Here is a 112,994-nt window from a genome sequence, read left to right on the forward strand (position 1 = left end):
CCCATCCCTGATGGACGGGGCGCTTGCAAGCGCAGTCTGATTTCCGCGCTTGCACCATGTGAGATCAGTAGGATGCAGAGGCGACCTGATCGCCACGGCCAATCTTCCCCGGGAACGTCGGCATGGATCGGGATTGACTGTACCCCCAAGACCTACACTGTCACTGCCCGAACTCAGAAAACACAAAACCCAACCGTATAAGCTGGACTAAGTGTCTGAATCCATTGATCGGGGGCGAGTGACTCGAACCGCCTACGGATTAAGAGTCCGCATTGCGGCGCCGTGCTGATGTGCCGACAACGTGTAGGGCAGTCGCAACAAATTCGTCACCCAGTCGCAAAACTGTGGCGCCAGTCGCACGTACTCTGGCGCCCTACGTTTGGCGTACTACACGACATCAGACTACGTCAAACGTCAATATTCCCCGCCCGCAACGCATTGCTCTCAATAAACGCCCGCCGCGGCTCAACATCATCCCCCATGAGGGTAGTAAAGATCCCATCCGCAGCAATCGCGTCTTCGATCTGCACACGCAGCAGACGCCGCACTGCCGGATCCATCGTCGTTTCCCACAGCTGCTCGGGGTTCATCTCCCCCAGCCCCTTATAGCGTTGTTTCGAGACGTTGCGTTCAGCATCCGCCAGCAGCCACTTCATCGCGCTCTTGAAGTCCGCCACGGCCATGCTGCGCTCACCGCGCTTGATGACTGCACCTTCCCCAATAAGCCCCTTGAACGTATTCGCCGTCGTCACGAGCTGCTGATAATCCGCCGTGTGCTGGAATTCCTGATCGATGACCGAAACCCGCACATTGCCGTGATGCGTCCGCTCGACATGCAGCGCTCGCTGTTCGCGAACCGCGTCATACGAAGGCACGACCCGCACTTCGTTCTTCAGCGCTTCATCATGCAAAGCAGCGTGCAGCGCCTTAGCCGAAGCCTCCGTTGATTCCTCATTGGAAAGATCGATCACCACGCCATCCATGACCGCTTCCAGCGCGGCCGGGTCATACAGCCGGCTCAACCGCTCGATCACGCTCTGCGACAGCAGATACGACCGCGCCAGCTCCCCAAGCGCATCACCCGAAATCGCCGCCGCATTCTCACCCGGCACCAGTTCCGACCCTTGCAGCGCCAACCGCAGCATATGCGCGTTGAGCTCCACGTCATCCTTCAGATACCGCTCGTCCTTGCCCGCCTTGATCTTGTAAAGCGGCGGCTGCGCGATATACACGTACCCGCGCTCGATCATGTCCGGCATCTGGCGATACAGGAACGTGAGCAGCAGCGTCCGGATGTGCGCACCGTCGACGTCCGCGTCGGTCATGATGATGATGCGGTGATAGCGGAGCTTCTCGAGGTTGTAGTCTTCCTTGCCGATGCCGCACCCAAGCGCGGTCACGAGCGTGACGATCTGCTCCGACGACAGCAGCTTGTCGTAGCGCGCCTTCTCGACGTTCAGCACCTTGCCGCGCAGCGGCAGGATCGCCTGGAACTTCCGATCACGCCCTTGCTTCGCCGACCCACCTGCCGAGTCACCCTCGACGATGTAGATTTCGCACTTCGCCGGGTCTTTCTCCTGGCAGTCCGCGAGCTTGCCCGGCAGGCCGACGCCGTCGAGCACGCCCTTGCGGCGCGTCATTTCACGCGCCTTCCGGGCCGCATCACGCGCCCGAGCAGCTTCGACGATCTTCCCGCAGATGATCTTCGCGTCGATCGGCGTTTCGAGCAGGAACTCTTCCAGCGCCTTCGCCACAACTTCCTCAACCGGCGCACGAACCTCGGAAGAAACCAGCTTGTCCTTCGTCTGCGAGCTGAACTTCGGCTCCGGCACCTTCACGGAAAGCACGCACGACAGCCCTTCGCGCATGTCGTCGCCGGTCGTCTCGACCTTCGCCTTCTTCGCGATTTCGTTGTCGGTGATGTACTTGTTGATGACGCGCGTCATCGCGGCCCGCAGGCCGGTCAGGTGCGTGCCGCCGTCGCGCTGCGGAATGTTGTTCGTGAAGCACAGCACGTTCTCGTTGTAGCTGTCGTTCCACTGCATCGCGACTTCGACGCCCACGCCGTCCTTCTCGCCGTTGGCGAAGAACACGGTCGGGTGCAGGTTGGTTTTCGTCTTGTTGATGTACTCGACGAAGCCCTTCACACCGCCGGCGAACGCGAAATCGTCTTCCTTGCCCGAACGCAGGTCGGTCAGACGAATCCGCACGCCGTTGTTCAGGAACGAAAGCTCGCGCATCCGCTTCGCGAGGATGTCGTAGTGATACTCGACCGTGCCGAAAATGGTCGGATCGGCCATGAAATGCACTTCGGTGCCGCGGTTCTCGGTGTCGCCGGTCACGAGCATCGGCGACACTTCCACGCCGTCCACCACTTCGAGCACGCGATCCTGCGCGACGCCGCGGTGGAATTCCATGAACCGCTTCTTGCCGTCACGGCGCACGGTGAGGCGCAGCCAGCTCGACAGCGCGTTCACGCACGACACGCCCACGCCGTGCAGGCCGCCCGACACCTTGTAGCTGTTCTGGTCGAACTTGCCGCCGGCGTGCAGCTCGGTCATCACGATCTCGGCGGCGCTGCGCTTCGGCTCGTGCTTGTCGTTCATCTTCACGTCGGTCGGAATCCCGCGGCCGTTGTCGGTCACGGAAATCGAGTTGTCGGCGTGAATCGTCACGTGGATGTCGTTGCAGTACCCGGCCAACGCTTCGTCGATCGAGTTGTCGAGCACCTCGAACACGAGGTGGTGCAGACCGGTGCCGTCCGACGTGTCGCCGATGTACATCCCGGGGCGCTTGCGCACCGCTTCCAGACCTTCGAGGATCTGGATCGACGAGGCGCCGTAGCTGCTGTTATCGGGTTGCGAATTGTGCTGTTCACTCATGGATATCTTCCGGTTCTGCGAGGCCACTCAAGCGGCGGCGCGGTGCGTTTCCTTGCGAAAACGCCGGGCCGCTCCAGTTTTCCTGGCCCGTCCTAGGCGCCGTCAGGGCACCAAAGGGACGGGTTGTCGGTTCGCCATAAAAACGCCAAAGGGGCTTGCCGCCCCCTGGTGTGTGTCTTGATGTCGTGCGCGTCAGATGCGCATCGGCATCACGACATACTTGAACTCGTCGTTCTCGGGCACGGTAATCAGCGCGCTCGAGCTGGCGTCGCCGAGGCTCACCTGCACGGTGTCGACCTTCAGGTTCGCGAGCACGTCGAGCAGATACGTGACGTTGAAGCCGATGTCGACGGTATCGCCCTGGTAGGCGATTTCGAGTTCTTCCTGCGCCTCTTCCTGATCGGCGTTGGTCGACATGATCTTCAACTGGCCCGGCGCGATGATGCAGCGCACGCCTTTGAACTTGTCCGAGGTCAGGATCGCCGCGCGCTGCAGCGAACGCTGCAGTTCTTCGCGGCCGATCTCGAACGTGTTCTTGTGCGCCTTCGGGATCACGCGCTGGAAGTCGGGGAACTTGCCCTCGACGAGTTTCGACACGAGCTCGACCTGGCCGAACGTGAACTTGGCCTGGGTTTGCGCGATGTCGATGGTGACGGTGTCGTCGATGTCTTCGAGCAGGCGCTGCAGCTCGAGAATCGTCTTGCGCGGCACGATGACTTCCTGGCGGCCGAACGTGCCGCCTTCGAGCTTCATCGACGAGAACGCGAGGCGGTGGCCGTCGGTGGCCACGGCCATCAGCTGGTCGCCGTCGACGACGAGCAGCATGCCGTTCAGGTAGTAGCGGATGTCCTGCTGCGCCATCGCGAAGTGCACCATGCCGAGCAACTGGCGGAACGACTTCTGCGGGACGGTGAGCGTGGCGCCGAAATCCTTCGCCTGCGCGACGGTCGGGAACTCGTCGGCCGCCAGCGTCTGGAGTGCGAAGCGGCTCTTGCCCGATTGAACGGTGAGGCGCTTGTCGGCGAGCGACAGCGTGACCTGGCCGTCAGGCATCGCGCGCAGGATGTCAAGCAGCTTGCGGGCCGCGACGGTGGTCGCGACCTGGTCGCCGCCGACGCCGAAATCGGCGCGCGTGGTGATCTGCAGCTCCAGGTCGGTCGACAGGAATGAAACGTCCGGGCCGTTCTTGGTGATCAGCAGGTTGGCGAGGATCGGCAACGTATGGCGGCGTTCGACGATGCCGCTGACCGTTTGCAGCGGCCTGAGGAGGGTGTCTCGTTCGGTCTTGACCAGTTGCATAGAGTTCCTTCGTTGAGTAACGGCCTGCAGCGCAGCAGCCTCGCAGCGCCCCGCCAGCCGGGCTCTTGGCCCGCCACCACCGGGGCGGTCAAACCAGTATTGTGCCTCAAAACCGAACCGCCCCCCTTAAATTGGGGCGGAGGCCGAATTATCAAGCGCGGTGCGCGCGCTCAACCCTTCAGCGTCTGTTCCAGCACGTGCAGCTCGTGGTTGAGCTGCGCGTCCTTGCTGCGTTCGTCGGCGATCTTGCGCACCGCGTGCAGCACGGTGGTGTGATCGCGCCCGCCGAACAGCTCGCCGATCTCCGGCAGGCTCTTCTGCGTGAGTTCCTTCGCCAGGTACATCGCAATCTGCCGCGGCCGCGCGATGTTCGCGGGGCGCTTCTTCGAGTACATATCCGCGACCTTGATGTTGTAGAAGTCGGCGACGGTCTTCTGGATGTTCTCGACCGAAATCTGCCGGTTCTGCACGGTCAGCAGGTCCTTCAGCGCTTCCTTGGTTAGCTCGATCGAGATCTCGCGGCCGTGGAACTTCGAATACGCGAGGATCTTGCGCAGCGCGCCTTCGAGTTCGCGCACGTTGGAGCGCAGGTGCTTCGCGACGAAGAACGCGACGTCCTCCGACAGGTTCACGCCTTCCGACTGCGCCTTGCGCATCAGGATCGCGACGCGCATCTCGAGCTCGGGCGGCTCGATCGCGACGGTGAGGCCCGAGTCGAAGCGCGAGATCAGGCGATCGTCGATGCCCGAGATTTCCTTCGGATACGTGTCGCTGGTGATGATCACCTGCGCCTTGTTCGCGACCAGCGCCTCGAACGCGTAGAAGAATTCCTCTTGCGTGCGCGACTTGCCGGAGAAGAACTGGATATCGTCGATCAGCAGCAGGTCGAGCGAATGGTAGTAGCGCTTGAAGTCGTCGAACGCCTTGCGCTGGTACGCCTTCACCACGTCCGACACGTATTGCTCGGCGTGGATGTAGCGGATTCGCGCGCCGGCCTTGTCGAGCAGCAGCTGGTTGCCGATCGCGTGGATCAGGTGGGTCTTGCCGAGGCCGACGCCGCCGTACAGGAACAGCGGGTTGTACGAGATGCCGGGGTTGTCCGCGACCTGGATCGCGGCGGCGCGCGCGAGCTGGTTCGCCTTACCGGTCACGAAGTTGTCGAACGTGAGCACGGGGTTCAGTTTCGAACGTTCGTACATCGAATCGGCTTCGCCGCCGTTCGCGGGCGCGGCGCCCGGGCCCGGACGCCACGTGCGACGGCCGGCCGCCGCTTCGTGCGCGGGCAGGCTCGGCAGATCGATGTCGGCGTCGTCGGCGTTCAGGTGATGCGCGGCGGCTGCCGACGGCGTCATCGGCACGTCGGCCGGCGCGCTGGGCGCAGCTGCGGCATTCGCGGCGAGGTTGGCGGCGATCGCGGCGACCGTCGCGGCCGGGCCGCTCGGGGCCAGCGGCGCGCGCGGGACAGCCGGCGCGGCGCCGGTCGCGGGCGCTGCGCTGCGCATGCCGGCCTTGGGATCGAGGACGAACTGGACTTCGATCGGCGTGTTCCAGAATTCACGGGCCAGATCGGAGATCCGGCCCGAAAACTGGCTCTTGACCCAGTCCAGCTTGAAGCGGTTCGGCGCGGCGATGGACAGCGTGTTCGCCGACGCATCGAAGGCCACCGGGGCCAAGGGTTTGATCCACGTCACGTACTGCTGGGGCGTCAGCTCGCGCTCCAGCAGTGCGGAACAGTGTTGCCAGAAATCGTTCATCAAGTAACTGTCGTTTTTTGCGTGCACAGCGCGGCTCGCCGGCGCCCTTGTCGCGGTTGCGCAACAAGGCCCGAAGCGGTCGTGCGAGCGTGCCTCGGACGCCTGCGTCACAGTCGTGGAGAGGCAGGCGCGAGCCGAAGCGGCGTGCGGGATTCTTGGAGATAAGGCGAGATTCTAACGCCAAAAGCGGCCACAGCGGGACTTATCCACAGGCTGTGATTGTGGGGTGCGGGGCCGGATCGCGCGGGGCGCGCACAGGCGATCGACTCCTAAAGTATTGACCGTCAACGGAAAAACGGTTTAAATAGCGGGTTCCGCGAAAACCAATCCTGTATTCCCGGCGATTGCGTTCGCCCGAATGCCTCCGGTAGGGCACGCGGTCCCCTGAATTTCGACATTCTCGAACAAGTGAGAACATCATGAAACGTACTTACCAACCGTCCGTGACGCGCCGCAAGCGCACCCATGGCTTCCGTGTCCGCATGAAGACGGCAGGTGGCCGCAAGGTCATCAACGCTCGCCGCGCGAAGGGCCGCAAGCGCCTCGCCATCTAAGGCAGGTTGCGCGCTGTGTCCGCCGTCCGCAGTCCTGCGGAAGGTACCGTCGAGCCGGGTGTGAATCCGTCGCAGACGAAAGCCGCCTTCCCGAAAGCTGCGCGACTTCTGAAAACGGATGAATTTTCATCCGTTTTTCGTTTGCGTCCCTGGCGGCGCTCCGCGCACTTCGTGATTTACGGCAAGCCGACCGGTCAGCCCGCGCGCCTGGGGCTCGTCGTCGGCAAGAAGTATGCGCCGCGTGCAGTAACACGTAACCTCGTGAAGCGGCTGGCGCGCGATCAGTTTCGCCTGCGCCGGGCCGAATTCGCCGGTTACGACCTGCTGCTGCGGCAGCACACGCGCTTCGACAAGAAAGTGCTGCCGAGCGCGGCTTCCGCCCCGCTCGCGGCGATGTGCGCGGCCGAGATCCGCGAACTGCTCGACAGGGCAGTCCGGGAAATCGCCCGCCGTGCGTCGAAGCCCGCGTCCGAGTGACGCATCCGTGCCCGGTGCGGCGTTCGCGCCTGCCCGGCCGGTTTTGACGCGGCGTCGTACGGCGCCGCCCAAGGTATGGAAACGGTATTGATCGCCTTGCTGCGCTTCTACAAGGTTGCCGTGAGCCCGATGCTCGGCAACCGTTGCCGTTTTTATCCTTCCTGTTCGGATTACGCGCGCGAGGCAATCCAGTATCATGGCGCCGCGCGCGGCACGTATCTCGCCGTCAGGCGCGTGTGCCGATGCCATCCGTTTTCCGCGGGCGGCATCGACCTCGTCCCGCCGCCCAACTCCGACACTCGCGCTAGCGGCGAAGCCGACGCGCGGTCCCATCGACTCTGAGACAACGCATGGATATCAAACGCACCGTCCTATGGGTGATCTTCTTCATGTCAGCTGTCATGCTGTACGACAACTGGCAGCGGTCCCATGGACGCCCGTCGATGTTCTTCCCGAGCGCCACGCAGACGGCCCCCGCGGCCGCTGCCGGCGGTGCATCGGGCACGGGCGCGACGACGACCGCAGGTGAAGTGCCTGCCGCCGCAGCCGGCGCCGCACCGTCGACCACTGCACCGGCCGCCCAGGCGCAGCTCGTGAAGTTCTCGACCGACGTCTATGACGGCGAAATCGACACGCGCGGCGGCACGCTTGCGAAGCTGACGCTGAAGAAGCAGGGCGACGGCAAGCAGCCCGACCTGTACATCACGCTGTTCGACCACACGGCCGGCCACACGTATCTCGCACGCACGGGCCTGCTCGGCGGCGATTTCCCGAACCACAACGACGTCTACACGCAGCTGAACCCCGGCTCGACGTCGCTGACGGGTGACCAGAACGCGCTGAAGCTGTCGTTCGAATCGCCGGTGAAGGGCGGCGTGAAGGTCGTGAAGACCTACACGTTCACGCGCGGCAGCTACGTGATCGGCGTCGACACCAAGATCGACAACGTCGGCACGGCACCGGTCACGCCGACGGTCTACATGGAACTCGTCCGCGACAACACGGCCGTCGAAACGCCGATGTTCTCGCATACGTTCCTCGGGCCGGCGGTCTATACGGACGCGAAGCACTTCCAGAAGATCAACTTCAGCGACCTCGACAAGAACAAGGCCGACTTCGTGAACTCCGCCGACAACGGCTGGGTTGCGATGGTGCAGCACTACTTCGCGTCGGCCTGGATTCCGAAGCAGGGCGTGAAGCGCGACATCTACGCTGAAAAGATCGATCCGACGCTGTACCGCGTCGGCGTGAAGCAGCCGGTCGCCGCGATTGCGCCGGGCCAGTCGGCCGACGTGCAGGCTAGCCTGTTCGCCGGTCCGGAAGAAGAGCGCATGCTCGAAGGCATCGCGCCGGGCCTGGAGCTCGTGAAGGACTACGGCTGGGTGACGATCATCGCGAAGCCGCTGTTCTGGCTGCTCGAGAAGATCCACGGCTATGTCGGCAACTGGGGCTGGGCGATCGTGCTGCTGACGGTGCTGATCAAGGCCGTGTTCTTCCCGCTGTCGGCTGCGAGCTACAAGTCGATGGCGCGCATGAAGGAAATCACGCCGCGCATGCAGGCGCTGCGCGAACGCTTCAAGAGCGATCCGCAGAAGATGAACGCCGCGTTGATGGAGCTGTACAAGACCGAGAAGGTCAATCCGTTCGGCGGCTGCCTGCCGGTCGTGATCCAGATCCCGGTGTTCATCTCGCTGTACTGGGTGCTGCTCGCGTCGGTCGAAATGCGCGGCGCGCCGTGGATTCTGTGGATTCACGACCTGTCGCAGCGCGATCCGTTCTTCATCCTGCCGGTGCTGATGGCCGTGTCGATGTTCGTGCAGACGAGCCTGAACCCGACGCCGCCGGACCCCGTCCAGGCGAAGATGATGAAGTTCATGCCGATCGCGTTCTCGGTGATGTTCTTCTTCTTCCCGGCCGGCCTCGTGCTGTACTACGTCGTGAACAACGTGCTGTCGATCGCGCAGCAGTACTACATCACGCGCAAGCTCGGCGGCGTCAAGAAGAAGCCTGCCTGACGCCCGTTGCACGCGCGGGCGGCCAGCCGCCCGCGATGCACGCAAAAAAAGCCGCATGGTTCACGACCATGCGGCTTTTTCATTTCCCGGCGGTTATTTCCAGGCTGCGACGGCGGCGCGTGCCGTTCCTGATCAGGCTTTCTTCGCTTCGAGCTTCAGATCGCCGTAGAACTGCTCGACCAGCTCCTGCACGAGGTAGCGTTGATGCGGGGACAGCGCCTCGATCTTCGACGCGAGTTCGATCGTCTCGGGCGTCGGCGGATAGCGCTCGTCACGCGGCAGCGGTTGCGGCGTCGGGTGTTCGATCACGCTCGGCGACGGCCCGTAATGCAGCCAGTGCACTTCGACGCGCAACCACTCGGCGAGCGTTTCGAGTTTGTCCGATGTCGGAATCGTGCGGCCCGTCAGCCATTTGTGCGCGGTTTGCGGCGAAACAGGGTGCGTTCCGCGGTGGCGCAGATTGAATCGGTTCGCCAGCTCGGTCGCACCGGTGACCTTCTCCGGGCTGCGCCGCAGGGCGAATTTCAGGCGTTCCGAGAACGCGGCTTTTTCTTCGGATGTCGGCATGGGGGAGATTGTGCAATTCCCTCGACGCGTTTCAGACAACCATATGCGCTAAACATATCTCGTTCGGACGAATCCCGACCTCGACCGGATTGGGGATGGGAATTTGGGGGCAAATCGTTGGGCCGCTCCGGCAGGCATACTCGTCCGAAGCGATGGCGGTGTTATCCCGATGGACTGATACTTGCCTTATCCCCGGCGGGATAAATTCGGGCGAGTCCGAATCCGGCGGGGCGGCCGGTGGCGTGTGAGCCGGCACGCTACAATGCCGGCGTTCCGATGCCCGAACTGTTGCGCGGGCGCACCATTTTCATCCTGATTTCCCGATTCCCATGCTCGCTACCGATTCCGATCCGATCGTCGCCATTGCCACTGCTGCCGGCCGAGGCGGCATCGGGGTCGTCCGCGTATCGTTCGGGCGCGGCGGCGAGGCGGCCGCGCTGCCGCTGATCGACGCGTTGTGCGGGCAGAAGCTCGCGCCGCGTCATGCGAGCTATGTGCCGTTCCTCGACGAGCATGGCGCCCCGCTCGACCGCGGGATCGCGCTGTATTTCCCGGCGCCGCATTCGTACACCGGCGAGCACGTGCTCGAGTTGCAGGGGCACGGCGGGCCGATCGTGATGCAGTTGCTGCTGCAGCGCTGCCTGGATGCGGGGCGCGGTTTCGGGCTGCGGCTCGCGGAACCGGGCGAGTTCACGCGGCGCGCGTTCCTGAACGACAAGCTCGACCTCGCGCAGGCCGAGGCCGTCGCCGACCTGATCGAGGCGAGCACGGAGGCGGCGGCGCGCTCGGCCGGGCGCTCGCTCGATGGTGCGTTCTCGCGGCAGATCCATGTGCTCGTCGACGACGTGATCACGCTGCGGATGCTGGTCGAGGCGACGCTCGATTTCCCGGAAGAGGAGATCGACTTCCTCGAAGCGGCCGACGCGCGCGGCAAGCTCGCGAAGATCCGTGCGCAGCTCGCGCACGTGCTCGGCGATGCGCGGCAGGGCGCGCTGCTGCGCGAAGGGCTGTCGGTCGTGCTCGCGGGGCAGCCGAACGTCGGCAAGTCGTCGCTGCTGAACGCGCTGGCCGGCGCGGAGCTGGCGATCGTCACGCCGATCGCCGGAACGACGCGCGACAAGGTCGCGCAGACGATCCAGGTCGAGGGGATTCCGCTGCACATCATCGATACGGCCGGGCTGCGCGAGACGGAGGATGAAGTCGAGCGGATCGGCATTGCGCGCACATGGAGCGAGATCGAGCGCGCGGACGTCGTGCTGCACCTGCTGGATTCGCGCACGGGAATGACGCCCGACGATGAAGTGATCGCGGCGCGGTTTCCGGGCGGCGTGCCGGTGGTGCGCGTGCTGAACAAGACGGACCTGACGGGCGTGCCGGCGTGCGTCGAGCATCCGGCGGCCGAGGGCGACCTGACGGAGGTGCATCTGTCGGCGAAGCGCGGCGACGGGATCGACATGCTGCGTGCGGAGCTGCTGCGGATTGCAGGGTGGCAGGCGGGGGCGGAAGGCGTGTACCTCGCGCGCGAACGACACCTGATCGCGTTGCGGGCCGCGCAGGAACACCTCGCGCAGGCGGCGGATCATGCGGAGCAGCGCGCTCAGTCGCTCGATCTGTTTGCGGAGGAGCTGCGGCTCGCGCAGGAGCAGCTGAATTCGATTACCGGGGAGTTCACTTCGGATGATCTGCTGGGGGTGATTTTCAGCAGGTTTTGTATCGGCAAATGACCGGTCCCCCACAGTTGCCAAACATCGCCAAGTAGATCGTTGTGCGACAAGGGTTTTAGGGCGAATCTTTCGCAAAGTTTGCCAACCTTCCCCCATTGACACCAAGGCTGCATTAGTACACATTTCAGTACACACGACACCCGTGTACTGAAAATCGTGTACTAACCATGCCCAGAATCGTCCAACCACTGACTGACACCCGGATCAAGGCCCTGCAGCCGAAGGTGTCCCGCTACTCCGTATCGGACGGTGGCGGCCTCGTGCTCGAGGTCATGCCGTCCGCGGCAAAGATCTGGCGGTTCCGGTATTCCCTCCATGGCAAGCAGCAGCCGACCGTGACGATCGGCGACTATCCGGCCGTGTCTCTCGCCATCGCTCGTGAGCGCGCGCGCCGGTACGCCGAGATCGTGGCTGGCGGCGTGTCACCGGTGGCGGACGCTCGCAAGGATCGTGGCACGATGAAGAGCCTCGACACGGTTCGGGAGTTCGGCGCGTACTGGATCGAGCAGCAGATGACCGACAAGTCGGAGGAGTATCGGCGCACCACGACGCGTGCGCTCGAGAAGGACGTCTATCCGGCTATCGGCGGCAAGCCAGTGTCCGAGGTGACGCCTGGCGACGTGCTGGCGATCTGCGATCGGGTGAAGCAGCGCGGCGCCCCGAAGATGGCGCTCTCGACGCGGAACGTGATCAAGCGGATGTACGAGTACGCGATCGCTCGCCAGCTCGTCACGACCAACCCGGCGCAGGCGATCGTCGCGCGCTTCGTCGCCACGCAGGAGAGTCGCGATCGTGTGCTGTCGCCGGATGAAATCGGGCATGTCCTTCGGGCGGTCTACGCGTCCAGCATTCGGCGGCCGCTGAAGCTCGCGATTCATCTTCTGGTGCTGACGATGGTCCGCAAGTCCGAGCTGATCGAGGCGCGTTGGGACGAGTTCGACCTCGACGCCGGAGTCTGGCGCATTCCCGCCGAGCGGATGAAGAAGGATCGCGAGCACTGGGTCTACCTTGCTCCGCAGGTCCAGTCGATGCTGCGTGAGCTGCACGAGAACCGCACCAGTCAGCAGTACGTGTTTCCGTCGTCGCGCGGCGCCGATCGTCCGATCGCGAAGAGCACGCTCAACCAGGCTGTTCGCGCGCTCGACATGGAGGTTCAGCACTTCGTGCTGCACGACTTCCGCCGTACCGCGTCGACGCACCTGCACGAAATGGGGCAGCCGTCCGACGCGATCGAGAAGGCGCTGGCACACTCGATCAAGGGCATCAAGGGCGTCTACAACCGGGCCGAGTACGCCGACGAGCGCCGCCGGATCCTGGCGCTGTGGGCAGACTTCGTCGACGCCCAGATTGACGAGGGGCGCAAGGTTGTCATCGGAAAGTTCGGCTCGTCAGCCGCGTGAGTACATATCGAGGACAGAACCGGACATGAAGAAGCACGTGATCACGATCGAGGACATGCCTGACGGTGGCGTGTCCGTGACGAGTTCGCCGGCCCTTGGAGAACTTGCTGAGCTGATCGACACGCCGGACCGGATGACGCGTGCAGATGTGTACGCGGCGCGAGCTCATGCGGCGTTGCTGCGTGAGGCCGAACATTGGGGGGAGCAACGTTGAAAGCGCTCACCACCATGCAAACAACGACATGGGCGAGGTTGGATTGACCGAACTGGAAATGCTAAATGTTGCCCGACGCGCGGTGCAGCTCTACGCAGAGATGCACCCGCGGCCCGCCCATGTCACACAGGCACAGGCGGCCGAAATGCTCTGCCTGACGCCGCGAACGGTGCATACGTTCGTGCGCACAGGAAAGCTGCGCCTCAACGGCTTGGGCCGCATCCCGATCTCGCAGATCGACGAACTGATCGCCACACGCAATGCATGAGTGACTCACGGCACCGCCTTGCCTGGGAAGGACACAAGCTATGAAAGTGCTCCGCATGAAAGACCTGATCGGGAAGGTTGGTCTCGGCCAGTCGACGATCTACCGAATGATGGCGGCCGGCACGTTCCCGAAGCCGTTCGAGCTCATGCCCAAGCGCAGCGGGTGGTTTGAAGACGTGATCGATGAGTGGCTCGCGGCGAGAGCAGGACGGCTTGCATCGGTGACCGCGCCGCCGCCGTCGCCCATCGCTGCCGCGCAGCAGCCATTGGCGGGGTCGGGTGCAGGCCATCGCGATGCAGCGGAGTGCGGACGCCTCGTTCCGCTCGATGAGCTTTCCATGGAGGCCGGCCGCTGGGAGGCTGTCGATCGGCGCCTGTGCTATCTCAGTCACATCGAGCAGACTGCACGTAAGCGCGGCGTGTCGGTGATGCGGGGCTCGCCTGTCGGTGATTGGCTTCATGCTGAGCGTCGCGTGTGCGCGGACCTCGATCCGACGAAAGAGCGGCTGCGCATACTGCTCGCGGTCGACGAGAGCCCCGACGACGGCGCCGCGGAACTGACGCCGACGCACTCACGAAAGATGGGCACTGGAATTCATCGCCACTGAAACCTCTTCGGCGACTATCGGAGCGCATGACCTCTGGTAGTTGATTGGGGGTGAGATAAAAGCAATCGCGTGAAGGGCGTCAATACAAAAAATTCAATGAAGCAAAGCCATTGGGCGAATTTGGGCGCAAAGAATCAAAACTAACCCAAAAATTCCAAAAATAAGCGGGCGGAGCGGTTGTGCAGTAGGCAATCTCGCGAATTCACGTTGAGCCGAGAATATCCCCAAGTTCAACAAAAGACCGCGAGGTTTCCCATATGGCTGAAGCTCACAAATCCGCGCATGTCGAAGGCGCGGCTCCAGTTAAGGCGATGGGTAACGGTTCGGAGCGCCCTTCGCTTCCGGTACCGGGGTTCTTACCTGATCCTGATGCATTCCCGACAACTGGCTACAGCCGATGGCGCGATCTGGTGCCGTTCGTGCGCTTCTCGCGCGAATGGGTACGTCTGCAGGAAGCTGCAGGCCGCTTTCCACGCGGCGTTCGCGCGTCAGCGAAACTCGTCGTGTGGCCCAATGCGGAGATCAAGCGCTGGCTGGCTGACCCGCTGAACTACCGGGCGGAGGGGCAATGATGGCCTCCATTCACGCTCACATCGAAGCGTCGACGACCCCTGGATTCGTCTTGCTGCGCACGAGCGCCGGCGCCGATCCCGAACTCAAGCCTGCGATGCTCGTTTCGCGCGTCGCCCTCCCCGGTGTTCTGCTGCTGTTGCTCGATGCTGCTGCGCACTTCGGCTCTAGCACGTCGGAGGCCGCGACATGCTGAACGTTGCCGGCAATTGCAAACCCCAAGGATCGGGCTATACTGCAACCGTGCTCGAGACAACGGGCACCGGGTTTGGCGACCCGATCATGATGGCGGACGACCGCCGCAGTGCGGTTTTTTTACGTCCGTACGCCTCTGCGCGCCTTTTCAATGGGTGGGCCTGGGTGGGGAGACCTTCGGGTCTGCCGGTGCCATCGTGCCGGTTCGCCAACCCCGTTCAGTGCCCGCCCACCCCGTTTGGCGACGGGACGCGGGCCTTCCTCAATCACGATGGAGGCCGCACCATGCTGCGCCGTATCCCCGCTCGTCCTGAGCAAACGCAATTCCAAGCCGAACTTGTGCGCGCTGCGCTCCGCGCTGCTGCGATGTCCGATCGTCCGAACGAGGCGATCGACATTCTGGCCGACGCGCTTCTTCGTCTTGCCGAAACCGCAGAGGTGAGCCATGGGTAAGCTCGAGTGGGTCGGCGACGACATCGGCTTGAATCCCGGCGAAGACATCACGGTGCAACTGCGCGATCCGCAGATGCCTGGCGGCGCGCGATACGTATCACTGGCCGAGGCGTTGGCGGTAGCGGACAGGCTCGACGATCGCGCCTACCAGCGTCTGGAACAGGCATTGCCCTTTTGTGCCGCGCACGGCTATCTGAGCGCGGGGGATCTTGCCGCGTGGCAGGCACATGCACGCCAGATATCGATGCTGCTAGTGCACGGGCGTCATGCCGGGTTTGACGGAGCCCGCCACACCGCATGAAGAACGGTTACGACGACATCGAGCGTGCCCGCTCAGCTTTGCGATCGCTCGATGCTACCTGCAGCCGTGAGGACTGGGTTCGCGCGGGCATGGCGGCGAAGGCGGCCGGGCTGTCTGAGGATGACTTCCTCGATTGGTCAGCGGGTGGTGCCAACTTCGGCGGCGAGCGTGACGTACGCAACGTGTGGCGCAGCATCAAGCCCGATGGTGGCATTAGCGCTGCGACGCTGTTCCACATGGCTGGCAGTATCGGCGGCGGCGACGCACGCCTGCGAGTTCGCGAAGAGCGGCCCGCGAGGCGTGTATCCGCCCAGACGCAGACTGCGCACGAGGCGGCGCGTAGTCTGCGGAGGCCGACGGCCGATCTCGATGCCTTGCTTGATAGCTTTCCGCAGGCACCTGGTGACCACACGTACATCATCGCGAAGCGCGGCAGCGTCGACGGGCTGCGCGTGGTGCCCGCCGACAGCGCGTTGACCATCCAGGGGCGCCCGGTCGCCGGTTGGCTGGCCGTACCTGTCCGCGCGCTCGACGGCGAGCTGCGGACGATCCAGTTCATCCCGCCGCCGGGCATCGGTAAGAAGCTCAACATGCCGGGCGCGCAGTTCAGCGATGGTTTCTTCGTGGTCGGCGAGCTCGTCGCCGACGGCACTGTGTACGTGTGCGAAGGCATCGGCCAAGCATGGGCGTGCGCGCGAGCCGACTACACCGCTGCCGCGGCTGTGACATTCGGCGCTGGCCGCTGCCGGACAGTCGCGATGCTGTTGCGTGAGCGCTACCCGGCGGCGCGCATCGTGATCGTGCCGGACCGCGGCAAAGAACCGGAGGCCGAGTCTATCGCGCGGGACGTCGTCGGCACATGGGCGGAGCTGCCCGCCGACAGGCCGGCGAACTACGACGCGAACGACTACGAGGCCGAGCACGGTACCGACGCGCTGGCGGATCTACTGCGCGCCGCCCGCGCGCCCGAGGTGCGACTCAGTCTGGAAGTCGCGTTTGCCGACGAACTGCCGGACGCCGTTGCCGCGCCGGACGAACTGGTGCAAGGGCTCCTGACCGCCGGTGGCGGCAGCGTGCTGTACGGCGATTCGAACAGCGGCAAGACGTTCTTCGTGATCGACATGGCGGCGGCGATCGCGCGAGGTGTGCCGTGGATGGGCAGGCAGACCGAGCCGGGACTCGTCGTGTATCTCGCCGCGGAGTCACCGACCTCGGTGCTGGTGCGGCTGCAGGCATACCAGCGGTATCACGGCGCACGGGTGCCCAACTTCGCGATCACGCGCAACCCGATCAACCTTTTCGATGGCGACGCCGACGCGGAGGCGATCATCGACACGGTGCGCCAGCTCGAGGCGCAGCGCGAGCAGAAGGTGCAACTCGTCGTAGGCGACACGCTGGCGCGCCTGAGCGCCGGCGCGAACGAGAACGCCGGCCAAGACATGGGGCGCGTGATCGAGCGTTTCGATCGAATTCGCACCGAGTGCGATGCGCATTTCCTCCTGATCCACCACGCGGGAAAGGCCGTTGCCGCCGGCGCGCGCGGTTGGAGCGGCATCCGTGCGGCGATCGACACCGAGATCGAGGTATCCGACTCGCCCAGCGGCCGGTGTGCCGAAATCACGAAGCAGCGCGACCTGGCCAGCAAGGGCGAGCGCATCGGCTTCCGGCTCGACGTCGTGCAACTCGGGTTGTCGAAGTGGGGCACGCCGGTCACTTCGTGTGTGGTGCTGCCGGAAGACGCTCCGGATAGGCCCGTGACGACACGGAAGCTGGGTCCGGTCGAAGGTGCTGTTCTTGAGTTCCTCAGGGCACGCCGGGTGGGCGCAAAGAAGGCAGAGGTCGCCAAGCACTTCGATGGGCAGTACCCGCGGACGTCGGTGTATCGCGCCTGCACCGCGCTCGCGGAAGCGGTCCTGATTCACGAAACGGCTGGTGTCGTCGCCTTTGCAGGGGACGTGCAATGAGCCCGCCGATTTTGTCTCGCGAAGTGGAAAAACGGCCGGTTTCGCAGTTGTCTCGTCTGAGGCGCGAGACACGCGAGACAAATGAGCGCATCAAGCTCGACGTAATTCCACTGGATGCCCGTCAGCATTGGATTGCAGCGATATGCGAGGTTGTCTCGTATGCCTGCGAGACAGACGAGACAAGACCCACTGCAGTTTTGTCTCGTTGTCTCTCTCTCCCTTTAGGGGAGAGACACGCGAGACAAGACAGGGCGTGCGGCGGTTTTCGGGAATATCAAAACGGAGGTGGAACGTGATTGACGGCCTGGTGAGCGGAAAGCTGTTCGGCACGGCGACGAGTCGGCAGGGGCGAGGTGGTGGGACGTTCGTGACGTGCAAGGTGCGTGCCGCGGTGGACGGCGGCGAGTCGCTGTTCGTGAATGTGATCGCGTTCAGCACGACGGCGGGTGATGCACTGCTGGCACTCGCGGATGGTGATTCCGTGGCGCTGGCCGGCACGCTGACGCCGAAGGTGTGGACGGACAAGCACGGCGATGCGAAGCCGGCGCTCGACATGGTGGCGCATGCGGTGCTGACGGCCTACCACGTGAAGCGGAAACGCGCCGCCGTACGCGGCGACGGAGCTGACGGTGAGGAAACTGGCGGCCGGCCGGCGGTGGGCGGGGCAGATCAGGCGCGTCAGATGTACGGCGGCGCGTCGACGGACGACATGAACGACGACTTGTGACCGGTATTAACGGTGGGAGAAACGGATATGGCAACGACAGCAGAGCGCCTGAAAGGGCATAGCAAGCGGATGCGGAGCGCGGGTTTCGTGCAGATCACGGCATGGGCATGCCCCGAGCTGGTTGCGCTGCTGAACAACGCGAAGCGGCCGGGCGAGTGTCGCGGCAGGACGCTGGAGCGGCTGATCTTGGGCGAGGCACGTGAGCGGCCGGCATTCTGGAGCGAGGCGGAGCGGGCTGAGATGACGGCCGGCAGCGGGCGGAAGGGCCGGATGCGAACGCGTCGCCGGCTCGCCGGATTGATGGAGCGGGCTGCAGCGGTTGGCGCGTCATCGACTGAATCTGTCGGCGAAAGTCTACAGGTGGGCGCGCATGAGTCTAGAAACGACGCCACCGAAGATTGTGCTCCGACGCGGCGGGATATCCGGTATGGAGGCAAGCAAAAATGAGCTTCACGAAAAAGAGGATCGACGTGACGATCACCCTTGGCGAGGGCGAGTTCGGCGACGACGGCTCGAACACGGTGACGCTGACCGGGCTGCGAGTGCAGGCCCTGATCGCCGTACTAGGCGGCGAAGCGATGGCGGAGGCGCAAGTCAGGGTGTCCGGTTTGCCGCTATCGATGATCAATCGGCTCACGACCATTGGGCCGATCAACACCGCATTTCGCAATAACAAGCTCCAACTGGCCGCCGGCGACGACGAGAACGGCATGCACGTCGTCTACTCGGGCACGATCGGGGAGGCACATGGCGATTTTCAGGGTATGCCCGATGTGGCCTTGAACATCCTCGGGTGGGCCGGGTTGTACGACTCAGTAAAGCCAGTCGGCGCGCTCAGCTATGTGGGAAGTGTCGACGCCGCGACGATCATGCAGGAGCTGGCCGATACGATGGGCCTCGCGTTCGAGAACAACGGCGTGCAGGTGCAACTGTCGAATCCGTACTTCCCAGGCACGGCGCTCGCACAGGTGCGAGCGTGCGCACGTGCGGCAGACATCAACTACCTGATTGACCGCGACACGCTCGCGATCTGGCCGCTCGCCGGCGCGCGCGCGACCGCCGGCGAGCTTCCGCTGATCTCGCCGCGGACTGGCATGCGCGGCTACCCGATGTTCTCGAGCAAGGGGATTTCTCTCGTCACTGAATTTAATCCAGACATCAAGTGCGGCAGTCAAGTGAAGGTCGAAAGTTCACTGGATGCAGCGAACGGAATCTGGAATGTCTTCGAGCTGTCGCATGCGCTCGAAAGTGAAACCCCGGACGGTCAGTGGTTCACGCAGCTATCTGCGTTCCCGCACAACGGCTATTGATGCATTCGGCGATTTATAGTGGCCGATACTATTCGACATTGATAGCCGTCGACGTATGAAATATGCAATGTCGAATTGCCCAATTGGGCCGATAGCGGCTACTCATGCGCTGACGTCAGATTTATCCCGCCAGCTTCATCTACCGATTTTCCGTTATTCTGATCGAGTCATTCATGAAAAAACCTCTTTCTCTCATTTCGAAAACATTCATTTCACTCGCGCTGCTCGGGACGCTCGTGGCACACGCGCAGACCCCGCAGTTCATCCCTGGCCAACTGCTGACCGCCGCCCAGTTGAATCAGGCGTTCTTGAATGTCCTCCATCTGTCCGGAGGAACGCTCACCGGGCCGCTGACGGCGCCGTCGATCACGAGTTCGAACATCGCCATGAACGGCGGCGCGATCAATGGCACGCCCATCGGTGCCAGCTCACCCAGCACGGGCGCATTCACGACGCTGACGACGTCGAGCTCGGCCGCGCTAAACAGTGCGAACGTGTCGGGTGTGCTGAACGCGGGATCGCTTGGCGTGTCGGGCGCGTCGACACTCGGGGCCGCTACCGCTTCTTCGATCACATCGCAATCAATCTCGATTCCGACGAGTAGTGGTGCGAATCCGATTACGCTGGTTAATAACAACAACAATCAGATCGCATGGCCATCCGGATCCTCGATCCAATTGAATGGATCTGGATCGATCCAGTTTGGCGGAAACGTCAATGGCGCGTTGTTGTCGAATGACGGAGCGCCGAACGATATCGCGATGGTTGGCCCTGCAAATGTGGCCGGCTTCGATACCAACTTCGTTTTATATCCCTCCCCGCAAGCAGGTGCTTTTTTGGTGGTAAATCGAGTCGGCGGCCCGAATCAAGAGCAGTTTATTTTCGGTGCTCCGAATCCGGCAACCAATACGAAGTACCTGTTTTCACAAGTGATCGATGGGAGCGGCCAGTATCGGCCGGTGCAGTTCAACGGCGGCGCGACCGATGCAATGACGCTTACGACTAGTGGGAACGTTCAGTTCGACAACCATGTTTCTGCAGCATCGTCGGCACTCGGGAACGTCACGATGTCAGGTTGCGGGACGGGTGCGTCCGCTGCATTCGCAAACGACGTGCGCGGCACCCTGGTGATGGGGACGGGCGGCGTGACCTCTTGCGCTGCGACGTTCAACCATGCCTACGCGTCGACGCCGAGCTGCGTGATCACAGGGCTAGGAACTGGCAGTGCGGTGCTCTCCCTGTCGGCTCTGTCGACGACGGGTTTCACAGTCGCATCGTCTGCCGACATCAGCGGGAAGTACGTGACGTTCATGTGCATGCAGTGACCGACATGGTCCTCGCTGGGCCAACAACCTTGCCCGCGAAGCGTCGATGACGTTCGCGGGCTTCGCGCGCTGCCGCTTCCTCGCGCCCGCGCTGTTCCTGCTCGGCGCGCGGCCCGCGCTTCCGCTTCCTGCCGCTGCTGCTCGGCCAGCGCGGCGCGCTCGCGCTCCAGTGCTTCGAACTCGACGACGAGCCGCACACCTGGCGCAGCAGGTTCAGCGCGACGAACTCCGCCGTATGCGGGCGGGCCCATGATGCCGACGGCCGCGCTTACATACGCGACCGCGACGACCGTTGCGGCGAGCCGCGTCGCATCCATGCGGACGCCGACCGCGGCCGCCGCGTCGTGGCCTAGCGCGAGCGGATCCAGCGGCCGGATCACGAACGGCCAGGCACCCAGCGGTACGCCGAGCCAGCGCGCGGCGAGCGCGAGGCTGGTCGTGCCCGGCTGGTACAGGCTGCTGTTGGTCCATAGCGCGGCACCCACGATGTTCTGCTCGAGAACGCGAGCACGAGCGGCGACAGCGTGGCGAACAGCAGCATGCACACGCTGCCCGCGAGCACGAGCCGCCACGGCGTCGCGCGCCAGCCACCGGCTGCGACGATCGCGCACGCGGCTGCAGCGAGCCCGCAGACGAACAACAGCGGCACCGACGCGACGCCCGCCAGCGCCGGTACGAGCATCGCCGCGAGCAGACCGAGCTGCGCGCCGCCCGTCACGCCGAGCAGGTCGGGCGATGCGAGCGGATTGCGCGTGAGCGACTGGAACAGCGCGCCCGCGACGAGCGCGGCCGCAACACGCGGCAGGTTGAGGTCGAACAGGAACACTGCGCGAGCGAAGCGGCATTGCTGCCGGGCACCGCCTCCCACCACACGCGCAGATCGGGTGCGACGTGCAGCGCATCGCTGGCGGCTCCACGTTGTATGCTGATATTCCCCCGGACGCGCGCATCACCCAACACCATGCTTCACGAGAAGGCCAACATTGGCGGCAAGGATGTCTACATCGTCACGTCGCACCACCACGTCTTGCAGTCATGGGCGGAGATTCGTCGGTCCCTTGCCGCGGCGCCGGTGCTGCTCACGCTCGACCATCACACGGACACTTTCGAGCCGTTCTACCGGCACCTGTTCCATGCCACGCGCGGGAAGATGGGCGGCGCTCAGACAGCGGCCATGGAGGCGATGTTGCCGGGGATGATTGCTAACCTGCGCTACGACGACGAGGCGTCGGTGATGGACGCCATTGGCAAGCTTCACAACGACGAACACATCCTGACCGCGATCGCGGCGGGGATCCTGTCCCGTGGCTTCGTCATCAACCTCTCCTACGAGACTTGCAGCAAGCCAGGCGTGCTCTACGAGGCGGGTTCGATATGCGCGATCGGCTGCGCGAAGGTGCCGCACGACGACGAGTGCACGCCGATCCGCTCGGCGCAGGTGCTGGAAGCGGTCTATCTTGACCATGAACTCAACGTACTCAACGCGATGGCAGCGCAGGACGGCGTGCCGGCGGCGGAGGCTGAACCCTACGTTCTCGACATCGACCTCGACTATTTCCACTCTGAAAAAGCGATCGAGCCGGACGATCCGGCGACCTTCTACCGCCTGGTGCGTAACTCGGTCGCCGTGACTATCGCGATAGAACCCGAGTACGTCGCGGACTGTCGTGACGAGGGCTCGAACATCACGGGTGAGACCCTGCTCGAACGCATGAAGCAACACATCGAAGCGTCGATGGCATGAGCATCATCGGCGCTGAGCGAGGACCCCTGTGGATAACTCGGGTCACCTTGGGTTTTTAGTACACGAGTTAGTACACAAAATCGATGCGTGTGTCCGTGACCCTTGATAATAAAGGCTCTTGATAAATTCGCTCGGTTCTGTATCGAACCAGTCACCCAAAGTTGTCTAAGGTCGTCTAGTCGCCCCTCTCAAATCCTTGAAAACACATTCAGAACACCCACTGCTCGACATTCTGCAACCAGATGAATTGCACGACGAGCGGATATTGAGCCGTAACCGGTGTCATTGGTGAACCACAAGAACATCAGGAAAACTTCTCGACATGGTTACTTTCAAGCGAAACGGATCTTGGCGCTGGCTTGTGGCTTCCATTGCTCTGATATTGGCTGCTTGCGGCGGGGACGTCACCTCAGAAGGTGCGGGCAGTGGAGGTGGTGGAAGTGGAGGAGGATCGCCGCCTCCTGCTCCTCTTCTCACGCTCGGGAGCGGTGGAAAGATGCTGGCTGCCGATGGCAATAGCCTGCTCTACGTCGCGGCGGACGGCTCGGCCCGCATGAGGAATTTCGGCAGTCAGACCGAAGTCGTGCTGAATGGCTTTGCGTCTTTGCAGAACGCCGGAAATTGGCAGCTTAGCGGCGGCTACGCATACGTGTCCGCGGTAGATGTCGACTGCCCACAGCCGTTGCCCTTTCATTGCATCTACCAGTGGGACCCGAATGGCGTGAAGACGAATATGTCGATACTCGCCGGGACAGCCGGTCACGCTGATGACCTTGCGCCATCCGCACATGACGGGTATCTGCTTTGGAACAGTTATGGAGGCGGGACCCTTTATAGCCAGTCCACAAAGACTTTCACGAGTCTTCCGCCAGGGCTGAGTGCTTCCGTCAACAGTTTCAGTGTTTCGAACGGGATCGTGAACTACTACTACTGGATCCAGTTGCCCGAGGCCTTCAATCCACAGCAGGTATACATGTGGTCATCACAGACGCAAGCGTCGGCAGCGTTGTGGCAAATGTACCCGGGTGGATCCGTTCAAACGGACGGACAGTCCGTCGCTTGGCTTAGCGGTATCTCCGCTCAGGGTGGGACGCACATCCAAAATTTGTCTTGGCAGGCTGCGACGGGCGGACCCGTTTCGATTTCGCCTGACGAGGTCGGCGGAGGCGCCTACTTTCTTTTATCGGAAGGGGTACTCGCCTGGGTGGAAACGCAGCAGACTTTTTCTCGCCTCGATCTACGGGCGGTGGTGGTGTCGACCGGGAAGATCAACACGCTGTCGACTGACATGACTGCTCGACTACTCGGCAATGCAGCCGGAAATGTGATCTACCAGGTATCGTCGGCGAACAAGGTTTATCGCTGGCAGGCCACAACAGGCGCGGTGACCCAACTGCTCGATTCGGTGCCGAACCAACTGATTCAGTCCGGGACGTACGTGTACTACACGCAGGGAAGTAATAACGACGTTTATCAGATTCGGTTGCAGTGAGGATCGGTGGCGAAAGTTGATGTGCTGACCATTGCGGCGCGGAACAGGGCAGCCGCGCCGGATGCGCATCGCGCCGTTTGTGGGCGTCTGCCGGGGGACATGGCGAAGCTCTGCCTGGCCGGACGGGCGCCTCAGCCGATTCAACTATCTCCGCGGTGCACGGTGTGGAAGAACAGCGAGGTCCACGCGTATCTGAGGGACCCGATTCACTACGGGGACTTCAGCGAGCTTTGATCGTTGCCGATGTATAGGCGACTGGTTCATGCACGTGAAAGAAGAGCGAGTAATCAATGGCGTATTTCAAACTGGCCTCATTGTCTGAGCTTCTCTCCAGGATGGAGGCTGAAGAGATCGATCGTTGTCATTTTCGCTTCCGGCTACACCGGGGAGAGTTCGACGCGTTCGTCTTCATCGATGTCGATCCCTATGTGCTTGCGTTTGGCGCTATCGGGCAGAATTTCTACTTCGAAGTGTCGGTCGACCCGAGAACGCTTGAGACACCGGGTGTGTTTCCAACTGACGTGTACTACAGGCTTTGCGAGATCCTTGGCCTGGGCCGTTCGGGACCTCGATTCACTCCAAGCGCTTTCCTTGCACACGTGAATGAAGCAATGAAAGGAGTGGGGTTCCGTCGGGCCGCCCCGCGCGACTTGGCTCAGTATCGAAGAAACGTCGAGGAATCTGAAAAGATCTGGTTCTGCGGATGGCGAGACAACACGGCGTCAGCTAAGCATGTGACCATGGAAAATCTTGAGAAGACGCGCAAGTGGCTAGGTGAGAAGGCCTATGTGCGGTGTAAAGAGAGGAACATCAGTAGCTGCTGGACGGATGACGCAACCAGAGCCAAGGAGATTGATCTGCCTTGATGGCAATCTCGGGCGATAGGCGTCAGGGCTCCAAGGAAGTACCCGATAGTAGAGCAGGATTTGAACCAGTTGTGGCTGGCGCAGCGCCGTCCTTTAAATCTGCTAGGATTTTCCAAACCGCAGCGCGATGACTGCGACAACACAATCACAATTGACGGGGAATGCGATGGCAGACAACAACTCAACCGGCCTTGCCGCCGAGATGCCGAAAGCGTGGTCCTATCTGGACTCGATGCTCGTTACCGGGGAGGCCGTTCAGGAGAGCACGGTGCAGCGCCGTTTATTTGCGCTTTTGCATCGGCGCGCACTTGTGGCGGCGACGTCTGGCCGGCTAATCGGCATGACGCGAGGTCTACTTGGAGGGTTTTCGCCGGTTGACCTCCGCTGGCAGGACATCAAGACGGCCCATATCAAGGCCGGTATCTTTGGCAGTACGCTGACCGTTACTGCACTGACTCAGCCAGACTTGGCAAGCGGTGGCGCACTCCGCGGATTTCAGTTCTCGGGCTTGCGTAAAGCTGAGGCGCAAGCAATCTATCGCATTTGCCAAGCTCAGGAGCAGGCCTGGCGTGAAAAGCGCCGGCAGAGGGAGCTTGAGGAGATGCGTGCCAAATCCGGTGGGTTTCAGGGAAGTTTTGGTGACTCTGTCGCAACGGCAAGCGAAAGTCCGACTGAGCGGTTGCAGAAAGCCAAGACCATGCTGGACCAAGGGCTCATCAGCGATTCGGAATACGAAACCATCAAGGCCAAGGTCATCAGCCAGCTTTGATGCGGTTGGACCTTGGTTCTTCAAAGGTCGGCAAGAAATCATCACTCGATCTAGAAACGAATTCGCCCACCCCGGCATCCTTCGAATTTCGCTTGGGTGAGGACGAAAAGTGGAAAGATGCGTACTTGTCGGTCAACTGGCTGGAATACCTGCTCTGTGGCAACACCGACATGGCTGAAAAGCTGTCGGCCCTCCACCAGTATCAGGTTGACAACCCTTTTGAGTTGGCTCCAATTAAGCCAACCAAGGGGATTGTCTACGTGGTTGTGCCGGTCGACGACGTGCCCGTCAATGCGGCGCGATGCCGACGCGAAGATTCGCGCAGGCATAGACGAGCGAGAGCGCCGCGAAGACGAAGAGACACGCGGCAACGATCCTGGCGCCCCGGCTCGTTCTCTCGATTTTCGTGAACAGGACGCTGCCGATCAGGACGAGGGAGACACCCGTGAAGAAGTCGTTGGCCACGCTGCCGAGGCTGCCATCGGCATGGCTGTCTACGAAGCTCATGTAGTCGTAAGTCAGAAGATGGTGCAACTGATCCAGGTTGCGCACATGAATGAGCGTACCAACGACAAAGGCGAGTCCCGCTACCGAGAGGACCGACGCGGCGACTGACAGGGCAACTTTGGCTCGTGCGCTCATACGTCATCCCATCGTGTAATAGGCTTGGGTCTGCGCACAGAGAAAGATGACGAAGAGCGTGATCGCGCAGCCAAGCGCGAAGATGAAGCTCTTTGTGTTTCGATCTGCTTTGAGCGCAGACATGGCCGAGAACGCGCCAAGGGCGGCGAGCAGCAGCACGTAAAAGCGGCTCGCGAGCAGTTCGGCTTCCGGGAGCGCCCGATCGAAGCGATCCGTCCAGTGGTAGGTAATCGCTTTCAGCGTCAGGCCATCGGAAATGACGGCGGGTTTGAGCAACAGGTGAGCGGCGGGCATGCCCGCACCGAGGTAGCAGAGGGCGAGCACGAGCAAGGTCACTGCGACGAATTTCAGTCTCATCGGCTTTTGAATTCAGCGAAGCTCCAGTGCACGGACATGTTCATCATTCCCCGGACTATATCGTCCCGGTTTCGACGGTTGTCATCGTGGTGCGAAACCATCCGACTGGCTGACAGTTTTGCCAGATGGTTTGCCGTCAGGCTGAATGCTACATTCCGCGAGCCGACCTGGCCCTCCCTTTCAGCAATCTCCCAGCCCATGTCCCTGTCCCGCCGACATTTCGTTGCCTCCCTCGCCGCACTCCCGATGCTTGCCGCACGCGCGGCGTCGGGCGCTCCCGTGTCGTCACGACCTGCCGACCGCAACGCGATCATCCGCGCCGTTTTCGCCGACGGCGCATCTCTTCCCGACCTGACCTCGCGCCACGTTGCGTTGATGAAGCAGTTGCGGGTGATGTGGGTGCCGGTCGAATCCGGCGCACCGGGCATCGATCCGATGCATCCGCTGATCGGCGAAGGGTCGACGATTATGTTGGCCAAGGCTGCACTCAAAACCAATGACGATGCGCTCGCCATTCGCACGCTCGCCGAACTCGGACACCTCGTCCCCGTGTTTGTCGCGACGGCGGGCACGCTGGCGCCCGGGCGATACACGATCCCGCCAGCGCTTCGCAAGCTGTTTGCCTTCAAGGGGAGTGGTGTCGATGCGTCGGGCCGGTTCGAATTTCGTGCCGCGCATCTTGCCGTGCTGAGGGGCGCCAACTGGCGGACGGTCGATGCGGACGCTATAGACGACGTGCTGAGCGAAGGGGATTTCTGGCCGATGGCCTACATCGACGGCAAGCGGCCATACGGGGATCGCACGTACTACCAGTTCGACATGGCCGAACTGCTGGGGGAGCCGTACAAGCGGGATATCAGGGGCGATCTGGTCAAGGACGGGAAAAAGGATGCGCGTCTGGAGCGGCTTCACGGCGAAACGCTCGCCGCACTACAGGTGTTCCTGATGCACGCCGATCTGACCAGGCCGGCCTGATCTGGTTTCAGTCCGGCGCATCGATCGCGTTGCGGACAACAAGGCAATCGACGCATCCGTACCCTTCGCGACAACAATGGTGCGTCGACCTTTACGCGACCGTAGCGCCGCAATCTTCACCCGCCTCAATCCCAATGACGATGATGGTGGTAATACCCGTCACCGTAATATCCACCGCCGTCAGGCACCACGATACAGCCGCTCAACAACACGGCGACACCGGCAATCAGCAAAAGGGTTTTCTTCATGGCACTCACCTGCTCGGGTTCGATATGAAACCCAGCATAGCGAGCGCCTCCCACCCCGGATGTAAGCGATCGTTTCCCTGTGGCGCAATCCGTAACGGCGGATTATTCCGGTCACAATGACCGTAACAATTAGCCAAACAGCAGACGTTTTCAGGCGACGACGACCCTGTTTCGCCCCGTATCCTTCGCACGATACAGCGCGGCATCGGCGGCTTCGATCAACGCATCGGGCGTCGACAGATCGTCGGCCGACACGGTCGCGCAGCCGACGCTGACGCTCACGCGCCCGGCCGGCGAATCCGGCATCTCGAGATCGAGCCGCAGCACCGCGTCGCGCACTTCGTCGGCCACCACGCGCGCGCCGCGCGCCCCCGTGTTCGGCAGCACGATCGCGAACTCCTCGCCGCCGTAGCGCGCGACGATATCCGCAGGCCGTCGCACCGCGCCGGCCAGCGCATTCGCAATCGCGATCAGGCACGCATCGCCCTTCACGTGGCCGAACGCATCGTTGTAGGCCTTGAAGTGATCGACGTCGACCATCAGCAGCGACAACGGTTCGCCCTGACGCCGCGCCTGCAGGAACAGCGTGTGGAAATGATCGTTGAAGTGGCTGCGGTTGAACGCGCCGGTCAACCCGTCGCGCGCGGACGAGCGGATCAGCGTCGCGTGCGCCTCGAACAGCTGCCGGTACAGCATCGTCACTTCCCACGCGAGCACGCACACGAGCACGCCGGGCGTGAACATGCTGAACACGCGCGCGACATACCAGCCGACCGTGAAGCGGTTCGTCGCCAGCAGGTTCAGCGTCGTATCGGTGAGGCACGCGAGCACGGCGATCGCGAGCCACAGGTCGAGTGTCGTGCGCAGCCGGCCGGTGACGACCACGGTGACGAGCGCGAGCACATTGAGGATCCACACGACGAGCGCGATGCCGTTGACGGGCAGCACGGCCGCGTCGCCGGGCGGATGGAACGCGGGCGGCAGCGACACGTTCAGCGCGAGCGCGCATAGCAGCGCCGCTGCGACGGCCGGCCCGCCGACGAGCGCGACCGTCCAGCGGCGCGTCTCTTTCTCGCCGACCGGTGCGCGCGTCAGCCGCTCGCGTGCGAACAGCGCGGCCATCACGAAGCACGGGAAGCCGGAATGCCAGAAGACCCACATCCACGCAGCGCTTTGCGGGCGCGCGCCGAGCAGGCCCTGCGGCGCGAATACGCCGGGAAAGGTGAGCAGTTGCAGCGCGACGGCGAGCGCGGTGAACGCATAGGCGCCGCCGAGCGCACCGAGCACGGGCTGGCGCGTGACGGTGAACTGCGCGCCGAGGAAAAATGCGGCGATGCTCGCGGTCGTGAACACGGTGAGCGCGCACATCGGCATGAACGGCTCGACGGCCGGCAGCGAGACGTTCGCGTGCGGCGCGGCGATCCCGAGTGCAAGCAGGATGACGAGCGCCGTCAGCGCGCCGAACCAGAGCTGACGGCGCGTCGTATGCTGGATCAGGATGCCTTCCATGGAGTCCCCCGGACACGCGTGCTCGAACGCCCGTTCTTGCGCCGGGCGGCACGCCTCCCGATCGCGGCGCGACCGGTGCGGCCCGATCCTATCGCGTTATTGCCGTCCGCTCAAATGCCGAGCCCCGGGCCGAAGTTGCCGGCGACCCATTGCGTGACGGCATTGACGTCCGCGTAGTCCTGTTCGGGCAGGCCGTCGAGCATCGACAGCACCTCGTTGCTGGCGCCGGCGTCGCGCGCGGCATCGACGATCGCATCCTTGTTCGCCGGGTAGCGGACGGCCGCCAGCACGTCGGCGATCTGCAGGTCGATCGTTTCGTGAGGGATATCGTGAGCAGGGGCAGCGGGCTTGTCGTTCACGGCGGCGTCTCGCGAGTTGGGCGGGAATCGGATCGAAGTGGAGGGGCGGCGCACTGCGCGTTACCGGGCCCGGGATGGCCCGGCCGTCGCATGCTGCGGATCGTGGATGAAGCGGCTCAATGACCGCGTCGCACGCGGCGCCACGGATGCTTCCAGTCGATATGCGGAGCGTTTTCGTCGCGCGGATGCTGGCGCCGGTGCTCCTGCCACAGTTCGTCGGAAAACAGCGCCGCGACGATGACGAGCGGCAGCACGAGGAATATTCCGAGTATGACTTGCTCGATCACGATAGCCTCCTTGCGGTGGCAGGAACCCTTGCTCCCATTCTAGGCTCTGAACCCGGCCCGCGTTCATTTTCTTACAGTGCGAAACGAGCCCGGACGCGGCCGTGCCGCGTGGGCATTCCGCACGTGCGCCGGCATCAAAAAGGACATGAACATGCAACTCCAGAACGATACCAACACGCTCGCGCTGCGGCCGCTGGAGCGCCAGGACCTGCGCTTCGTCCACGAGCTGAACAACGACGCGAAGATCATGCGCTACTGGTTCGAGGAACCGTACGAAACCTTCTCGGAGCTGTCGCAACTGTACGACCGCCACGTGCACGACCAGCGCGAACGCCGTTTCGTCGCGGTCGATGCGCAAGGCGAACTGGTCGGCCTCGTCGAACTGATCGAGCTGGACTACATCCATCGCCGCGGCGAGTTCCAGATCATCATCGCGCCGCACTGCCAGGGGCGCGGCTACGCGGGCCAGGCGACGCGCCTCGCGATCGAGTACGCATTCAAGGTGCTGAACATGCGCAAGCTGTACCTGATCGTCGATACGTCGAATGCGGCGGCGATTCACGTGTACGAGAAATGCGGATTCCAGCACGAGGCCGAATTGAAGGAGGAGTTTTTCGGCAACGGCGCGTATCACAACGCGTATCGCATGTGCATTTTCCAGCGCGATTATTTCGAGCATCAGCAAGCCAGCCCGAATAAGGCAGGGTAAACGCGCTGACGAAAGATGCTCGCGGCGGGATTCCGCGGGCACCGTAACCATTCGGGGAACTACGGATAAATACGGATTCGCTTATACCTGGCATTTTTCTTGTATCAGGTATTTGCGATTCCGCGCGGCAGTAAAGTTGAATCATTTCGGATGACTTTATGTGCGGCGCATCAAAATGATCCAGATGGCGAAATGGATTATCCAAACCGTTCAATTGTCGCAATGTAACTTTCCTGAAAGCCCTGCCTGGCAATGCTTTGCGCCTGGCGTCACGGGCCTGCCTGCTGCGCGCCGAGCGTTGCTGCTGGCGCGCGGCAAGCGAAAAACGGGCTGCGCACGGGGTGCGACAATCCGCCGCTATTGCGGTCGCACAACAAATGTGCTTGCTATCGTTTGCCGGTCTTCTAAAGTGAAAAACGCGGGTTCACGATCATCTTTAAACGCATAGCTAACCCAAGCCTGGTGCCCGCAGCCTGGAGACAGAACATGATGAAGCGTACCGGTATCCTTTTTGCCCTCGTCGGCGCATTTTGCGCAGTGTCGATTGCCCAGGCCGGCGGCGATTCGGCCGTCAAGCCGAAGCAGGAAATCCAGTTGACGAAGAATGCCTGGGGCTGCCTGTCGAAAGACAATCTGGATTCCGTACTGAATCACGAGCGTGACGGGAAGTCGCAGGCGAAGCAGCAATACTTCGACGACTTCCGCTGCCTGTCGGTGCCGGAAGGCCAGCGCTTCCGCGTGGTGTCGGTCGACCAGGGCGATGTGCAGTTCGTCAGCGCCGACAACAGCGACCAGCAAGGCCTCTGGACCGATTCGCGCTTCGTCAAGCAGTAACCGGTCGATCCCCGCGCAGTCGCACGACGCGCGAGCGCGCCGGCCCGATGGGCCGGCGGCGCGAACCGAACACGGCCCGGCGGATGCCGGGCCGTTGCGCTGTGGAGGACGCATGACACGCGCCGGGCGGCGCGCATTCGGTATCATCACGGCCCGACCGAACCGAATGCCCGCCCGGGCCGACTCCGCATGGCGCTGAAATCCACGATCTACAAAGCCGAACTGCAAATCGCCGACATGGATCGGCATTACTACGCCGATCATGCGCTGACGGTGGCGCGCCATCCGTCGGAAACCGACGACCGGATGATGGTGCGCATCGTCGCGTTCGCGCTGTTCGCGCACGAGCGGCTCGAATTCTGCAAGGGGCTGTCGGACGTCGACGAGCCCGATCTGTGGCAGAAGGACCTGACGGGCGCGATCGACGTATGGATCGAGGCCGGCCAGCCCGACGAACGTCGCATCTCGAAGGCGGCCGGCCGCGCCGGGCAGGTCACGGTGATCGCGTACGGCGGCAAGACGTCGGATATCTGGTGGCAGGGTGTGCGCAGCAAGGTCGAGCGGCTGCGCAACGTGCAGGTGCTGTCGCTTGCCGACGGCGTCGCGACCGCGCTCGGGCGGCTCGCGGAGCGCACGATGCGCCTGCAGTGCACGGTGCAGGACGGCGCCGCATGGATCTCGAGCGCCGACCACGATCCGGTCGCGGTCGAATGGACGGTGCTGAAGGCGCGCGCGGACGCGTAACGGCCCGCGCGCCGGCCGCGTTCAGCCGAGCGCGGCCGGCGGCCCCTTGACTTCGACCATGTTGCCTTCGGGATCGAACAGGTAGATCGACGGCCCGTAGCCGCCGGCGCCGTAGCGTTCGGCCGGCGCGTCCGGCCGCGCGCCGTGCGCGGTGAAATGGGCGATCAATGCGTCGGGATCGAACGGCTCGACGCGCAGGCACAGGTGATCGAGGTTGCGCCCGGTGCCGGGCGGGCCGCTGTCGGGACGGTCGATCGGGCCGCCGACCGTCAGCAGGTCGATCAGCGCATCGCCGGCGCGCAGCTGCACGAGGCCCAGATCGGGCTGCTCCTTCTCGACATGGCAGCCGACGGCGTCGCAGTAAAAGCGCGTCATCGCCGCCATGTCGGTCACGCGCAGCACGATGTGATCGATCCCGCGAATGGTGGGCTTCATGAACGGTTACTCCTTCGCTGTCGACGAGCATCGAGTGTAGGCGCATCGCGCCTGCGCCGCAGGCCGGAACGCGGCACAATCGACAGACGAAAAAAAGCCCGCTCACGCAGTGCGGAGCGGGCTTAATCCATATCAGGAGGAGACATGGAGGAGACAGTTCCAACTATACACACGGCGATGGTGCGACGCAATATTCCGATTGCAAAAAAACGTCAGGACGGCGATTTGTCGCATCCGCAGTGCAGCAAAAGAGTGACGGGACGATGACGAAAATCGCGCCGGAACGGCCGCCGCGCCCGTTTCGTCGGATTTATTGTCAACTGATGCGTCCCCGGTTCGTCGATCGAATCACAGAGCAAGATTCAGGGCGCGACGGCATGTGCCGATGTCTAGAGTAGGCACCATCTACACTAAAGCGTACGAGGTTCAGATGAAAACCGCCTATCCGACCGACGATGCCCGCTGGGGCGCCGTGACCGAGCGCGATCCGCATGCGGACGGCGCGTTCTTCTATGCCGTGAGCACGACCGGCGTGTTCTGCCGTCCGACCTGCGCATCGCGACAGCCGCGTCGCGAGAACGTGTCGTTCTTCACCGATGCGGCGGCCGCACGCGCGGCCGGCTTCCGGCCGTGCAAGCGCTGCCAGCCGGAAGGGCTGCCGCGCGAGCTCGAGATCGTCAACCGCGCATGCGCGGTGCTCGACGCGCATGCCGAGCGGCTCACGCTGCAGCAACTGAGCGACGCCGTGCACGTGAGCCCGTTCCACCTGCAGCGGCTCTTCAAGCGCGTGGTCGGCGTGTCGCCGCGGCAGTACCAGGCCGCGCAGCGCGGCGCCGCGCTGCGGCAGGCGCTGCAAAGCGGGCAGCCGGTCACGCAGGCGGCCGTCGACGCGGGTTTCAATTCGCCGTCGCGGCTCTATGCGTCGGTACCGCGCGAGCTCGGGATGGCGCCGTCCGCGTTCCGCCGCCAGGGCGCAGGCCTGCGGATCGAGTATGCGACCGCGTCGACGTCGCTCGGCACGGTGCTCGTCGCCGCGACCGATCAGGGCATCTGCCGGATCGCGTTCGGCGACGAACCGGCGGCGCTCGTCGGCGAACTGAAGGACGCATTTGCCCGCGCCGAACTGGTCGAAGCGCCCGCGCGGCTTGCGCCGTTCGTCGCGCAGATCCGCGCGTACCTGGACGGCACGCGGCACGCATTCGACCTGCCGCTCGACATCGCGCCGACTGCGTTCCAGCAACGTGTATGGGAAGCGCTGACGCATATTCCGTACGGCGAAACACGCAGCTACTCGGAGATTGCCGAGGCGCTCGGTTCGCCGCGCGCGGTGCGGGCCGTCGCGTCCGCGTGCGCGTCGAACCCGGTCGCGCTCGCGATTCCGTGCCACCGTGTCGTGCAGAAGGGCGGTGCGCTCGCCGGATATCGCTGGGGCGTGCGCCGCAAGGCGACGCTGCTCGCGTCCGAGGCGCGTCATGCCCACAACGATGAACCCGAAGCAGTGACGGAGGGCAGTGAGGTTTGAGCATCGAAACAGCAACGATCACGTCCATCGCGGACGGCGGCCATGTGCCGCCGTCCGCGCAGATGGAGCTGCGCTACAAGGCGCCGTACGACTGGGCGCGCGTGCTGCGCTTCTTCAGCGGGCGCGCAATCCCGGGCGTCGAGCAGGTCGCCGACGGCATGTATCGCCGCATCGTCGACCTGCACGGCGATGCCGGCCGGCTCACCGTCGCGAAACATCCGCGCAAGCATTGCCTGATCGCGACCGTCGAAGGGGCCGTTGCGCGCCATGTCGACGAGGCGTTCGCCGCGCGCGTCGCGACGATGTTCGACCTCGGCGCCGATCCGGCCGCGATCGGCGGCGGGCTCGCGCGCGATCCGTGGTTCGCGCCGCTCGTCGAGGCCGCGCCGGGGCTGCGCGTGCCGGGCGCATGGTCGGGGTTCGAACTGGCCGTGCGTGCGATCGTCGGCCAGCAGGTGAGCGTGAAGGCGGCGACGACGATCGTCGGCCGGCTCGTGGAAAGGGCAGGCGAGCGCGTGGTGCACGAGGACGACGGCGCGCCGGCGTGGCGTTTCCCGACGCCCGACGCGCTGGCCGCGTGCGATCTCGACAAGATCGGGATGCCCGGCAAGCGGGTGGCGGCACTGACGGGCGTGGCGCGCGCGGTAGCGGCCGGCGACGTGCCGGTCGATCACGCACATGCCGATCTCGCGACGCTGCGCAGCGCGTGGCTCGATCTGCCGGGCATCGGCCCGTGGACCGTCGAGTACATCGCGATGCGCGCGTGGCGCGACCCGGACGCGTGGCCGGCCTCCGATCTCGTGCTGATGCAGTCGATCGCCGCGCGCGATCCGGCGCTCGACCGGCTCACCAGCCAGAAGCGCCGCACCGAAGGCTGGCGGCCGTGGCGCGCGTATGCGGCGCTGCATCTGTGGAACGAAGTGGCCGACCGGGCGGGCGGCGCGCGCGGCGGGTGAGCGCGGCGGCATGCGGCCGGGTGCGACCAGGCCGGGCCGCGATGCAACCCGTTGCGCAGGCCGTGCAGGCCGCCCCAGGCTGCCCGCCGGATGCGGGCAGTCGCGGCCATTCCGCGAGTCCGGCGCCTGCCGGATTTCGCGCGTGCGATGCAGGCGCACGCATCATTTCCCGGTCGGTTTGGTAGCGCGGTTGCACCTGCCGCCACCTGTTTGCTGCCCACGTTCCGTCCGACGAATTCGGCTGACCGGCGTGACGATCGGCGCCGCCTGGAACCGGTCACGCTTGTTTCGAGAACCTCGGCCGGCCCGTCCGGCGGCCCGCTCAAGCCCGCGCACCCGGCCCGGAGCCACCTCAAGCGCGTGTTTCGGCGAGATGTTAAAGTGCCCGCTACCAACGAAGCGACCAACAATCCAGCCGGCCGCGCGCGGCACTCTGCGCGCGGCCGTCACGCACTTGCGTCTCCATGTCGAACACCATGACTCACCGCCAGTCCGAACTGCTGCTGAATCGTCTCGAAGCGCTGAGCTCGGGCCCGACGCGGCAGCATCTGCCCGACGGCCTGCGCGGCATCGAAAAGGAAAGCCTGCGCGTGACGCGCGACGGGATGATCGCGTTCACGCCGCATCCGCGCGCGCTCGGTTCGGCGCTCACGCATCCGGCGCTGACGACCGACTATTCCGAAGCGCTGATCGAACTGATCACGCCGGCCGAGCGCGACGCCACGATCACGCTCGAACGCCTCGACGATCTGCATCGCTACGTCTATGCGTCGCTCGGCGACGAGATGCTGTGGAACGACTCGATGCCGGGCCTGCTGCCGGCCGACGACCAGATTCCGATCGCCGACTACGGCTCGTCGAACATCGGCCGCCTGAAGACGGTGTACCGGCGCGGCCTCGCGTATCGCTACGGCCGCACGATGCAGTGCATCGCGGGCATCCACTACAACTACTCGCTTCACGAGGAAGTGTGGCGGCGCCTGCATGCGGACGAAGGCTCGACGGCCACGCTCGTCGACTACCAGTCGGAACGCTATCTCGCGCAGATCCGCAACTTCCGCCGCCGCAGCTGGCTGCTGATGTACCTGTTCGGCGCGTCGCCGTCGCTCGACACGAAGTTCCTGCGCGGCAAGCCGCACAAGCTCGACACGTTCGACGCCGATACGCTGTACCTGCCGTATGCGACGAGCCTGCGGATGAGCGATCTCGGCTATTCGAACACGACGGCCCAGGCCGCGCTGCACGTCGACTACAACACGCTGCCCGGCTATCTCGACGCGCTGTCGAAGGCCGTGAGCGAGCCGTATCCGGCGTACGAGGCGATCGGCACGCACCGCGACGGCGAGTGGATCCAGATCAACACGAACGTGCTGCAGATCGAGAACGAGTTCTACTCGACGATCCGGCCGAAGCGCGTCACGTATTCGGGCGAGCGGCCGCTGCATGCGCTTGCGTCGCGCGGCGTGCAGTACATCGAAGTGCGCTGCCTCGACATCGATCCGTTCGAGCCGACCGGCATCGCGCTGGAAACCGCGCGCTTCATCGACGCATTCCTGCTCGCGTGCGCGCTGGACGAAAGCGCGCCGCTCGACTGCGAGGCGTACAAGGAAGCGAACGCGAACTTCGGCAGCGTGACGATGGAAGGCCGCAAGCCGGGGCTCGCGCTCACGCGCGACGGCCAGTCGATCACGCTGCAGCAGTGGGCCGACGAGCTGATGGCCGATATCGAAACCATCGGCCGCCGTCTCGACGAAATTCGCGGCGGCGACGAGCATGCGCGCGCGATTGCCGCGCAGCGCGAGAAGCTCGCCGATCCGGAGCGCACGCCGTCCGCGCGCGTGCTGCGCACGATGCGCGAAAACGGCCAGTCGTTCCTCGCGTTCGCGCTCGCGCAGAGCGAAGCGCATGCCGCGCATTTCCGCGCGCGTCCGCCGTCGGCGGACACGCTGCGCACCGAGCAGGCGCTCGCCGCGAAGTCGCTGGCCGAGCAGGCCGAGCTCGAAGCGAAAGAGGCCGGATCGTTCGACGCGTTCGTGGCGGCCTACCGCGCGTATACGCTGAACCGCTTCAGCGTCTGACCAGCGCCTGACGATCGCGCAAGCGGCCGGCGCAGCCTGCGCCGCGCCGCTCTGCGGTGCGATCGGGCCGGTTCCGTCAATGATCAGTGGTGGGCGTACGTGTCGCGGTCGATCGCGCGCGGCAGCGCCGGCTTGCCTGATTCACCGTTCACCCGGCCGTCGTTGCCGTAACCGGCGTCCTCGCCGCGCGCCCGCGCGGCACGCTCCATGATCTCCCGCATGTTCTCCGGAAAGTCGGGACTGCTTGCGAGGCTCGTCCGGTAACCGGCGGCCTGCAGCTCCACGAGTTCCTGGCGGACCTGCGCGCGCGTCACCGTCGATGCCGCCTGAGCGTGGGCGGCGAAGGCCGCGCCCATCAGCAGGAGGGCGCATGCCGTGTGTTTCATCGTATTCATCGTGCTTGCTCCGTGAGGTTCCGGTGCCGCGCCGTTTCTGGCCCGGCCGGAATCGATGCAGCCAGTCTAGGCTTCGGATGCCGGACGAAACACCCGCGTTGCCGTCAGTCACCTTTGTCGCGCGTGCAACATTGCGCGGGCGACGGCGTGACCGGACTTCCTGTCGAACGTGACAGCCGCCCGCCATCCACCGGTCATCGTGCGGCGCCGCGGCCGTATCGGGTCGTCGCGCATCGGGCTTGTCCCCCTTGTACAAGCGCCACGCGCCTCCTAACCTCTTTTAAGCGACCGATCGGTTGGCCGTGCAACGTCGTTGCGTGCGCAAGCGCCTGATCGCGGTCGTGACCGCAGGACATCGCCTTGTACCGAACCCGGGGGCATCGGCATGCCAGCCCGGGTCGACAGCGCAAGGCATGGGACCCGAGTAAGCGCTAAAGCGCCAACTCGGGTCGACAGCGCAAGGCATGGGACCCGAGTAAGCGCTAAAGCGCCAACTCGGGTCGACATCTGGAGACACGATGAACCCTACCGACGCCCTACCGTCCGGCATCGTCTTCGCGCAGCCGTTGACACCTGTCGCCAACTCGCTGCTGCTGTCGTTTCTCGTCGCCGCGATCCCGATCGCCGTCGCGCTGATCGCGCTCGGCGTGCTGCGCCGCCCCGCGTGGCAGGCGTCGCTTGCCGGGCTCGTCGCCGGCCTCGCGGTCGCGATCGGCGCATGGGGGATGCCGGCCGGGCTCGCGTTCAATGCGGTCGGCGCCGGCATGGCGCTCGCGGTCGTGCCGGTGATGTGGATCGTCTTCAACGCGCTGCTGCTGTACAACATCGCGGTGAAGTCGGGCCGCTTCGACCAGTTCCGGCAGTGGATGCTCGACAACCTGCCCGACGACCGCCGCCTCGTGCTGCTCGTCGTCGCGTTCTCGTTCGGCTGCCTGCTCGAAGGGATCTCCGGATTCGGCACGCCGGTCGCGATCACGAGCGCGCTGCTGATCGCGCTCGGCTTCCCCGCGCTCGAAGCGCTCACCTATACGCTGCTGTTCAACACCGCGCCGGTCGCGTTCGGCGCGCTCGGCGTGCCGATCACCGTGCTCGGCGCGGTCACGTCGCTGCCGCCCGCGACGCTCGCGCAGATGGTCGGCCGCCAGCTGCCGTTCTTCGCGCTGCTGCTGCCGTTCTACGTGGTCGGCGCGTATGGCGGCCTGCGCTCGATCTCGAAGCTGTGGCCGGCGCTGCTCGTGTCGGGCGGCAGCTTCGCGCTCGCGCAGTTCGTCACGTCGAACTTCCTCGGCTACCAGCTCACCGACGTGCTGTCCTCGCTCACGTCGCTGATCGTGACGATCGGCTTCCTGCAGGTGTGGAAGCCGCAGCCCGATCCGCAGTACGCGCTCGCGCGCAGCGTGCCGGCGGCAGCCGGCGCCGCGCGCGCGGGCTTCGGCGGCTGGCTGCCGTGGCTCGTCGTGTCGGTGGTCGTGATCGTGTGGGTGCACGCGAACATCGCGGCGATCGGCGACGTGAAGATCAAGTGGCCGGGCCTGCACAACGCCGTGTTCGTGTCGCTGTATCACAAGCCGTACGCGGCGATCTGGGATTTCCAGCCGCTCGGCACGGGCACCGCGATCCTGCTGTCGGCGATCGTCACGGCCGCGCTGACGCGCACCGGCCCCGGCGCGTTCGTCGAATGCGTGGTGAAGACGTGGCGGCAGACGTGGATCGCGATCGTCACGGTGATGATGATCGTCGGGCTCGCGTACCTGCTGAACTACTCGGGGATCAGCTACACGCTCGGCACCGGCGTCGCGTCGACGGGTGCGCTGTTCCCGCTGGTGTCCGCGTCGCTCGGCTGGATTGCCGTGTTCCTGTCCGGCAGCGACACGTCGGGCAACGCACTGTTCGGCAACCTGCAGGTCGTGGCCGCCCGGCAGCTCGGCCTCGATCCGGTGCTGATGGCCGCGACCAACTCGTCCGGCGGCGTGATGGGCAAGATGATCTCGCCGCAGAACATCGCGACGGGCGTGTCGACGACGGACCTGAAAGGGCAGGAAGGTGTCGTGTTTGCGCGCACCTTCTGGCACAGCGTGATCCTCACGCTGCTGCTCGGCGTGCTGGTGTTCCTGCAGCAGCACGTGCTGACGTGGATGATTCCGGCACTGCCGAAATGAGGTGAGCGCAACGACGGAAGGAAGGCACGAGGAAACACGAGGGAAGGCGCGGGAAAAGCGCCAGTCGAGTGCGGAACCGGCGAGCGCGCGGCCGCTCAGCGCGCGTTCGCCCGCCGCCTGGGTTGTCCCTGGTCGGCTGCGCGGGCCGCCTCGGCACCGTCCGGCAAGATGCAGGCGAGGAACGCGTCGATCGCGGGGCTCTGGCGGCGTGCTTTCAGGTAGTACACGTATTCGTCGATCGTCGTGCCGACGCCGCGCAACGCGATCACGCGCAGGTCCGGATGGCGCTCGGCCTCGCCGAGCGGAAACAGGCTGCCGCCCACGCCGTGCAGGATCGCCTCGCGGATCGCTTCGCGGCTGCCGATCTCGGCAACCGATACGGCCGCGACACCGGCCGTCGCGAGGATCGTCTCCGTGCAGCGGCGCGTGACCGAGCCTTCTTCACGAATCAGCAGCCTCACGTCGGCGAGCTGCGCCGGATCGATCGCGTCGAACCGCGCGAGCGGATGGTTGCGGTGCACGACGAGCACGAGCGGATCGGTCGAGATCACCTTGCGTTCGAGGCCGTCGGCGTCGTTGCGCTGCGACGAGACGGCGAGGTCGATGCGGAACTCCTGCAGCGCCTGCAGGATTTCCTCGGAGTTGCCGATCCGGCACGTGAGCGCGATCGACGGATGCGCGCTCGAGAAGCGGCCGACCGCATCCATGATGTAGTAAGGGCCTGTCGCGCCGATCCGCAGGTGGCCTTCGAACAGGCCGCCGACGTTGCGCAGCATGATGTCGGCCTGTGCTTCGAGCGCGATCATCTTCTCGACGAGCGGCAGCAGCTCGATGCCCGTTTCGGTGACCTCGAGCTTGCGGCCGCTGCGGTAGAACAGCTCGACGCCGTACACCTGCTCGACCTGCCGGATCTGCGCGGCGATCGTCGGCTGGCTCACGCCCAGGTGGCGCGCGGCGCGCGTGATGCTGCCCTGCCGGACGGTCGCGTGGAACGCCTTCAGCTGATCGAACACGACTCGGCTTCTCCCCCTCTGTATCGCGCGTCAGCGTAGCGCACGCGTGTGTCGGCCGCATGAAAGGCGCGTCGTGCGCCGCTTCGAAAAATTCTTGTGGGTCACCCAAAGAAACCTGCGGTAACCGGTCACGGCCGGGACATGCCGGTGCGGGGTAATAACGGCAACGCACCACCGCCGGCCCCGCTCGACCGGCGCCCCACTCCTATCGACAACAGGGTTCTCTTCATGTCCTCGAACAATCGACGCGATTTCCTGCGCCTCGCCGCGCAGTCGGCTGGCGCGATGGCCGCCTACGCGGGCTTTCCGCCCGCGATCCGCAACGCGCTGGCGATGCCGGCCGCCTATCGCACGGGCACGATCCGCGACGTCGAACACGTCGTGATCTTCATGCAGGAAAACCGTTCGTTCGACCATTACTTCGGCGGGCTGCGCGGCGTGCGCGGCTTCAACGACCCGCGCCCGCACCTGCTGCCGAGCGGTGCGCCGGTGTGGCAACAGCCGCCGGCGTCGGTGTTCACGAAGAACTACCATTCGCGCGGCCTCGATCCGTCGGCGCCGTACGTGCTGCCGTTCTACCTCGACCCGAAGCAGACGACCGAATTCCAGCCGGGCACCAACCACGGCTGGAGCAGCGGCCACCTGTCCTGGAACAACGGCCAGTGGGACCAGTGGGTGAACCAGAAGCAGGACGTGCTGACGATGGGCTACCTGAAGCGCCAGGACCTCACGTACCACTACGCGCTGGCCGACGCGTTCACGATCTGCGATTCGTACTTCTGCTCCGCGCACGCCGACACGGCGCCGAACCGCATCTACCTGTGGACCGGCACGGTCGACCCGCGCAACATCTACGGCAACCCGCCGAACGGCCCGGGCATCGGCGAGCGCGACGACGTGAACGGCTACACGTGGACGACCTACGCCGAGCGCCTCGAGGACGCGAAGATCAGCTGGAAGGTGTACCAGGGCGGCACGGGCATCCCGGGCGACCCGACCGACAACTACACCGACAACTCGCTGATGTTCTTCAAGCGCTTCCAGGTGAAGGAGGGCGCGAGCGGCCCGCTGGTCGACAAGGGCGCATCGGACCATACGCTCGCCGAGCTGAAGGCCGACGTGCAGGCGAACCGGCTGCCGCAGGTGTCGTGGATCGTGTCGCCGTACAAGTACAGCGAGCACCCGCAGGCGTCGCCGACCGACGGCGCGTTCTACATCAACATGGTGCTCGAGGCGCTGACGTCGAACCCGGAGGTGTGGGCGAAGACGGTGTTCATCCTCAACTACGACGAGAACGACGGGCTGTTCGACCACGTCGTGCCGCCGGTGCCGCCGGTCACGAGCGGCGTGGGCGGCCAGGGCATCGTGTCGTCGAACCTGCTGTCGAACCTCGGCGACGAGCTGCTCGACCTGAACAAGTACCCGGGCGAAATGAGCCCGCTCGTGCCGGGCGCCGACCCGGGCGGCATCCAGCCGATCGGCCTCGGGCCGCGCGTGCCGCTGATCATCATCTCGCCGTGGACGAAGGGCGGCTGGGTCTGCTCGGAGACGTTCGACCACACGTCGGTGCTGCGTTTCCTCGAAGCGCGCTTCGGCGTGAAGGAGCCCAACATCAGCGCATGGCGCCGGTCGATCTGCGGCGACCTCACGTCGGCGTTCGACTTCTCCGCGCGCCCCGACACGCGCACGGTGAGCTTCACGGTGCCGCAGCACATCGCGACGGCCGGCCAGGCGTACCAGGTGCCCGCGCAGCAGTCGATGCCGGCGCAGGAGCCCGGCACGCGTCCGGCGCGTGCGCTGCCGTACGAGCTGTTCGTGCACGCCCACGTGCATGGCCGCGACGACAGCGTGTCGCTCGACTTCGCGAACTCCGGTGACGCGGGCGCCGCGTTCTACGTGTACGACCGCCGCAACCCGGCGACGCCGCCGCGCCGTTACGCGGTGTCCGCGCACGACCGCTTCGCCGATTCCTGGAGCACGTCGGCCGCGCGCGGCGAGTACCATCTCGCCGCCTATGGCCCGAACGGCTATCTGTGCGAGTTCCAGGGCAACACGCGGCTCGCCGCGGACGGCCGCCACGCGAACCCGGAAGCGAAGATCGGCTACGACGTGCGCAACCGCCACGTGTACCTGCAGCTGCGCAACAGCGGGCGCGCGACGTGCCGCATCACGGTCGACAACGCGTACAGCCATGCGCAGGCGCGCACCTACACGCTGGAGCCGGGCGAGCGTGTCGAGGATCACTTCGCGCTGTCGTCGAGTCACGGCTGGTACGATCTGACGATTACCGCGACGACGCTGCGCGGCGGTGACGACAAGGTCGTGCGCCGCTTCGCGGGCCACGTCGAGACGGGCCGGCCGAGCCAGAGCGATCCGGGGCCGGTGAAGCCCACGGCCTGACGGCCGCACGTCGCGCGAGGCGGGAAGTTCGCCCGCCGCGCGATCGCCGATCACCGCCTGCCGGGGCGCCAGGTACTTTCCGGCAGGCGGAATTGGCTTTTGGAAACTGAAAACTGTTGACAATGTGTCGAGCCGAGGGTATACAAGGATCATTCGCCGATATGGCGCCCTCGTTTTCACCCGCAGCGTCGCTGCCTGCCCGACCATGACTTCCCCGAACGCGCTCAGCGCCATCGAACTCCTGCAAAGCCAGTCGCTCGCGATGATCGTCCAGGACATGCTCGAGCGCGCGATCGTCTCCGGTGAATACGCACCAGGCGAGAAGCTCAACGAAGTCGATATCGCGACCAAGCTGAACGTGTCGCGCGGCCCCGTGCGCGAAGCTTTCCGCGCGCTGGAGCAGGCCGGCCTGCTGCGCAACGAGAAGAACCGCGGCGTGACGGTGCGCGTCGTGCCGCTGCGCGAGGCCGAGGAGATCTACGAAGTGCGCGCGATGCTCGACGAATCGGTCGCCCGCGCGCTCGCGAAGCGCATCTCGCCCGATACGCTGAAGGTGCTGAAGGGCATCATCCAGTCGATGAAGGATGCCGCGAAGACGCACGACGTCACGCGCTATACCGAGCTGAACGTGCAGTTCCACGACGCGATGGTCGTCGGCGTCGGCAATACGCACCTCACCGATACCTACCGACGCCTCGTGCGCCAGCTCGGGCTGCTGCGCCAGGCCGCGATCGAGGCCGAGGAGGATGCGATCTCGGTGTCCGCGGCCGAGCACGACAAGATCGTGCAGGCGCTCGCGGGCGGCGACGAGGAGAAGGCCGTCGCGCTCGTGCGCGAGCACGTCGCGCACGGTCTCGCGCGGATGCGTCGTACGCATGAGCAGGGGCTGCCAGCGGCGGGCAAGGCGGCGCGGGAGAAGACCGGCGCGTGAGTGGACGTGTTATCTGTCCCGCACGTTGACGACGAAAAGCCACGGAACGGTTGACTTACGGCCTTTCGTGGTCGACGCGGGCTCACGTACGGCTCGTTCGTGCAGCCGACTATGACGGCCGTCGCTTCACCCGACGTTAACGAGGTCGGACCGAATGCGGTGATCCCTCGCAGCTGATCATTTGCCGCGCCGTTTATCGAAGAAGTCGTCCAGTACCCAACCGGTTCCGGATTCACAGCGCACTTGCGTGTATGCATAGACCTTTGCAGCCCGATCCGCCACGGGGGCGCAGGACTCGCCTTTCCTGACCGTAAAGATCGGTTGGGTCCTATCGTCGTTTGGTTCGGCGAAGGCCGGCATTTCACGAAGCGCCGTCCATTTCTCATCTCTATATTTCGAGCACGCACCGACCATCACGGCGAGTGCGGCGAACAGCAGAAAGCGCATCATTTCTTCATATGTATTGGCGAGATCACGAATCGTATCGCGACGATCCTGGTTTGCAAATGCTCGAAATGAATCGACACGTCGTCTGCTCGATGCCGTCACGCCTTGTCCGCCTTCCCCGCCGCGCTCGCAAACTTCGCGAGCCAGGTATCGACCACCGAAGGCCGCCGGTTTTCGTCCTCCGCGCGCTCCTTGCGGCGGATCGCGTTGCGCACGACGTGCGCGCCGACATAGCGGATCGGCTCCGGCGGGAAGTGGCCGAGCGGGCCGCGCACGATCGGGCTGCGCGTCCACGCGTTGTCGAGGCCGAGCACGAGCGACGACAGGATCTGCCCGCCCATGTAGCTCGGCCCGACACCGTTGCCCGAATAGCCGAAGCCGTAGAACACGTTCGGCGCGTCGTCGAGGCGGCCGAAGAACGGGAAGCCCGTGACCGAGCGATCCGACGGTCCGTTCCAGCTCGCGGTGACCGGCACGCCGGCGAGCGACGGGAAGAATTCGCGCAGGCTGTGCGTGAGCTGCGCCTCGTACGGCGAGCGCCGGTCGAACACCGGCGCGATGCGGCTGCGCCACGAGAACGTGTTGCCGCCCTTGCCGAGCATCAGCCGGCCGTCGGCCGTCGTGCGGTAGTAGTAGACGAAGATTCGCGAATCGAGCACCGACACGCCGTCCACGAGCCCGGTTTTTTCGAGCAGCTCCGGGCATTTCTCGGTGATCACCATGTCGCTCGACACGACCGCGATCGTGCGCTCGAACTGCGGGAAGCGGCTCGCCATCCACGCGTTGATCGCGAACACGAGCTTGCCTGCGGTGACGCTGCCGGACGGCGTGCGCACGACGGACGGCTGCCCCGGCGTGAAGTCGAGCATCGGCGTGCGTTCGTAGAGGCGGATGCCCATCGCGAGCGCGACGCGGCGCAGCCCGCGCACGAGCTTGCCGGGATGCACGGTCGCGGCGATCGGCGAGTAGACGCCGTCGAGATTGCGCGCGGAACCCGAGCGGCGCGCGACTTCGGCGGGCGGCAGCGGTTCGTAGCTGTGGATGCCGCACGCGGCGAGCGCGTCGAGCACCGGCGCGAGCGTGCCGACCTGTGCGCGCGACGTCGCCGTGTACAGCGTGCCGTCGAGCCGCAGTTCGGCATCGATGGCGTGCGCGCGGCAGAAATCGGCGATGTGCTGCACGGCCGCTTCGGAGGCCTTCACGAGCCGGATCGCCTCGGCTTCGCCGAACAGGCGCCGCAGCGTCAGGAATTTCGCGGACCACGTGAGCAGGCAGCCGCCGTTGCGGCCGCTCGCGCCGGCGCCGCACAGGTCGGCCTCGACGATCGCGATGTCGAGCGCGGGGTGTTGCTGCTTCGCCTGGATCGCGGTCCAGAGCCCTGTGAAGCCGCCGCCGACGATGCACACGTCGGCCTGCGTCGCGCCCTGCAGCGCGGGGGCGAGATCGCCGTCGTTGAACAGCGCTTGTTCGATCCAGAAGGGTCGCATCGGGGTGTTCGTCTATAAGGGTCGGGGCACGTGCCGCGCACGGCCGGAAAACGGCCGGCCGCATGCGCGTAAGCACGCGGCCGGGTGCATCGTGTCACGTCGTCATGCTGCCGCTTCGGCCGACACGCGGCGCACGCCCATCGCGCGCAACGTGTCGGCGATCGCCGCGACGGCGCCCGGAATACCGGCTTCGCCGAAGTGGCCGATACAGCCGACGCGGAACGTCTCGACTTCGGTCAGCTTGCCCGGATACAGAATGTAGCCGCGCTTTTTGACCTCCTGATAAAACCGCTTGAAGTCGTAGTTCGGATCGTCCGGCGCATGGAACGTGACGATGATCGGCGCCTGGATCGCCGGATCGAGGAACGGCCGGAAGCCGAGCGCGAGCATCCCGTCGATCAGCGCGCGGTAGTTGCGCTGGTAGCGGCCGCCGCGCGCGGCGAGCCCGCCTTCGTCGACGTACTGCGCGACGGCCGCGTCGAGCGCCGCGACCACGTGCGTCGGCGGCGTGAAGCGCCACTGCGTCGTGCGCTGCATGTAGACCCACTGGTCGTACAGGTCCATCGCGAGCGAATGGCTGTTGCCTTCGCAGCGTTCGAGCGCGCTGCGCTTCGCGATCACGAAGCCGAGCCCCGGCACGCCCTCGAGGCATTTGCCGGACGCCGCGATCACCGCGTCGAACGGCGTCGTGCGCGCGTCGATGTCGATCGCGCCGAACGAGCTCATCGCATCGACGATCAGCGCGCGTCCGTGCTTCGCGACGACCTGCGCGATGTCGTGCAGCGGGTTCAGCACGCCGGCACCCGTCTCGCAGTGCACGAGCGCGACGTGCGTGATGGTCGGGTCGGCGGCGAGCGCGCGCTCGACGTCGGCCGGATCGACGCGGCGATCCTCGCGGTAGTCGATCGTCGTCAGCCGGCGGCGGAGCACGCGGCAGATCTTCGCGATGCGCTGGCAGTACGCGCCGTTGTTCGGCACGAGCACGTGACCGTCGCGCGGCACGAGCGTGCCGAGGGCCGCCTCGACCGAGAACGTGCCGCTGCCTTGCAGCGGCACGCATTCGTGCGTGCCTTCGCCGTGCACGATCTGCAGCAGGCGTTCGCGCAGTCGCGCGGTGATCGCGTTGAAGTCGCTGTCCCACGACCCCCAGTCGCGCAGCATCGCGTCGCGCGTGGTGTCGGAGGTCGTCAGGGGGCCGGGGGTGAGCAGGATGGGCTGGGCGGCGAGCGGCATGGTGTCTCCTTGATGAAGTCGGGACGTCACGTGAATGCGGCTAAAAAAATCAGTGGCGATGCGGGTTGCGCCAGGCCTGCGTACGGCGCAAAAGTCGATGCGAGATGCAGGCGAACAGCACGCACGCGAACGACGAGGTCGCGAGCACGAGCGTGGCCATCGCGGCGGCCGGGCCCATCTGGCCCGCGTCGTCGAGGTTCAGGATCGCGACCGATGCGGGCTGCGTGTCCGGCGAGTAGAGGAACGCGACGGCCGAGACCGTCGTCATCCCGTTGACGAACAAGTAGCGTGCGATCAGCAGGATCGCCGGCAGGCACACGGGCACCGTCACGCGCAGGAAGGTCTTGTAGAACGGCACCTTCAGCGAGGCGGACACGGCCTCGAACTCGCTGTCGATCTGCCTGAGCGCGGTCACGGCGGTGAGGTGGCTCGATGCGTAGTAGTGGACGACCGTGACGATCGCGAGCAGCCACAGCGACCCGTACAGCGCGTTCAGCGGATTGCCCGGCGCGTTGAACAGGAAGATGTAGCTGATGCCGAGCACGAGCCCCGGCACGCCCATCGGCAAAATCGCGCACAGGCTGATGAAGCCGCGCAGCCAGCGTGCGCCGCGCGTCTTCTCGATCAGGTAGGCGCCGCCGAACACGACGATCGTGCCGCCGGCCGCCACCGTCGCGGCCATCCGCAGGCTGTTCTTGTACGCGTCGAAGATGCCGGCGCCGATCAGCCCCATCTCGTAATGCTGCAGCCCGAGGGTCATCTGGTATGGCCAGAACTTCACGAACGACGCGAACACCGAGATGCCGACCACCGCGATGAAGAACGCGCACACGAGCGTGCAGTACGCGAGCATCGCGGCGTCGAAGCCGCGCGACGGCTTCGGCTGGTACGGCGTCGAGCGCGCGCCGAGCTGCGATTGCTGGCGGCGGCGGATGAAGAAGTCGACGCCGAACGCGACCAGCGCCGGACACAGCAGCATCAGGCTCACGACCGCGCTGCGGTTGAAATCCTGCAGCCCGATGATCAGCTTGTAGATGTCGGTCGACAGCACGTTGTACGAGCCGCCGATCACGACCGGCACGCCGAAGTCGTTGATGCACATCGTGAACGCGACCATCGTCGCGCTGATCAGCCCGTACTTCGCACCGGGCAGCGTGATCGTGAAGAACTTGCGGATGCGACTCGTGCCCATCGCGTCGGCGGCCTCGTAGAGCCGGCCGTCCGCGAGCGACAGCGCGGTGACGAGGATCATCAGCACGTGCGGGAACGACGCGTACACCATGCTCAGCACGATACCGGGCAGCCCGTAGATCGAATGGCCGTGCAGCAGCGGCTTCAGCAGCCCCGCGTTGCCGAACCAGTAGATGAACGACACGGCCGACAGCAGCGTCGGCGCGAGCAGCGGCAGCAGCGCGATCGTGCGCGCGGCGTTCTTCAGCGGCATGCACGAGCGCGTCAGCGCATACGCGAACGTGAACGCCATCGGCACGACGATCAGCGTGACGAGTGCGCCGACCGTCAGCGAATGCAGCATCGAGCGCAGCACGCCGCTGTCCTCGAGATACTCGACGAAGTTGTGCGCGCCGACGAAGCGCCCGTCCGCGTCGACGAAGCATTTCTGCACGACGAGCGCGAGCGGCAGCAGCAGGAACAGCGACATCAGCGCGGCCATCGCGACGAGCGCGAGCTGCGCGATGCGGTCGTGCCAGTGCGTGATCTGCCGCACGTCGGCGGGGGCGGAGGCGCGGCGGCGGCGCTCGGTGAGGACGGTGCTCATTGCAGTCGCTCCTTCGCGCACGGGAACACGCGGACATGCTCGCGATCGAGCGCGAGGTCGATGCGCGCGCCGGCCTGCACGCCGGTGCGGTCGACGTCGTGATACGACAGGTCGGCGACGATCTCCTGGCCGTCGAGCCCGTCGATCCGGAAGCTCACGCGGCAGAACGCGCCGAGGAACTCGAGCTTCTCGACGCGGCCGGCCAGCACGTTGTCGGCCGTTTCGCCCGGCACGCGGATGCGCAGGTCCTCGGGCCGCACGTAGACCGATACCGCCGCGCCTTGCGCGGGGCGGGCCGCGCCGTGGCGGCAGTCGAGGCCGACCGCGCCCGCGCGCAGCGTGCCGTCCTGCGCGACTTCGGCGGGAATCGTGTTGACGCGGCCGATGAAGTCCGCGACGAACGGCGAAGCCGGCTGCCGGTAGATTTCGAGCGGCGTGCCGATCTGCTCGATCACGCCGTGGTTCATCACGACGATGCGATCGGCCATCGACAGCGCTTCTTCCTGGTCGTGCGTGACCATGATGGTCGTCACGCCGAGCCGCTGCTGCAGCGCGCGGATCTCCTGGCGCAGCCGCACGCGCACGCGCGCATCGAGCGCCGACAGCGGCTCGTCGAGCAGCAGCAGGCCGGGGGACGTCGCGAGCGCACGCGCCAGTGCGATCCGCTGCTGCTGGCCGCCGGACAGCTGGCCGGGATGCTTGCGATGGCTGTCGGGCAGGCCGACCAGCGCGAGCAGCGTGTGCACGCGCTCGTGGATCGCGTCGCGCTTCATCCTGCGGTTCACGAGCCCGTACGCGACGTTGTCGTACACGGTGAGGTTCGGGAACAGCGCGTACGACTGGAACACGATGCCGTAGTCGCGCAGTTGCGGCGGCAGCCGCGAGATGTCGCGGCCGTCCTGCATGATCTGGCCGGCGTTCTGCGTCTCGAGCCCCGCGATGATCCGCAGCAGCGTGGTTTTTCCGCAGCCGGACGGCCCGAGGAAACAGATCATCTCGCCCTTCATCACGCTCAGGTTGATGTCGGTGAGGACCTGCGTGTCGTTGTACCGCTTCTCGATGCGTTCTACGCTCAGGTAAGGTGCCATGCGCGCCTCCATGCTGGGGCGGCCCGGAGGCCGGATTCGACGAGGGGAAGGGCGGGGCGGCGCGCTGCGCGGCCCCGCTACCGGTTGCCGCGTTATTGCTGCGCCTTCGCCCCGTAGCGCTTCTGCCACGTATCGAGGATCGACTGGCGGTTCTTCGCTGACCACACGAAGTCGTTCTTCACGAGCAGGTCCGAGTAGTTGTCGGGGATGCCGGCCAGCTTCCGCGCGACGCCCGGATACGCGACGATCGCCCACCAGCGCGCGGTGATCTGGTTCGCGTCCTTGCTCGCCATGAAGTCGGCGAGCTTCTTCGCCGCATCGGGCTGCTTCGTCGTCTTCATGATCGCCGTGCCTTCCATGTCCCAGCCGAGCCCTTCCTTCGGGAACACGAGATCGATCGGCGCGCCCTGCGCCTGCAGTTCGTGGCCGCGGAACTCGAACGAGATGCCGATCGGGAATTCGCCGGTGCCGGCGAGCGTGCACGGCTTCGAGCCCGAATGGACGTACTGCGCGACGTTCTTGTCGAGCGCGTCCATGAATTTCCAGCCCTTGTCATCGCCGAAGGTCTGCAGCCATGCGGTCACGTCGAGGTAGCCGGTGCCCGACGACACGGGGCTCGGCATCACGATCGCGCCTTTGTAGACCGGCTTCGTCAGGTCTTCCCACGACGTCGGTTTCGGAATGTTCTTCGCCTGCGCGGCAACGCGGTTGTAGCAGATCGTCGCGCCCCACACGTCCATGCCGACCCAGTGCGGCGGCGTATTCGCGTCGCTGTACTTGCGCGTGAGCTGGTCGAAGCCCTTCGGCGTGTACGGCATCAGCATGCCCTGCAGGTCGAGCAGCGTGAGGCTCGATGCGGCGAGGCCGAGCACGACGTCCGCGCGCGGGTTGTTCTTCTCCGCGAGCAGCTTCGCGGTGACCGAGCCGGTCGAGTCGCGCACCCAGCGGATCTCGATATCGGGGTTCGCTTTCTCGAATGCGTCCTTGTAGGGCTTCATCGCCTCGTCTTCCAGCGCGGTGTAGACGAGCAGCGACGTCTTCGCGTGCGCCGCCTGCGCGGCGCCGAGCGCGACCGCCGCGGCCAGCGCGAAACGGGCCGCGCCCGCCGCCCATGCATTCAAACGCTTGTTTACCGGCACTTCGTTCATCTTCAGACCCCTTGACTGTGGCGCCGCGGCACACGGCGGATGAGTGGAGACCAGCCCTCTTGCTGCTACGTTGTTTTGCTTTCTGTTCTCTGCATGTTGTTGACAATCTACAAATCATCAATTTTAATGTCAAGCATGGAAAACACCTCCCTTCGGCGCGGCGCGGGCGCCGACGGCTCACACCCTTCGACCTGAAAGGAATGAACGTCATGAGTGAAACGCCTGTATCCGTGGAAGTGAACGGCCGCCGCTACAACTGGATGAGCCGGCCCGTGGTGGTCGTCTGCGTCGATGGCTGCGCATACGAATATCTGGAAGAAGCCGCTCAGGCCGGCGTCGCGCCGTTCCTGCGCACGCTGCTGAAGCCGGGCACGGCGCTCAAGGGCGAGTGCGTGGTGCCGAGCTTCACGAACCCGAACAACCTGTCGATTGTGACCGGCGTGCCGCCGGCGATCCACGGGATAAGCGGCAACTACTTCTACGATCGCGACACCGGCGCCGAGGTGCTGATGAACGATCCGAAGTACCTGGTCGCGCCGACCGTGCTCGCGACCTTCGCCGATCAGGGCGCGCGCGTCGCGGTCGTCACCGCGAAGGACAAGCTGCGCCGCCTGCTCGGCAAGGGGCTGAAGGGCATCTGCTTCTCGTCGGAAAAGGCCGACGAGGCGAGCGTCGAGGAAAACGGCATCGACAACGTGCTCGAGCTGGTCGGCAAGCCGGTGCCGAGCGTGTACAGCGCGGACCTGTCGGAATTCGTGTTCGCGGCCGGCGTGCGCCTGCTCGAGACGCGCCCGATCGACCTGATGTACCTGTCGACCACCGACTACGTGCAGCACAAGTGCGCGCCCGGCACGGAAGGCGCAAACGCGTTCTACGCGATGATGGACACCTACCTGCGGCGTCTCGACGAACTCGGCGCGATCGTCGCGATCACGGCCGACCACGGGATGAACGCGAAGCACGACGGCGAGACCGGCGAGCCGAACGTGATCTACCTGCAGGAGCTGTTCGACGAGTGGCTCGGCCACGACGCCGCGCGCGTGATCCTGCCGATCACCGATCCGTACGTCGTGCACCACGGCGCGCTCGGCTCGTTCGCGACCGTCTACGTGCCGCCGACGGCCGATGCCGACGCGCTGCGCGCACGGCTTGCCGCGGTCGACGGCATCGAGGTCGTGCTGACGGGCGCCGAAGGCTGCGCGCGTTTCGAGCTGCCGCCCGCGCGGATGGGCGACCTGATCGTGATCTCGAAGCAGGACGTCGTGCTCGGCACGCGCCGCATCAAGCACGACCTGTCGGGCCTCGACGTGCCGCTGCGCTCGCACGGCGGCATCTCCGAGCAGATCGTGCCGCTGATCTTCAGCAAGCCGGTCGCGACCGACGTCACGGGCCGCGCGCGGCTGCGCAACTTCGACATCATCGACATCGCGCTCAACCACCTGCAGTGATACGCATGCATCCGTAAGGGGACACACTCATGAACGCCATTGCAGCATCGACGGACGTCCGCGGGATTCGACGCGAAGCACTGCGAATCAATGGAGAACGGATTCATCGGGACGCGGTCATCGACGTGCGCAATCCGTACGACGGCTCGCTGGTCGGCACCGTGCCGAAGGCGACGCTGGACGACGTGCGGCGCGCATTCGCGGTCGCGCGTGCATACCGGCCGACGCTCACGCGCCACGAGCGCGCGGCGATCCTGCGCCGCGCAGCCGAGATCGTGCGTGCGCGCACCGCGGAGATCGCGGCGCTGATCACGGCCGAGGCCGGGCTGTGCATCAAGGATTCGACGTACGAGGCGGGCCGCGTGGCCGACGTGCTGACGTTCGGCGCGGGCGAGGTGCTGAAGGACGACGGGCAGATCTTCTCGTGCGATCTGACGCCGCACGGCAAGAAGCGCCGCGTGTACACGCAGCGCGATCCGCTGCTCGGCGTGATTTCGGCGATCACGCCGTTCAACCATCCGATGAACCAGGTCGCGCACAAGATCGTGCCGTCGGTCGCGACCAACAACCGGATCGTCGTGAAGCCGTCGGAGAAGGTGCCGCTGTCGTGCTATCTCTTTGCGGACATCCTGTACGAAGCCGGCTTGCCGCCGCAGATGCTGCAGGTGATTACCGGCGACCCGAAGGAGATTGCCGACGAACTGATCACGAACCCGGCGATCGACCTGATCACGTTCACGGGCGGCGTGTCGATCGGCAAGTCGATCGCGTCGCGCATGGGCTACCGGCGCGCGGTGCTCGAGCTCGGCGGCAACGATCCGATCATCGTGATGGAGGATGCCGATCTCGACGAAGCGAGCACGCTCGCGGTGTCGGGGTCGTACAAGAACTCGGGGCAGCGCTGCACGGCGATCAAGCGGATGCTCGTGCATGAATCGGTGGCCGATCGCTTCACGGAACTCGTCGTCGAGAAGACGCGTGCGTGGTCGTACGGCAATCCGTCCGATCCGTCGGTCGACATGGGCACGGTGATCGACGAGGCGGCCGCGAAGTTCTGCGAGCAGCAGGTGAACGATGCGATTGCGCGCGGCGCGCGGCTGCTGGTCGGCAACGTGCGCAACGGCGCACTGTATTCGCCGACGGTGATCGATCGCGTGACGCCCGACATGCCGCTCGTGAAGTATGAAACCTTCGGCCCCGTGTCGCCGATCATGCGCTTTCGCGACATCGACGAAGCGATCCGGATGTCGAACAGCACCGACTATGCGCTGTCGTCGTCGGTATGCACGAACCGCTTCGACCACATCACGCGCTTCATCACCGAGCTGGAAGTCGGCAGCGTGAACGTGCGCGAGGTGCCGGGCTACCGGCTCGAACTGACGCCGTTCGGCGGCGTGAAGGATTCGGGGCTCGGGTACAAGGAAGGCGTGCAGGAGGCGATGAAGAGCTTCACGAATACGAAGACGTATTCGCTGCCGTGGTAAGCGGCGTGTGATGCGCGCGCGCCGGCTCGAAGGCCGGCGCGCGGAATTTCCCCGGGCGGGATGCGGCCGCGATGGCCGTCAGGCGACGGTCAATCGTCGTCGTCGCGGTGATGTCGCCAGCCGCGATGCCAGCCGTTGTCGTGCCGGTAGCGCCGGTAGCGATATTCGCCGTAGTACGGGCCGTAATAGGCCGGTGCCGGCTCGTACACGACGGGCGGCGGCGTGTAGTAGACAGGCGGTGGCGCCTCGATCACCGGCCCCGGCACGCCGAAGTACACGCCGACATCGGCGTGCGCGAATGCGCTTGCCGACAGGCAGGCGGCCGCGAGGCCGACGGCACTGGAGAACAGGATGCGTTTCATTTGCCGTTCACTCCGTTCGCGGGGGCGAGGCCCGCGAGCAACAGTTTTACCTGCCTTCATGGTACGTAGCGCATGCGGAACGGGTGATACCGTGGTGTCGCTTCTGTAACCACCGGTAACGAATCGTCGGACGATTGCCGCGCTGCATCGCGACGGATCTCATCGGCGGGATGACGGTGGCTGGCCGGCGCGTTATTCGTGGCGCTCATATCGTTAGCCGATTTGCGTTTTTGCCGCGCCCCAACGCGTCGGTAGAATTCGCGGACCTCTCGAACGGCGCATGCATGCCGGCGGGATGATTCTCTCCAATCATTCGGGGTCCGCACCATGAAATTCCTCCGTTCCATCCTGATCGTCGCACTGCTGCAGGCCACGGCGGCCACCAGTGCGCTGGCTGCCGACGACCTGTCGCAGATCAAATCGGCCGGCGTGTTCCGGGTCGGCACCGAAGGCACCTACGCGCCGTTCACGTACCACGACGAAACGGGCAAGCTGACGGGTTTCGACGTCGATATCGCCACGGCGATCGCGCAGCGCCTCGGCGTGAAGCCGCAGTTCGTCGAAGGCAAGTGGGACGGCCTGATCGCGGGCCTCGACGTGAACCGCTACGATGCGGTCGTCAATGAAGTGTCGATCACCGACGCGCGCAAGGCGAAATACGATTTCTCGTCACCGTACATCACGTCGCACGCGGTGCTGATCGTGCGCGCGGACAACACGACGATCCGCTCGTTCGACGACCTGAAGGGCAAGAAGTCCGCGAACACGCTGACGAGCAACTTCGGCAAGCTCGCGGCCGCGCACGGCGCCGACGTGGTGCCCGTACAGGGCTTCAACGAATCGATCGACCTGCTGACGTCCGGGCGTGTCGACGCGACGATCAACGATTCGCTGTCGTACCTCGATTTCCGCAAGCACAAGCCCGACGCGAAACTGAAGATCGCGGCGACCGACACGAGCGGCGCGGGCGACGCGTCCGGCGTGCTGCTGCGCAAGGGCAGCCCCGCGCTGGTGGCCGCGATCGACAAGGCGCTCGCGGACATCAAGGCGGACGGTACCTACGCGAAGATCTCGCAGAAGTACTTCGGCCGCGACGTGTCGCAGCCGTGACGCGAGGCTGAACGATGCCGGCCTGGCTGCACCTGATGGCGGAATCGCTGCGACCCCTGCTTTACGCAGGGCTCGTGTTCACGGTTCCGCTCACGCTCGCGTCGTTCGCGATCGGCCTGCTGCTCGCATTCGGCGCGGCGCTCACGCGGCTGTTCGGGCCGCGCTGGGCGCAGGCCGCCGTGCGCTTCTATATCTGGCTGTTCCGCGGCTCGCCGTTGCTCGTCCAGCTGTTCGTGATCTTCTACGGCTTGCCGAACGTCGGCATCGTGCTCGATCCGCTGACGGCCGCCGTGATCGGCTTCTCGCTGAACGTCGGTGCGTACAACGCCGAGGTGATCCGCGGCGTGATCGAGTCGATCCCGAAGGGGCAGTGGGAAGCCGCGTACTCGATGGCGATGACGCGCGCGCAGGCGCTGCGCCGCGCGATCCTGCCGCAGGCCGCGCGCGTCGCATTGCCCGCGCTGTCTAATTCATTCATTTCGCTCGTGAAGGACACGTCGCTCGCGGCCGTGCTGACCGTGCCCGAGATCTTCCAGGCCGCGCAACGCATCGCGGCCGTGACCTACGAACCGCTGATCCTCTATACCGAAGCCGCGCTGATCTATCTGCTGTTCAGCTCGGTGCTGTCGTCGCTGCAACGCCGACTGGAGCTTCGCTTCGGCCGCCACGCGCTGTTTCAGGCGGAGTTGCGATGATCCGACTCGAACGCGTCGACAAGTCGTTCGGCTCGCATCGCGTGCTGAGCGGGATCGACCTCGCGTTGCAGCCGGGTAGCGTGACCGCATTGATCGGCCCGTCCGGCAGCGGCAAGAGCACGCTGCTGCGCTGCGTGAACCTGCTCGAAGTGCCGGAGGCCGGTACGCTCGCGGTCGGCGATGCGCGCATCGAATTCGCGCCGGGGCGCCGGCCGTCGCGCGACGCGGTGTTCGCGGTGCGCAGGCAGACCGGCATGGTGTTCCAGAACTTCCAGTTGTTTCCGCACCTGAGTGTCGTGCAGAACGTGATGGAAGGGCTCGTGACCGTGCAGCGCTGGCCGCGCGAACGGGCGCGTGAGCGGGCGCTCGCGTTGCTCGACAAGGTCGGTATCGCGGACAAGGCCGACGCATGGCCGGCCACGCTGTCGGGCGGGCAGCAGCAGCGCGTCGCGATCGCACGGGCGCTCGCGCCGTCTCCGCAGGTGCTGTTGTGCGACGAGCCGACGTCGGCGCTCGATCCGGAGCTGTCCGTCGAAGTGGTCGAGGTGCTGCGCCAGCTCGCGCGCGAAGGCACGACGATGCTGATGGCCACGCACGACTTGCGCCTGGCCGCATCGATCGCGCACGACGCGATATTCCTCGCCAACGGCCGCATCGTCGAAGCCGGCGCATCGCGCGACCTGTTCGTCCGGCCGCGCGACCCGCGCACCGCGAAGTTCGTCGCGACGCTCGCGCAGGGCGTGCCGGCGTTTTGATGCGGCACGCGATGCCGATGGCGTTCAGCCCGGCGCGTGCCCATCCAGTACCGCGGCGACGATCGCCTCCGGTGCATCCTCCTGGACCAGGTGCCCGGCGCGCGGCACCCTGATCAGCGTGCCGTTCGCGATGCGATCGGCAAGCGCCTGCCCCTGCTCGAGCGGAATCCACGCGTCGTCCTCGCCCCACACGATGCGCACGGGGAAGTCCGGTGGCGCGTAGCGCGCCTCGGCTTCCTCGATGTAGCGCTGGCGCATCTGAGCGATCTGGCGATAGAACGCGGCCTGGCCGGCCGGCGTGAGCCACGGCGCGCGGTAGATCGACAGCGCTTCGTCGCCCAGCGGCCGCGCCACTGCATTGCCGAGATAGGCCGTCAGGAGAGCGTGATGCGCATACGCGGGCAAGCCGGTGAATGTGGCTTCGTGCTGCGCGACATGCCGCACGAACGGCGAGCCTTGCGGTGCGATCGCGACCGGGTTCACGAGCGTGAGATCCGCGTACTCGATGCCGTCGAGAAAGTGCGCGCGCAACACGGTGGCGCCGCCGTAGTCGTGCGCGAGCACGCGTGGCTGCGAAATTCCCCACTCGTTCAGCATTGCGCCGAACAACGCGTTCTGTCGGCCGAGCGACACGTCGGCGTCCGGCATGTCGGACTGGCCGTAGCCGAGCAGGTCGTAGAAATACACGCGATGCCGCCGCGCGAGCCACGGCGCGATCCGGCGCCATACCTGCGACGAAAACGGCGTGCCGTGCACGAGCACGAGCGGCGGGCCTTCTCCGAGCGTGCCCCATGCAATCCGGTGGCCTTCGAAATTGAAGCGATTCGCGAGTTCGAGCATCGGCTTCTCCGTGCTAACCTGTTTTGATTGTTAACAGGTTACGCCGGATTCTCCGGATGTGAAACCTATAGGTGAAATTAAATGGTTACTCGATCCGAGCCTGCGCGACACGCGCACGCATGGGGTGCGGCCGATTTCGTCGGCGGCCATCCGGCGCTCGATTTTCTCAATACGGTGGCCGACACGGGCAAGACGCGCGACGAGGACAAGCTCGTCGACTGGCCGGCCGTGCGCGCGTGGGCGGAGCAATCGGGATTACTGGCGCCGGACGATCTGGCGCGGCTGCTGCGTCATCTGCGGCAGGACGGGCCTGACGAGCTGGTTGCGCTGCGTCGCTTTCGCGACGATGCGTATGTCGCGGTCGCGCACCTGACGGCCGGGGGCGGCGGCGGCGCCGGTGCGCGCGCAGTGGACCGGCTTGCGGTGGCGATCCGCGAAGCGATCGGGCGCAGTGCGTTTGACGCGGTCGACGGCCGTTTCGCGTGGCGGCCCGACGCGCGTGCCGCGTCGCGCTGGATCGATGCGGCCGCGCTCGGCTTCGAGCAGTTGCTGCGCAGCGACGATTTCGCGCGCGTGCGGCAGTGCGGCCGGTGTACCTGGTTCTTCGTCGATCGTGGCCGCGGCGTCGGGCGCCGCTGGTGCGACATGCGCACGTGCGGGAATCGCGCGAAGGTGGAGGCGTTTCGGGAGCGGTGAAGCGGCGCGCGGAGCAGATTCCGGAGGATTAAATGAAACGAGTGCGTTTAACGGTAAAAATGACCTGAAAACTTCCATGGCGTGCGGTTAACGCCTGCCGCTCCAGCCGATGCGCTTTCGTTTTCAGTATTTCTTGCCGGTTCGTTATCTGGGGCGGCAAGACATTCAAGTTATGCAACATCCCGAATAAGTCGCGCGGTCGATATTTCTTAGAAATTGAAAGTATCTGTAAAATTCCTGTCAGGTACGACGGGGTGCGCCTGAGAGAGCGCGCCGGCACGAGCGAATCAAAAACGGCGGGTAATACATGAACACGACCGACCTGGCTCAGGCCATTCGAGGTGGCCTAATTCAGCAAGATCGCCTGATGAAATCGGATATTCCAGCGCTGCCTGGAAATGCGCTGGTTCCGCGGCGCGCAATTATCGATGGCGAACTTGGCCGAGACTTCAGCATCACGATCGACATGCTGTCCGCGGCCGCCACCCTCGAGCTCAAGATGCTCATCGCGCAGCCGATGACGCTTTGGGTCCGGCAGGCGAACGCGTCTTATCAGCCGCTCAACGGCTATGTGCATACCGCGCGACGCCTTGGCTCCGACGGCGCCCTGACCAGTTATCAGTTGATCGTTGCGTCCTGGATGCATTTTCTGAAGTTTCGCCATGATATGCGGTACTGGCAGGACCAGCCGGCAGATCAGATCATCGCGGACGTTTTTGCAATGCATCCGCAGGCTCGAGGTCGATTCGAATTCGCCTTGTCGCGCCCGCTGCCGACGCGCTCGTATTGCCGGCAAAGCGAAACCGACTGGCACTTCGTGCATCGTCTGATGGAGCAGGAAGGCCTGTTCGGCTTCTGGCGGCATGCGGCCGACGGGACATCCCATACGCTCGTCGTGACCGACGATATCCACACGATCGATGCAATGACGCCGGAAACGGTCGAATTCTCCCGTTTCGGTAGCGGCAGCGAGGTCGACGCATTTACGCAATGGTCAGGATCTCGCACGCTTCAAAGCACGCAATACACGACCCGGACGTTCGACTACAAGTCGCCGTCGACGGCCTTTTCGCCGAAAGGGACGACGTTGCCGACGCGCAGCGACCAGGGCGATTTACCTGCGCAGGCCGAGGTCTACGAGTACACCGGCGCCTATACCTATGGTGCCCAGGCGCGCGGCGAGCAGTTGTCGTCGGTCCGGCTGGAGGAATGGGAGTCGCGCGCGAAGCGTTTTCACGGCATCGGCGGTGTGCGCGGCATCGATGCGGGGCGCCGCTTCACGCTTGACCATCACCCGATGCACGATGCCGATCCGGTCGAGCAGCGTCAGTTCGCTGCGATCAAGGTCCGGCGCTACATCGAGAACAATTTGCCGGGCTCGGTGCGCGACGGAGATTTCCCGCATAGCCTCCAGCGCCGCATCGACGACGCACGCGCGGAGCGGACGCAGAACGTATCGTCGTCCGCGTCCCACGAGGACGGAAGCGCCGGGTTTTATCGGGTGGAGGTTGAGGCGCAGCGCGTGAGCTTGCCGTTCCGCAGTCCGTTCGAGCACGACAAGCCGCTGATGCACCTTGAAACGGCGATCGTGGTCGGCCCGGAGGGCGAAGAGGTGTATACGGACGAGCTGAACCGGGTCAAGGTCCGGTTCGTCTGGGATCGGAGCAATGCCGGCGACGAGCGCGCGTCGTGCTGGCTGCGTGTCGCACAATCGGATAGCGGCAGCGGATATGGCGGCGTGCATTTGCCGCGTGTCGGCGAAGAAGTGATCGTCGGCTATGTCGGCGGCGATTGCGACCGGCCGGTTGTGCTGCATCGCGTCTACAACGGTGCAACACGGCCGCAATGGCACAGCAACGGCATTTTGTCTGGGTTTCGCTCGAAGGAATATGCGGGCAGCGGCTACAACGAAATGTCGCTGGACGACGCGACGGGCCAGACCCGGGCGAAGCTGTTCAGCAGCAACGCGAACAGCATGCTTCACCTCGGTTACCTGATCGAGCAGAGCGGCAATTCGCGCGGCGGGTATCTCGGCAGCGGCTTCGACCTGCGAACCGATGCATACGGTGCGATGCGCGCCGGCCAGGGGCTGTATCTGTCGACTTACCCGAAAACGGTGGCCAGCCAGCCGCTCGACGTCGATGATGCGCGTCAGCAGTTGTCCGGCTCCGCTGAACTGCTCGGCACGATGTCGGGGGTGAGCGAACAGCATCGGGCAGAGAGCCTGAAGGATGGCCACAACGAAATGAAGGCATTCGCCGACGCGACCCGGAAAGCCGATACGCCCCAGTCGTCTGGGGGGCGCACGGCTGGTGGTGGAACCGGCAGTGCCAATGCGTTCTCGCTGCCGCTAATGCTGTTCGGCAGTCCGGCAGGCATTGCGTTGTCCGCTCAACAGGACGTGCACCTGTGTGCGGCGCACCAGACCAACGTGGTCAGCGGTGGCAGCGTGCATGTGGCGGCTGGCCAGTCGCTGGTTGCCGGCGTGATCGAGAAGATCAGCCTGTTTGCGCAGAACGCGGGGATGAAGCTGTTCGCCGGTAAGGGCAAGGTCGAGATTCGGGCGCACACGGATGATATCGAGTTGACCGCGCAGAAGGCGGTCAAGGTCATGTCCGCCACACAGACGGTCGATGTGGCGGCGAAGCAGGAAATCCTGTTGACGTCGGGTGGAGCGTACATCCGGATCAAGGACGGCAACATCGAGCTGCATGCACCCGGAAAAATAGACGTGAAAGGCGCGCAGCACAATTTTTCCGGGCCGACGAGTCAGGCGTATCCATTGCCCCAACTGCCGAACGGTGTCTACAAGGAGTGCCTGCTCGGCGCTCATCACGGGTGCGACATGTTCACCGGAGCCTGACGATGAGTGATATCCGGACCGTCGAGCGCGCCATCGACCCGTGGCTGCTGCATGTCGACTATCTTCGTACATCGTTGCTCGCACCGCGCGACGGGCAGGCATCGTCCCTGTACCTGCTGGTCGACACGCGGAGCCAGCCAGATCTTCAGAAGCGCTGGGTCGAGGATCGCAACTGGCGATACGTGTCGCTGTGGGACGGCCTGTCGACGGCGGCTTATCACGACATCGCACCATACCTGATTGCGATTGAACCCGACGTGCTCGACGGCCCCGACGGGCGTCACGCGTTGCTCCGACAGTTGTGGATGGATGTGGCCGATCGTCCGATGCTGACCTGGGTGGCATCGCCATTCGGGCTGGATGCACTGGCGCAGCACTTCCGGCGTTTTTGCACATTCCGCAATCCGGCGTTGCGGCTTTTCTACCTGCATTTCTACGACAACCGCGTGCTGACGCGGCTGCATCAGGGATTCGACCCGGCACTGTGGCAGGCATTCATTGCGCCCTGCCATGCACTGGGCAGTCGCGATCGCCGGAATCGGCCGGTAGTGTGGCGCAATTCGCAGCCGCCGTTGTACACGCCTGATCCGACGCCGCTGATGCTGAGCGAAGCGCAGCACCGGCGGCTGCTCGAAGTCGGCTATCCCGACAAGCTGGCGATGCAGCTCAGACGGTCCTGCGACGTGGACGAAGACGAGGTGGCGGACGCCGACTGGATCGAGCGAGTCGAGACGCAGCTTGCGCGCGCAGCCACGTACGGATTGAAGGAGGAGCAAGTGCTCGCGCGATATACGATCCTGGGTGTGCTGATCTCGCGGACGTTTGACGAGCATCCGGCGGTGCAGCCGATCTTGCAGCGGCTCGCAGATGGCGAGAGCGCGTCGGCGACGCTGGATGCGGTCGAGGCGGCGGTTGAGCGGCATGTCGACGAGTTGACGGGGCGCAGGAGAGGGGGCTGAGTTGTCGTTATACGTTCAAGGGTGCGCACTTCACGGTCGAGCGGGCAATGTGAGATATCGACGACGATCCCGATCTTTGCGCACCGCTTGAGAAGTTCAGGAAGACGACCCGTGTGCATGGGCCGCCGACCGAAGTGAAGGGCAAGCCAGGCCAGATGAAATCAAGCGCTTTCGAGCATGGTGGGTTGAAGTCAAAACAAGGAACAAGTCCTGGAATGGGTAAATCGTTCAACATGTCCACGCGGTTCTCGTGCGCTATCGGCCGGACTGCCGTCATGGCAATGATCGTGGCGACGGTGTCGCTGTCGGCATGCGACAAGTCGTCATCGGAGCCGGTCTACAGTAGCGTGGGGGTCGAGGCGTTCAACTATACGTCGTACAACCTCGATCACTTTGTCATCCGCGATCAGTACGGCAACAAGGCGAGTGGCGGCGGCGATCTGATGCCAGGCTCGGGTGCGGGTAGCGTGAGTTGTTGTTATGCCCTGAAGGGCACGGATTTCACGGTCGATTGGGATGTTTACGACGCAGACGCTGCGCAAAAACAGATCGATGCGCAGCAGGATATTTCCGTGATCAGGAAGACGGCCCGTGTGCATATGCCGCCGACCGAAGTGAAGGGCAAGCCAGGCCAGAATGTGCTGGCCCTGCACTTTTATCCGGACGATCACGTTGAATTCGAATTCCGCGACGATCTGCAGGGCGCACGGATTTCCTACGCAAAGGTCGACGAGTGGTTTCAACGGACGTACGGCAAGGCGGCCAACCCGGACAACCTCGATGATGCGAAGTCGTTCCGACGCACCGTGCGCGTAGCGGCGGACGGCTGGAAGAAGTACGGGCTGACGAGCGAGAAGGATCTTGAACAGTACGTCTACTACGCATTGGTCGTGAATCCACGCTTCGATGAATACCCGGCGGTGCAGAAAATCCTCGTGGAAACGAAGGGAAAACCGGATGCATTCGGTGACGCGATGCGGAAGCTGTCACCCGCCACCGTCGATGAGATCAAGCGCTTCCGTCCGGAGCAGAAGGAGGTGGCACGTGGCTGATCCCGAGATTGACAACAACAACCTGGATCCGGCCGACCGGACGCCGGAGATGGTTCGCAGCAAACGGGCCGCGAGCGTTCAGGCATACAAGTCCGACGACTGCATTCCGTGCGGCGGTATCGTTCATGTCGGATTCTTCTTCGATGGTTTCGGGCGAAGCCGTAACGAAGACGATCCGGCGACTTCACGCTTCTCGAACATCTGCCGGCTGTTCGAGGCGCATCGGGATAAGGATGACCGTCGGCGTCAGACGCCCACTTACTCGAATGAGCTCTGGTATCGCTACTATTACTCGGGAATCGGTACGGACCTGAATTCCGAGGCGAAGATCGGGGTGCTCGATAGCGCGGGAAACAAGGTCACGAAAACGGTGGAGAGCCGTGCGGCTGAGAAATTGAAGGGACTGCCTGGCCAGATTTCGGGTAGCAGCCGGTTGAAGATCGATCCCGAGAAGACGATGCAGGAAGGCATCAAGAAAGGCTGGTCGGAGCTTTCGTTCAAACCGGTGGCGGCTGCCTTCAACGACATCGTGAAGACGGCCGAGCAGTTGCCGGACCGGGCGCTGCGCATGGTGAAGATGATGTCGGCCGACCGGTACGTCCGACGCGGCCGCGCCGTGTTGCGTTCGACGTTGTATGAGTTCGCCGAACATCCGTGGAAATTCGGCTGGACCTTCGTCAAGGGCACGGTGATCACCACCGGGCTCGATTCGATACCGTGGTTTCGCGACAGCCGCGCGCTTGCCCGTGTTATGGGCACGGGCGTGCAGGATCGTGTGACCATGGCGCTGGAGCAGTTCGAGAAGACGTTTGACGACGCACTGAAGGAGCGTCAGAAACTGCAGCGGATCCAGGTGTCGATTTTTGCTGCCGACCGAGGGGCCGTGGTTGCACGGGTGTTTGCCAACGAACTCGCCGAGAAGTACAAGCGACGCAGTGCCAGTGATCTCGCGATACGGGGTGTGCCGATCGAGATCAAATTCATGGGGCTGTTCGATGCGGTGTCGTCGGTCATGGAGGAAAACAAGCTGCTGAGCGCGTTGCCGGTGCTCGACCTGCTCAAGCAGAACTTCAGCGACTTGAGCCTTGCCGTGCCGGCGGCCGTGCAACGCTGCGTCCACTTCGCGGCTGCGCACGAATTGCGTTTCTACCAGCGGCTCGACAGCCTGGAAAAGACGCGTGGCGAGCAGTACCTGTATCCCGGAACGAGCGAAGACGTGACGGGAGGCGCGCCGCCAGGGTCGCTCGGTGCGCGGGCGGAGTTGCAGCGCATTCCGTTGCGCGACATGTTGAATGCTGCATACGAGGCAGGTGTCGCGATCGACTCGATGGAACTTCTGTACAAGTACAAGCCTTTGACGTACCAGCGGTTTTCGTTGGCCCGGCGTATCTCCGAAGGCGGCGCTTCCTACACGATGCCCGAGCTCATCAACGCGTACCAGAAGATCGTGCCGCGCAAGCCAGGGCTGGATTTCCAGGCGCACATGCAGGTGTTTATCCGCTGGATCGCCGTGCGTTACCAGTCACCGGCGTTCCGTTCATCAGTGACGCAGGAGGCTGATCGCCTCAAGGCGGAGCATCAGCGGCTCTTGAAGGCCAAGCAGGATGCGCAGGCGGCTTACGACGCCGAGCGTCGGCGCCCGTTCGGCAGTGCGAAGAAGCTGATCGAAGCGCAAAGCCGGCTTGACGATGCGAACCTGGCCGAGGACATCGCGTTGCGTAAAACTCGGGTCGAACTCGCCCGGCCAGCCGAAAGCGTGTGGGAGCGGCTGGAGCACGAGGCAGCGGAGATGACCCAGCGGGCGGCGCGGCAGGACAGCCTGAAGCATGCGGCGGAGAGGGTGAAGACGCAGCGCATCCAGCCGTGGGGAACCGATGTCGATACCAGCGTCCGGGTGATCGAGGAGTCGTTGCTTGCGCCGGACCAGGTTGCGCTGGCCAAGGTTTGGAGCGAGGCAGTCGCCGGCAAGAATCCGTTGCCAGCCGAAGTGATGGCGCTGTTCGATTTTCTCGTTCACGACACGATGCTGACGAGCTGGCACGATCACCTGCTTTCCGGTCCGTTGTACTTCCAGACGCGCGCGACGGATACGTTCGGCACGACGGACTTCGCGGCGGAGAAGAAGCAGCATGACCGCGACGAGCGTCGGGCGAAGCACGCTGATCGCCAGAATCAGACGATCGACGCGTCGAGGCCGGCGCGCCTGCCGGGCGTATGACGCGTCGAGGAGGAGCGTAGCCGCGCGCCGTTACGGCTCCACTTCCCGGTGCCGCTGCTCCGGCCACAGCGTCGCGGCGATGAACAACCCGGCCGCGACGAACGGCGCGCCGATCGCGAACAGGATCGCCGTGAGGCCCCAGCGTTCCCAGAAGCGGTCGACGATTGCGCGCTCGGGGGTGACGGGGTCGTACAGCACGTTGACCGCGTCGCCTTCGTGCAGGCCCGGATGCGACGACGCCGAGCCCTGCGCGAACGTGATCAGCCGCCCGCTGTCGGTCGTGAACGCGACGATCGCCGAATACAGCGACGTGCGCGACCGCGACGATGTTCCGTTCGTCGCGATCTCGACGACATGGCCGGTCGAGCGCGCATAGTGATGGACGATCTGCCACTGGCGCAGGCCGGCCGCGCCGGCGCCGGCGAGAAAGCTCGTGCCGATCGCGATCGGAATCACCACGATCGCGATATCCCAGCGGCGCCGCGTCTCCCTGCGTGCGGCGCGGGTCGGCGGTGCGGGATCGGATTGCCGGCGGCGACGCTCGCCGGCGATCAGCAGGCCGCCGATCGCGAACGATACGACGGCGAGCAGCGCCGGCACGACCACCGGAAACCAGTGTTGCGCGAAATCGTCGATCAGCGCGGGGCGGTCGGGATGGTCGGGGTCGAGCAGCACGTCGACGTTCTCGCCGATGTCGTACGCGGGGACGGTCGACGCGGTATTGCCGGCAACTTCGCGGCGCCGGCCGTCGTTCGAGAGGTACGCGACGATCGGCCGGTACGCGCGCATCGCGTCGCTGTCCTGCACGATGCGCACGACCGTGCCCGGCGCGCGGACCAGGCGGCCGGTCGCGCCGCCGGCCGTGACGGCGAGCACGCCGGCCAGCACGAGCAGCACGATGCCGAGCAGCATCGCGACGAGCGGGCCCTTACCGGGCATGACCCGATCCGGTTCGTGCGCCGCGCGGCGGATTCGGGTGTGATCGGGTGAACGGCTCGTCCCGACGGACAGGCCGATATCGGCGCAACCATGCCCTCTGAATGGTCGCGTCTCGTTCACATGCTTCCATGTCTGACGTCCCATGTTCTCTCAGTGCCGGCGGGCAAACGACGGTGCCTGTGCCGGTCGTGTGATATTTGTCGGACGATTCTAGCGGAAACGGTGCGCAAGATGCGTGCGGTCGCATGCTGCGAATGGCACGCGCCGTGAATACGGCGGCGAAAAAGGAAAAGGCCGGTCAGCTTGCGCTGACCGGCCTTTGAAATTCCTGGTGGGGCGTGAGTGACTCGAACACTCGACCTACGGATTAAGAGTCCGCTGCTCTACCAACTGAGCTAACGCCCCCAACAGAAGAAAGATTATGCACGAGCCTTTTGGGCTTGGCAAGACCTTTCTGCAAATTTCCTGAAAATATTTCGTCACGCCGATGGCGGCAGCCGGCGCGGCAACGAGCGGTCGCAGTTTGCGCGCTCCCGGTATGATGACGCCACACGTGTTGCGCGGCGGTCGCGCAACACTTTCTGGACATTCGAAGATGGACGAAAACGCAGTCCGCGAATTGCTGGATCGCCTGCTGGCCCCGTGGGTCCGCTCGCTCGGTCTGGTCCCCGTGTCGATCGGCGACGACAGCGTCACGCTGCGCCTGCCGTTTTCCGGCGAATTCCGCCATTCGGGCGGCATCATCTGCGGCCAGGTGTTCACGGCGGCCGCCGATACCGCGATGGTGGTCGCGATCTCGTCCGCGCTCGGCGAGTTCCGGCCGATGACGACGGTATCGCTGAACACCAATTTCATGCGTCCCGTGCGCAAGGGCGATGTGCTCGTCACCGCGCGCGTGCTGCGGATGGGCCGCAACCTCGTGTTCGGCGAAGTCGAGCTGTTCGACGAGGACGGCAAGATGGCCGTCCACGCGACGTCGACCTACGCGCTCGTCAGCTGAGCGGCGCGATGTTCGACCAGATCGTCTTCGCGGGCGGCGGCAATCGCTGCTGGTGGCAGGCCGGCTTCTGGGATGTCGCGCGGCCGGCGCTCGACCTGCGTCCGCGCGTGATTACCGGCATCTCGGCCGGCGCGGCGACCGCGTGCATGTTGTATACGCGTGACGCCGCATGGGTGATGCGCTATTACGAGGAGGCGCTGCGCCACAACCGGAAGAACGCGTACTGGGGCAACCTGTTCGGGCGCGAGCCCGTGTTTCCGCATTACCGGATCTACCGCCAGGCGTTGCTCGACATCTACGGCGAGCCGTTCGCGAAGCTGGCCGACGCGCCGGAGATCCGCATCGGCGTGTCGCACGTGCCGCGCTGGCTCGGCGCGCGCAGCGCGGTCGCCGCCGGGCTCGTCGCGTACAACATCGAGAAATACGTGCGCAAGACACTGCACCCGACGCTCGGGCGCACGCTCGGCTTTCGGCCCGAGTTCGTGCGTGCGCAGTCCTGCACGCAAGTCGACGAGCTCGCAGACCTGATCCTGCAGTCGTCGTGCACGCCACCGTTTACGCCGGTGTTGCGTCGCGGCGGCCGGCCCGTGCTCGATGGCGGAATGGTCGACAACGTGCCGGTCGACGCGCTCGATCCGTCGCCGGGCGACGTGCTGGTGCTCGTCACGCGGCTGTATCCGCGCCCGCAGATGTTCACGGTCGCGCATGGCGACCAGCGGCGGCTGTACGTACAGCCGTCGAGCAAGGTGCCGATTTCGAGCTGGGATTACACGAGCCCGCAGCAGATGCGGCATGCGTACGACCTCGGGCGGCGCGACGGCGAGCATTTCCTCACGCGCGTCGGCGCAATGACGGGCGGCCGCGTGGCCGCCTGACGGTCGGGAACGGAGGGGAGCGGGGGCCGCGCGACGCGCGCAGCCCGTGCGTTCAGCGCTTGCGGATCGGCGTCAGCGCTTCGGGGTTGGCGACGCTCGACATGTCGCCGTCGTCGAACGCGAGAATGTTGCGGAATGCTGCACTGAAATACAGCTCGTAGCTTTCGCGTTCGACGTAGCCGATGTGCGGCGTGCAGATCACGTTTTCCATCCGCAGCAGGCTGTAGCCCTGCAGGATCGGCTCGCTTTCGAACACGTCGATCGCGACCATGCCCGGCCGGTTGTGCGACAGCGCGTTGACGAGCGCGTTTTCCTCGAGCAGTTCGGCGCGGCTCGTGTTGACGAGCAGCGACGTCGGCTTCATCCGCATCAGGTCTTCCTGCTTCACGATCCCGCGCGTGTCGTCGTGCATGCGCAGGTGCAGCGACAGCACGTCGCTCTGCTCGAACAGCGCCTCGCGGCTCTCGGCCGCCGTGTAGCCGTCGGCGCGCGCGGCTTCGAGCGAATGCTCGCGGCCCCAGATCAGCACGTTCATCCCGAAGGCCTTGCCGTAGCCGGCGACGAGCCGGCCGATCTTGCCGTAGCCCCAGATGCCGAGCGTCTGGCCGCGCAGCACCTGGCCGAGGCCGAAGTTCGGTGGCAGCGCCGACGTCTTCAGGCCCGACTGCTGCCAGGCACCCTGCTTCAGGTTCGCGACGTACTGCGGGATACGGCGCTGGGCGGCCATCACGAGCGCCCACGTCAGTTCGGCGGGCGCGACCGGCGAGCCGGTGCCTTCGAGCACCGCGATGCCGCGGTCGGTACAGGCTTCGAGGTCGATGTGGCTCGACACGCGGCCGGTCTGGCTGATCATGCGCAGGTTCGGCAGCTTGGCGAGCAGTTGCGACGAAATCGGGGTCCGTTCACGAATCAGCACGAGCGCCTCGACTTCCGCCAGGCGGCTGGCGAGCTGTCCCAGGCCGCGCACCGTGTTGTTGAAGACCTTCACGTCGTGGCCGGCAAGCATCTCGAAGCAGTTCAGCTTGCGGACGGCGTCCTGGTAGTCGTCGAGGATGGCAATTTTCATGGTGAACGGGTGTCGCGCGTTGAAAGCGGCAGTGGCGGCGGGCGCACGTCGCGCACCCGTTCCGCCCGGCCGGGGCCGACATGATGCTACGTCGGCCGCCTTCTTGGTGCCTTTTTAACAGGTTGTTACGCTCCGCCGCAATTGGCGGGAGCCTGACCCGGCGCCGCTCGCGTGCGGGGCGCAAAGGTGCGCTGTTGTGTCGCATCAAACACGTCTTTCCTGATTCGGCTACTTACTCGACGAGGTTCACCCAATTGTTGCTCCAATCAGAATAATTGGATCATCTATCCGCGAAGGGCGAGGATTTTTGACTATTTTTATCGTCAACAGCCCCCTTGTTGAGCAACTCTGCATCATTTCCGCTGTCGTAGGAGAATTACGCATTTGCTTCATCTTTTTGAAGTTGTACTAGCGGCAGGAGTCGTTTATGGATCACTTGCAGTCGATGCGCGTTTTCGTGAAGGTTGCAGATCTCGGCAGTTTCGCGCGGGCCGCGAGCGCAATGGATATCTCCAACGCGGTCGCGACGCGCCACGTCGCCGACCTGGAAGGCCGGCTCGGCACGCGCTTGCTGAATCGCACCACGCGCAGCCTCTCCCTGACGGAGTCGGGTCAGGTCTATCTGGAGCGTGCCCGCCAGATCCTCGATGAGCTCGAGGACGTCGAGCAGATGGTCGTCGCACGCAATCACGAACCCGTCGGCACGCTGCGCATCGTCGCGCCGGTCGTGTTCGGGCTGCACAACCTTGCCCCCGTGCTGCAGTCGTACACGGAGAATTTCCCGAAAGTGGTGCCGGATCTCACGCTGGTCGACCGGCAGGTCGATCTCGTCGAGGAAGGTTTCGACGTCGGTATCGTCGTCACGCGCCAGATGCGCAGCGCGAGCATCGTCACGCGGCGCCTGACCACCGGTTGCATGACCGTGTGCGCGACGCCGAGCTATCTGGAGAAGCACGGCGTGCCGACCCACCCGGAGCAGCTTGCCGAGCACCCGAGCCTGAGCCTGCCGGCCGAATACTGGGGCGACGAGCGCGTGTTCACGGGGCCGGACGGCGAAGTGCGCGTGCGCCCGACCAATGTGATCGTCGCGAACAACACCGCGATGCTGCGCCAGTTCGCGTTACTCGGGATGGGTGTCGCGATCCTGCCGAGCTACCTGATCGGCAGCGACATCGCGCGCGGCGCGCTCGTGCGTCTGCTGCCGGATTTCCGGCTGCCGCAGGTCGAGATCAACATCGCGTACCCGAGCCGGCGCCATCTGCCGGCGAAGGTGCGGACGTTCATCGACCACCTCGTCGAGCATTTCAGCCACTCGACCGACGCGATGATCGGCGAGCAGTGGGCCGCGCAGAGTTCGGCGCTCGCGCCGATCGGCGTCGAGACGCGTGCGGAGCAGCCGGAAGCGGCCGACCCGAACCTGTCGCCGCGCCTGCCGCGTTCGCCGCGCACGCGCGTCGCGGTGCCGTCGCCGCTGTAACGGCGCGACGGCGGGGCGGCGGTTGCCGCCGGCACAAAGAAAAAACGCGGATCGAGCGATCGATCCGCGTTTTTTTTATGGCTCCGGGAGGGAGCCTGACGCGCCGGGGCAGGGCCGGCGGCCGGGTCGTCACGAACCCGTCTTGCGCGCCGTCGTCTTGCGGGCGGCCGTTTTACGGGCCGGGGCCGGTTTCTCTTCGGCCCCTTCCGTCACGGTTTCGGCATCCTTCGTCGCCGATTTTGCCGTCTTCTTCGCGGCAGCGGCCTTCGGCTCCTTCTTCTCGAACTCGAAGCCGATCTTGCCGTCCGGCTGCTTCACGAGGAACGCCTTGAAGTTGCGGCCGGTACGCGACGACTTGAAGTTCGGCAGCAGATCCGTGCGGCCGTCGGCCAGCAGCTTGCCCATCTGCTCGCGCGTGATTTCCTGCTGCAGGATCACCTTGCCCGAGCGGAAGTCGCAGGTCTTCGGGTTCGCCACCGAGTGCTCGCACACGTAGCTCATCCCGTGCTCGAACACGCGGCCCTTGCACTTCGGGCACGCGCCGACCGGCTCCTGCGCGGAGAAGTCGGGCGCTTCGCCTTCCTCGCCGCCCTGGTCCTGGCCGAAATCGAACTCGAGCTTGTAGTTCTTCGTCTCGTCGTCGAAGGACAGCTTGAGGATCGCCGAGAACGGACGGCCCATCTTGCTGCGGAACCCGGACAGCGGCCCGATTTCCTTCTTCTGCAGCAGCTCCTCGACTTCCGGGATCTCGAACTGCCGGCTGCCCGGGATCTTCGAGATCGAGAACTCGCACTTCGTGCACGCGAAGCGGCGGTAGTTTTCCTTCACCTGGCCGCCGCAGTTCGGGCACGGCGTCTCGAGCGTCGCGTAATCGCCGGGGATCGTGTCGGAATCGTATTCCTTCGCGCGCTTGACGATCTGCTGCGTCATGCGGGCGATTTCCTGCATGAACGCATCGCGCCCGAGATTGCCGCGCTCCATCTGCGACAGCTTGTATTCCCATTCGCCGGTCAGCTCGGGCGCGGTCAGTTCCTTCACGCCGAGCCCGCGCAGCAGCGTCATCAGCTGGAATGCCTTCGCGGTCGGGATCAGTTCGCGGCCTTCGCGCAGCAGGTATTTCTCGCCGAGCAGGCCTTCGATGATCGCCGCGCGCGTCGCCGGCGTGCCGAGACCCTTCGCGGCCATCGCCTCGCGCAGTTCGTCGTCCTCGACGAGCTTGCCCGCACCTTCCATCGCGGACAGCAGCGTCGCTTCCGAGTAGCGTGCGGGCGGCTTCGTCACGAGCGCGACGGCGGCGATTTCGTCCGTCTTCACCTTCTCGTCCTTCTGCACCGGCACGAGGTTCGCGTCCGCGCCTTCGGCGTCGCGGCCGTACACCTGCAGCCAGCCCGGCTCGACGAGCACCTTGCCTTCGGTCTTGAAGTGATGGCCGGCGACTTCGGTGATCCGCGTCGTGACGCGGAATTCGGCCGCCGGGAAGAACACGGCGAGGAAGCGCTTCACGACCATGTCGTACAGCTTCTGCTCCGGCTCGGACAGCGACTTCGGCGCCTGCAGCGTCGGGATGATGGCAAAGTGGTCGCTGATCTTCGAGTTGTCGAAGATCCGCTTGTTCGGCTTCACCCAGCCCTTGTCGAGCACCTGCTTCGCATGCGGCAGGTAGTTGTTGCTCTCCTTGAGCATCTCGAGCGTGGACTCGACCGTCGACAGGTAGTCTTCCGGCAGCGCGCGTGCGTCGGTACGCGGGTAGGTCAGCACCTTGTGCTTTTCATACAGCGCTTGTGCGAGGCCGAGCGTGTTCTTCGCGGAGAAGCCGAAACGGCTGTTCGCCTCGCGCTGCAGGCTCGTCAGGTCGAACAGCAGCGGCGACAGTTGCGTCGACGGCTTCGATTCCTCGGACACCGTGCCGACCTGGTCGCGGCATGCGGCGACGATCGTTTCGGCGGCCGGCAGGCTCCACAGGCGGGAGTCGCGCTTTTCCGGATCGAATTCGTCGCGCTTGAATTTCGGGTCGTACCACTTGCCTTCGTAGAAGCCGCCCGCACACGCGAATTCGGCCTTCACTTCCCAGTAGTCGCGCGGGATGAAGCGGCGGATTTTCTCTTCACGTTCGACGACGATCGACAGCGTTGGTGTCTGAACGCGGCCGACGGTCGTCAGGAAGAAGCCGCCGCCCTTGCTGTTGAACGCGGTCATCGCGCGGGTGCCGTTGATCCCGACGAGCCAGTCGGCTTCCGAGCGGCAGCGTGCGGCGTCGGCGAGCGGCTGCATGTCGGTGTCGCTGCGCAGGTTCGCGAAACCGTCGCGGATCGCCTGCGGCGTCATCGACTGCAGCCACAGGCGCTGGACCGGCTGCTTCGCCTTCGCGTGCTGCGCGATCAGGCGGAAAATCAGCTCGCCCTCGCGTCCCGCGTCACATGCGTTGATCAGGCGGTCGACGTCCTTGCGCTTCATCAGCTTCGTGAGCACCTTGAGGCGCGACTCGCTTTTTGCGATCGGGTTCAGGTCGAAATGCGGGGGGATGACGGGCAGATGCGCGAAGCTCCATTTCCCGCGCTTGACCTCGTACTCTTCCGGGGCGGCGATTTCCAGCAGGTGGCCGACAGCGGACGAAAGGACGAAATCGTCGCTCTCGTAATACTCGTCATGCTTGGTAAAGCCGCCCAAAGCGCGTGCGATGTCGTTCGCGACAGAAGGCTTTTCCGCAATGATCAGTGCTTTGGACATGACAGGTGTGTGTTGGTAGACCGGGTTCGCCGGTTGTGGGTCCCTTTTACGACCGCTTTATAGCACACGCCGCAGCGACGGCGGCTCAGCGTGTAAAAAGCGGCTCATCATAGAGGGGGGCTGCAACGGCGGCAAGCGCCCGCCGCGGCGGGGCGCGCAAACGCGCGCCAAATCGCCGCGCCGGCCCGCGCATTCAGGCTTCGACGATCAGGACGTTGCGCAATTTCGGTGCGTGCGGCGCGCCGGGTACCGCGCTCAGGTCGGACAGCATCCGCTCGACGATCGCCGCGTGCGGCAGCACCGTGCCGAAGAAGCGTGCGGTGTTGGCGTCCTCGATCAGGATCGTCGGGAAGTTCTCGACGTCGAGATCGTCGAGTTGGTCGGCATGCGTTTCGATGTCGATCCAGGCGAAACAGGCGTCCGGGTGCGCGTCGGCGAGCTGGTCGAAGGCCGTCCGGTAGTCGCGGCACGTGCCGCACCACTCGGCGCACAGGCAGGCGACGAGCAACGTGCCGGGATCGGCGAGGCGCTCGGCGATCCGATCCGCATCGGTGTCGAGATTCAGCGCGGGCATGGAATTCCTTGGATATCGTCGGCGGCGCGGCCGCCCCTATGCCGGGGAATGTAGCACGCCGCGTGCGGCCGGGGTGGGCGCGGCGTCAAGCCGCGCGAAGCGCCCGCCGGGTAGGCTGGCGACGCGGCCGGCCAGCTCCAGCGCCAGCAGCGCGCCGTGCAGCACGTCGTCGGACAGGCCGCTGTGCTCGGCGAGCCATTCGTAGGTCACGGGGCCGTATCCCAAGGCGGCCAGTACCGCATGCTCGGACGCGGTGCCTGGCGGTGGCGGGGCGTCGATTCGGGACGGTGCGGCGGTGGCCGCCATGGCGAGGCCCGCCTGGTCGGCGCCGGCCGTTGCCATCGCGAGGATGCTGTCGGCGTTCGTGCCGGGATGATGCCCGGCGCGAGCCGTGCGGCCGGTTGCACGCGCGGCCGGTTCGGCCAGCCCGTACTCCTCGAGCACATCGAGCGGCGCCGCCGTGAGCTTCGCGCCGTCGCGGATCAGCGCGTGGCAGCCCTGCGCGAGCGGCGCGTGGATCGAGCCCGGCACCGCGAACACATCGCGCCCCAGTTCGTTCGCGAGCCGTGCGGTGATCAGCGAGCCGGAGCGAGGCGCGGCCTCGACGACGAGCGTGCCGATCGCCAGCGCGGCGATCAGCCGGTTGCGCTGCGGGAAATGCGCGGCACGGGCCGGCGTGCCGAGCGGCCATTCCGACACGATCGCCCCGTGCGCGGCGATTTCGTGCGCGAGCGCGCGATGCCGTGCCGGATAGACGAGATCGGCGCCCGTCGCGATGACGGCGACCGTGCCCGAGCGGCCGTCGAGCCCGCCGCGATGCGCGGCACCGTCGATCCCGAGCGCGAGGCCGGAGACGATCGAGAGCCCCGCGTCGGACAACGCACGCGCGAAGCCCGTTGCGTCGGCGAGCCCCTGCGGTGTCGCATGCCGGCTGCCGACCACGGCGAGGCCGCGGGCATGCAGCAGGTCGAGCCGCCCCTTTACATATAGCAGGGGCGGCGGATCGTGCAGGTCGCGCAACCGCGGCGGGTAGGCCGGATCGTTGAGCGTGACCAGTGCATTGCCCGGCGCGTCGAGCCACGCGAGCGCGGCCTCGGTGCGCGCGTCGAGATCGCCGCGCTCGCTCGCGCGCACGGCTTGTGCGGCGGCGGGGCTGCTCACCGCGGCGATGGCCGGGTCGGATGCGCGCAACAGCGCGGCCGGTGAGCCGAATGCATCGAGCAGGATCTGCAGCACGGCGGGCGCGAGGCCGGGCGCATGCGCGAGTTGCAGCCATGCGCGCAGCGCGGATGGCGTCAGCGCTTGCGGCGACATGAGACAGCCCTCGAATGCGGCGGCCAGCGGACCGCATGGCGCCATGATAAAATTTTCATCATCCGAAATACTCGACAGGGCCGCGCGCACGAGTGCCCGGCCAATTGCAGGAGGCGCGATTCGCGGCGTTGATTCGCCACGCATCCGCCTCATCTTCATTGCATCCCGGCGGCGGCACCAGCCGGCCGGATGGCCGATGCGACACGCCGCTCCACCGAATACCGAACACCATGGCTTTGCTCAATATTCTTCATTACCCCGACAAGCGGCTGCACAAGGTCGCCAAGCCCGTCGACAAGGTCGACGACCGGATCCGCAAGCTCGTCGCCGACATGGCCGAGACCATGTACGCGGCACCCGGCATCGGCCTGGCGGCCACGCAGGTCGACGTGCACGAGCGCGTGATCGTGATCGACGTCTCCGAGGAGAAGAACGAGCTGCGCGCGTTCATCAACCCCGAGATCGTGTGGTCGAGCGACGAGAAGCAGATCTACGAAGAGGGCTGCCTGTCGGTGCCCGGCATCTATGACGAAGTCGAGCGGCCCGACCATGTGCGCGTGCGCGCGCTCAACGAACAGGGCGAGACCTTCGAGCTCGACTGCGAAGGCCTGCTCGCCGTGTGCGTCCAGCACGAGATGGATCACCTGATGGGGCGCGTGTTCGTCGAATACCTGTCACCGCTCAAGCAGACGCGCATCAAGACGAAGATGAAGAAACTCGAACGCGCGATGTAACGCGCGTTCACGCTGCCCGACCCCGAACGCTGTCATGACCCATACGTTGCGCGTGATTTTTGCCGGCACGCCGGAATTCGCCGCGGCTGCCCTTGCCGCGATCCACGAGGCCGGTTTCCCGGTGCCGCTCGTGCTCACCCAGCCCGATCGCCCTGCGGGGCGCGGGATGAAGCTGCAGGCGAGCGCCGTGAAGCGCTACGCCGTCGAGCACGGGATGCCCGTCGCGCAGCCGCCGTCGCTGCGCCGCGCGGGCAAGTACCCGGCCGAGGCGGCCGACGCGATCGAGCTGCTGCGCACGACGCCGCACGACGTGATGGTGGTGGCCGCCTACGGCCTGTTGCTGCCGCAGGAAGTGCTCGACATCCCGCGCGCCGGCTGCATCAACATCCATGCATCGCTGCTGCCGCGCTGGCGCGGCGCGGCGCCGATCCATCGCGCGATCGAAGCCGGCGACGCCGAGACGGGCGTCACGCTGATGCAGATGGACGTCGGCCTCGACACCGGCGCGATGATCGAGGAGGCGCGCATCGCGATTGCGCCCGACGACACGACCGCGACGCTGCACGACCGTCTGGCCGCCGACGGCGCGCGGCTGATCGTCGATGCGCTCGTGCGGCTCGAGCGCGACGGCACGCTGCCGGCGACGCCGCAGCCGGCCGACGGCGTGACCTACGCGGAAAAGATCGGCAAGCACGAAGCGGCGCTCGACTGGCGCAAGCCTGCCGACGTGCTCGCGCGCCAGGTGCGTGCGTTCGATCCGTTCCCGGGCGGTGTCGCGACGCTCGACGGCGCGGCGATCAAGCTGTGGGCGGCCGAGCCCGTGGCGGCGCGCGGCACGATTGCCAACGAGGCGCCCGGCACGATCGTCGAAGCCGCGCCGGAAGGCGTGGTCGTCGCATGCGGCAGCGGCGCGCTGCGCGTCACGCAGTTGCAGAAGCCGGGCGGCAAGCGGCTGCCCGCGCGCGAATTCCTGGCCGGCTCGCCGCTCGCCGCAGGCCAGCATTTCGCGCTGCCCGACGTTGCCTGACACGGGCTGATCGCCATTCGACACGGTCGGCCGACGCTGCGCAATCGGCCGGACGGCCGAGTCGCACGCCGCGGCAGGCGCGCGTAGAATTTCCCTGCGCTCCCCGGTTTCGAGGTCTTCATGTTCGGCATCACCCATTTCGGCTTCTTCGTGTTCGCGGTATTCCTGCTGAACGTCACGCCCGGCCCCGACACGGCCTACATCGTCGGCCGCAGCGTCGCGCAGGGCCGCGGCGCGGGGCTGATGTCGGCATTCGGCATCTCGGCCGGCTGCTGCGTTCACGCGCTCGCCTGTGCATTCGGCCTGACCGCGCTGCTCGCGGCGTCGGCCACCGCGTTCACGGTGATCAAGCTGGTCGGCGCGGCCTACCTGATCTACCTCGGCGTACGGATGATCGTCGCGAAGCAAGCCGCCGCGCCGTCGGGCGCCGATGCCGCGCAGGCCACGGCCGCCAAGCCGCTGCGCCAGCTGTTCATGCAGGGTTTCTGGACCAACGTGCTGAATCCGAAGGTCGTGCTGTTCTTCGTGTCGTTCTTCCCGCAGTTCGTGTCGGCCGACAGCCCGCACAAGGCATGGGCGTTCCTGACCCTCGGCGCGGTGTTCGTCGCGATGAGCACGGTCTGGACCAGCCTCGTCGCGTGGGTCGCGGGCAGTGTCACGCAGCACTTTTCCGGCAAGCCGGGCGTCAGGAAGTGGCTCGACCGCACGGTTGGCAGCGCGTTCGTCGGCCTCGGGCTGCGTCTTGCAACATCGCAACGTTGAGATTGAATTTTTCCGGCAAGACCTTATCTAACAAATCGCTTACAATTTTCTGCCGCGCCCGGTGATGCGCGGCGGGTCCCCTGACGGATAAGGAGTGGGTATGTTCAATTGGGTCAAAACGGCGATGCTGATGGCCGCGATCACGGCCCTGTTCATCGTGATCGGCGGAATGATCGGCGGTTCGCGGGGCATGACGATCGCGCTGCTGTTCGCGCTCGGCATGAATTTCTTTTCCTACTGGTTCTCGGACAAAATGGTGCTGCGCATGTACAACGCGCAGGAAGTCGACGAGAACACGGCGCCGCAGTTCTACCGGATGGTGCGCGAGCTGGCCACGCGCGCGAACCTGCCGATGCCGCGCGTCTACCTGATCAACGAGGACGCGCCGAACGCGTTCGCGACGGGCCGCAACCCCGAGCACGCGGCGGTCGCCGCGACGACCGGCATCCTGCGCGTGCTGTCGGAGCGCGAGATGCGCGGCGTGATGGCGCACGAGCTCGCGCACGTGAAGCACCGCGACATCCTGATCTCGACGATCACCGCCACGATGGCAGGCGCGATCTCGGCGATCGCGAACTTCGCGATGTTCTTCGGCGGGCGCGACGAGAACGGCCGGCCGGCCAACCCGATCGCGGGTATCGCGGTCGCGCTGCTCGCCCCGATCGCAGGCGCCTTGATCCAGATGGCGATTTCGCGGGCACGCGAGTTCGAGGCCGATCGCGGCGGCGCGCAGATTTCCGGCGATCCGCAGTCGCTCGCCACCGCGCTCGACAAGATCCATCGCTATGCGGCCGGTATCCCGTTCCAGGCGGCCGAGGCCCATCCGGCCACCGCGCAGATGATGATCATGAACCCGCTGCATGGCGGCGGCCTGCAGAACCTGTTCTCGACGCACCCGGCCACCGAGGAGCGCATCGCGCGCCTGATGGAGATGGCGCGTACCGGCCGCTTCGACTGAACCCCGGCATCCCGCGCGGCCGTTGCCGCACGGGGGCCGTCACGCCACCCCGCACGCTTCGCGCTGCGGGGTGTTTCATTTGTGCGCGCCGTAAAGGGGCCAAAGGGGCCGCGTGGTCGCAGGCTACAATGCGCGGTTTGGGATCGCGAGGCCTTGCGGCGCCGCGATCCTGCCGTTTGCCGTATTTGATTGCTGCGCCTGCTTGCCGCGCCTGATTGCCGATTCCGTACCGATGACACGAACCCGTTCTTCCGCTCCGTCTTCTTCCGGCCGCCCGGCGCGTCTGGCCGCGCTGCATCTGGCGCCCGATTCGCTCGGCTTCGCGCTCGACGCGGCCGCGCAGGCGGTCGACGCGATACGGCGCGGCACGGCGCTGCCGGCAGCGTTGTCGGCGGTATTCGCACAGATGCCGTCCGGTGCGCAGGCGCTCGCGCGCGGCGCGACGCAGGACGTCGCGTACCGGACGATGCGTCGCCTCGGCAGCGCGGACTGGCTGGTCGGCAAACTCGTCAGCAAGGCACCGCCTGCGCACGTGCACGCCGTGCTCGCCGGCGCGCTCGCGCTGCTGCTCGACCCGGCCGACGCCGCCGCGTATCCGGCGTTCACGGTGGTCGATCAGGCCGTCACCGTGATCGGCGCGCGGCGCGAGTGCGCGTTCGCGAAGGGCATGGTCAACGCGGTGCTGCGCCGTTTCCTGCGTGAGCGCGACGCGCTCGTCGCGGCGATGCAGGCCGACCCGGTCGCGCGCTGGAATTACCGCGCATGGTGGGTCGATGCGGTGAAGCGCGCATGGCCCGATGCATGGCAGGCGATCCTCGCGGCAGGCGAACGCCAGGGCCCGTTGACGCTGCGCGTGAATGCGCGCCGCGCGAGCGTCGACGCGTATCTCGACACACTGCGGGCGAGCGGGATCGAAGCGACCGCGATCGGCCGGCACGCGGTGCGGCTCGCGTCGGCGCTGCCGGTCGAGCGCATTCCGGGCTTCGCCGACGGCGTGGTGTCGGTGCAGGACGCCGGCGCGCAGCTCGCGGCCGAATGGCTCGACGCGCGCGACGGCATGCGCGTGCTCGATGCATGCGCGGCACCCGGCGGCAAGACCGGCCACATTCTCGAGCTGGCTGACGCGGAAGTCGTTGCGCTCGAAAGCGATGCAACACGCGCGGCGCGCATCGGCGAGAACCTCGTGCGCCTGTCGCTCGAAGCGAACGTACGCGTCGGCGATGCAGGTGCGCCCGACGCGTGGTACGACGGGCGCGCGTTTGACCGTATCCTCGCCGACGTGCCGTGCTCGGCGTCCGGCATCGTGCGGCGGCACCCCGACATTCGCTGGCTGCGCCGCGAGGCCGACATTCCGGCGCTCGTCGCGGAACAGCGCCGCATCCTGTCGGCGCTGTGGCCGCTCGTGAAGCCGGGCGGCGAGCTGCTTTACGTGACCTGCTCGATCTTCCCCGAGGAAGGTGAATTGCAGGCGCGCTGGTTTGAAGCGGCCTGTGAAGATGCGGTACGATTGGACGCCCCCGGCCAGCTGCTGCCGGGCGGCGTGCAGGGACGGGCGGCGGCCGCCGCACTCGACCAGAACACCGATCACGACGGATTTTTCTACGCGCGGTTCCAGAAACGGTGACGATCAAACACCTTTTTCCATTTCGGCTCGCGGCCGTCCTGCTGGTCGCATTGATGCTGTGCCTGGCCGTCGTCCGGCCGGCGCATGCCGAATCGATCGCCGTGCAGCGCGCGTCGCTCCAGTCCGACGGAAGCGGCTGGAGCCTCGACGCGCGTTTCGACTTCGAGCTGAACCCGAACCTCGAGGATGCCGTCAACAAGGGCATCCCGCTTTACTTCACGACCGACTTCGAACTGAGCCGCGCGCGCTGGTACTGGTTCGACGAGCAGCCGGTGGCGGTCACGCAGACGATCCGCCTGTCGTTCCAGCCGCTCACGCGCGAGTACCGCGTGTCGACCGGCGGCCTGCAGCTCGGCTTCCCGTCGCTGAAGGACGCGCTCGCGGTGGTCCGGCACATCACGTCGTGGCACGTGATCGACCGCAACCAGGTGCGCGCGGGCGAAACCTACACGGCGTCGGTGCGGATGCAGCTCGACACGGCGCTGATGCCGAAGCCGTTCCAGGTCGATGCCGTGAACAACCGCGACTGGACGCTCGGGTCGGACTGGAAGCGCTTCAACTTCACGGTGACCGAACGTGCTAAATAAAGTGCGCCGCGCGGCCAGCGGGAAGAGCCTCCTCGTCCGCGTGATCGTCTCGACCGTCGCGCTGACCGCGCTGCTGCTGCTCGTGCTGCTCGCGGCCGCGAGCGCGAACACCGAATTCTTCGATCGCTACTACTCGTGGCTGTACGCGACGAATATCGTCGTCGCGCTCGTGTTCCTGCTCGTGGTGCTCGGGCTGATCGGGATGATCGTCGTGCGCCTGAGGAAGGGCAAGTTCGGCACGCGGCTGCTCGCGAAGCTCGCGGTGTTCTTCGCGCTCGTCGGCGTGGTGCCGGGCGGGATCATCTACATCGTGTCGTACCAGTTCGTGTCGCGCAGTATCGAGTCGTGGTTCGACGTGAACGTCGAGACCGCGCTGACGGCCGGCCTGAACCTCGGTCGCGGCATGCTCGATGCGTCGCTGTCCGACCTGCAGACGAAGGCGCGGCTGATGTCCGACCAGCTCGCGAGCGTCGATGCGAACACGAACGGCACGACGCTCACGCTGCTGCGGCTGCGCGACCAGTTCGGCGTGCAGGACGCGACGATCGTCGAGCCGGGCCGCGGCGGCTCGGGTGCGGCGCCCGAGCTGCACATCGTCGCGCAGGCGTCGGGCAATTTCGCGGCGCTGATTCCGGACGACCTGCCGACGCCGCTGATGCTGAACCAGGCGCGCGAACACGGCGCGTACGCGGCGATCGAGGGCGAGGTCGACGGCGACCCGCGCGCGCATGGCGCGAAGGGTGCGCTGCGGCTGCGCGTCGTGCGGCCGATTCCCGATGCGACGACGTCGCTGCTGCAGCCGGCGGAGCGCTTCCTGCAGCTCACGCAGCCGGTGCCGCCGACGCTCGCGCACAACGCGGACGCCGTGCAGCGCGCGTATCGCGAGTACCAGGAAAAGTCGCTCGGCCGCACGGGGCTGCGCAAGATGTACATCGGCACGCTGACGCTCGCGCTGTTCCTCGCGACCTTCATCGCGATGATGCTCGCGCTCGCGCTCGGCCAGCAGCTCGCGCGGCCGCTGTTCCTGCTCGCGCAGGGCACGAAGGAGATCACGGAAGGCGACTACACGCCGAAGCGCGAGATCAAGACGCGCGACGAGCTCGGCTTCCTCACGCAGTCGTTCAACGCGATGACGCGCCAGTTGTCCGAGGCGCGGCTGGCGGTCGAGAAGAACCGCATCGCGCTCGAGCATTCGAAGACGTATCTCGAAAGCATCCTCGCGAACCTGACGGCCGGCGTGTTCGTGCTCGACCGCCAGTTCCGGCTGACGACAGCCAATCGCGGCGCCGAGCGGATCTTCCGGCAGCCGTTCAATTCGCTGATCGGCACGACGCTCGACCGGATCGGCGTGGCGGCGGGATTCGGCGCGATGGTGCGCAAGGCGTTCGCCGATCGCGAGGCGGCGTCCGACGGCGGCAGCGGCGATCGCGGCCACTGGCAGCAGCAGTTCGCGATCGAGGTGCCGGGCGAAACCGATCCGCTGACGCTGCTCGTGCGCGGCACGCGCCTCGTGTCGACGGTCGAGGGGCAGGCCGACGATCCGCAGACGTCCGGTTACGTCGTCGTGTTCGACGACATCTCCGACGTGATTTCCGCGCAGCGGTCGGTCGCGTGGGGCGAAGTCGCACGCCGGCTCGCGCACGAGATCAAGAATCCGCTGACGCCGATCCAGCTGTCGGCCGAGCGGCTGCAGATGAAGCTGTCCGACAAGCTCGCGCCGCCCGACGCGGACGTGCTCAAGCGCGGCGCGACGATGATCGTGAACCAGGTGGCCGCGATGAAGCGGATGGTCGACGATTTCCGCGAATACGCGCGCACGCCGCCGGCGGTGCTCGCGAACCTGCAGTTGAACGAACTGGCGAGCGAGGTGCTCGGGCTGTATGGTGTCGGCGAAGGCAAGAGCCCGATCGTCGCCGAGCTCGCGCCGTCGCTGCCCGTGATTCGCGGTGATGCGACGCAATTGCGCCAGGTGATTCACAACCTGCTGCAGAATGCGCAGGATTCGGTCGCGGAGTCTGCGCATCCGCGTGTGTTGATCGAAACCAAGACAGTAGAATATGGCGATCCCGACGCCGAGGGCAAAACGCGCGTCGCGGTACGTCTTACCGTGTCCGACAACGGGCCCGGTTTTCCGGCACGCATCCTGACCCGCGCGTTCGAGCCTTACGTGACGACGAAGGCGAAGGGCACGGGGCTCGGGTTGGCCACGGTCAAGAAAATCGTCGACGAGCATGGTGCGCGGATCGATTTGCGCAATCGCATGCACGGCGAGACCGTCGAGGGTGCGCAGGTGTCGATCCTGTTCCTGCAGATGGCGAGCGATGCGCCAGACGCCGCATCGGGCGCGCAGGACGGGGCGGCACCCGCCAAGACAAAAGCAAGTGAGCAGACAAAGGCAGCGTAAATGGCAACCATCCTGGTGGTAGATGATGAAATGGGCATCCGGGAATTGCTCTCGGAGATCCTCAGCGATGAAGGACATGTCGTCGAGGCAGCGGAGAACGCGCAGGCCGCGCGGGAATACCGGCTGAATCAGGCGCCCGATCTCGTGCTGCTCGATATCTGGATGCCCGATACCGACGGCGTGACCCTGCTCAAGGAGTGGGCGGCGCAGGGGCTGCTGACGATGCCCGTGATCATGATGTCCGGGCACGCGACGATCGATACGGCCGTCGAGGCAACCAAGATCGGCGCGCTCGATTTCCTCGAGAAGCCGATCGCACTGCAGAAGCTGCTGAAGTCCGTCGAGCACGGTCTCGCACGCGGTGCGGCGCCCGTGTCCGCGAACGCGGCGGCGAAGGCCGGCGCCGGGCAGGCGGCGGGGCCGGCGGCGGTGGCGTCCGCGGCAGCGCTGCCGACGCTCGGCGACGACATGGCGGCGGCACTCGGCCTCGCGGGGCAGACGGCCGCGATCCCGTTCGACATCCCGTTGCGCGAAGCACGCGATGCGTTCGAGCGCGCGTACTTCGAATATCACCTCGCGCGCGAAAACGGCAGCATGACGCGCGTCGCGGAGAAGACGGGCCTCGAGCGCACGCACCTGTATCGCAAGCTCAAGCAGCTCGGCGTCGAGCTCGGCAAGAAGCCGTCCGAAGGCGCGCTTTAAAATATTTTGCGAAAGCACTTGCTCAGGGATGAATAGCTCGATATACTTTCATTCTTCGTTGGCCCGGTAGCTCAGTTGGTAGAGCAGCGGATTGAAAATCCGCGTGTCGATGGTTCGATTCCGTCCCAGGCCACCAGCATTTAAAACCCCAAGAATCGGAAGGTTCTTGGGGTTTTTCGTTTGTGGTGGGTATTGCGTGTCGTGGGCGGTGTGGCCGGCAGCATTCGCACGGGCGTGATAAAATCCGTGCCCGCTCAATGACTTAGCGCATCGCTTCACGCGCACGGCAGGCTGCGAATCTCGCGCCGCCGTGACACGCGGCAACGATGCCGCGCGATGGGCGGTATAAGCGCACCGCCGCGTTCGCGGCCGACCGCGCTGCCTATACTGGTCGAGCCGGCGCAGGCCGGCCGCGTCGGGCCGCCCGGCGGCAGTCGGCCCTGGGGGCGCAGCGCGACGCGAGCCTACACATTCACGGAGTATCACGGTGATTCGGACAGACGCTAAAGACGGCGCGCTCGTGTTGTTTTCCGGCGGGCAGGACTCGGCCACGTGCGTGGCATGGGCCCTCGAACGCTATCAGACGGTCGAGACGCTCGGCTTCGATTACGGCCAGCGCCATCGCGTCGAGCTCGAATGTCGCGAGGGCGTGCGCGAAGCGCTGAAGCGCGACTTTCCCGCCTGGTCGGACCGGCTCGGCGACGATCACATGATCGACCTGTCGGTGCTCGGCGCGATCAGCGATACCGCGATGACGCGCACGATCGAGATCGAGACGGCCGCGAACGGCCTGCCGAACACGTTCGTGCCCGGTCGCAACCTGATGTTCATGACGATCGCCGCGGCGATCGCCTATCGTCGCGGGTTGCGCGTGCTGGTCGGCGGGATGTGCGAGACCGACTTCTCGGGCTACCCCGACTGCCGCGACGATACGATGAAGGCGCTGCAGGTCGCGCTGAACCTCGGGATGGACACGCGCATCGTGCTCGAGACGCCGCTGATGTGGCTCGACAAGGCGCAGACGTGGCAGCTCGCCGAGCAGCTCGGCGGCGAGGCGCTCGTCGAGCTGATCCGCGTCGAGACGCACACGTGCTACGTGGGCGAGCGCGCGGAACTGCACGATTGGGGCTTCGGCTGCGGCGAATGCCCGGCCTGCAAGCTGCGCAAGCGCGGCTACGAGGCTTACCTGAAGGGCGAGCGGGTGACCGAAGCGCCGCTGTGATGCGGGTGCATCGGCAGCACGGATTGAATAACGGATTCTGATCGACAACGAGCGGCGCGAGCCGGACGAAGCACGATGACTTACGCGGTCAAGGAAATTTTCTACACGTTGCAGGGCGAAGGCGCGAATGCGGGCCGGCCGGCCGTGTTCTGCCGGTTCGCCGGCTGCAACCTGTGGTCGGGCCGCGAAGAGGATCGTGCGGAGGCCGTGTGCCGCTTCTGCGATACCGACTTCGTCGGCACCGATGGCGAGAACGGCGGCAAGTTCAAGGACGCCGATGCGCTCGTCGCGACGATCGCCGGCCTGTGGCCGGAGGGCGAGGCGCACCGCTTCGTCGTCTGCACGGGCGGCGAGCCGATGCTGCAGCTCGACCAGCCGCTCGTCGACGCGCTGCACGCGGCCGGCTTCGAGATCGCGATCGAGACGAACGGCTCGCTGCCGGTGCTCGAATCGATCGACTGGATCTGCGTGAGCCCGAAGGCCGATGTGCCGCTCGTCGTCACGAAGGGCAACGAGCTGAAAGTCGTGATCCCGCAGGACAACCAGCGGCTGGCCGACTATGCGAAGCTCGACTTCGAGTACTTCCTGGTCCAGCCGATGGACGGCCCGTCGCGCGACCTCAATACGAAGCTCGCGATCGACTGGTGCAAGCGTCATCCGCAGTGGCGGCTGTCGATGCAGACCCATAAATATCTGAACATTCCCTGAGCCACGGCTTTTGACATCGTGCTGATTACCCGAAAACTCGAATTCGACGCGGGCCACCGCATCCCCGATCACCGCAGCCAGTGCAGGAACCTGCACGGCCATCGCTACGTGCTCGAAATCACGCTGCGCGGCGATCTCGTCGATACCGAGGGGGCGCCCGACCGCGGCATGGTGATGGATTTCGCCGACGTGAAGGCGCTCGCGATGGAGCACCTCGTCAGCAAGTGGGACCACGCGTTCCTCGTCTATGCGCGCGACGAAGTCGTGCGCTCGTTCCTCGAACAGATGGCCGACCACAAGACCGTCGTGATCGACCGGATCCCGACCGTCGAGAACCTCGCCGCAATCGCGTTCGACCTGCTCGCGAACGTGTACGACGCGCACTACGGCGTGAATCTGCGCCTCGAGCGCGTGCGCCTGTACGAAACGCCGAACTGCTGGGCCGACGTCGAGCGCCAGCCCGGCCGCTGATCCTGCCTTCCCGGCAGCCCGCGCCGGCCGGCGCGGGCTGACCGTCACCGTGCCGTGCGGTTTCGCCCGCACCGGCGCAGCTTCCCGCCTGTTCCCACATTCCGCGTAACGCCGCGCTATGATCGTTGAGTGGCACCGGACAATGCGTCCGTGCGCCGTCGCGCCGCGCGTGCTGTCAGATCGGCTGCCCGTCGCCGACTAACGTTCCAGAGTGCGATCCGGTGCAGCCGCCTTGCTGCGCTGCACGACGTGTCGCGCTCCGCTTCGCCAGTTGCTTGTCCCGTTCGATTGCCGTTCCGTCCAGGAGGCCGTATCGATGAGCACGCTCACCAATTCCCTCAAGCAGCGCCTGCGTGACGGCGACGATCCGCTGTACGGCCTGTGGCTGTCGCTCGGCAGTGAATCGGCCGCGGAAGCGCTCGCGCACGCCGGCTATGACTGGCTCTGCATCGACATGGAGCACGCGCCGAACGACAGCCGCGACGTCGCTTCGCAACTGCGCGCGATCGCGGCCGCCCACTTGCCGAGCGAGCCCGTCGTGCGCGTGCCGGCGCGCGAGCCGTGGCTCGTGAAGCGTGCGCTCGACGCCGGTGCGCGCACGCTGATGTTTCCCGGCATCGAGACGCCCGACGAAGCCGCGCATGCGGTGCGGCTCACGCGCTATCCGTCGCCCGATTCGCCGGACGGGCTGCGCGGCGTCGCGGGCATGGTGCGCGCGGCGGCGTTCGGCATGCGCCGCGATTACGTGCAGACGGCGAACGCGCAGGTTGCGGTGATCGTGCAGATCGAATCGGCACGCGGTGTCGACGAGGTCGAGCGGATCGCGGCGACGCCTGGCGTCGACTGCCTGTTCGTCGGCCCGGCCGATCTCGCGGCGAGCCTCGGCCATCTCGGCGACATTCGCCACCCGGACGTCGAAACCGCGATGGCGCGCGTGCTCGCGGCCGGCCGGCAGGCTGGCGTCGCGGTCGGCATCTTCGCGGGCGATACGGCGGTCGCGCGCCAGTACCGCGAAGCCGGCTACCGGATGATCACGGTATCGGCCGACGTGAGCTGGCTGTTGCGCGCGACGCGGCAGGCGTTGCAGGAGGTGCGGTCATGAACGGCGGAGACGGCGCGTGCCGCAGGCGCGCGCGGATCGGTGTGATGTTCGGCCTGTGGGCCCTGTGTATCGCGGCGGCCGCGCAGGGCGCGCCGCAAGCGAAGCCTGATCCGTCGCGCGAGACGCAGTCGGCGGTCGCCGACTACAACGCCGGCGATTTTCGCGCGGCGCTGGTGCAGTTCCACGACGCGGCCGAGCGCGGCGATCGTCTCGCGCAATTCAACTACGCGATGATGCTGCTGACGGGCGAAGGCGTGACCGCGAACGTCGACGAAGGATTGCGCTGGCTGAAGCGCGCGGCAGACGCGAACATGTCGCATGCGCAGTACGTGTACGGCCGGATGTTCGACGACGGCGAGTTCGTCGCGCGCAATCCGGCCGAAGCGCACCGCTGGTTCCTGCGCGCGGCGAAGCAGGGGCACGTGCAGGCCGCGCTGTCGCTCGCGAACCAGTTCCTCGACGGGCGCGGCACGCCGCGCGACAACCGGCAGGCGTTCGCGTGGTACAAGCAGGCCGCCGACGCGGGCGAGCCGACCGCGCAGTACGTGACCGCGTCGTTCTACGAGCGCGGCGGCGACGGCGTCGCGCAGAACCTGAACATCGCGCGGGCGTATTACGCGGCGGCGGCCGCGCAGGGCGACGAGACGGCCGGGCTGAAATTCAAGGAGCTGAGCGCGCGGCTGAAGTCGCAGGGACCGGCATCGGGCAGCGGAGCGGAGCCGGGCGGCCCGCATGCGCCGCCGCTGTGAGCGTACGCGGCGTTCGGCCCGCCCCATGGAAAACGGCGCCCTGGGGCGCCGTTTTCCTTGACCGCGGTGCGGTCAGCTCTTCATCAGCCGCCGCTGCCGCCCGACGCTCATGATCATCCCGATCGCGATGCCGAGGGTCGCGAGCGCGGTGCCGCCGTAGCTCATGAACGGCAACGGCACGCCGACGACCGGCAGCACGCCGCTCACCATCCCGATGTTGACGAACGCATAGACGAAGAACGCGAGCGTGAGCGAGCCCGCGAGCAGGCGGCCGAACAGCGTCGCGCCCTGCGCGGCGATGTAGAGCCCGCGCGCGATCAGCGCCATGTACAGCGTCAGCAGCACGAGCCCGCCGACGAGCCCCCATTCCTCCGAGAACACCGCGAAGATGAAGTCGGTGTGCTTTTCCGGAATGAACTCGAGGTGCGCCTGCGTGCCTTTCAGGTAGCCCTTGCCGAGCACGCCGCCCGAGCCGATCGCGATCACGGCCTGGATCGTGTGGAAGCCCTTGCCGAGCGGGTCGGAGGTCGGGTCGAGCAGCGTGCACACGCGGTGCTTCTGGTAGTCGTGCATCAGCGGCCACTGCACTTCGGGCTGGCAGATGCGCTCCTCGAACACGGCGATCGAGCCGACCGCGATCACGCCCGCGACGAGCACCGGCACGATCAGCTTGAACGACAGGCCGGCGAGGTAGATCACGAAGAAGCCGGCCGCGAACACGAGCAGGCCCGTGCCGAGGTCGGGCTGCTTCGCGATCAGCCCGACCGGCACCATCAGGATCCCGAACGCGGCGAGGAAGTCGTACCAGCGCAGCCCGCCCTCGCGGCGCTGGTAGTACCACGCGAGCATCAGCGGTGTCGCGATCTTGAGGATTTCGGACGGCTGGATCACGACGCCGACGTTCAGCCAGCGCTTCGCGCCTTTCTTGGTCATCCCGAACAGCGCGACGGCGATCAGCAGCGCGACCCCGAACGTGTAGAGCGGGACCGCGAAGCGCATCAGCGTGGTCGGCGGGATGTTGGCGATCACCCACATCAGCACGAACGTCAGCAGGATGTTGCGCAACTGGTCCTCGACGCGGCCCGGCATGTCGATCGCCGCGCTGTACAGCGTGACGATGCCGACGCACAGCAGCAGGAACACGATGAGGGCGAGCGGGCGGTCGAAGCCCGCGAACATCTGCTTGATCTTGTCGAGCCAGGCGCGCTTGTCGAATTGCATGCCTTTCTCCGTTAATGAGCGGTGCCGGCGTCCGCGGCTTTCGCGGGGGCCGTCGCACGGTGGTTGTCGTCCCGCGGCGTGGCGACGAGCGGCTGCGCATCGCTGGCGGGCCGGCGCGGCCGGTGCGGGCGCCGAATCGGCGGCAGGCTCGCGGCCCGCGGCGCCGCGGCGCTCGCGTCGGCCGGCTGGGCCGCGCTGGCGGCTGCTGCGTCCGACGCAGCCGATGCCGCATCCGCCGCGCTGGCCGCGGTCGGCACGACCGGCTGCGGCAGCGCCGTGAAGCCGGCCGCGACGGCGGCGGGCTTGTTCGCGTCGCCGATCACCGGCGCGCTGATGGGTTCGGTCGCCGACGCGGCGGCCGCCACGGCCGCGGCCTCGTTCTTCGGGTTCTGGCGCTCGACCAGGTAGTAGTCGAGCACGCGGCGCGCGATCGGGCCCGCGGCCTGCGCGCCCCAGCCGCCGTTCTCGACGACCAGCGCGACAGCGATCTGCGGATGGTCGACCGGTGCATACGCGATGAACAGCGCGTGGTCGCGCAGGTGCTCGGCGAGCAGGTGGCCCTTGTAGTTCGAGCCCTGCAGCGAGAACACCTGCGCGGTACCGGTCTTGCCGGCGGCAAGGTACGGCGCGCCGCGGAACACCTTGTATGCGGTGCCGGACGGGTTCTCGATCACGTTCTCCATCCCGCGTTTCACGACGTCGATGTCGCCCTGCTTGAGCGGGATCACTTCGCTTTCCTTCGGCACGGTCAGGTGACGCCCGCGCGTGATCGGATCCTCGACCTCCTTCACGAGGTGAGGCTTCATCACGACGCCGTTGTTCGCGAGCGTCGCGGTCGCGTGCGCGAGCTGCAGGATCGTGAACGAGTTGTAGCCCTGGCCGATCCCGAGGCTGATCGTCTCGCCGTCGAACCACTTCTGCTGCGCGGCCTTCTTGAACGCCTTCTTCTTCCAGTCGGTCGACGGCAGGATCCCGCGCGCCTCGCCCTGGATGTCGATCCCGGTGATCTGGCCGAAGCCGAACGGCTTCATGAAGTTCGCGATCGAGTTCACGCCGAGGTCGCGCGCGAGCATGTAGAAGTAGGTGTCGTTCGACACCATGATCGCCTTGTTCATGTCGACCCAGCCCTGGCCGGAGCGCACGTCGTTGCGGAACGTGTGGCCGCCGAACGTGAAGTAGCCGGGATCCTGGAAGCCCCAGCCGGGCGTGCGCTTGCCGAGCGTCAGGCCCGCGAGCGCCATGAATGGCTTGTACGTCGAGCCGGGCGGGTAGGTGCCGTGCAGCGGGCGGTTCAGGAGCGGCTTGTCGGGCGAGTTGTTCAGCTCGTCCCAGGTCTGCTGGTCGATGCCGTCGACGAACGAGTTCGGGTCGAAGCTCGGCGACGACACGAATGCGAGCACGTCGCCCGTCTTCGGCTCGATCGCGACGAGCGCGCCGCGCTTGCCGGCGAACGCCTGCTCGGCGACCTGCTGCAGCCCGATGTCGAGCGACAGCACGAGGTTGTTGCCGGGCGTCGCCTGCGTGCGCGACAGCGTGCGCACTGGCCGGCCGCCGGCCGTCACCTCGACTTCCTCGAAGCCCGTCAGCCCGTGCAGCTCGGCTTCGTAGCTCTGCTCGACGCCGATCTTGCCGATGTAGTCGGTGCCCTTGTAGTTGTTCGCATCGCGGCGCGGATCGTAGTTTTCCTGATCGCTGTCGTTCTCGTCGCTCATCGCGTCGATACGATCCTGGTCTCGCTTCGAGATCCGGCCGATGTAGCCGATCACGTGCGCGGCCGTCATGCCGAGCGGGTATTGCCGGAACAGCCGCGCGCGCACGTCGACGCCGGGGAAGCGGAAGCGCTGCGCGGTGAAGCGCGCGACTTCCGCGTCGGTGAGCCGCGTGCGGATCGGCAGGCTCTCGAAGTTCTTCGAGTCTTCCTGCAGCTTCTTGAAGCGGCGGCGGTCGCGGGCGTCGATCGGGATGATCTCGGACAGCTTGTCGATCGTGTTGTCGAGCGTGTCGTTGAGCTTCGACGGCGTGATCTCGAGCGTGTAGGCCGAATAGTTCTTCGCGAGGATCACGCCGTTGCGGTCGGTGATGATCCCGCGGTTCGGCACGATCGGCGCGACCGAGATGCGGTTTTCCTCGGCCTGCAGCGCGTATTTGCCGTGCTGCATCAATTGCAGGTAGAAGAAGCGGCTCGCGAGCAGCCCGAAGCAGACGAACACGAACACGCCCGCCGCCGCGACGCGCAGGCGGAACTTCGAGAGCTGCTGTTGGGTGTCGTTGAATTCGGTCATGCGGTTAGGGGCAATCCGACCCGCGCGCAGGCGGGCGAGGTGCCGCCCCGGAACGCGACGTGCAACGGGCGTGGGGGCGGCGGGTATTCAAGGTCGGTCCGGCTCAGATGGGGCGCGTATCGTCCGGATCGACCGGACGGCGCTGCGGCATCAGCAGCAGGTGGCTCGCGATCGGCCACAGCGCGGCTTCGACGAAGCCGTCGACGAGGTAGCGCCAGCCGGGGAACGCGGCGCCCATCACGAGACGGATCACGAACGGCACGAGCTGCGCGACGACGAGCAGCGGTGTGACGTACAGCACCTGCACGCCGATCGGCATCCACAGCACGCGGCGGTGGATCGTGATCGCGCCGTACGACAGCAGCGTATAGGCGAGCGCGTGCTCGCCGAGCAGCCCCGCGTCGTGCACGTCCATCAGGATGCCGAGCGCGAACGCGACGCCCATCCCGACCTTGCGCGGCTGGTGGATGTTCCAGAACAGCAGCACGAGCGCGACGAAGTCGGGCACGCCGGGCAGGCGGCCCCACGGCATCAGGTTCAGCAGGAACGCGGCGGCGAGGCTGAAGACGATGAAGTACGGATTGACCGGCTGCAGGATGTATTGCGGGCGGTTCATCGCTGGGCTCCTGGTTGCCCGGCGGCGGGCTTCGCGGGCGCGGCGGCCGGCTTGGCCGGCGCGACGGGCGCCGCCGGCGCAGGCTTCGCGGCGGGCTGGGCCGCGGCGGCCGGCTTCGCGTTCGCGTCGGCCTTGTCGGCCTTCTCGCCCTTCGCGGCGGCCTTCGCGCCTTTCTTGCCCTTCGCATTCTTGTCGGCAGCCGGTTCGGGCTCGACCGGGCGCGGCGGGATGTCGTTCTGGTAATGCAGCACGAGCATCTGGCGCGCGCCGCGCACGGCGGCGACCGGCGCGCAGGTCACGCGTGCGAAGGCGGTATCGGCGAGCTTGTCGACGCGCGCGACCTTCGCGACCGGCAGGCCGGGCGGATAGACGCCGTCGAGGCCGCTCGTGACGAGCTCGTCGCCGGCGACGAGGTCCGCGCTCGTCGGCACGAAACGCAGGTCGAGCGAATCGCCCTTCGGCGTGCCGTAGATCACGCTGCGCAGGCCGGTGCGCAGCACCTGCACGGGAATCGCGAGATCGCGGTCGGTGATCAGCGTGACTTCGGCCTGCAGCGGGAACACGCGCGTGACCTGGCCGACCACGCCGTCTTCGCTGACGACCGGCGAGCCGTTCTGGATGCCCTGTTGCGAACCTTGCCCGATCACGATCTTCTGCGTGAACGGATCGCTCGTGTCGTACTGGATCTCGACCGGCGTCGATTGCGTCGCGATGTGCTGGCGCAGCTCGAGCACCGCGCGCAGGTGCGCGTTTTCCTGCGTGAGCACGGCGGCCTGGTTGGCCTGCGTGGACAGCTGCAGGTTGCGTTTGCGGAGATCGTCGTTCTCGTGGCGCAGCGATGCGCCGGTGACGGCGATGTCGGCCGCGCCCATGAACAGGTCGCGCGGCACGAGCGCCGCGCGCTGCAGCGGATAGAGCACGGTGCCGAGCACGCCGCGCACGATTTCGAGCGTGCTGAAGCGCGCGTCCGACACGAGGAGCGCGATGGCGAGGGCAACGAAGAAGATGAGCCGCGCGAGCGCGGGCGGACCTTGCTTGAAGAGGGGCGGCGGACTGTATTCCATGGTCGGCGCCGGGCGCGTGTGATCGGTTAAATGATGCTCAGACGCGCAAACGGCGCGGCGGTTCGTTCTGAACGAGCGATCCGGCCACGCCGCGGGTGCGTCATGTCAAACGGGACTGCTTAGGCGATCACTCGTACGAGAAGATGCTGCCCAGCTTGTCCATGCGCTCGAGCGCCATGCCCGAACCGCGCACGACGCAGGTGAGCGGATCTTCGGCGACGAGCACCGGCAGGCCGGTTTCTTCCGCGAGCAGGCGGTCGAGGTCGCGCAGCAGCGCACCGCCGCCCGTCAGCATCATCCCGCGCTCGGCGATGTCGGCGCCGAGTTCCGGCGGCGTCTGTTCGAGTGCGATCTTCACCGACGACACGATCTGGTTCAGCGGATCGGTCAGCGCTTCGAGGATTTCGTTGCTGGAGATCGTGAAGCTGCGCGGGATGCCTTCCGACAGGTTGCGGCCCTTCACTTCCATTTCCTTGACTTCGGAGCCCGGGAACGCGGAGCCGATTTCCTTCTTGATCGCCTCGGCGGTCTGTTCGCCGATCAGCATCCCGTAGTTGCGGCGGATGTAGTTGACGATCGCCTCGTCGAACTTGTCGCCGCCGACGCGGACCGAACCCTTGTACACGATGCCGCCGAGCGAGATCACGCCGACTTCGGTCGTGCCGCCGCCGATGTCGACGACCATCGAGCCGGTGGCTTCCGACACCGGCAGACCCGCGCCGATCGCGGCCGCCATCGGCTCCTCGATCAGGTAGACCTGCGATGCGCCGGCGCCGTGCGCGGCTTCCTTGATCGCGCGGCGCTCGACCTGGGTCGAGCCGCACGGCACGCAGATGATGATGCGCGGCGACGGCGAGAACATGCGCGATTCGTGAGCGGTCTTGATGAACTGCTTGATCATCTGCTCGGTGACGGTGAAGTCGGCGATCACGCCGTCCTTCATCGGGCGGATCGCCTCGATGTTGCCCGGCACCTTGCCGAGCATCTGCTTGGCTTCCTTGCCGACCGCCTGGATCGTCTTCTTGCCGTTGGGGCCGCCTTCCTGGCGGATCGACACGACGGACGGCTCATCGAGCACGATGCCCTTGCCGCGCATGTAGATCAGGGTGTTTGCGGTGCCGAGGTCGATCGCGAGATCGTTGGAGAAGTAGCTGCGCAAAAAACCGAACATTCAGAATCCTGTTTCGCTCTGGGCCGGCCCTGCATAGCGAGCGCTGAGGGCGGCAGCGGAAAAAATAACAGCCTCGGGAAGCGTGGCGGAAGCGGCCGCCGCGGCGCACGAAGCTGCGAGTGATGTCTACCGGGGATCGCACGATGCACGCACGGCTTGCCGAAGCGGGGCGAAACGGTGCGGGAAAAGGCTGCCGGGTTTGGGTCGAACGCGTAATGATACCTTATAATTTCTCGGTATTTGAATCGAAACGGGCGGTATTTTTGCCGCTTCGGCCCCGATTTTTGAGGGTGGGATCGCACCCTCCAACCCCCCGCCGCAGTGCTGCTTTCGATGCGCTGCGCAGCCTTGTTTTTCCGGTGATCGCATGGCCCTGACCCTGACCGATGTGAAACGCATCGCGCACCTGGCGCGACTCGAAATGGCCGACGCCGACGCCGAGCACATGCTCGGCCAGCTCAATGAATTCTTCGGCCTCGTCGAGCAGATGCAGGCGGTCGATACCGCCGGCATCGCGCCGCTCGCCCACCCGATCGAACAGATCCAGGAAGTCGCGCAGCGCCTGCGCGACGACGCCGTGACGGAAGTCGTCAATCGCGACGACAACCAGCGTCCGGCGCCGGCCGTCCAGGACGGCCTCTATCTCGTGCCGAAGGTGATCGAGTAAGCATTCGATGACAAGCGCGCCGGCCGCCCTGCGCCGCGCGCCACCCAGAATTCCCAGGAAAACCACTCAATGCACGCAAAAAGCCTGACCGAACTGCGCGCCGCGCTCGCCGCCAAGGAATGCTCGGCCGTCGAGCTCGCGCAGCACTACCTGAAACGGATCGACGCCGCACGCGACCTGAACGCGTTCGTCCACGTCGATGCCGATCTGACCCTCGCGCAGGCGAAAGCCGCCGACGCGGAGCTCGCGCGCGGCGCGGGCGGCGCGCTCACCGGCCTGCCGATCGCGCACAAGGACGTCTTCGTCACGCGCGGCTGGCGCTCGACCGCCGGTTCGAAGATGCTCGCGAATTACGAGAGCCCGTTCGACGCGACCGTCGTCGCCCGCCTGCAGGCGGCCGGCATGGTCACGCTCGGCAAGACCAACATGGACGAGTTCGCGATGGGCTCGTCGAACGAGAATTCGGCGTTCGGCGCGGTGAAGAACCCGTGGGACACCAGCGCGGTGCCGGGCGGCAGCTCGGGCGGCAGCTCGGCCGCCGTCGCCGCGCGCCTCGCGCCGGCCGCGACCGGCACCGACACCGGCGGCTCGATCCGCCAGCCCGCGTCGTTCGCGGGCGTGACGGGCATCAAGCCGACCTACGGCCGCGTGTCGCGCTACGGGATGATCGCGTTCGCGTCGTCGCTCGACCAGGGCGGCCCGATGGCGCAGAGCGCGTCCGACTGCGCGCTGCTGCTGAACGCGATGGCCGGCTTCGACGAGCGCGACTCGACGAGCCTCGAGCGCGACGATGAAGACTTCACGCGCCACCTCGGCCAGCCGTGGGCGGCCGGCAACGACGCGGGCAAGCCGCTCGCGGGCCTGCGCATCGGTTTGCCGAACGAGTATTTCGGCGAAGGCCTCGCCGACGACGTGCGTGCGACGATCGACGCGGCGCTGAAGCAGTATGAAGCGCTCGGCGCGACGCTCGTGCCGGTGTCGCTGCCGAAGACGGAACTGTCGATCCCCGTGTACTACGTGATCGCGCCGGCGGAAGCGTCGTCGAACCTGTCGCGTTTCGACGGCGTGCGTTTCGGCCACCGCGCCGCGCAGTACGGCGACCTGCTCGACATGTACAAGAAGTCGCGCGCCGAAGGCTTCGGCCCCGAGGTGAAGCGCCGCATCCTGGTCGGTGCGTACGTGCTGTCGCACGGCTACTACGACGCGTACTACCTGCAGGCGCAGAAGATCCGCCGCATCATCGCGAACGATTTCCAGGAAGCGTTCAAGTCCTGCGACGTGATCATGGGCCCGGCGTCGCCGACGGTCGCATGGGATCTCGGCGCGAAGGGCGACGATCCGGTGCAGATGTATCTCGCGGATATCTACACGCTGTCGGTGAGCCTCGCGGGCCTGCCCGGCATGAGCGTGCCGTGCGGCTTCGGCGCGGGCGCGAACGCGAAGCGCCCGGTCGGCCTGCAGATCATCGGCAACTATTTCAACGAAGCCCGGATGCTGCAGGTCGCCGACGCGTTCCAGCGCGCGACCGACTGGCACAAGCAAGTTCCGGCGGGGGTGTAAGCATATGGCTACTCAATGGGAAGTCGTCATCGGTCTCGAGACGCACGCGCAACTGTCGACCGTCTCGAAGATTTTCTCGGGCGCATCGACGCAGTTCGGCGCCGAGCCGAACACGCAGGCCTGCCCGGTCGACCTGGCGCTGCCGGGCGTGCTGCCGGTACTGAACCGCGGCGCGGTCGAGCGGGCGATCCGCTTCGGCCTCGCGATCGGCTCGACCATCGCACCGCGCAGCATCTTCGCGCGCAAGAATTATTTTTACCCCGATCTGCCGAAGGGCTATCAGATCAGCCAGTACGAGATTCCGGTCGTGCAGGGCGGCCAGATCACGATCCAGGTGCCCGCCAACGAGAAGGCCGGCAAGGCCGCGTACGAGAAGACGGTCAACCTGACCCGCGCGCATCTCGAGGAAGACGCGGGCAAGTCGCTGCATGAAGATTTCGCCGGGATGACGGGGATCGACCTGAACCGCGCGGGCACGCCGCTGCTCGAGATCGTCACCGAGCCGGAAATGCGCAGCGCGGCCGAGGCCGTCGCCTACGCGAAGGCGCTGCACGGCCTCGTCGTGTGGCTCGGCATCTGCGACGGCAACATGCAGGAAGGCTCGTTCCGCTGCGACGCGAACGTGTCGGTGCGCCCGGTCGGCCAGGAGAAGTTCGGTACGCGCGCGGAAATCAAGAACCTGAACTCGTTCCGGTTCCTCGAGGAAGCGATCAACTACGAAGTGCGTCGCCAGATCGAGCTGATCGAGGACGGAGGCGAAGTCGTGCAGGAAACGCGCCTGTACGATCCGGACAAGCGCGAGACGCGCTCGATGCGCAGCAAGGAAGACGCGCACGACTACCGCTACTTCCCCGACCCCGACCTGATGCCGCTCGTGATCGGCCAGGACTGGATCGAGCGTGTGCAGTCGGGCATGCCCGAACTGCCGGCCGCGATGCAGCAGCGCTTCGCCGACGAGTACGGCGTGTCCGCGTACGACGCGGGCGTGCTGACGTCGAGCAAGGCGATGGCCGCGTATTTCGAATCGGTGGTCGCGAAGGCCGGCGCGGCAAACGCGAAGATCGTCGCGAACTGGCTGATGGGCGACGTGTCGTCGCAGCTGAACCGCGACGGCATCGAGATCGACGCGATCCCCGTGTCGGCTGCGCAACTCGCGCTTTTGCTGCAGCGCATCGCCGACGGCACGATCTCGAACAAGATCGCGAAGGAAATCTTCGCGGCGATCTGGGACGAGAAGGCGACCGACGAAGGCGCGGCCGACCGCATCATCGACGCGAAGGGGCTGAAGCAGATCTCCGACACCGGCGCGCTGGAAGCCATCATCGACGAAGTGCTCGCGGCGAACGCGAAGTCGGTCGAGGAATTCCGCGCGGGCAAGGAAAAGGCGTTCAACGCGCTGATCGGCCAGGCGATGAAGGCGACCAAGGGCAAGGCCAATCCGCAGCAGGTCAACGAACTGCTGAAGAAGAAGCTCGGCTGAGCATGACCGCGCGCCTGAACCGCGCTTGACGACGGGCCGCTCCGAACCAGTTCGGGGCGGCCCGTTGCATTTTGGTGGATGCGTTATCGTATGCACCACAGCGTCCAACGGAGGAACGAATGGCGAAACAACCGTCGCTCGACGATTTCCGCGTGCCTTACAGCACGCGCGAGAAGGAAGCCGCCGCATTCAAGCTCGATGCGTTCGACCCGGCCGCGAAGCCGTTTTCGTCCGGCTCGAAGGACGCCGACCGCGAACGGCTGTCGGTCGTGTCGACCGAACTCGACGTCCAGCAGGAGCGCCTGCACACGCAGCAGAAGAAGCGCGTGCTGCTCGTGCTGCAGGGGATGGACACGAGCGGCAAGGATGGCACAGTGCGCGCGGTGTTCCGCGACGTCGATCCGCTCGGCCTGCGCATCGTGCCGTTCAAGGCGCCGACGCCGATCGAGGCCGCGCACGACTTCCTGTGGCGCGTGCATGCGCAGGTGCCGGCCGCGGGCGAGCTCGCGATCTTCAACCGCAGCCACTACGAAGACGTGCTCGTGCCGCGCGTGCTCGATTTGATCGACGGCAAGGAGTGCGAGCGCCGCTACCGGCAGATCCGCGATTTCGAGACGATGCTGTTCGAGAACGGCACGACCATCGTCAAGTGCTTCCTGCACATCTCGAAGGACGAGCAGCGCGCGCGGCTGCAGGCGCGCATCGACGATCCCGCCAAGCACTGGAAGTTCGACATCTCCGATCTCGACGCGCGCAAGCACTGGGATGCCTACCAGTCCGCGTACCGCGACGCGCTTGCCGCGACGTCGGTCGAGCATGCGCCGTGGTACGTGATCCCGGCGAATTCGAAGACGCACCGCAACGTGATGATCGCCGAGCTGCTGCTGCGCACGATGACCGACATGAAGCTGGAATTCCCGCCGCCGAAGCCCGAGCTCGAAGGCGTGAAGATCCGTTAAGCTGCCACCCTGTAAAAATATCGAACTGAACGGAACCCGACATGATGCGAGTGATTACCGCCAACCTGAACGGCATCCGCTCCGCCGCGAAGAAGGGCTTCTTCGACTGGCTCGGCGAACAGAACGCCGATTGCGTGTGCGTGCAGGAAATCAAGGTATCGGCCGACGACCTGCCGGCCGAATTCGTCGAGCCGCACGGCTTCAAGAGCTATTTCCACCACGCCGAGAAGAAGGGCTACAGCGGCGCGGGCGTGTACAGCCGCCACGAGCCCGATGACGTGATCATCGGCTTCGGCAGCAGCGAATTCGATGCCGAAGGCCGCTACGTCGAGGCGCGCTACGGCAAGCTGTCGGTCGTGTCGGTGTACGTGCCGTCCGGCTCGAGCGGCGAAGAGCGCCAGCAGGCGAAGTACCGCTTCATGGACGAATTCATGCCGCACCTCGCCGCGCTGAAGAAGAAGCGCGAGGTGATCCTGTGCGGCGACGTGAACATCGTCCACAAGGAAATCGACATCAAGAACTGGAAGAGCAACCAGAAGAACTCGGGCTGCCTGCCGGAAGAGCGCGAGTGGCTCACGAAGCTGTTCGACGACGTCGGCTACGTCGACGTGTTCCGCACGCTCGACCCGCGCGCCGAGCAGTACACGTGGTGGAGCAACCGCGGCCAGGCGTATGCGAAGAACGTCGGGTGGCGGATCGATTACCAGATCGCGACGCCGGGCGTGGCCGGTACCGCGAAAAGCACGTCGATCTTCAAGGACATCAAGTTCAGCGACCATGCGCCGCTGACGATCGACTACGACTACAAGAAGTGATTGCTGGCGCTGCGCCACGCGCGTAGCTGCCGAACGCAAAACGGGCCGCATGTCGAACATGCGGCCCGTTTCGCTTGAAGCGGCGCTTACTGCTTGATCGACGCCATGTCGATCACGAACCGGTACTTCACGTCGCTCTTCAGCATCCGCTCGTAAGCGGCGTTGATCTGCTGCATCGGAATCGTTTCGATGTCCGACGTGATGCCGTGCTCCGCGCAGAAGTCGAGCATTTCCTGCGTTTCCGCGATCCCGCCGATCAGCGAGCCCGCGAGGCGGCGGCGCTTGAAGATCAGGTTGAACACCTGCGGCGACGGGTGATCGTGCTCCGGCGCGCCGACGAGCGTCATCGTGCCGTCGCGCTTCAGCAGGTTCAGGAACGGGTTCAGGTCGTGCTGCGCGGCGACCGTGTTCAGGATGAAGTCGAAGCTGTTCAGGTGCGCGTTCATCTGCGCTTCGTCCTTCGAGATCACCACTTCGTGCGCGCCGAGCCGCTTGCCGTCCTCGACTTTCGACGGCGACGTCGTGAACAGCACGACGTGCGCGCCCATCGCGCGCGCCAGCTTCACGCCCATGTGGCCGAGGCCGCCGAGACCGACGATGCCGACCTTCTTGCCGGGGCCGACGTTCCACTGCCGCAGCGGCGAGTAGGTCGTGATCCCCGCGCACAGGAGCGGCGCGGCACCGGCCGGGTCGAGCGTCTCGGGCACGCGCAGCACGAACGCCTCGTCGACGACGAGCTGCGTCGAATAGCCGCCGAACGTGATGTCGCCCGTCACGCGATCCTGGCCGTTGTAGGTGCCGACGAAGCCGTTCTCGCAGTATTGCTCGAGGCCGTCGGCGCAGCTCGGGCAGGTGCGGCACGAATCGACGAGGCAGCCGACGCCGACCAGCTCGCCGACCTTGAAGCGCGACACCTGCGGGCCGGTCGCGGTCACGCGGCCGACGATTTCATGGCCCGGCACGACGGGGTAGATCGTGTTGCGCCATTCGTTGCGCGCCTGGTGAAGATCCGAGTGGCAGACGCCGCAGTAGAGGACGTCGATCTGGACGTCGAGGTCGCGCAACGCGCGACGCTGGAATTCGAACGGGGCGAGCGGCGACTGCGAATCGGTCGCCGCGTAGGCATAGGTCGTGCTCATGCAAAGGCTCCTTGTCCGGAAACATCCGGCGAAACAGACTGCCGCCGCACCATGTGGCGATGCGGCGAGACAGGTGCCTATCGTAAGGAGCGCACCACCGCGGCGAAATACATGAAGGTCTGGAAGATTTGCCTATTCCTCTCGAATTGCACGCGAACGCCGGTCAAAACACGTTCAAGGTGCTAAATTGCGAGCCAGATTCTCTTGCCGGACAGGACCACGCAGATGAGCTTCCAGCCCCTTTTTGCTGACTCGGGCGACCGCGTGCAGCGCCGCATGATCGAGCTGCACACGCGCCTCGCGCCGAACGAGGGCGACACGCTCGCGGCGCTCGACGGCGTGCGATTCTTCCGCGTGAGCCGTCCCTCGCCGCGCATGCCCGTGCTGTACGAGCCGAGCATCATCGTCGTGTGCCAGGGCCGCAAGCTCGGCTATCTCGGCGACCGCTCGTTCGTGTACGACGCGCAGCAGTACCTGGTGCTGTCGGTGCCGCTGCCGTTCGAGTGCGAGACGTTCGCGAGCATCGACGAGCCGTTTCTCGCGATCTCGATCCGCGTCGATCTCGCGGTGATCGCCGAGCTCGCGATCCTGCTCGACGAGACGCTCGGCGCGGCCATCAGCGAGCCGCTCGGCGTCTATTCGACGCCGCTCGATGCGCCGCTGGCCGACGCGGTCGTGCGGCTGCTCGAAGTGCTCGCGTCGCCGCACGACACGCGCGTGCTGGGGCCGGCGATCATGCGCGAGATCGCGTATCGCGTGCTGACCGGCGAGCAGGGCGACGCGATGCGCGCGGCGCTCGTGCAGCAGCATCATTTCGGCCGCATCGCGAAGGCGTTGCGGCGCATCCATGCGGAGCTGAAGGCCGATCTCGACGTCGAGACGCTCGCCCGCGAAGCCGGGATGAGCCTCGCGGTATTTCACGCGCAGTTCAAGCACGTGACGGCGACGTCGCCGATGCAGTACGTGAAGGCCGCGCGGCTGCACCAGGCGCGGCTGATGATGGTGCGCGACGGGCTGGGTGCCGGCGCGGCGGCCGCGCGGGTCGGCTATGCGAGCGCGTCGCAGTTCAGCCGCGAGTTCAAGCGGTTGTTCGGCCGCAGCCCCGGAGACGATGTGCGCTGGATGCGTGACAGCGCGGTGCGGCCGGCGATGGCCGACGCGGACGCATAGCGTGCGAGGTCACGCGGCGGCGCTCAGCGCCGCGCGACCTTGCGCCGCTGCGCGCTGATGCCCGCATAGTCGGGCAGCGATTCGACCCGCTTGCCGGTCGCCTTCGCATACAGCGGCATCAGGTCGGACAGCCGGTTCAACAGGTCCTGGCGCCGCGCGGTGCTGTACGGGTGCGTGTAGATGAAGCCCGTTGCCTTGTTCGCGCGCGTCGCGACGGCGAGCTTGTCCCACAGCGTGATCGCGGCGCGCGGATCGAAGCCCGCGCGTGCGGCGATATCGCCGCCGATCACGTCGGCTTCGGTCTCGTCGGTCGGTTCGTAGTGAAGCGACTGCAGGCGCTCGCCGAGATTCAGCGCCTGCGGCAGCGGATCGCCGACGCCGAACAGCGGCGGCAGCGCGGCCGCACGCAGCGACGTCTGCGACGTTGCGCTGAAGTTGCTGCGCGCGTGTTCGCGCAGCGCGTGCGCGATGCCGTGCGCGAGCAGGACGCCGAGCTCGTCGTCGTTCAGGCGCACACGGTCGAGCATGCCGCCGTACACGAGCACCTTGCCGCCCGGCAGGCAGGTCAGGCGGATGTCGCGCGAGCGGATCGCGTTGACGTCCCACGTCCAGTTCTTCACGCGATCGTTCCACTTCACCGAATACGGCGCGAGCTTCGCGACGATCGCGCGCAGGCGCTTCACGCGCGGCTGGTTCGCGGGCAGCAACCGGTTGCTGTCGGCGGCGGCCTGCACGATCTGCGCGTATTCGTTCGCGGTGAGCTGCTCGAGCAGCGGCGACGGGATCAGCGTGCGGAACGCGATCGCGTTGCCGTAGCGGACCTGCTGCTGCTGTTGCTGCTGCGTCTGCGCATACGCCTTCGCCGGCGCGGCGGCGCCGGTCGGCTGCGCGGCTTCGGCGGCCGGCGGCGCGGCGGGGGCGGCGGAAGTCGCAGGCGCGGGCGGCGTGGCGGGTGCGGCAGCCGGCGCGGAGCCCGTTGCGGTCGCGGCGGTGTCGGACGCGTGCGCGAACGTCGCGACGAGTGCCGCGGCGCCGATGCTCAGCGAGGCCGCCGCGTGCGCGACGCGGTGCAGACGGTCACTGCGCACGGCTGGCCTCGCCGTTACGGGCGGCACCGTTCCACGGCGCGATCTTGAACAGCAGCAGCATGCCGGGAATCGCGAGCGCGGTACACACGATGAAATAGTCGTACCAGCCGATCTTCGCGACGACGAAGCCGCTCGCGGCCGATGCCAGCGTGCGCGGCACCGACGCGAGGCTCGTGAACAGCGCGAACTGCGTGGCCGTGTAGCGCGGGTCGGTCGTGCTTGCGATATACGCGACGAACGCGGCCATCGTCAGGCCGGTCGTGAAGGTTTCGAAGCCGTAGACGATCGCGAGCGCGACGGTCATCGGGCTCAGCTTCGGCGTGATCTCGACACCGAACACCGACATGAACGACGCGAGCGCGTGGCTGGCTGCGACCGTGAAATCGTAGAGCGCTGCGAGCACCGGCGAACCGGGGCCGAGCTGCGCGAGCCACGCGAAGCCGAGCGTCGACACCATCTGCAGTGCGCCGAAGATCCACAGCCCGCGGCCGATGCCGATCTTCACGAGCCAGATGCCGCCGATGATGCCGCCGGCGACGCTCGCGACGAGCGCGGTGGTTTTCGCGACGATGCCGATCTCGGTGCGCGAGAAGCCGATGTCGAGGAAGAACGACGTCGACAGCGTGGTGGCCATCGTGTCGCCGATCTTGAACAGGAAGATGAACGCGATGACGAGCAGCGCGCCGGCCCAGCCGTCGCGCTGGATGAATTCGCGGAACGGCAGCACGATCGCGTCGCGCAGGTTGCGCGGCGGCGTGCCGACCACTTCGGGCTCGCGCACGACGAGCGTCATCAGGATGCCCGGCAGCATGAACGCGCCGGTGAGCGCGAACACGGCGTCCCACGGCAGGTGGTCGGACAGGATCAGTGCGAGCGAACCGGGGATCAGCGCGGCGAGCTTGTACGCATTCACGTGCACCGCGTTGCCGAGGCCCTGCTCGGTATCGCGCAGCAGCTCGCGGCGGTACGCGTCGATCACGATGTCGGCGCTCGCGCCGAAGAACGCGACGAGCGTCGTGAGCGCGGCCACCGTCCAGATCGAGTCGCGCGGCGACACGAAGCCGAGCGCGGCGATCGCGCCTGCGACCAGCACCTGCGTGAGCAGCAGCCAGCCGCGCCGGCGGCCCGGCCGCCAGCCGGGCAGGCGCGGGACGTAGCGGTCCATCAGCGGCGCCCACAGGAACTTCCACGTATACGGGAACTGGATCAGCGCGAACAGGCCGATTTCCTTCAGGTTCACGCCCTCGGAGCGCAGCCATGCCTGCACGAGGTAGACGAGCGTGAAGAGCGGCAGGCCCGACGTGAAGCCGAGGAACACGCAGATCAGCATGTGCGTGTTCAGATAGGCTCGCCAGCCGGGGTGCTCCTCGTGAGCAGTGAGTGCGGGCGCCTCGTGTGGCGTTTTCGACATGGGCTGGAACTGGGTAGCGTTGACTGATTGCGGCGGCAGCGCAGGCGGCGCGGGTAGCACAGGAGCGCGGCCGCACGTGCGTGCGGACCGTCGGCGTCCGTCAACGGCCCCCCGGCTCAGCTGCGCTTGACGCGATAGACAGCAAGACTACCACGCCAGTTCGCTCCCCATCGAATCGGCTGGCCTTCGTGCAGCACGACGCGGTCGAGGATCGTCACGCCGACTTCGGGCGCGAGCGCCTCGAAATCCTCGATCGTCAGCACCCGGACGTTCGGCGTGTTGTGCCACTGATAAGGCAGCGACTTCGACACCGGCATCCGGCCGTTGAGCACCGACAGCCGGTGCGGCCAGTAACCGAAATTCGGGAACGACACGATGCATTCGCGCCCGACCCGCGCGGTTTCGCGCAGGATCGCGGCCGTCTGGTGAATCGTCTGCAAAGTCTGCGACAGGATCGCGATGTCGAAGCTGTGGTCCTCGAACAGACGCAGGCCGTCTTCCAGGTTCTGCTGGATCACGTTGATGCCGTTCTTCGCGCTCGCGAGCACGCCCGCGTCGTTCAGCTCGATTCCGTAGCCGGTCACATCCAGTTCTTCCATCAGCAGCGCGAGCAGCGAGCCGTCGCCGCAGCCGAGGTCGAGCACCGTCGAGCGCGGTTCGACCCAGCGCGCAATCGTGCGGAAGTCCGCGCGTGCGGACAGGGAATTCAGCGCTTGCTGGTTCATGCGCTCACCTCGTTGGCGATTCGTTCGTAATACGCGCGGAGCAGGTTGTGATAGCGCGCGTCGTCGAGCAGGAATGCGTCGTGACCGTGCGGTGCGTCGATTTCCGCGTAGCTGACCGTGCGCTTGTTGTCGAGCAGCGCCTTCACGATTTCGCGCGAGCGTGCGGGCGCGAAGCGCCAGTCGGTCGAGAAGCTTGCGATCAGGTACTTCGCCTGCGTGTGCGCGAGCGCGGCCGTCAGGTTGCCGTCGAACGCCTTCGCCGGATCGAAGTAGTCGAGCGCGCGCGTGATCAGCAGGTACGTGTTCGCGTCGAAGTAGTCGGCGAACTTGTCGCCCTGGTAGCGCAGGTACGACTCGACCTCGAACTCGACGTCAAAGCTGAAGTTGTACGCGTCGAGCGCGCCGTCGGCGCGCCGCAGCGCACGGCCGAATTTCTCGGCCATGTCGTCGTCGGACAGGTACGTGATGTGACCGATCATCCGCGCGACACGCAGGCCGCGCTTCGGCTTCACGCCGTGCGCGTAGTAGTCGCCGCCGTGGAAGTCGGGATCGGACAGGATCGCCGAGCGCGCGACCTCGTTGAACGCGATGTTCTGCGCGGACAGCTTCGGCGTCGACGCGATGTCGATGCAGTGCGCGACGCGCTCCGGATACATCAGGCTCCACGCGAGCGCCTGCATGCCGCCGAGGCTGCCGCCCATCACCGCGGCGAAGCGCTCGATGCCGAACGCGTCGGCCACGCGCGCCTGCGCATGCACCCAGTCCTCGACGGTCACCACCGGAAAGCTTGCGCCGTACGGCTTGCCGGTCGACGGATCGATGCTCATCGGGCCGGTCGAGCCGAAACACGAGCCGAGGTTGTTCACGCCGATCACGAAGAAGCGGTTGGTGTCGAGCGGCTTGCCCGGGCCGACCATGTTGTCCCACCAGCCGGTGCTGCGCGGATCGTCCGCGTAGACGCCGGCGACGTGGTGCGACGCGTTGAGCGCGTGGCAGACGAGCACCGCGTTCGAGCGCGCGGCGTTGAGTTCGCCGTACGTCTCGACGACGAGCTGATAGTTGCCGAGCACGCTGCCGCTTTGCAAGCGCAGCGGTTCGGCGAAGTGCATGGTCTGTGGAGCGACGATGCCGATCGATTCCATTCGTTCCGCCTTATGACTGGGCAGCTAAATGGTGTCGGCGAAGCGCGGAGTCGGAGATGCGCGGCTGACGACCTCTTTAGCCGCATTTGTAGTGAACCGCCGGGACACGGACAACTTCTACGCCCCGGCCGGTTCGCGCGCCCGCAATCGAGTCAGCAAATCGGCGCGCTTCCGACCTGCCACCCGAGGGGCGGCAAGTCGGCAAAGTATAGCGGAAATTGCGGGACGCGGATTCCGGCGGGCATGGCGTGGCGTGCCGCCAGCGTCGCATCACTGCAGGATCAGCCGCAGGTGCGCATCGGCCTGCTCGCTCGGCGGCTTCTGGAATCCGCCCTTCGCGAAGCGGTGCCAGCGGCCGATCACGTAGCTGACGAGCAGGCTCGCGCGGGCGGCGGGATCGTAGTCGGCCGGCAGCACGAACGGCGTCGCGCCGTCCTGCGGCGCATTCGCCTCGGTGCGCGCGACGCGCAGGCATTGCTTGACGGTCGACTCGATGCGGTCGAGCAACTGGTTCACGCGCTCGGTCAGCCGCTCGTCCTCGCCGACCAGCGCCTCGCCGGTCAGCACGCGCGTCATCCCCGGGTTCTTCGCGGCGAAATTGAGCATCGTCAGCGCGATCGTGCGCGCCTGCAGCACGCCGTTCGGCTCTTTCGCGACGATCTGGTTGACGAGCCCGAACAGCGCCTGCTCGATGAACTCGATCAGCCCTTCGTACATCTTCGCCTTGCTGGTGAAGTGCCGGTACAGCGCGGCTTCCGAAACCTCGAGCCGGGCCGCGAGCGCGGCCGTCGTGATTTTCTCGGGTTTCGGTGCCTCGAGCATCGCCGCGAGCGTCTGCAGGATCATGACGCGGCGCTCACCCGGCTTTGGGCGCGGGCGGGAGGGTGTGGCCTGGCTTTCCGTTACGGCTTGGTCCTGCGGGTAAGTCGGCTGCATTTTTGTCGCCCCGATCGTGTGCCCAGTCGCAGCGATTTTAACGAACGAATGCGCTGGTCGACATAGTGAGGACGCCCGGTAACCGGCAGATGGCCCGGCAGGTGGCCGGTGATCCATACCGTGCCGATGCCGAGACGCTTGTAGCGCTTCAGGTGGCCGCGCGTATCCTCGACGAGGATCGCGTCGGCGGGCCGCGCATGCGCGGCCCGCAGCGTCCGGCGCAGCATCGTGTGATCGGGCTTCGCGCGCCACGCACGGCGGTCGCGCATGTGCTCGATCGCGATCACGCGCTCGAACAGCCGCTCGATGCGCAGCTCGCGCAGCACCGCGCGCGCGTAATTCTCCGGCGCGTTGGTCAGGATCAGCTTGCGGCCCGGCAGCGCGGCGACGATGCGCGCGAGGCCGCGCTCCGCGCGCACCATCGCGGGCAGGTCGGAAAACGTGTGGACCACGCGCAGGAAGTCGTGCGGGTCGATCGGATGGTGGCGCGTGAGGCCGAGGAGCGCGGCGCCGTAGCGCTCGGTGTAGCCGATGCGCAGGCGGTCGGCTTCGGCACGCTCGACCTGCAGCGTGTCGATGATGTATTGCGTCATCGCACGGTTGATCTCGGGAAAGATCGCATGCGACGCGTGGTGCAGCGTGTTGTCGAGATCGAACAGCCAGACGGGCGCGCCGGCGCGCGGCCGGCTGCGGGAAATGCGCCGGCGTCGCAGTGACGCCGGCAGATCGGGAGAGGAGGGAGGGCGGTGCGCGCTCAATGCGAGCGGATCATCGTGCCGAACGGCTGCTCGGTCAGGATTTCCAGCAGCACCGAGTGCTCGATGCGGCCGTCGACGATGTGCACCGACTTCACGCCGCTCTTCGCCGCGTCGAGCGCCGACGCGATCTTCGGCAGCATGCCGCCCGAGATCGTGCCGTCCTCGAACAGCGCATCGATCTCGCGCGCGGACAGGTCGGTCAGCAGGTTGCCGTCCTTGTCCATCACGCCGGGGATGTTGGTCATCATCAGCAGCTTCTCGGCGTTCAGCACCGTGGCGAGCTTGCCCGCGACCAGATCCGCGTTGATGTTGTACGAGAGGCCGTCCTCGCCGAAGCCGATCGGCGAGATCACCGGGATGAATGCGTCGTCCTGCAGCGCCTTCACGACCGCCGGGTTGATCGCCTCGACTTCGCCGACCTGGCCGATGTCGATGTACTGGCCCGGGTTGTCGCGATCCGGCATCAGCAGCTTGCGTGCGTGGATCAGGCCGCCGTCCTTGCCCGTCAGGCCCACCGCGTGGCCGCCGAAGTGGTTGATCAGCATCACGATGTCCTGCTGCACTTCGCCGCCCAGCACCCACTCGACGACTTCCATCGTCTCTTCGTCGGTGACGCGCATGCCCTGGATGAAGGTGCCGGCCTTGCCGATCTTCTTCAGCGCGTGATCGATCTGCGGACCGCCGCCGTGGACGATCACCGGGTTGATGCCGACCAGTTTCAGCAGGATCACGTCGCGCGCGAAGCCTTGCTTGAGCCGCTCTTCCGTCATCGCGTTGCCGCCGTATTTGATGACCACGGTCTTGCCGTGGTAACGGCGGATGTACGGCAGCGCCTCGGCGAGGATTTCTGCTTTCAGCGTGGGGGCGATCTGCGAGAGGTCGATGGGCTCGGACATGGCGGCGGCTCTGGCTGGGAACGGTTGAAACACGGCGAATTGTACAGGAGTGGCGCAGCGCAGCATCGGGTTTTTGGGCGGCCCGGAACACCGGCGGCACGAACCCGGCACCGCGCGCGGCGGCCCGCCGGCTATGGCGCGGCGCGATTCCGGCGGCGGCGCGCGGGTGTCGCCGGCGGGTCGGCGCGCGTGCGTTTGCGATGGACCTCGGCCGGGCGGCCGGCGTGCAAAATCCGTTCGCCGCGCTATGCTTGTCGCGTGGGGCGACTTCCCGCCCGTTTCCGCGATTGCGCCATGACCGATCCCGCCGCCGACGCCCGTTCCGCCCCGCGCCGCGCGCGCTGCCCGCACTGCGGGCGCGGCTTCGACTGCGGCGCGCAGACGCAGCCGTTCGACTGCTGGTGCGCGTCGATGCCGGCGCTGCCCGGCGGCGCCCAGCCGGCGGCCGGCGTTCGCTGCCGCTGCCCCGAGTGCCTCGCCGACGAGATCGCGCAGCGGATGGCCGGCGCGACGGGCTGACTGCATTGGCTCAGCGCGCCGATCCGGCCCCGCTATAGGCGCCGCCCGCTAAACGGGTAAACTGCTCGGATGCAACGAATTACCACCACCGGGCGCGTCAACCTCAGTCACTTGTTCTGGCTTCGCAATCTCGCGATCATCGGCCAGCTCGTGACGATCGGCGTCGTGCAGACCTATTTCGGCGTGCATCTGCCGCTGCCGGCGATGCTGATGGTCATCGCGCTCGAAATCGTTTTCAACGCGCTGACCTGGGTGCGCGTGCTGCGCGCGCGGCCCGAGACCAATTTCGAGCTGCTCGGCCAGCTGTGGGTCGACCTCGGCGCGCTGTCGGCGCTGCTGTTCCTGTCGGGCGGCACGACCAACCCGTTCGTGTCGCTGTACCTGCCGTCGCTCGCGATCGCGGCGGCCGTGCTGCCGTGGCACCTGATGATCTGGCTCGCGGCGTTCGCGGTCGCGTGCTACGCGGCGCTCGGCTTCGATTCGGTGCCGCTCAACATGGACAATCCGGCGAACCTGTTCGACTACTACCGTACCGGCATGTGGGCGAACTTCATGGTGAGCGTCGGACTGATCGCGTGGTTCGTCGCGCGCATGTCGAATGCACTGCGCCAGCGCGATTCGGCGCTCGGCGAGGCGCAGCAGCATCTGCTGCGCGACGAGCGCGCCGTCGCGCTCGGCGTGCAGGCCGCCACCGTCGCGCACGAGATGGGCACGCCGCTGTCGACGATCGCGATGCTCGCCGAAGAGCTGCGCGACGCGGCGCGCGCCGATCCGGGGCTCGCGCGCTACGAGGCCGATCTGAAGGTGCTCGAAGAGCAGATGACGCTCTGCACGTCGGCGCTCGCGCGCCTGCGCAGCCGCGCGAGCGCGCCGGCGAGCCGCCAGCCGGTGGACGACTGGCTCGACACGTTCGTCGAGCACTGGCGCCTGCGGCATCCGCACGTGCAGTTCGAGCTGCTCGGCGCGCGTCCGGCCGGTGTCGCGCTCGACGATACGGTCGCGGCCGGTCAGATCCTGACGATCCTGCTCGACAACGCCGCGCGCGCGAGCCCGCAGCGCGTGACGCTGGCCGCGAAGGTCGCGCATGGCGGCACGGCCGACGAGATCGAATTCGAGGTATGCGACGACGGGCCCGGCATTCCGGCCTCGCTGCGCGAATCGCTCGGCGCGATGCCGGTCGACAGCACGCAGGGCGGGCACGGCGTCGGCCTGTATCTCGCGTTCAGTGCGGCCGCGCGGCTCGGCGGCGAGATCGAACTGTCCGATGTCGTGCCGCGTGCGGCGGGCGGCAACGGGCGGGCCGGCGGTGCGGCGAATGGCCACGCCGCTGCCGTATCGGGACCGCGCGCGGGCCAGCGCACGGGTGAACGTGCGGCCGACCGGCCGGCCGGCTCGCCGGACAGCCGCCCGGCCGCTGCGACCGCCGCGCGCGGCACGCGCGGCACGCGGGCCGTGCTGCGCCTGCCGGTCGTGCGCGTCGCGGCGCCGGCCGCCTCAACCAACACGTAGACGGAGAAACCACATGAGCGAGAACAATTTCCTGGTGATCGACGACAACGAGGTGTTCGCGGGCACGCTCGCGCGCGGCCTCGAGCGCCGCGGTTACGCGGTCCAGCAGGCGCACGACAAGGAGGCGGCGCTGCGGCTCGCCGCCGGCGGCAAGTTCCAGTTCATCACCGTCGACCTGCATCTCGGCGAGGATTCGGGGCTGAGCCTGATCGCGCCGCTGTGCGACCTGCAGCCCGACGCGCGGATCCTGGTGCTGACCGGCTACGCGAGCATCGCGACGGCCGTGCAGGCCGTGAAGGAAGGCGCCGACAACTATCTCGCGAAGCCCGCGAACGTCGAGTCGATCCTGGCCGCGCTGCAGACCAACGCGACCGAAGTGCAGGCCGACGAGGCGCTCGAGAACCCGGTCGTGCTGTCGGTCGACCGGCTCGAATGGGAGCACATCCAGCGCGTGCTGGCCGAGAACAACAACAACATCTCGGCGACCGCGCGCGCGTTGAACATGCACCGCCGCACGCTGCAGCGCAAGCTCGCGAAGAAGCCGGTGCGGCAGTAAGCGGCGCACCAGCGAAAACGGGCGGCCCCCGCTGAAGGGGCCGCCCGTCTCGCATCCCGCGCCGTGCGCGTTACAGCACGTAGCGCGACAGGTCTTCGTCCTGCGACACTTCGCCGAGTGCGCGGTCGACATACTTCGCGTCGATCGTCACGCGCTCGCCGGCGTGGTTGCCGGCCGAGAACGACACTTCCTCGAGCAGCTTCTCGATCACCGTGTACAGCCGGCGCGCGCCGATGTTCTCGGTCTTCTCGTTGACCGCGAACGCGATCTCCGCAAGCCGGCGGATGCCGTCGTCGGCGAATTCGAGCTGCACGTCTTCGGTCGCGAGCAGCGCCTGGTACTGCTTGACGAGGCTCGCGTCGGTCGCGACGAGGATCGCTTCGAAATCGTTCACCGACAGCGAGTCGAGCTCGACGCGGATCGGGAAGCGGCCCTGCAGTTCGGGAATCAGGTCGCTCGGCTTCGCGAGGTGGAACGCGCCGCTCGCGATGAACAGGATGTGATCGGTCTTCACCATCCCGTACTTCGTGTTGACCGTCGTGCCTTCGACGAGCGGCAGCAGGTCGCGCTGCACGCCCTGGCGCGACACTTCGCCG

The 112,994-nt window shown here is 65.8% G+C and carries 107 protein-coding genes, 2 tRNA genes and 1 pseudogene (1 of these 110 running past the window's edge); 68 read left to right on the plus strand and 42 right to left on the minus strand.

Annotated features, from left to right (window positions below; translation table 11 throughout):
* Nucleotides 1-407: 407 nt before the first annotated feature.
* The 3 genes from gyrB to dnaA all read right to left on the minus strand — a co-directional run bounded on the left by gyrB (nt 408) and on the right by dnaA (nt 5,935).
* Nucleotides 408-2,882: a DNA topoisomerase (ATP-hydrolyzing) subunit B gene (gene gyrB, locus U5798_RS19205; RefSeq protein ID WP_322082881.1), complete on the minus strand. Its 2,475-nt coding sequence runs from the start codon at nt 2,880-2,882 to the stop codon at nt 408-410.
* Nucleotides 2,883-3,074: 192 nt separating this feature from the next.
* Nucleotides 3,075-4,181 (minus strand): DNA polymerase III subunit beta, encoded by a 1,107-nt coding sequence (dnaN, locus tag U5798_RS19210; protein ID WP_006756934.1) that lies wholly within the window; start codon nt 4,179-4,181, stop codon nt 3,075-3,077.
* Nucleotides 4,182-4,351: 170 nt separating this feature from the next.
* On the minus strand, nt 4,352-5,935 hold the full coding sequence (gene dnaA / locus U5798_RS19215; RefSeq protein ID WP_322082882.1) for a chromosomal replication initiator protein DnaA: 1,584 nt from the start codon (nt 5,933-5,935) through the stop codon (nt 4,352-4,354).
* 419 nt (nt 5,936-6,354) lie between these two features.
* On the opposite strand from dnaA, the gene rpmH reads away from it, so the two are divergent.
* From rpmH to yidC, 4 genes are all read left to right on the plus strand, one after another.
* On the plus strand, nt 6,355-6,489 hold the full coding sequence (rpmH, locus tag U5798_RS19220; protein ID WP_004198824.1) for a 50S ribosomal protein L34: 135 nt from the start codon (nt 6,355-6,357) through the stop codon (nt 6,487-6,489).
* A 15-nt stretch (nt 6,490-6,504) separates the two neighbouring features.
* The gene (rnpA, locus tag U5798_RS19225; protein ID WP_322082883.1) at nt 6,505-6,966 is read left to right on the plus strand and encodes a ribonuclease P protein component; all 462 of its coding nucleotides are present in this window, start codon (nt 6,505-6,507) and stop codon (nt 6,964-6,966) included.
* A 75-nt stretch (nt 6,967-7,041) separates the two neighbouring features.
* Complete coding sequence (gene yidD / locus U5798_RS19230) at nt 7,042-7,308, plus strand: membrane protein insertion efficiency factor YidD (RefSeq protein ID WP_059232865.1); 267 nt, start codon at nt 7,042-7,044, stop codon at nt 7,306-7,308.
* An 8-nt stretch (nt 7,309-7,316) separates the two neighbouring features.
* A complete protein-coding gene (gene yidC / locus U5798_RS19235; RefSeq protein ID WP_124456943.1) occupies nt 7,317-8,981 on the plus strand; it encodes a membrane protein insertase YidC in 1,665 nt (554 codons plus the stop codon).
* Between the two features lie 132 nt (nt 8,982-9,113).
* Here yidC and U5798_RS19240 read toward each other — a convergent pair whose 3' ends face one another.
* Entirely contained in the window at nt 9,114-9,548 is a 435-nt protein-coding gene (locus U5798_RS19240; RefSeq protein WP_034190192.1) for a transcriptional regulator, read from the minus strand.
* Between the two features lie 329 nt (nt 9,549-9,877).
* On the opposite strand from U5798_RS19240, the gene mnmE reads away from it, so the two are divergent.
* The 14 genes from mnmE to U5798_RS19310 all read left to right on the plus strand — a co-directional run bounded on the left by mnmE (nt 9,878) and on the right by U5798_RS19310 (nt 20,606).
* Nucleotides 9,878-11,272, plus strand: coding sequence for a tRNA uridine-5-carboxymethylaminomethyl(34) synthesis GTPase MnmE (mnmE, locus tag U5798_RS19245; protein WP_124456942.1), 1,395 nt, complete (start codon nt 9,878-9,880; stop codon nt 11,270-11,272).
* Nucleotides 11,273-11,439: 167 nt separating this feature from the next.
* A complete protein-coding gene (locus U5798_RS19250) occupies nt 11,440-12,672 on the plus strand; it encodes a tyrosine-type recombinase/integrase (protein WP_322082884.1) in 1,233 nt (410 codons plus the stop codon).
* A gap of 25 nt (nt 12,673-12,697) precedes the next feature.
* On the plus strand, nt 12,698-12,886 hold the full coding sequence (locus U5798_RS19255; RefSeq protein ID WP_322082885.1) for a hypothetical protein: 189 nt from the start codon (nt 12,698-12,700) through the stop codon (nt 12,884-12,886).
* Between the two features lie 43 nt (nt 12,887-12,929).
* Nucleotides 12,930-13,154 (plus strand): DNA-binding protein, encoded by a 225-nt coding sequence (locus U5798_RS19260; RefSeq protein WP_322082886.1) that lies wholly within the window; start codon nt 12,930-12,932, stop codon nt 13,152-13,154.
* A 40-nt stretch (nt 13,155-13,194) separates the two neighbouring features.
* Complete coding sequence (locus U5798_RS19265) at nt 13,195-13,761, plus strand: AlpA family phage regulatory protein (RefSeq protein WP_322082887.1); 567 nt, start codon at nt 13,195-13,197, stop codon at nt 13,759-13,761.
* Nucleotides 13,762-14,018: 257 nt separating this feature from the next.
* Entirely contained in the window at nt 14,019-14,333 is a 315-nt protein-coding gene (locus U5798_RS19270) for a helix-turn-helix transcriptional regulator (RefSeq protein ID WP_322082888.1), read from the plus strand.
* A complete protein-coding gene (locus U5798_RS19275; protein ID WP_322082889.1) occupies nt 14,330-14,527 on the plus strand; it encodes a hypothetical protein in 198 nt (65 codons plus the stop codon). The genes U5798_RS19270 and U5798_RS19275 overlap by 4 nt, the downstream gene beginning before the upstream one ends.
* Entirely contained in the window at nt 14,521-14,979 is a 459-nt protein-coding gene (locus U5798_RS19280) for a hypothetical protein (protein ID WP_322082890.1), read from the plus strand. Before U5798_RS19275 ends, U5798_RS19280 begins: the two co-directional genes overlap by 7 nt.
* Nucleotides 14,972-15,280, plus strand: coding sequence for a hypothetical protein (locus U5798_RS19285; protein ID WP_322082891.1), 309 nt, complete (start codon nt 14,972-14,974; stop codon nt 15,278-15,280). Before U5798_RS19280 ends, U5798_RS19285 begins: the two co-directional genes overlap by 8 nt.
* Nucleotides 15,277-17,244: an AAA family ATPase gene (locus tag U5798_RS19290; RefSeq protein WP_322082892.1), complete on the plus strand. Its 1,968-nt coding sequence runs from the start codon at nt 15,277-15,279 to the stop codon at nt 17,242-17,244. Before U5798_RS19285 ends, U5798_RS19290 begins: the two co-directional genes overlap by 4 nt.
* A gap of 292 nt (nt 17,245-17,536) precedes the next feature.
* On the plus strand, nt 17,537-17,971 hold the full coding sequence (locus U5798_RS19295; RefSeq protein ID WP_322082893.1) for a single-stranded DNA-binding protein: 435 nt from the start codon (nt 17,537-17,539) through the stop codon (nt 17,969-17,971).
* A 27-nt stretch (nt 17,972-17,998) separates the two neighbouring features.
* Nucleotides 17,999-18,418 (plus strand): hypothetical protein, encoded by a 420-nt coding sequence (locus U5798_RS19300; protein WP_322082894.1) that lies wholly within the window; start codon nt 17,999-18,001, stop codon nt 18,416-18,418.
* Nucleotides 18,415-19,281 carry a baseplate hub protein gene (locus U5798_RS19305; RefSeq protein WP_322082895.1) on the plus strand — a complete coding sequence of 289 codons (867 nt, stop codon included), beginning with the start codon at nt 18,415-18,417 and terminating at the stop codon, nt 19,279-19,281. The genes U5798_RS19300 and U5798_RS19305 overlap by 4 nt, the downstream gene beginning before the upstream one ends.
* A 173-nt stretch (nt 19,282-19,454) precedes the next feature.
* Entirely contained in the window at nt 19,455-20,606 is a 1,152-nt protein-coding gene (locus tag U5798_RS19310; RefSeq protein ID WP_322082896.1) for a hypothetical protein, read from the plus strand.
* 178 nt (nt 20,607-20,784) lie between these two features.
* Here the strand turns inward: U5798_RS19310 and U5798_RS19315 are convergent.
* Nucleotides 20,785-21,569 (minus strand): annotated as a pseudogene (locus U5798_RS19315) (iron chelate uptake ABC transporter family permease subunit); the annotation flags it as partial.
* Here U5798_RS19315 and U5798_RS19320 point away from each other — a divergent pair.
* The 4 genes from U5798_RS19320 to U5798_RS19335 all read left to right on the plus strand — a co-directional run bounded on the left by U5798_RS19320 (nt 21,568) and on the right by U5798_RS19335 (nt 25,477).
* Nucleotides 21,568-22,350 carry a UPF0489 family protein gene (locus U5798_RS19320; RefSeq protein WP_322082897.1) on the plus strand — a complete coding sequence of 261 codons (783 nt, stop codon included), beginning with the start codon at nt 21,568-21,570 and terminating at the stop codon, nt 22,348-22,350. The pseudogene U5798_RS19315 and the gene U5798_RS19320 overlap by 2 nt on opposite strands.
* A 322-nt stretch (nt 22,351-22,672) precedes the next feature.
* Nucleotides 22,673-23,842 (plus strand): hypothetical protein, encoded by a 1,170-nt coding sequence (locus tag U5798_RS19325; protein ID WP_124456941.1) that lies wholly within the window; start codon nt 22,673-22,675, stop codon nt 23,840-23,842.
* 290 nt (nt 23,843-24,132) lie between these two features.
* Nucleotides 24,133-24,708, plus strand: coding sequence for a DUF6037 family protein (locus tag U5798_RS19330; RefSeq protein WP_124456940.1), 576 nt, complete (start codon nt 24,133-24,135; stop codon nt 24,706-24,708).
* Between the two features lie 166 nt (nt 24,709-24,874).
* Nucleotides 24,875-25,477, plus strand: a complete 603-nt coding sequence (locus U5798_RS19335) for an SHOCT domain-containing protein (protein ID WP_124456939.1) — start codon at nt 24,875-24,877, stop codon at nt 25,475-25,477.
* A gap of 288 nt (nt 25,478-25,765) precedes the next feature.
* Here U5798_RS19335 and U5798_RS19340 read toward each other — a convergent pair whose 3' ends face one another.
* Nucleotides 25,766-26,119: a hypothetical protein gene (locus U5798_RS19340; RefSeq protein WP_322082898.1), complete on the minus strand. Its 354-nt coding sequence runs from the start codon at nt 26,117-26,119 to the stop codon at nt 25,766-25,768.
* A gap of 3 nt (nt 26,120-26,122) precedes the next feature.
* Nucleotides 26,123-26,476 (minus strand): hypothetical protein, encoded by a 354-nt coding sequence (locus tag U5798_RS19345; RefSeq protein WP_322082899.1) that lies wholly within the window; start codon nt 26,474-26,476, stop codon nt 26,123-26,125.
* 198 nt (nt 26,477-26,674) lie between these two features.
* Here U5798_RS19345 and U5798_RS19350 point away from each other — a divergent pair, with 198 nt between their 5' ends.
* On the plus strand, nt 26,675-27,451 hold the full coding sequence (locus U5798_RS19350) for a hypothetical protein (protein ID WP_322082900.1): 777 nt from the start codon (nt 26,675-26,677) through the stop codon (nt 27,449-27,451).
* A 125-nt stretch (nt 27,452-27,576) separates the two neighbouring features.
* Here U5798_RS19350 and U5798_RS19355 read toward each other — a convergent pair whose 3' ends face one another.
* The 4 genes from U5798_RS19355 to U5798_RS19370 all read right to left on the minus strand — a co-directional run bounded on the left by U5798_RS19355 (nt 27,577) and on the right by U5798_RS19370 (nt 29,854).
* Entirely contained in the window at nt 27,577-27,699 is a 123-nt protein-coding gene (locus tag U5798_RS19355; protein WP_256976788.1) for a hypothetical protein, read from the minus strand.
* Nucleotides 27,700-27,849: 150 nt separating this feature from the next.
* Nucleotides 27,850-29,208, minus strand: a complete 1,359-nt coding sequence (locus tag U5798_RS19360) for a GGDEF domain-containing protein (RefSeq protein ID WP_124455814.1) — start codon at nt 29,206-29,208, stop codon at nt 27,850-27,852.
* Between the two features lie 110 nt (nt 29,209-29,318).
* Nucleotides 29,319-29,567, minus strand: coding sequence for a DUF2795 domain-containing protein (locus tag U5798_RS19365; RefSeq protein WP_059232870.1), 249 nt, complete (start codon nt 29,565-29,567; stop codon nt 29,319-29,321).
* 116 nt (nt 29,568-29,683) lie between these two features.
* Nucleotides 29,684-29,854 carry a hypothetical protein gene (locus U5798_RS19370; protein WP_006489933.1) on the minus strand — a complete coding sequence of 57 codons (171 nt, stop codon included), beginning with the start codon at nt 29,852-29,854 and terminating at the stop codon, nt 29,684-29,686.
* A 151-nt stretch (nt 29,855-30,005) separates the two neighbouring features.
* On the opposite strand from U5798_RS19370, the gene speG reads away from it, so the two are divergent.
* From speG to U5798_RS19385, 3 genes are all read left to right on the plus strand, one after another.
* Nucleotides 30,006-30,563: a spermidine N1-acetyltransferase gene (speG, locus tag U5798_RS19375; RefSeq protein WP_124455813.1), complete on the plus strand. Its 558-nt coding sequence runs from the start codon at nt 30,006-30,008 to the stop codon at nt 30,561-30,563.
* Between the two features lie 486 nt (nt 30,564-31,049).
* Nucleotides 31,050-31,397 (plus strand): surface attachment protein Sap1, encoded by a 348-nt coding sequence (gene sap1 / locus U5798_RS19380; RefSeq protein WP_034190197.1) that lies wholly within the window; start codon nt 31,050-31,052, stop codon nt 31,395-31,397.
* Between the two features lie 189 nt (nt 31,398-31,586).
* Nucleotides 31,587-32,141: a YaeQ family protein gene (locus U5798_RS19385; RefSeq protein ID WP_124455812.1), complete on the plus strand. Its 555-nt coding sequence runs from the start codon at nt 31,587-31,589 to the stop codon at nt 32,139-32,141.
* Nucleotides 32,142-32,162: 21 nt separating this feature from the next.
* On the opposite strand, the gene U5798_RS19390 is transcribed toward U5798_RS19385, so the two are convergent.
* Nucleotides 32,163-32,576, minus strand: coding sequence for a VOC family protein (locus tag U5798_RS19390; RefSeq protein WP_322082901.1), 414 nt, complete (start codon nt 32,574-32,576; stop codon nt 32,163-32,165).
* A 430-nt stretch (nt 32,577-33,006) separates the two neighbouring features.
* Between U5798_RS19390 and ada the strand changes: the two genes are divergently transcribed.
* The 3 genes from ada to gshA all read left to right on the plus strand — a co-directional run bounded on the left by ada (nt 33,007) and on the right by gshA (nt 37,132).
* On the plus strand, nt 33,007-34,098 hold the full coding sequence (gene ada / locus U5798_RS19395; protein ID WP_124455810.1) for a bifunctional DNA-binding transcriptional regulator/O6-methylguanine-DNA methyltransferase Ada: 1,092 nt from the start codon (nt 33,007-33,009) through the stop codon (nt 34,096-34,098).
* On the plus strand, nt 34,095-35,054 hold the full coding sequence (locus U5798_RS19400; RefSeq protein WP_322082902.1) for a DNA-3-methyladenine glycosylase family protein: 960 nt from the start codon (nt 34,095-34,097) through the stop codon (nt 35,052-35,054). Before ada ends, U5798_RS19400 begins: the two co-directional genes overlap by 4 nt.
* A 464-nt stretch (nt 35,055-35,518) precedes the next feature.
* Nucleotides 35,519-37,132 (plus strand): glutamate--cysteine ligase, encoded by a 1,614-nt coding sequence (gene gshA / locus U5798_RS19405; RefSeq protein WP_322082903.1) that lies wholly within the window; start codon nt 35,519-35,521, stop codon nt 37,130-37,132.
* Nucleotides 37,133-37,215: 83 nt separating this feature from the next.
* Here gshA and U5798_RS19410 read toward each other — a convergent pair whose 3' ends face one another.
* Nucleotides 37,216-37,527: a DUF4148 domain-containing protein gene (locus U5798_RS19410; RefSeq protein ID WP_124455806.1), complete on the minus strand. Its 312-nt coding sequence runs from the start codon at nt 37,525-37,527 to the stop codon at nt 37,216-37,218.
* Nucleotides 37,528-38,045: 518 nt separating this feature from the next.
* On the opposite strand from U5798_RS19410, the gene U5798_RS19415 reads away from it, so the two are divergent.
* Nucleotides 38,046-39,686, plus strand: a complete 1,641-nt coding sequence (locus U5798_RS19415) for an L-lactate permease (RefSeq protein WP_322082904.1) — start codon at nt 38,046-38,048, stop codon at nt 39,684-39,686.
* Nucleotides 39,687-39,781: 95 nt separating this feature from the next.
* Here U5798_RS19415 and U5798_RS19420 read toward each other — a convergent pair whose 3' ends face one another.
* Nucleotides 39,782-40,699 (minus strand): LysR family transcriptional regulator, encoded by a 918-nt coding sequence (locus U5798_RS19420; RefSeq protein ID WP_322082905.1) that lies wholly within the window; start codon nt 40,697-40,699, stop codon nt 39,782-39,784.
* A gap of 228 nt (nt 40,700-40,927) precedes the next feature.
* On the opposite strand from U5798_RS19420, the gene U5798_RS19425 reads away from it, so the two are divergent.
* Both U5798_RS19425 and U5798_RS19430 read left to right on the plus strand, forming a co-directional pair.
* A complete protein-coding gene (locus tag U5798_RS19425; RefSeq protein WP_322082906.1) occupies nt 40,928-43,099 on the plus strand; it encodes a phosphocholine-specific phospholipase C in 2,172 nt (723 codons plus the stop codon).
* Nucleotides 43,100-43,304: 205 nt separating this feature from the next.
* A complete protein-coding gene (locus tag U5798_RS19430; protein ID WP_124455801.1) occupies nt 43,305-44,030 on the plus strand; it encodes a phosphonate utilization associated transcriptional regulator in 726 nt (241 codons plus the stop codon).
* A gap of 177 nt (nt 44,031-44,207) precedes the next feature.
* On the opposite strand, the gene U5798_RS19435 is transcribed toward U5798_RS19430, so the two are convergent.
* The 6 genes from U5798_RS19435 to U5798_RS19460 form a co-directional block, all read right to left on the minus strand.
* The gene (locus U5798_RS19435; protein ID WP_322082907.1) at nt 44,208-44,579 is read right to left on the minus strand and encodes a hypothetical protein; all 372 of its coding nucleotides are present in this window, start codon (nt 44,577-44,579) and stop codon (nt 44,208-44,210) included.
* Nucleotides 44,576-45,964, minus strand: a complete 1,389-nt coding sequence (locus U5798_RS19440; RefSeq protein ID WP_322082908.1) for an FAD-dependent oxidoreductase — start codon at nt 45,962-45,964, stop codon at nt 44,576-44,578. Before U5798_RS19440 ends, U5798_RS19435 begins: the two co-directional genes overlap by 4 nt.
* Nucleotides 45,965-46,066: 102 nt before the next feature.
* Nucleotides 46,067-47,197: a 2-aminoethylphosphonate--pyruvate transaminase gene (locus U5798_RS19445; protein ID WP_322082909.1), complete on the minus strand. Its 1,131-nt coding sequence runs from the start codon at nt 47,195-47,197 to the stop codon at nt 46,067-46,069.
* A 49-nt stretch (nt 47,198-47,246) separates the two neighbouring features.
* Entirely contained in the window at nt 47,247-48,974 is a 1,728-nt protein-coding gene (locus tag U5798_RS19450; protein ID WP_322082910.1) for a putative 2-aminoethylphosphonate ABC transporter permease subunit, read from the minus strand.
* Nucleotides 48,971-50,062, minus strand: coding sequence for a putative 2-aminoethylphosphonate ABC transporter ATP-binding protein (locus U5798_RS19455; RefSeq protein WP_322082911.1), 1,092 nt, complete (start codon nt 50,060-50,062; stop codon nt 48,971-48,973). Before U5798_RS19455 ends, U5798_RS19450 begins: the two co-directional genes overlap by 4 nt.
* Before the next feature lie 92 nt (nt 50,063-50,154).
* Nucleotides 50,155-51,210 (minus strand): putative 2-aminoethylphosphonate ABC transporter substrate-binding protein, encoded by a 1,056-nt coding sequence (locus tag U5798_RS19460; protein WP_124455795.1) that lies wholly within the window; start codon nt 51,208-51,210, stop codon nt 50,155-50,157.
* 209 nt (nt 51,211-51,419) lie between these two features.
* On the opposite strand from U5798_RS19460, the gene phnA reads away from it, so the two are divergent.
* Together phnA and phnY are read left to right on the plus strand one after the other, a co-directional pair.
* Nucleotides 51,420-52,658 (plus strand): phosphonoacetate hydrolase, encoded by a 1,239-nt coding sequence (gene phnA / locus U5798_RS19465; protein ID WP_322082912.1) that lies wholly within the window; start codon nt 51,420-51,422, stop codon nt 52,656-52,658.
* A 29-nt stretch (nt 52,659-52,687) separates the two neighbouring features.
* Complete coding sequence (gene phnY / locus U5798_RS19470; RefSeq protein WP_322082913.1) at nt 52,688-54,142, plus strand: phosphonoacetaldehyde dehydrogenase; 1,455 nt, start codon at nt 52,688-52,690, stop codon at nt 54,140-54,142.
* 89 nt (nt 54,143-54,231) lie between these two features.
* Here phnY and U5798_RS19475 read toward each other — a convergent pair whose 3' ends face one another.
* The gene (locus U5798_RS19475; RefSeq protein ID WP_124455792.1) at nt 54,232-54,504 is read right to left on the minus strand and encodes a hypothetical protein; all 273 of its coding nucleotides are present in this window, start codon (nt 54,502-54,504) and stop codon (nt 54,232-54,234) included.
* Nucleotides 54,505-54,831: 327 nt separating this feature from the next.
* Between U5798_RS19475 and U5798_RS19480 the strand changes: the two genes are divergently transcribed.
* The 3 genes from U5798_RS19480 to U5798_RS19490 are packed head-to-tail and all read left to right on the plus strand — an operon-like array spanning nt 54,832 to nt 57,064.
* Nucleotides 54,832-55,614 carry an amino acid ABC transporter substrate-binding protein gene (locus U5798_RS19480; RefSeq protein ID WP_124455791.1) on the plus strand — a complete coding sequence of 261 codons (783 nt, stop codon included), beginning with the start codon at nt 54,832-54,834 and terminating at the stop codon, nt 55,612-55,614.
* Between the two features lie 14 nt (nt 55,615-55,628).
* The gene (locus U5798_RS19485; RefSeq protein WP_322082914.1) at nt 55,629-56,309 is read left to right on the plus strand and encodes an amino acid ABC transporter permease; all 681 of its coding nucleotides are present in this window, start codon (nt 55,629-55,631) and stop codon (nt 56,307-56,309) included.
* Nucleotides 56,306-57,064 (plus strand): amino acid ABC transporter ATP-binding protein, encoded by a 759-nt coding sequence (locus U5798_RS19490; RefSeq protein WP_322082915.1) that lies wholly within the window; start codon nt 56,306-56,308, stop codon nt 57,062-57,064. The genes U5798_RS19485 and U5798_RS19490 overlap by 4 nt, the downstream gene beginning before the upstream one ends.
* Before the next feature lie 24 nt (nt 57,065-57,088).
* On the opposite strand, the gene U5798_RS19495 is transcribed toward U5798_RS19490, so the two are convergent.
* Nucleotides 57,089-57,904, minus strand: a complete 816-nt coding sequence (locus U5798_RS19495) for an alpha/beta fold hydrolase (protein ID WP_322082916.1) — start codon at nt 57,902-57,904, stop codon at nt 57,089-57,091.
* Between the two features lie 81 nt (nt 57,905-57,985).
* Between U5798_RS19495 and U5798_RS19500 the strand changes: the two genes are divergently transcribed.
* The 5 genes from U5798_RS19500 (at nt 57,986) to U5798_RS19520 (ending at nt 65,692) form a co-directional block, all read left to right on the plus strand.
* Nucleotides 57,986-58,600, plus strand: coding sequence for a CGNR zinc finger domain-containing protein (locus tag U5798_RS19500; RefSeq protein WP_322082917.1), 615 nt, complete (start codon nt 57,986-57,988; stop codon nt 58,598-58,600).
* 307 nt (nt 58,601-58,907) lie between these two features.
* Nucleotides 58,908-61,463 (plus strand): type VI secretion system Vgr family protein, encoded by a 2,556-nt coding sequence (locus U5798_RS19505; protein WP_322082918.1) that lies wholly within the window; start codon nt 58,908-58,910, stop codon nt 61,461-61,463.
* Between the two features lie 2 nt (nt 61,464-61,465).
* Nucleotides 61,466-62,422 carry a DUF4123 domain-containing protein gene (locus tag U5798_RS19510; protein ID WP_322082919.1) on the plus strand — a complete coding sequence of 319 codons (957 nt, stop codon included), beginning with the start codon at nt 61,466-61,468 and terminating at the stop codon, nt 62,420-62,422.
* A gap of 275 nt (nt 62,423-62,697) precedes the next feature.
* Complete coding sequence (locus tag U5798_RS19515; RefSeq protein WP_322082920.1) at nt 62,698-63,474, plus strand: DUF3304 domain-containing protein; 777 nt, start codon at nt 62,698-62,700, stop codon at nt 63,472-63,474.
* The gene (locus U5798_RS19520; RefSeq protein ID WP_322082921.1) at nt 63,467-65,692 is read left to right on the plus strand and encodes a phospholipase effector Tle1 domain-containing protein; all 2,226 of its coding nucleotides are present in this window, start codon (nt 63,467-63,469) and stop codon (nt 65,690-65,692) included. Before U5798_RS19515 ends, U5798_RS19520 begins: the two co-directional genes overlap by 8 nt.
* Before the next feature lie 30 nt (nt 65,693-65,722).
* Here U5798_RS19520 and U5798_RS19525 read toward each other — a convergent pair whose 3' ends face one another.
* Together U5798_RS19525 and U5798_RS19530 are read right to left on the minus strand one after the other, a co-directional pair.
* Entirely contained in the window at nt 65,723-66,775 is a 1,053-nt protein-coding gene (locus U5798_RS19525; protein ID WP_322082922.1) for a DUF3592 domain-containing protein, read from the minus strand.
* Nucleotides 66,776-66,960: 185 nt separating this feature from the next.
* Nucleotides 66,961-67,036 (minus strand) — tRNA-Lys (locus U5798_RS19530).
* A gap of 190 nt (nt 67,037-67,226) precedes the next feature.
* On the opposite strand from U5798_RS19530, the gene U5798_RS19535 reads away from it, so the two are divergent.
* Both U5798_RS19535 and U5798_RS19540 read left to right on the plus strand, forming a co-directional pair.
* Nucleotides 67,227-67,631: a PaaI family thioesterase gene (locus U5798_RS19535; RefSeq protein ID WP_034201217.1), complete on the plus strand. Its 405-nt coding sequence runs from the start codon at nt 67,227-67,229 to the stop codon at nt 67,629-67,631.
* A gap of 8 nt (nt 67,632-67,639) precedes the next feature.
* Nucleotides 67,640-68,506, plus strand: coding sequence for a patatin-like phospholipase family protein (locus U5798_RS19540; RefSeq protein WP_322082923.1), 867 nt, complete (start codon nt 67,640-67,642; stop codon nt 68,504-68,506).
* A gap of 52 nt (nt 68,507-68,558) precedes the next feature.
* Here U5798_RS19540 and U5798_RS19545 read toward each other — a convergent pair whose 3' ends face one another.
* Nucleotides 68,559-69,572 (minus strand): D-2-hydroxyacid dehydrogenase family protein, encoded by a 1,014-nt coding sequence (locus U5798_RS19545; protein ID WP_034179363.1) that lies wholly within the window; start codon nt 69,570-69,572, stop codon nt 68,559-68,561.
* A 427-nt stretch (nt 69,573-69,999) separates the two neighbouring features.
* On the opposite strand from U5798_RS19545, the gene U5798_RS19550 reads away from it, so the two are divergent.
* Nucleotides 70,000-71,049 (plus strand): LysR family transcriptional regulator, encoded by a 1,050-nt coding sequence (locus U5798_RS19550; protein ID WP_124455784.1) that lies wholly within the window; start codon nt 70,000-70,002, stop codon nt 71,047-71,049.
* Between the two features lie 129 nt (nt 71,050-71,178).
* On the opposite strand, the gene U5798_RS19555 is transcribed toward U5798_RS19550, so the two are convergent.
* From U5798_RS19555 to dprA, 3 genes are all read right to left on the minus strand, one after another.
* Nucleotides 71,179-73,776: a DNA topoisomerase III gene (locus U5798_RS19555; RefSeq protein ID WP_124455783.1), complete on the minus strand. Its 2,598-nt coding sequence runs from the start codon at nt 73,774-73,776 to the stop codon at nt 71,179-71,181.
* 193 nt (nt 73,777-73,969) lie between these two features.
* Entirely contained in the window at nt 73,970-74,350 is a 381-nt protein-coding gene (locus U5798_RS19560) for a thioredoxin family protein (RefSeq protein WP_124455782.1), read from the minus strand.
* A gap of 36 nt (nt 74,351-74,386) precedes the next feature.
* Nucleotides 74,387-75,709 (minus strand): DNA-processing protein DprA, encoded by a 1,323-nt coding sequence (gene dprA / locus U5798_RS19565; protein ID WP_322082924.1) that lies wholly within the window; start codon nt 75,707-75,709, stop codon nt 74,387-74,389.
* 185 nt (nt 75,710-75,894) lie between these two features.
* Here dprA and def point away from each other — a divergent pair, with 185 nt between their 5' ends.
* The 14 genes from def (at nt 75,895) to U5798_RS19635 (ending at nt 88,714) form a co-directional block, all read left to right on the plus strand.
* Entirely contained in the window at nt 75,895-76,398 is a 504-nt protein-coding gene (gene def / locus U5798_RS19570) for a peptide deformylase (protein WP_011353573.1), read from the plus strand.
* Nucleotides 76,399-76,432: 34 nt separating this feature from the next.
* A complete protein-coding gene (gene fmt, locus U5798_RS19575) occupies nt 76,433-77,425 on the plus strand; it encodes a methionyl-tRNA formyltransferase (protein WP_124455780.1) in 993 nt (330 codons plus the stop codon).
* Nucleotides 77,426-77,545: 120 nt separating this feature from the next.
* Nucleotides 77,546-78,187, plus strand: coding sequence for a LysE family translocator (locus U5798_RS19580; protein ID WP_124455779.1), 642 nt, complete (start codon nt 77,546-77,548; stop codon nt 78,185-78,187).
* Nucleotides 78,188-78,287: 100 nt separating this feature from the next.
* Nucleotides 78,288-79,145 (plus strand): zinc metalloprotease HtpX, encoded by an 858-nt coding sequence (gene htpX / locus U5798_RS19585; RefSeq protein ID WP_059232900.1) that lies wholly within the window; start codon nt 78,288-78,290, stop codon nt 79,143-79,145.
* Nucleotides 79,146-79,377: 232 nt separating this feature from the next.
* On the plus strand, nt 79,378-80,769 hold the full coding sequence (rsmB, locus tag U5798_RS19590) for a 16S rRNA (cytosine(967)-C(5))-methyltransferase RsmB (RefSeq protein ID WP_322082925.1): 1,392 nt from the start codon (nt 79,378-79,380) through the stop codon (nt 80,767-80,769).
* A complete protein-coding gene (locus tag U5798_RS19595; protein ID WP_124455777.1) occupies nt 80,766-81,356 on the plus strand; it encodes a DUF4390 domain-containing protein in 591 nt (196 codons plus the stop codon). The genes rsmB and U5798_RS19595 overlap by 4 nt, the downstream gene beginning before the upstream one ends.
* Nucleotides 81,346-83,760 (plus strand): sensor histidine kinase EsaS, encoded by a 2,415-nt coding sequence (esaS, locus tag U5798_RS19600; protein WP_124455776.1) that lies wholly within the window; start codon nt 81,346-81,348, stop codon nt 83,758-83,760. Before U5798_RS19595 ends, esaS begins: the two co-directional genes overlap by 11 nt.
* Nucleotides 83,761-84,462, plus strand: coding sequence for a response regulator transcription factor EsaR (gene esaR, locus U5798_RS19605; protein ID WP_124455775.1), 702 nt, complete (start codon nt 83,761-83,763; stop codon nt 84,460-84,462).
* 60 nt (nt 84,463-84,522) lie between these two features.
* Nucleotides 84,523-84,598 (plus strand) — tRNA-Phe (locus U5798_RS19610).
* A gap of 351 nt (nt 84,599-84,949) precedes the next feature.
* Entirely contained in the window at nt 84,950-85,684 is a 735-nt protein-coding gene (gene queC, locus U5798_RS19615) for a 7-cyano-7-deazaguanine synthase QueC (RefSeq protein WP_014895698.1), read from the plus strand.
* A 75-nt stretch (nt 85,685-85,759) separates the two neighbouring features.
* On the plus strand, nt 85,760-86,392 hold the full coding sequence (gene queE / locus U5798_RS19620) for a 7-carboxy-7-deazaguanine synthase (RefSeq protein WP_322082926.1): 633 nt from the start codon (nt 85,760-85,762) through the stop codon (nt 86,390-86,392).
* Between the two features lie 18 nt (nt 86,393-86,410).
* Nucleotides 86,411-86,863 carry a 6-carboxytetrahydropterin synthase QueD gene (gene queD / locus U5798_RS19625; RefSeq protein ID WP_006482561.1) on the plus strand — a complete coding sequence of 151 codons (453 nt, stop codon included), beginning with the start codon at nt 86,411-86,413 and terminating at the stop codon, nt 86,861-86,863.
* Nucleotides 86,864-87,179: 316 nt separating this feature from the next.
* Nucleotides 87,180-87,965, plus strand: coding sequence for an HpcH/HpaI aldolase family protein (locus U5798_RS19630; protein WP_124455774.1), 786 nt, complete (start codon nt 87,180-87,182; stop codon nt 87,963-87,965).
* Complete coding sequence (locus U5798_RS19635) at nt 87,962-88,714, plus strand: tetratricopeptide repeat protein (RefSeq protein ID WP_322082927.1); 753 nt, start codon at nt 87,962-87,964, stop codon at nt 88,712-88,714. The genes U5798_RS19630 and U5798_RS19635 overlap by 4 nt, the downstream gene beginning before the upstream one ends.
* A 72-nt stretch (nt 88,715-88,786) precedes the next feature.
* On the opposite strand, the gene rodA is transcribed toward U5798_RS19635, so the two are convergent.
* From rodA to U5798_RS19660, 5 genes are all read right to left on the minus strand, one after another.
* Nucleotides 88,787-89,935, minus strand: coding sequence for a rod shape-determining protein RodA (rodA, locus tag U5798_RS19640; protein WP_124455772.1), 1,149 nt, complete (start codon nt 89,933-89,935; stop codon nt 88,787-88,789).
* A gap of 11 nt (nt 89,936-89,946) precedes the next feature.
* Nucleotides 89,947-92,217 carry a penicillin-binding protein 2 gene (mrdA, locus tag U5798_RS19645; RefSeq protein WP_322082928.1) on the minus strand — a complete coding sequence of 757 codons (2,271 nt, stop codon included), beginning with the start codon at nt 92,215-92,217 and terminating at the stop codon, nt 89,947-89,949.
* 103 nt (nt 92,218-92,320) lie between these two features.
* Entirely contained in the window at nt 92,321-92,833 is a 513-nt protein-coding gene (gene mreD / locus U5798_RS19650) for a rod shape-determining protein MreD (RefSeq protein ID WP_009687274.1), read from the minus strand.
* On the minus strand, nt 92,830-93,897 hold the full coding sequence (gene mreC, locus U5798_RS19655) for a rod shape-determining protein MreC (protein WP_322082929.1): 1,068 nt from the start codon (nt 93,895-93,897) through the stop codon (nt 92,830-92,832). Before mreC ends, mreD begins: the two co-directional genes overlap by 4 nt.
* 127 nt (nt 93,898-94,024) lie before the next feature.
* Entirely contained in the window at nt 94,025-95,068 is a 1,044-nt protein-coding gene (locus U5798_RS19660) for a rod shape-determining protein (protein ID WP_004189550.1), read from the minus strand.
* A gap of 367 nt (nt 95,069-95,435) precedes the next feature.
* On the opposite strand from U5798_RS19660, the gene gatC reads away from it, so the two are divergent.
* From gatC to U5798_RS19685, 5 genes are all read left to right on the plus strand, one after another.
* Nucleotides 95,436-95,735, plus strand: a complete 300-nt coding sequence (gatC, locus tag U5798_RS19665) for an Asp-tRNA(Asn)/Glu-tRNA(Gln) amidotransferase subunit GatC (protein ID WP_006477478.1) — start codon at nt 95,436-95,438, stop codon at nt 95,733-95,735.
* Between the two features lie 69 nt (nt 95,736-95,804).
* Nucleotides 95,805-97,295 carry an Asp-tRNA(Asn)/Glu-tRNA(Gln) amidotransferase subunit GatA gene (gatA, locus tag U5798_RS19670; RefSeq protein WP_322082930.1) on the plus strand — a complete coding sequence of 497 codons (1,491 nt, stop codon included), beginning with the start codon at nt 95,805-95,807 and terminating at the stop codon, nt 97,293-97,295.
* A 4-nt stretch (nt 97,296-97,299) separates the two neighbouring features.
* On the plus strand, nt 97,300-98,775 hold the full coding sequence (gatB, locus tag U5798_RS19675; protein ID WP_124455768.1) for an Asp-tRNA(Asn)/Glu-tRNA(Gln) amidotransferase subunit GatB: 1,476 nt from the start codon (nt 97,300-97,302) through the stop codon (nt 98,773-98,775).
* 119 nt (nt 98,776-98,894) lie between these two features.
* Nucleotides 98,895-99,734, plus strand: a complete 840-nt coding sequence (locus U5798_RS19680; RefSeq protein WP_322082931.1) for a polyphosphate kinase 2 family protein — start codon at nt 98,895-98,897, stop codon at nt 99,732-99,734.
* Nucleotides 99,735-99,775: 41 nt separating this feature from the next.
* On the plus strand, nt 99,776-100,549 hold the full coding sequence (locus U5798_RS19685) for an exodeoxyribonuclease III (RefSeq protein ID WP_322082932.1): 774 nt from the start codon (nt 99,776-99,778) through the stop codon (nt 100,547-100,549).
* A gap of 86 nt (nt 100,550-100,635) precedes the next feature.
* On the opposite strand, the gene U5798_RS19690 is transcribed toward U5798_RS19685, so the two are convergent.
* Nucleotides 100,636-101,688, minus strand: coding sequence for an NAD(P)-dependent alcohol dehydrogenase (locus U5798_RS19690; RefSeq protein WP_322082933.1), 1,053 nt, complete (start codon nt 101,686-101,688; stop codon nt 100,636-100,638).
* 225 nt (nt 101,689-101,913) lie between these two features.
* Between U5798_RS19690 and U5798_RS19695 the strand changes: the two genes are divergently transcribed.
* Entirely contained in the window at nt 101,914-102,858 is a 945-nt protein-coding gene (locus U5798_RS19695) for an AraC family transcriptional regulator (RefSeq protein WP_322082934.1), read from the plus strand.
* Nucleotides 102,859-102,881: 23 nt separating this feature from the next.
* Here the strand turns inward: U5798_RS19695 and U5798_RS19700 are convergent, their stop codons facing one another.
* The 7 genes from U5798_RS19700 to argB all read right to left on the minus strand — a co-directional run bounded on the left by U5798_RS19700 (nt 102,882) and on the right by argB (nt 109,814).
* Complete coding sequence (locus tag U5798_RS19700) at nt 102,882-103,946, minus strand: M48 family metallopeptidase (RefSeq protein ID WP_322082935.1); 1,065 nt, start codon at nt 103,944-103,946, stop codon at nt 102,882-102,884.
* A complete protein-coding gene (locus tag U5798_RS19705) occupies nt 103,936-105,357 on the minus strand; it encodes an AmpG family muropeptide MFS transporter (RefSeq protein WP_322082936.1) in 1,422 nt (473 codons plus the stop codon). The genes U5798_RS19700 and U5798_RS19705 overlap by 11 nt, the downstream gene beginning before the upstream one ends.
* A gap of 116 nt (nt 105,358-105,473) precedes the next feature.
* Nucleotides 105,474-106,082, minus strand: coding sequence for a methionine biosynthesis protein MetW (gene metW, locus U5798_RS19710; RefSeq protein ID WP_006755281.1), 609 nt, complete (start codon nt 106,080-106,082; stop codon nt 105,474-105,476).
* Nucleotides 106,079-107,224, minus strand: coding sequence for a homoserine O-succinyltransferase MetX (gene metX, locus U5798_RS19715; RefSeq protein ID WP_322082937.1), 1,146 nt, complete (start codon nt 107,222-107,224; stop codon nt 106,079-106,081). Before metX ends, metW begins: the two co-directional genes overlap by 4 nt.
* Before the next feature lie 270 nt (nt 107,225-107,494).
* Nucleotides 107,495-108,160, minus strand: coding sequence for a nucleoid occlusion factor SlmA (gene slmA / locus U5798_RS19720; RefSeq protein WP_124455761.1), 666 nt, complete (start codon nt 108,158-108,160; stop codon nt 107,495-107,497).
* Nucleotides 108,127-108,918, minus strand: a complete 792-nt coding sequence (locus U5798_RS19725) for a pyrimidine 5'-nucleotidase (RefSeq protein ID WP_322082938.1) — start codon at nt 108,916-108,918, stop codon at nt 108,127-108,129. Before U5798_RS19725 ends, slmA begins: the two co-directional genes overlap by 34 nt.
* Entirely contained in the window at nt 108,915-109,814 is a 900-nt protein-coding gene (gene argB / locus U5798_RS19730) for an acetylglutamate kinase (protein WP_124499915.1), read from the minus strand. Before argB ends, U5798_RS19725 begins: the two co-directional genes overlap by 4 nt.
* A gap of 294 nt (nt 109,815-110,108) precedes the next feature.
* On the opposite strand from argB, the gene U5798_RS19735 reads away from it, so the two are divergent.
* From U5798_RS19735 to U5798_RS19745, 3 genes are all read left to right on the plus strand, one after another.
* Nucleotides 110,109-110,333, plus strand: coding sequence for a cysteine-rich CWC family protein (locus U5798_RS19735; protein WP_322082939.1), 225 nt, complete (start codon nt 110,109-110,111; stop codon nt 110,331-110,333).
* A gap of 69 nt (nt 110,334-110,402) precedes the next feature.
* Complete coding sequence (locus U5798_RS19740; RefSeq protein WP_322082940.1) at nt 110,403-111,842, plus strand: ATP-binding protein; 1,440 nt, start codon at nt 110,403-110,405, stop codon at nt 111,840-111,842.
* Nucleotides 111,843-111,855: 13 nt separating this feature from the next.
* Entirely contained in the window at nt 111,856-112,398 is a 543-nt protein-coding gene (locus U5798_RS19745; protein ID WP_021156278.1) for a response regulator transcription factor, read from the plus strand.
* A 70-nt stretch (nt 112,399-112,468) separates the two neighbouring features.
* Here U5798_RS19745 and hslU read toward each other — a convergent pair whose 3' ends face one another.
* On the minus strand, nt 112,469-112,994 hold the final stretch of the coding sequence (gene hslU / locus U5798_RS19750) for an ATP-dependent protease ATPase subunit HslU (protein WP_309288327.1). 818 nt of this gene lie beyond the right edge of the window; 526 of the gene's 1,344 nt are visible here — the last part of the coding sequence; its start codon lies beyond the right edge, outside the window; the stop codon is at nt 112,469-112,471.

The organism is Burkholderia sp. BCC1972, assembly GCF_905339605.1.
GTDB lineage: Bacteria > Pseudomonadota > Gammaproteobacteria > Burkholderiales > Burkholderiaceae > Burkholderia.

What these genes read in the sequence shown, in the direction of transcription:
- U5798_RS19505 (WP_322082918.1), top strand. Translation starts at nt 58,908, where the DNA reads ATGAACACGACCGACCTGGCTCAGGCCATTCGAGGTGGCCTAATTCAG.
- U5798_RS19555 (WP_124455783.1), bottom strand. Translation starts at nt 73,776, where the DNA reads ATGTCCAAAGCACTGATCATTGCGGAAAAGCCTTCTGTCGCGAACGAC.
- slmA (WP_124455761.1), bottom strand. Translation starts at nt 108,160, where the DNA reads ATGCAGCCGACTTACCCGCAGGACCAAGCCGTAACGGAAAGCCAGGCC.
- gyrB (WP_322082881.1), bottom strand. Translation starts at nt 2,882, where the DNA reads ATGAGTGAACAGCACAATTCGCAACCCGATAACAGCAGCTACGGCGCC.
- U5798_RS19410 (WP_124455806.1), bottom strand. Translation starts at nt 37,527, where the DNA reads ATGAATACGATGAAACACACGGCATGCGCCCTCCTGCTGATGGGCGCG.
- U5798_RS19330 (WP_124456940.1), top strand. Translation starts at nt 24,133, where the DNA reads ATGGCGTATTTCAAACTGGCCTCATTGTCTGAGCTTCTCTCCAGGATG.
- U5798_RS19390 (WP_322082901.1), bottom strand. Translation starts at nt 32,576, where the DNA reads ATGAAGCCCACCATTCGCGGGATCGATCACATCGTGCTGCGCGTGACC.
- U5798_RS19495 (WP_322082916.1), bottom strand. Translation starts at nt 57,904, where the DNA reads ATGCTCGAACTCGCGAATCGCTTCAATTTCGAAGGCCACCGGATTGCA.
- U5798_RS19535 (WP_034201217.1), top strand. Translation starts at nt 67,227, where the DNA reads ATGGACGAAAACGCAGTCCGCGAATTGCTGGATCGCCTGCTGGCCCCG.
- U5798_RS19695 (WP_322082934.1), top strand. Translation starts at nt 101,914, where the DNA reads ATGAGCTTCCAGCCCCTTTTTGCTGACTCGGGCGACCGCGTGCAGCGC.
- phnY (WP_322082913.1), top strand. Translation starts at nt 52,688, where the DNA reads ATGAACGCCATTGCAGCATCGACGGACGTCCGCGGGATTCGACGCGAA.
- U5798_RS19445 (WP_322082909.1), bottom strand. Translation starts at nt 47,197, where the DNA reads ATGCCGCTCGCCGCCCAGCCCATCCTGCTCACCCCCGGCCCCCTGACG.
- U5798_RS19550 (WP_124455784.1), top strand. Translation starts at nt 70,000, where the DNA reads ATGGATCACTTGCAGTCGATGCGCGTTTTCGTGAAGGTTGCAGATCTC.
- U5798_RS19430 (WP_124455801.1), top strand. Translation starts at nt 43,305, where the DNA reads ATGACTTCCCCGAACGCGCTCAGCGCCATCGAACTCCTGCAAAGCCAG.
- rpmH (WP_004198824.1), top strand. Translation starts at nt 6,355, where the DNA reads ATGAAACGTACTTACCAACCGTCCGTGACGCGCCGCAAGCGCACCCAT.
- U5798_RS19485 (WP_322082914.1), top strand. Translation starts at nt 55,629, where the DNA reads ATGCCGGCCTGGCTGCACCTGATGGCGGAATCGCTGCGACCCCTGCTT.
- U5798_RS19250 (WP_322082884.1), top strand. Translation starts at nt 11,440, where the DNA reads ATGCCCAGAATCGTCCAACCACTGACTGACACCCGGATCAAGGCCCTG.
- phnA (WP_322082912.1), top strand. Translation starts at nt 51,420, where the DNA reads ATGAGTGAAACGCCTGTATCCGTGGAAGTGAACGGCCGCCGCTACAAC.
- U5798_RS19685 (WP_322082932.1), top strand. Translation starts at nt 99,776, where the DNA reads ATGATGCGAGTGATTACCGCCAACCTGAACGGCATCCGCTCCGCCGCG.
- U5798_RS19630 (WP_124455774.1), top strand. Translation starts at nt 87,180, where the DNA reads ATGAGCACGCTCACCAATTCCCTCAAGCAGCGCCTGCGTGACGGCGAC.
- U5798_RS19705 (WP_322082936.1), bottom strand. Translation starts at nt 105,357, where the DNA reads ATGTCGAAAACGCCACACGAGGCGCCCGCACTCACTGCTCACGAGGAG.
- U5798_RS19515 (WP_322082920.1), top strand. Translation starts at nt 62,698, where the DNA reads ATGGCAATGATCGTGGCGACGGTGTCGCTGTCGGCATGCGACAAGTCG.
- U5798_RS19425 (WP_322082906.1), top strand. Translation starts at nt 40,928, where the DNA reads ATGTCCTCGAACAATCGACGCGATTTCCTGCGCCTCGCCGCGCAGTCG.
- U5798_RS19510 (WP_322082919.1), top strand. Translation starts at nt 61,466, where the DNA reads ATGAGTGATATCCGGACCGTCGAGCGCGCCATCGACCCGTGGCTGCTG.
- U5798_RS19265 (WP_322082887.1), top strand. Translation starts at nt 13,195, where the DNA reads ATGAAAGTGCTCCGCATGAAAGACCTGATCGGGAAGGTTGGTCTCGGC.
- gatA (WP_322082930.1), top strand. Translation starts at nt 95,805, where the DNA reads ATGCACGCAAAAAGCCTGACCGAACTGCGCGCCGCGCTCGCCGCCAAG.
- U5798_RS19360 (WP_124455814.1), bottom strand. Translation starts at nt 29,208, where the DNA reads ATGGAAGGCATCCTGATCCAGCATACGACGCGCCGTCAGCTCTGGTTC.
- U5798_RS19525 (WP_322082922.1), bottom strand. Translation starts at nt 66,775, where the DNA reads ATGGGACGTCAGACATGGAAGCATGTGAACGAGACGCGACCATTCAGA.
- metW (WP_006755281.1), bottom strand. Translation starts at nt 106,082, where the DNA reads ATGAACCAGCAAGCGCTGAATTCCCTGTCCGCACGCGCGGACTTCCGC.
- U5798_RS19740 (WP_322082940.1), top strand. Translation starts at nt 110,403, where the DNA reads ATGCAACGAATTACCACCACCGGGCGCGTCAACCTCAGTCACTTGTTC.
- U5798_RS19455 (WP_322082911.1), bottom strand. Translation starts at nt 50,062, where the DNA reads ATGGCACCTTACCTGAGCGTAGAACGCATCGAGAAGCGGTACAACGAC.
- yidC (WP_124456943.1), top strand. Translation starts at nt 7,317, where the DNA reads ATGGATATCAAACGCACCGTCCTATGGGTGATCTTCTTCATGTCAGCT.
- gshA (WP_322082903.1), top strand. Translation starts at nt 35,519, where the DNA reads ATGTCGAACACCATGACTCACCGCCAGTCCGAACTGCTGCTGAATCGT.
- fmt (WP_124455780.1), top strand. Translation starts at nt 76,433, where the DNA reads ATGACCCATACGTTGCGCGTGATTTTTGCCGGCACGCCGGAATTCGCC.
- U5798_RS19635 (WP_322082927.1), top strand. Translation starts at nt 87,962, where the DNA reads ATGAACGGCGGAGACGGCGCGTGCCGCAGGCGCGCGCGGATCGGTGTG.
- gatC (WP_006477478.1), top strand. Translation starts at nt 95,436, where the DNA reads ATGGCCCTGACCCTGACCGATGTGAAACGCATCGCGCACCTGGCGCGA.
- U5798_RS19335 (WP_124456939.1), top strand. Translation starts at nt 24,875, where the DNA reads ATGGCAGACAACAACTCAACCGGCCTTGCCGCCGAGATGCCGAAAGCG.
- mreD (WP_009687274.1), bottom strand. Translation starts at nt 92,833, where the DNA reads ATGAACCGCCCGCAATACATCCTGCAGCCGGTCAATCCGTACTTCATC.
- U5798_RS19275 (WP_322082889.1), top strand. Translation starts at nt 14,330, where the DNA reads ATGATGGCCTCCATTCACGCTCACATCGAAGCGTCGACGACCCCTGGA.
- U5798_RS19270 (WP_322082888.1), top strand. Translation starts at nt 14,019, where the DNA reads ATGGCTGAAGCTCACAAATCCGCGCATGTCGAAGGCGCGGCTCCAGTT.
- U5798_RS19325 (WP_124456941.1), top strand. Translation starts at nt 22,673, where the DNA reads ATGGTTACTTTCAAGCGAAACGGATCTTGGCGCTGGCTTGTGGCTTCC.
- U5798_RS19345 (WP_322082899.1), bottom strand. Translation starts at nt 26,476, where the DNA reads ATGAGACTGAAATTCGTCGCAGTGACCTTGCTCGTGCTCGCCCTCTGC.
- dprA (WP_322082924.1), bottom strand. Translation starts at nt 75,709, where the DNA reads ATGGCGCCATGCGGTCCGCTGGCCGCCGCATTCGAGGGCTGTCTCATG.
- sap1 (WP_034190197.1), top strand. Translation starts at nt 31,050, where the DNA reads ATGATGAAGCGTACCGGTATCCTTTTTGCCCTCGTCGGCGCATTTTGC.
- speG (WP_124455813.1), top strand. Translation starts at nt 30,006, where the DNA reads ATGCAACTCCAGAACGATACCAACACGCTCGCGCTGCGGCCGCTGGAG.
- U5798_RS19350 (WP_322082900.1), top strand. Translation starts at nt 26,675, where the DNA reads ATGTCCCTGTCCCGCCGACATTTCGTTGCCTCCCTCGCCGCACTCCCG.
- U5798_RS19240 (WP_034190192.1), bottom strand. Translation starts at nt 9,548, where the DNA reads ATGCCGACATCCGAAGAAAAAGCCGCGTTCTCGGAACGCCTGAAATTC.
- def (WP_011353573.1), top strand. Translation starts at nt 75,895, where the DNA reads ATGGCTTTGCTCAATATTCTTCATTACCCCGACAAGCGGCTGCACAAG.
- U5798_RS19460 (WP_124455795.1), bottom strand. Translation starts at nt 51,210, where the DNA reads ATGAACGAAGTGCCGGTAAACAAGCGTTTGAATGCATGGGCGGCGGGC.
- U5798_RS19255 (WP_322082885.1), top strand. Translation starts at nt 12,698, where the DNA reads ATGAAGAAGCACGTGATCACGATCGAGGACATGCCTGACGGTGGCGTG.
- U5798_RS19690 (WP_322082933.1), bottom strand. Translation starts at nt 101,688, where the DNA reads ATGAGCACGACCTATGCCTACGCGGCGACCGATTCGCAGTCGCCGCTC.
- U5798_RS19290 (WP_322082892.1), top strand. Translation starts at nt 15,277, where the DNA reads ATGAAGAACGGTTACGACGACATCGAGCGTGCCCGCTCAGCTTTGCGA.
- U5798_RS19490 (WP_322082915.1), top strand. Translation starts at nt 56,306, where the DNA reads ATGATCCGACTCGAACGCGTCGACAAGTCGTTCGGCTCGCATCGCGTG.
- mrdA (WP_322082928.1), bottom strand. Translation starts at nt 92,217, where the DNA reads ATGACCGAATTCAACGACACCCAACAGCAGCTCTCGAAGTTCCGCCTG.
- gatB (WP_124455768.1), top strand. Translation starts at nt 97,300, where the DNA reads ATGGCTACTCAATGGGAAGTCGTCATCGGTCTCGAGACGCACGCGCAA.
- U5798_RS19475 (WP_124455792.1), bottom strand. Translation starts at nt 54,504, where the DNA reads ATGAAACGCATCCTGTTCTCCAGTGCCGTCGGCCTCGCGGCCGCCTGC.
- U5798_RS19735 (WP_322082939.1), top strand. Translation starts at nt 110,109, where the DNA reads ATGACCGATCCCGCCGCCGACGCCCGTTCCGCCCCGCGCCGCGCGCGC.
- rsmB (WP_322082925.1), top strand. Translation starts at nt 79,378, where the DNA reads ATGACACGAACCCGTTCTTCCGCTCCGTCTTCTTCCGGCCGCCCGGCG.
- U5798_RS19580 (WP_124455779.1), top strand. Translation starts at nt 77,546, where the DNA reads ATGTTCGGCATCACCCATTTCGGCTTCTTCGTGTTCGCGGTATTCCTG.
- U5798_RS19545 (WP_034179363.1), bottom strand. Translation starts at nt 69,572, where the DNA reads ATGAAAATTGCCATCCTCGACGACTACCAGGACGCCGTCCGCAAGCTG.
- dnaA (WP_322082882.1), bottom strand. Translation starts at nt 5,935, where the DNA reads ATGAACGATTTCTGGCAACACTGTTCCGCACTGCTGGAGCGCGAGCTG.
- mreC (WP_322082929.1), bottom strand. Translation starts at nt 93,897, where the DNA reads ATGGAATACAGTCCGCCGCCCCTCTTCAAGCAAGGTCCGCCCGCGCTC.
- U5798_RS19745 (WP_021156278.1), top strand. Translation starts at nt 111,856, where the DNA reads ATGAGCGAGAACAATTTCCTGGTGATCGACGACAACGAGGTGTTCGCG.
- metX (WP_322082937.1), bottom strand. Translation starts at nt 107,224, where the DNA reads ATGGAATCGATCGGCATCGTCGCTCCACAGACCATGCACTTCGCCGAA.
- yidD (WP_059232865.1), top strand. Translation starts at nt 7,042, where the DNA reads ATGGAAACGGTATTGATCGCCTTGCTGCGCTTCTACAAGGTTGCCGTG.
- U5798_RS19480 (WP_124455791.1), top strand. Translation starts at nt 54,832, where the DNA reads ATGAAATTCCTCCGTTCCATCCTGATCGTCGCACTGCTGCAGGCCACG.
- ada (WP_124455810.1), top strand. Translation starts at nt 33,007, where the DNA reads ATGAAAACCGCCTATCCGACCGACGATGCCCGCTGGGGCGCCGTGACC.
- U5798_RS19320 (WP_322082897.1), top strand. Translation starts at nt 21,568, where the DNA reads ATGCTTCACGAGAAGGCCAACATTGGCGGCAAGGATGTCTACATCGTC.
- mnmE (WP_124456942.1), top strand. Translation starts at nt 9,878, where the DNA reads ATGCTCGCTACCGATTCCGATCCGATCGTCGCCATTGCCACTGCTGCC.
- queE (WP_322082926.1), top strand. Translation starts at nt 85,760, where the DNA reads ATGACTTACGCGGTCAAGGAAATTTTCTACACGTTGCAGGGCGAAGGC.
- dnaN (WP_006756934.1), bottom strand. Translation starts at nt 4,181, where the DNA reads ATGCAACTGGTCAAGACCGAACGAGACACCCTCCTCAGGCCGCTGCAA.
- U5798_RS19280 (WP_322082890.1), top strand. Translation starts at nt 14,521, where the DNA reads ATGCTGAACGTTGCCGGCAATTGCAAACCCCAAGGATCGGGCTATACT.
- rodA (WP_124455772.1), bottom strand. Translation starts at nt 89,935, where the DNA reads ATGCAATTCGACAAGCGCGCCTGGCTCGACAAGATCAAGCAGATGTTC.
- U5798_RS19660 (WP_004189550.1), bottom strand. Translation starts at nt 95,068, where the DNA reads ATGTTCGGTTTTTTGCGCAGCTACTTCTCCAACGATCTCGCGATCGAC.
- htpX (WP_059232900.1), top strand. Translation starts at nt 78,288, where the DNA reads ATGTTCAATTGGGTCAAAACGGCGATGCTGATGGCCGCGATCACGGCC.
- U5798_RS19680 (WP_322082931.1), top strand. Translation starts at nt 98,895, where the DNA reads ATGGCGAAACAACCGTCGCTCGACGATTTCCGCGTGCCTTACAGCACG.
- U5798_RS19440 (WP_322082908.1), bottom strand. Translation starts at nt 45,964, where the DNA reads ATGCGACCCTTCTGGATCGAACAAGCGCTGTTCAACGACGGCGATCTC.
- U5798_RS19305 (WP_322082895.1), top strand. Translation starts at nt 18,415, where the DNA reads ATGAGCTTCACGAAAAAGAGGATCGACGTGACGATCACCCTTGGCGAG.
- U5798_RS19340 (WP_322082898.1), bottom strand. Translation starts at nt 26,119, where the DNA reads ATGAGCGCACGAGCCAAAGTTGCCCTGTCAGTCGCCGCGTCGGTCCTC.
- U5798_RS19560 (WP_124455782.1), bottom strand. Translation starts at nt 74,350, where the DNA reads ATGCCCGCGCTGAATCTCGACACCGATGCGGATCGGATCGCCGAGCGC.
- U5798_RS19355 (WP_256976788.1), bottom strand. Translation starts at nt 27,699, where the DNA reads ATGAAGAAAACCCTTTTGCTGATTGCCGGTGTCGCCGTGTTGTTGAGC.
- U5798_RS19500 (WP_322082917.1), top strand. Translation starts at nt 57,986, where the DNA reads ATGGTTACTCGATCCGAGCCTGCGCGACACGCGCACGCATGGGGTGCG.
- esaR (WP_124455775.1), top strand. Translation starts at nt 83,761, where the DNA reads ATGGCAACCATCCTGGTGGTAGATGATGAAATGGGCATCCGGGAATTG.
- U5798_RS19300 (WP_322082894.1), top strand. Translation starts at nt 17,999, where the DNA reads ATGGCAACGACAGCAGAGCGCCTGAAAGGGCATAGCAAGCGGATGCGG.
- U5798_RS19310 (WP_322082896.1), top strand. Translation starts at nt 19,455, where the DNA reads ATGAAAAAACCTCTTTCTCTCATTTCGAAAACATTCATTTCACTCGCG.
- U5798_RS19450 (WP_322082910.1), bottom strand. Translation starts at nt 48,974, where the DNA reads ATGAGCACCGTCCTCACCGAGCGCCGCCGCCGCGCCTCCGCCCCCGCC.
- U5798_RS19385 (WP_124455812.1), top strand. Translation starts at nt 31,587, where the DNA reads ATGGCGCTGAAATCCACGATCTACAAAGCCGAACTGCAAATCGCCGAC.
- argB (WP_124499915.1), bottom strand. Translation starts at nt 109,814, where the DNA reads ATGTCCGAGCCCATCGACCTCTCGCAGATCGCCCCCACGCTGAAAGCA.
- U5798_RS19285 (WP_322082891.1), top strand. Translation starts at nt 14,972, where the DNA reads ATGGGTAAGCTCGAGTGGGTCGGCGACGACATCGGCTTGAATCCCGGC.
- U5798_RS19415 (WP_322082904.1), top strand. Translation starts at nt 38,046, where the DNA reads ATGAACCCTACCGACGCCCTACCGTCCGGCATCGTCTTCGCGCAGCCG.
- U5798_RS19540 (WP_322082923.1), top strand. Translation starts at nt 67,640, where the DNA reads ATGTTCGACCAGATCGTCTTCGCGGGCGGCGGCAATCGCTGCTGGTGG.